The sequence below is a fragment of the Streptomyces thermocarboxydovorans genome, assembly GCF_039524635.1.
Classification (GTDB): Bacteria; Actinomycetota; Actinomycetes; order Streptomycetales; family Streptomycetaceae; genus Streptomyces; species Streptomyces thermocarboxydovorans.
In genome coordinates this window covers 1-115,343 of sequence record NZ_BAAAGU010000005.1, presented here as the reverse complement: position 1 = coordinate 115,343, position 115,343 = coordinate 1, and the positions used below count along the sequence as shown (strand labels likewise).

General features: G+C 71.9%; 103 protein-coding genes and 3 pseudogenes (1 of these 106 running past the window's edge). 76 read left to right on the top strand and 30 right to left on the bottom strand.

What is annotated here, in order from left to right:
- The 4 genes from metH to ABD198_RS03640 form a co-directional block, all read left to right on the top strand.
- On the top strand, window positions 1-775 hold the 3' end of the coding sequence (gene metH, locus ABD198_RS03655; protein ID WP_343997848.1) for a methionine synthase. It extends 2,738 nt beyond the left edge of the window; 775 of the gene's 3,513 nt are visible here — the last part of the coding sequence; its start codon lies off the left edge, out of view; the stop codon is at window positions 773-775.
- Between the two features lie 140 nt (window positions 776-915).
- A complete protein-coding gene (locus ABD198_RS03650) occupies window positions 916-1,617 on the top strand; it encodes an HAD family hydrolase (RefSeq protein ID WP_343997847.1) in 702 nt (233 codons plus the stop codon).
- Window positions 1,618-2,062: 445 nt separating this feature from the next.
- Entirely contained in the window at window positions 2,063-3,667 is a 1,605-nt protein-coding gene (locus ABD198_RS03645) for an ABC transporter substrate-binding protein (protein ID WP_343997846.1), read from the top strand.
- Window positions 3,668-3,734: 67 nt separating this feature from the next.
- On the top strand, window positions 3,735-5,324 hold the full coding sequence (locus ABD198_RS03640) for an ABC transporter substrate-binding protein (protein WP_343997845.1): 1,590 nt from the start codon (window positions 3,735-3,737) through the stop codon (window positions 5,322-5,324).
- 119 nt (window positions 5,325-5,443) lie between these two features.
- Here the strand turns inward: ABD198_RS03640 and ABD198_RS03635 are convergent, their stop codons facing one another.
- Together ABD198_RS03635 and ABD198_RS03630 are read right to left on the bottom strand one after the other, a co-directional pair.
- On the bottom strand, window positions 5,444-6,115 hold the full coding sequence (locus ABD198_RS03635) for a response regulator (protein ID WP_343997844.1): 672 nt from the start codon (window positions 6,113-6,115) through the stop codon (window positions 5,444-5,446).
- 16 nt (window positions 6,116-6,131) lie between these two features.
- Window positions 6,132-7,070, bottom strand: coding sequence for a RecB family exonuclease (locus tag ABD198_RS03630; RefSeq protein WP_425580405.1), 939 nt, complete (start codon window positions 7,068-7,070; stop codon window positions 6,132-6,134).
- Between the two features lie 788 nt (window positions 7,071-7,858).
- Here ABD198_RS03630 and ABD198_RS03625 point away from each other — a divergent pair.
- The 3 genes from ABD198_RS03625 to ABD198_RS03615 all read left to right on the top strand — a co-directional run bounded on the left by ABD198_RS03625 (window position 7,859) and on the right by ABD198_RS03615 (window position 11,416).
- Window positions 7,859-9,664 (top strand): site-2 protease family protein, encoded by a 1,806-nt coding sequence (locus ABD198_RS03625; protein WP_343997843.1) that lies wholly within the window; start codon window positions 7,859-7,861, stop codon window positions 9,662-9,664.
- Window positions 9,665-9,707: 43 nt separating this feature from the next.
- The gene (locus ABD198_RS03620; protein ID WP_343997842.1) at window positions 9,708-10,610 is read left to right on the top strand and encodes a tRNA (adenine-N1)-methyltransferase; all 903 of its coding nucleotides are present in this window, start codon (window positions 9,708-9,710) and stop codon (window positions 10,608-10,610) included.
- 227 nt (window positions 10,611-10,837) lie between these two features.
- Window positions 10,838-11,416, top strand: a complete 579-nt coding sequence (locus tag ABD198_RS03615; protein ID WP_343997841.1) for a hypothetical protein — start codon at window positions 10,838-10,840, stop codon at window positions 11,414-11,416.
- Between the two features lie 67 nt (window positions 11,417-11,483).
- Here the strand turns inward: ABD198_RS03615 and ABD198_RS03610 are convergent, their stop codons facing one another.
- Window positions 11,484-11,789: a ferredoxin gene (locus ABD198_RS03610; protein ID WP_343997840.1), complete on the bottom strand. Its 306-nt coding sequence runs from the start codon at window positions 11,787-11,789 to the stop codon at window positions 11,484-11,486.
- A gap of 246 nt (window positions 11,790-12,035) precedes the next feature.
- Here ABD198_RS03610 and arc point away from each other — a divergent pair, with 246 nt between their 5' ends.
- From arc to prcA, 6 genes are all read left to right on the top strand, one after another.
- Entirely contained in the window at window positions 12,036-13,802 is a 1,767-nt protein-coding gene (arc, locus tag ABD198_RS03605) for a proteasome ATPase (RefSeq protein ID WP_343997838.1), read from the top strand.
- 231 nt (window positions 13,803-14,033) lie between these two features.
- The gene (dop, locus tag ABD198_RS03600; protein ID WP_343997836.1) at window positions 14,034-15,545 is read left to right on the top strand and encodes a depupylase/deamidase Dop; all 1,512 of its coding nucleotides are present in this window, start codon (window positions 14,034-14,036) and stop codon (window positions 15,543-15,545) included.
- A 198-nt stretch (window positions 15,546-15,743) separates the two neighbouring features.
- A complete protein-coding gene (locus ABD198_RS03595) occupies window positions 15,744-15,962 on the top strand; it encodes a ubiquitin-like protein Pup (protein ID WP_343997835.1) in 219 nt (72 codons plus the stop codon).
- A gap of 192 nt (window positions 15,963-16,154) precedes the next feature.
- Window positions 16,155-16,349, top strand: a complete 195-nt coding sequence (locus ABD198_RS03590; protein WP_343997834.1) for an endonuclease domain-containing protein — start codon at window positions 16,155-16,157, stop codon at window positions 16,347-16,349.
- The gene (gene prcB / locus ABD198_RS03585; RefSeq protein ID WP_343997833.1) at window positions 16,301-17,146 is read left to right on the top strand and encodes a proteasome subunit beta; all 846 of its coding nucleotides are present in this window, start codon (window positions 16,301-16,303) and stop codon (window positions 17,144-17,146) included. Before ABD198_RS03590 ends, prcB begins: the two co-directional genes overlap by 49 nt.
- A gap of 64 nt (window positions 17,147-17,210) precedes the next feature.
- Window positions 17,211-17,966, top strand: a complete 756-nt coding sequence (prcA, locus tag ABD198_RS03580) for a proteasome subunit alpha (RefSeq protein ID WP_343997832.1) — start codon at window positions 17,211-17,213, stop codon at window positions 17,964-17,966.
- A 248-nt stretch (window positions 17,967-18,214) separates the two neighbouring features.
- Here prcA and ABD198_RS03575 read toward each other — a convergent pair whose 3' ends face one another.
- The gene (locus tag ABD198_RS03575) at window positions 18,215-19,249 is read right to left on the bottom strand and encodes a LacI family DNA-binding transcriptional regulator (protein WP_343997830.1); all 1,035 of its coding nucleotides are present in this window, start codon (window positions 19,247-19,249) and stop codon (window positions 18,215-18,217) included.
- A gap of 113 nt (window positions 19,250-19,362) precedes the next feature.
- Between ABD198_RS03575 and ABD198_RS03570 the strand changes: the two genes are divergently transcribed.
- The 17 genes from ABD198_RS03570 (at window position 19,363) to ABD198_RS03490 (ending at window position 36,909) form a co-directional block, all read left to right on the top strand.
- A complete protein-coding gene (locus ABD198_RS03570; RefSeq protein WP_343997828.1) occupies window positions 19,363-20,622 on the top strand; it encodes an MFS transporter in 1,260 nt (419 codons plus the stop codon).
- A 9-nt stretch (window positions 20,623-20,631) separates the two neighbouring features.
- On the top strand, window positions 20,632-21,993 hold the full coding sequence (gene pafA, locus ABD198_RS03565; RefSeq protein ID WP_343997827.1) for a Pup--protein ligase: 1,362 nt from the start codon (window positions 20,632-20,634) through the stop codon (window positions 21,991-21,993).
- A gap of 160 nt (window positions 21,994-22,153) precedes the next feature.
- Window positions 22,154-23,155 carry an FKBP-type peptidyl-prolyl cis-trans isomerase gene (locus tag ABD198_RS03560; RefSeq protein ID WP_343997826.1) on the top strand — a complete coding sequence of 334 codons (1,002 nt, stop codon included), beginning with the start codon at window positions 22,154-22,156 and terminating at the stop codon, window positions 23,153-23,155.
- 61 nt (window positions 23,156-23,216) lie between these two features.
- Window positions 23,217-23,588, top strand: coding sequence for an FKBP-type peptidyl-prolyl cis-trans isomerase (locus tag ABD198_RS03555; protein WP_343997825.1), 372 nt, complete (start codon window positions 23,217-23,219; stop codon window positions 23,586-23,588).
- 115 nt (window positions 23,589-23,703) lie between these two features.
- The gene (locus tag ABD198_RS03550; RefSeq protein WP_343997824.1) at window positions 23,704-24,657 is read left to right on the top strand and encodes a helix-turn-helix transcriptional regulator; all 954 of its coding nucleotides are present in this window, start codon (window positions 23,704-23,706) and stop codon (window positions 24,655-24,657) included.
- A gap of 18 nt (window positions 24,658-24,675) precedes the next feature.
- Complete coding sequence (locus tag ABD198_RS03545) at window positions 24,676-25,671, top strand: helix-turn-helix transcriptional regulator (RefSeq protein WP_343997823.1); 996 nt, start codon at window positions 24,676-24,678, stop codon at window positions 25,669-25,671.
- Window positions 25,672-25,756: 85 nt separating this feature from the next.
- Window positions 25,757-26,050 carry a hypothetical protein gene (locus tag ABD198_RS03540; RefSeq protein WP_343997822.1) on the top strand — a complete coding sequence of 98 codons (294 nt, stop codon included), beginning with the start codon at window positions 25,757-25,759 and terminating at the stop codon, window positions 26,048-26,050.
- A gap of 129 nt (window positions 26,051-26,179) precedes the next feature.
- Entirely contained in the window at window positions 26,180-26,374 is a 195-nt protein-coding gene (locus tag ABD198_RS03535; RefSeq protein ID WP_343997821.1) for a hypothetical protein, read from the top strand.
- A 282-nt stretch (window positions 26,375-26,656) separates the two neighbouring features.
- The gene (gene tatA / locus ABD198_RS03530; RefSeq protein WP_167990480.1) at window positions 26,657-26,938 is read left to right on the top strand and encodes a Sec-independent protein translocase subunit TatA; all 282 of its coding nucleotides are present in this window, start codon (window positions 26,657-26,659) and stop codon (window positions 26,936-26,938) included.
- A 47-nt stretch (window positions 26,939-26,985) separates the two neighbouring features.
- Complete coding sequence (tatC, locus tag ABD198_RS03525; protein ID WP_343997820.1) at window positions 26,986-27,924, top strand: twin-arginine translocase subunit TatC; 939 nt, start codon at window positions 26,986-26,988, stop codon at window positions 27,922-27,924.
- 31 nt (window positions 27,925-27,955) lie between these two features.
- On the top strand, window positions 27,956-28,846 hold the full coding sequence (locus tag ABD198_RS03520) for a diacylglycerol kinase (RefSeq protein ID WP_343997819.1): 891 nt from the start codon (window positions 27,956-27,958) through the stop codon (window positions 28,844-28,846).
- Window positions 28,847-28,945: 99 nt separating this feature from the next.
- Window positions 28,946-31,756 (top strand): DEAD/DEAH box helicase, encoded by a 2,811-nt coding sequence (locus ABD198_RS03515; RefSeq protein ID WP_343997818.1) that lies wholly within the window; start codon window positions 28,946-28,948, stop codon window positions 31,754-31,756.
- 433 nt (window positions 31,757-32,189) lie between these two features.
- On the top strand, window positions 32,190-33,809 hold the full coding sequence (locus ABD198_RS03510; protein ID WP_343997816.1) for a sensor histidine kinase: 1,620 nt from the start codon (window positions 32,190-32,192) through the stop codon (window positions 33,807-33,809).
- On the top strand, window positions 33,806-34,213 hold the full coding sequence (locus ABD198_RS03505) for a roadblock/LC7 domain-containing protein (RefSeq protein ID WP_343997815.1): 408 nt from the start codon (window positions 33,806-33,808) through the stop codon (window positions 34,211-34,213). Before ABD198_RS03510 ends, ABD198_RS03505 begins: the two co-directional genes overlap by 4 nt.
- The gene (locus ABD198_RS03500) at window positions 34,210-34,611 is read left to right on the top strand and encodes a DUF742 domain-containing protein (protein ID WP_343997814.1); all 402 of its coding nucleotides are present in this window, start codon (window positions 34,210-34,212) and stop codon (window positions 34,609-34,611) included. Before ABD198_RS03505 ends, ABD198_RS03500 begins: the two co-directional genes overlap by 4 nt.
- Complete coding sequence (locus ABD198_RS03495; protein WP_343997813.1) at window positions 34,592-35,212, top strand: GTP-binding protein; 621 nt, start codon at window positions 34,592-34,594, stop codon at window positions 35,210-35,212. Before ABD198_RS03500 ends, ABD198_RS03495 begins: the two co-directional genes overlap by 20 nt.
- A 62-nt stretch (window positions 35,213-35,274) precedes the next feature.
- Complete coding sequence (locus ABD198_RS03490) at window positions 35,275-36,909, top strand: cytochrome P450 (protein WP_343997812.1); 1,635 nt, start codon at window positions 35,275-35,277, stop codon at window positions 36,907-36,909.
- Here ABD198_RS03490 and ABD198_RS03485 read toward each other — a convergent pair.
- From ABD198_RS03485 to ABD198_RS03470, 4 genes are all read right to left on the bottom strand, one after another.
- Window positions 36,903-37,916 carry an RluA family pseudouridine synthase gene (locus tag ABD198_RS03485; protein WP_425580404.1) on the bottom strand — a complete coding sequence of 338 codons (1,014 nt, stop codon included), beginning with the start codon at window positions 37,914-37,916 and terminating at the stop codon, window positions 36,903-36,905. The genes ABD198_RS03490 and ABD198_RS03485 overlap by 7 nt on opposite strands.
- Before the next feature lie 84 nt (window positions 37,917-38,000).
- Window positions 38,001-38,354, bottom strand: coding sequence for a hypothetical protein (locus ABD198_RS03480; RefSeq protein ID WP_343997810.1), 354 nt, complete (start codon window positions 38,352-38,354; stop codon window positions 38,001-38,003).
- A 387-nt stretch (window positions 38,355-38,741) separates the two neighbouring features.
- Window positions 38,742-39,590: a siderophore-interacting protein gene (locus ABD198_RS03475; protein ID WP_343997809.1), complete on the bottom strand. Its 849-nt coding sequence runs from the start codon at window positions 39,588-39,590 to the stop codon at window positions 38,742-38,744.
- Between the two features lie 112 nt (window positions 39,591-39,702).
- A complete protein-coding gene (locus tag ABD198_RS03470) occupies window positions 39,703-40,632 on the bottom strand; it encodes a 5'-3' exonuclease (RefSeq protein WP_343997887.1) in 930 nt (309 codons plus the stop codon).
- A gap of 239 nt (window positions 40,633-40,871) precedes the next feature.
- On the opposite strand from ABD198_RS03470, the gene ABD198_RS03465 reads away from it, so the two are divergent.
- From ABD198_RS03465 to ABD198_RS03450, 4 genes are all read left to right on the top strand, one after another.
- Entirely contained in the window at window positions 40,872-41,963 is a 1,092-nt protein-coding gene (locus ABD198_RS03465; protein WP_343997808.1) for a quaternary amine ABC transporter ATP-binding protein, read from the top strand.
- Window positions 41,956-44,568 carry an ABC transporter permease/substrate binding protein gene (locus tag ABD198_RS03460; RefSeq protein WP_343997807.1) on the top strand — a complete coding sequence of 871 codons (2,613 nt, stop codon included), beginning with the start codon at window positions 41,956-41,958 and terminating at the stop codon, window positions 44,566-44,568. Before ABD198_RS03465 ends, ABD198_RS03460 begins: the two co-directional genes overlap by 8 nt.
- Before the next feature lie 296 nt (window positions 44,569-44,864).
- Window positions 44,865-45,434, top strand: a complete 570-nt coding sequence (locus tag ABD198_RS03455; RefSeq protein ID WP_343997806.1) for a helix-turn-helix domain-containing protein — start codon at window positions 44,865-44,867, stop codon at window positions 45,432-45,434.
- Window positions 45,431-46,159 carry a helical backbone metal receptor gene (locus tag ABD198_RS03450; RefSeq protein WP_343997805.1) on the top strand — a complete coding sequence of 243 codons (729 nt, stop codon included), beginning with the start codon at window positions 45,431-45,433 and terminating at the stop codon, window positions 46,157-46,159. Before ABD198_RS03455 ends, ABD198_RS03450 begins: the two co-directional genes overlap by 4 nt.
- Here ABD198_RS03450 and ABD198_RS03445 read toward each other — a convergent pair.
- A pseudogene (locus ABD198_RS03445) lies at window positions 46,086-46,328 on the bottom strand (SLAC1 family transporter); the annotation flags it as partial. The gene ABD198_RS03450 and the pseudogene ABD198_RS03445 sit on opposite strands and share 74 nt — an antisense overlap.
- A 172-nt stretch (window positions 46,329-46,500) precedes the next feature.
- Between ABD198_RS03445 and ABD198_RS03440 the strand changes: the two are divergent.
- Window positions 46,501-47,436, top strand: coding sequence for a LysR family transcriptional regulator (locus ABD198_RS03440; protein ID WP_343997804.1), 936 nt, complete (start codon window positions 46,501-46,503; stop codon window positions 47,434-47,436).
- Window positions 47,437-47,819: 383 nt separating this feature from the next.
- Here ABD198_RS03440 and ABD198_RS03435 read toward each other — a convergent pair whose 3' ends face one another.
- The 3 genes from ABD198_RS03435 to ABD198_RS03425 all read right to left on the bottom strand — a co-directional run bounded on the left by ABD198_RS03435 (window position 47,820) and on the right by ABD198_RS03425 (window position 51,015).
- Window positions 47,820-48,509: a gamma-glutamyl-gamma-aminobutyrate hydrolase family protein gene (locus ABD198_RS03435; protein WP_343997803.1), complete on the bottom strand. Its 690-nt coding sequence runs from the start codon at window positions 48,507-48,509 to the stop codon at window positions 47,820-47,822.
- Between the two features lie 23 nt (window positions 48,510-48,532).
- A complete protein-coding gene (eat, locus tag ABD198_RS03430) occupies window positions 48,533-49,987 on the bottom strand; it encodes an ethanolamine permease (protein WP_343997802.1) in 1,455 nt (484 codons plus the stop codon).
- 293 nt (window positions 49,988-50,280) lie between these two features.
- Entirely contained in the window at window positions 50,281-51,015 is a 735-nt protein-coding gene (locus ABD198_RS03425; protein WP_343997801.1) for a FadR/GntR family transcriptional regulator, read from the bottom strand.
- A gap of 107 nt (window positions 51,016-51,122) precedes the next feature.
- Here ABD198_RS03425 and ABD198_RS03420 point away from each other — a divergent pair, with 107 nt between their 5' ends.
- The 4 genes from ABD198_RS03420 to ABD198_RS03405 are packed head-to-tail and all read left to right on the top strand — an operon-like array spanning window position 51,123 to window position 55,674.
- Window positions 51,123-52,484: a glutamine synthetase family protein gene (locus ABD198_RS03420; protein ID WP_343997800.1), complete on the top strand. Its 1,362-nt coding sequence runs from the start codon at window positions 51,123-51,125 to the stop codon at window positions 52,482-52,484.
- An 8-nt stretch (window positions 52,485-52,492) separates the two neighbouring features.
- Complete coding sequence (locus tag ABD198_RS03415; RefSeq protein ID WP_343997799.1) at window positions 52,493-53,872, top strand: aldehyde dehydrogenase family protein; 1,380 nt, start codon at window positions 52,493-52,495, stop codon at window positions 53,870-53,872.
- Window positions 53,869-54,651 (top strand): 3-oxoacyl-ACP reductase, encoded by a 783-nt coding sequence (locus ABD198_RS03410; protein ID WP_343997798.1) that lies wholly within the window; start codon window positions 53,869-53,871, stop codon window positions 54,649-54,651. Before ABD198_RS03415 ends, ABD198_RS03410 begins: the two co-directional genes overlap by 4 nt.
- A gap of 27 nt (window positions 54,652-54,678) precedes the next feature.
- Window positions 54,679-55,674 (top strand): DUF2510 domain-containing protein, encoded by a 996-nt coding sequence (locus ABD198_RS03405; protein WP_343997886.1) that lies wholly within the window; start codon window positions 54,679-54,681, stop codon window positions 55,672-55,674.
- Window positions 55,675-55,701: 27 nt separating this feature from the next.
- On the opposite strand, the gene ABD198_RS03400 is transcribed toward ABD198_RS03405, so the two are convergent.
- Entirely contained in the window at window positions 55,702-56,904 is a 1,203-nt protein-coding gene (locus ABD198_RS03400; RefSeq protein WP_343997797.1) for an amino acid deaminase/aldolase, read from the bottom strand.
- An 884-nt stretch (window positions 56,905-57,788) separates the two neighbouring features.
- Here ABD198_RS03400 and ABD198_RS03395 point away from each other — a divergent pair.
- Window positions 57,789-58,892 carry a hypothetical protein gene (locus tag ABD198_RS03395; protein WP_343997796.1) on the top strand — a complete coding sequence of 368 codons (1,104 nt, stop codon included), beginning with the start codon at window positions 57,789-57,791 and terminating at the stop codon, window positions 58,890-58,892.
- The gene (mycP, locus tag ABD198_RS03390) at window positions 58,889-60,109 is read left to right on the top strand and encodes a type VII secretion-associated serine protease mycosin (protein ID WP_343997795.1); all 1,221 of its coding nucleotides are present in this window, start codon (window positions 58,889-58,891) and stop codon (window positions 60,107-60,109) included. The genes ABD198_RS03395 and mycP overlap by 4 nt, the downstream gene beginning before the upstream one ends.
- On the opposite strand, the pseudogene ABD198_RS03385 reads toward mycP, so the two are convergent.
- Window positions 60,106-60,249, bottom strand: a pseudogene (locus tag ABD198_RS03385) (integrase core domain-containing protein); the annotation flags it as partial. The gene mycP and the pseudogene ABD198_RS03385 overlap by 4 nt on opposite strands.
- A 79-nt stretch (window positions 60,250-60,328) precedes the next feature.
- On the opposite strand from ABD198_RS03385, the gene ABD198_RS03380 reads away from it, so the two are divergent.
- Window positions 60,329-61,060, top strand: a complete 732-nt coding sequence (locus tag ABD198_RS03380) for an SseB family protein (RefSeq protein WP_343997794.1) — start codon at window positions 60,329-60,331, stop codon at window positions 61,058-61,060.
- A gap of 42 nt (window positions 61,061-61,102) precedes the next feature.
- Here ABD198_RS03380 and ABD198_RS03375 read toward each other — a convergent pair whose 3' ends face one another.
- Window positions 61,103-61,483, bottom strand: a complete 381-nt coding sequence (locus tag ABD198_RS03375) for a DUF1844 domain-containing protein (RefSeq protein ID WP_167990523.1) — start codon at window positions 61,481-61,483, stop codon at window positions 61,103-61,105.
- 359 nt (window positions 61,484-61,842) lie between these two features.
- Here ABD198_RS03375 and infC point away from each other — a divergent pair, with 359 nt between their 5' ends.
- The 9 genes from infC (at window position 61,843) to ABD198_RS03330 (ending at window position 71,799) form a co-directional block, all read left to right on the top strand.
- A complete protein-coding gene (gene infC, locus ABD198_RS03370) occupies window positions 61,843-62,457 on the top strand; it encodes a translation initiation factor IF-3 (protein ID WP_167990828.1) in 615 nt (204 codons plus the stop codon).
- Between the two features lie 111 nt (window positions 62,458-62,568).
- Complete coding sequence (gene rpmI / locus ABD198_RS03365) at window positions 62,569-62,763, top strand: 50S ribosomal protein L35 (protein WP_003977225.1); 195 nt, start codon at window positions 62,569-62,571, stop codon at window positions 62,761-62,763.
- 100 nt (window positions 62,764-62,863) lie between these two features.
- A complete protein-coding gene (rplT, locus tag ABD198_RS03360) occupies window positions 62,864-63,247 on the top strand; it encodes a 50S ribosomal protein L20 (protein WP_167990525.1) in 384 nt (127 codons plus the stop codon).
- A 201-nt stretch (window positions 63,248-63,448) separates the two neighbouring features.
- Window positions 63,449-64,297 carry a TrmH family RNA methyltransferase gene (locus ABD198_RS03355; RefSeq protein ID WP_343997793.1) on the top strand — a complete coding sequence of 283 codons (849 nt, stop codon included), beginning with the start codon at window positions 63,449-63,451 and terminating at the stop codon, window positions 64,295-64,297.
- 53 nt (window positions 64,298-64,350) lie between these two features.
- Window positions 64,351-65,508 (top strand): sensor histidine kinase, encoded by a 1,158-nt coding sequence (locus ABD198_RS03350; protein ID WP_343997792.1) that lies wholly within the window; start codon window positions 64,351-64,353, stop codon window positions 65,506-65,508.
- Window positions 65,509-65,671: 163 nt separating this feature from the next.
- Window positions 65,672-66,793 (top strand): phenylalanine--tRNA ligase subunit alpha, encoded by a 1,122-nt coding sequence (pheS, locus tag ABD198_RS03345; RefSeq protein WP_343997791.1) that lies wholly within the window; start codon window positions 65,672-65,674, stop codon window positions 66,791-66,793.
- Window positions 66,793-69,306, top strand: a complete 2,514-nt coding sequence (gene pheT, locus ABD198_RS03340; RefSeq protein WP_343997790.1) for a phenylalanine--tRNA ligase subunit beta — start codon at window positions 66,793-66,795, stop codon at window positions 69,304-69,306. Before pheS ends, pheT begins: the two co-directional genes overlap by 1 nt.
- 517 nt (window positions 69,307-69,823) lie before the next feature.
- Window positions 69,824-71,164, top strand: a complete 1,341-nt coding sequence (locus tag ABD198_RS03335; protein WP_343997789.1) for an NsdA family TPR-like regulatory protein — start codon at window positions 69,824-69,826, stop codon at window positions 71,162-71,164.
- A gap of 107 nt (window positions 71,165-71,271) precedes the next feature.
- On the top strand, window positions 71,272-71,799 hold the full coding sequence (locus tag ABD198_RS03330) for an NUDIX hydrolase (protein WP_343997788.1): 528 nt from the start codon (window positions 71,272-71,274) through the stop codon (window positions 71,797-71,799).
- Window positions 71,800-71,807: 8 nt separating this feature from the next.
- Here the strand turns inward: ABD198_RS03330 and ABD198_RS03325 are convergent, their stop codons facing one another.
- Window positions 71,808-72,062 (bottom strand): hypothetical protein, encoded by a 255-nt coding sequence (locus ABD198_RS03325; protein WP_343997787.1) that lies wholly within the window; start codon window positions 72,060-72,062, stop codon window positions 71,808-71,810.
- Between the two features lie 182 nt (window positions 72,063-72,244).
- A complete protein-coding gene (locus ABD198_RS03320) occupies window positions 72,245-73,105 on the bottom strand; it encodes a 3-hydroxybutyryl-CoA dehydrogenase (protein WP_343997786.1) in 861 nt (286 codons plus the stop codon).
- 189 nt (window positions 73,106-73,294) lie between these two features.
- On the opposite strand from ABD198_RS03320, the gene ABD198_RS03315 reads away from it, so the two are divergent.
- On the top strand, window positions 73,295-74,572 hold the full coding sequence (locus ABD198_RS03315) for a glycoside hydrolase family 10-like protein (RefSeq protein ID WP_343997785.1): 1,278 nt from the start codon (window positions 73,295-73,297) through the stop codon (window positions 74,570-74,572).
- On the opposite strand, the gene ABD198_RS03310 is transcribed toward ABD198_RS03315, so the two are convergent.
- Entirely contained in the window at window positions 74,544-74,741 is a 198-nt protein-coding gene (locus ABD198_RS03310; RefSeq protein WP_343997784.1) for a DUF1918 domain-containing protein, read from the bottom strand. The two genes, ABD198_RS03315 and ABD198_RS03310, sit on opposite strands and share 29 nt — an antisense overlap.
- Window positions 74,742-74,833: 92 nt before the next feature.
- A pseudogene (locus ABD198_RS03305) lies at window positions 74,834-74,998 on the bottom strand (EamA family transporter); the annotation flags it as partial.
- 152 nt (window positions 74,999-75,150) lie between these two features.
- On the opposite strand from ABD198_RS03305, the gene ABD198_RS03300 reads away from it, so the two are divergent.
- Window positions 75,151-75,594: a GNAT family N-acetyltransferase gene (locus ABD198_RS03300; protein WP_343997783.1), complete on the top strand. Its 444-nt coding sequence runs from the start codon at window positions 75,151-75,153 to the stop codon at window positions 75,592-75,594.
- 256 nt (window positions 75,595-75,850) lie between these two features.
- Window positions 75,851-76,444: a histidine phosphatase family protein gene (locus tag ABD198_RS03295; protein WP_343997782.1), complete on the top strand. Its 594-nt coding sequence runs from the start codon at window positions 75,851-75,853 to the stop codon at window positions 76,442-76,444.
- 19 nt (window positions 76,445-76,463) lie between these two features.
- Here the strand turns inward: ABD198_RS03295 and ABD198_RS03290 are convergent, their stop codons facing one another.
- Window positions 76,464-76,904, bottom strand: a complete 441-nt coding sequence (locus ABD198_RS03290; protein WP_343997781.1) for a DUF6314 family protein — start codon at window positions 76,902-76,904, stop codon at window positions 76,464-76,466.
- A 234-nt stretch (window positions 76,905-77,138) separates the two neighbouring features.
- On the opposite strand from ABD198_RS03290, the gene ABD198_RS03285 reads away from it, so the two are divergent.
- On the top strand, window positions 77,139-77,642 hold the full coding sequence (locus ABD198_RS03285; protein ID WP_343997780.1) for a nucleoside deaminase: 504 nt from the start codon (window positions 77,139-77,141) through the stop codon (window positions 77,640-77,642).
- Between the two features lie 84 nt (window positions 77,643-77,726).
- Here the strand turns inward: ABD198_RS03285 and xdhC are convergent, their stop codons facing one another.
- The 3 genes from xdhC to ABD198_RS03270 are packed head-to-tail and all read right to left on the bottom strand — an operon-like array spanning window position 77,727 to window position 82,421.
- Window positions 77,727-78,536, bottom strand: coding sequence for a xanthine dehydrogenase accessory protein XdhC (xdhC, locus tag ABD198_RS03280; RefSeq protein WP_343997778.1), 810 nt, complete (start codon window positions 78,534-78,536; stop codon window positions 77,727-77,729).
- 1 nt (window position 78,537) lies between these two features.
- Window positions 78,538-80,949 carry a xanthine dehydrogenase molybdopterin binding subunit gene (gene xdhB, locus ABD198_RS03275; protein ID WP_343997777.1) on the bottom strand — a complete coding sequence of 804 codons (2,412 nt, stop codon included), beginning with the start codon at window positions 80,947-80,949 and terminating at the stop codon, window positions 78,538-78,540.
- Window positions 80,946-82,421 carry a xanthine dehydrogenase small subunit gene (locus ABD198_RS03270; protein WP_343997776.1) on the bottom strand — a complete coding sequence of 492 codons (1,476 nt, stop codon included), beginning with the start codon at window positions 82,419-82,421 and terminating at the stop codon, window positions 80,946-80,948. The genes xdhB and ABD198_RS03270 overlap by 4 nt, the downstream gene beginning before the upstream one ends.
- 539 nt (window positions 82,422-82,960) lie before the next feature.
- On the opposite strand from ABD198_RS03270, the gene argC reads away from it, so the two are divergent.
- The 5 genes from argC to ABD198_RS03245 all read left to right on the top strand — a co-directional run bounded on the left by argC (window position 82,961) and on the right by ABD198_RS03245 (window position 87,880).
- Window positions 82,961-83,989 carry an N-acetyl-gamma-glutamyl-phosphate reductase gene (argC, locus tag ABD198_RS03265; protein WP_343997775.1) on the top strand — a complete coding sequence of 343 codons (1,029 nt, stop codon included), beginning with the start codon at window positions 82,961-82,963 and terminating at the stop codon, window positions 83,987-83,989.
- Between the two features lie 82 nt (window positions 83,990-84,071).
- Window positions 84,072-85,223, top strand: coding sequence for a bifunctional glutamate N-acetyltransferase/amino-acid acetyltransferase ArgJ (gene argJ, locus ABD198_RS03260; RefSeq protein WP_343997772.1), 1,152 nt, complete (start codon window positions 84,072-84,074; stop codon window positions 85,221-85,223).
- On the top strand, window positions 85,220-86,131 hold the full coding sequence (gene argB / locus ABD198_RS03255) for an acetylglutamate kinase (RefSeq protein WP_343997771.1): 912 nt from the start codon (window positions 85,220-85,222) through the stop codon (window positions 86,129-86,131). The genes argJ and argB overlap by 4 nt, the downstream gene beginning before the upstream one ends.
- Window positions 86,128-87,324: an acetylornithine transaminase gene (locus ABD198_RS03250; protein WP_343997770.1), complete on the top strand. Its 1,197-nt coding sequence runs from the start codon at window positions 86,128-86,130 to the stop codon at window positions 87,322-87,324. The genes argB and ABD198_RS03250 overlap by 4 nt, the downstream gene beginning before the upstream one ends.
- Window positions 87,325-87,331: 7 nt before the next feature.
- Complete coding sequence (locus ABD198_RS03245) at window positions 87,332-87,880, top strand: arginine repressor (RefSeq protein ID WP_343997769.1); 549 nt, start codon at window positions 87,332-87,334, stop codon at window positions 87,878-87,880.
- Window positions 87,881-88,040: 160 nt separating this feature from the next.
- Here the strand turns inward: ABD198_RS03245 and ABD198_RS03240 are convergent, their stop codons facing one another.
- The 4 genes from ABD198_RS03240 to ABD198_RS03225 all read right to left on the bottom strand — a co-directional run bounded on the left by ABD198_RS03240 (window position 88,041) and on the right by ABD198_RS03225 (window position 91,860).
- A complete protein-coding gene (locus tag ABD198_RS03240; protein ID WP_343997885.1) occupies window positions 88,041-88,781 on the bottom strand; it encodes an FAD:protein FMN transferase in 741 nt (246 codons plus the stop codon).
- Window positions 88,782-88,836: 55 nt separating this feature from the next.
- Complete coding sequence (locus ABD198_RS03235) at window positions 88,837-89,589, bottom strand: FMN-binding protein (RefSeq protein WP_343997767.1); 753 nt, start codon at window positions 89,587-89,589, stop codon at window positions 88,837-88,839.
- A 61-nt stretch (window positions 89,590-89,650) separates the two neighbouring features.
- Window positions 89,651-91,033: a ferredoxin reductase family protein gene (locus ABD198_RS03230; protein ID WP_343997766.1), complete on the bottom strand. Its 1,383-nt coding sequence runs from the start codon at window positions 91,031-91,033 to the stop codon at window positions 89,651-89,653.
- Between the two features lie 122 nt (window positions 91,034-91,155).
- The gene (locus tag ABD198_RS03225) at window positions 91,156-91,860 is read right to left on the bottom strand and encodes a L,D-transpeptidase family protein (protein WP_343997765.1); all 705 of its coding nucleotides are present in this window, start codon (window positions 91,858-91,860) and stop codon (window positions 91,156-91,158) included.
- 201 nt (window positions 91,861-92,061) lie between these two features.
- Here ABD198_RS03225 and ABD198_RS03220 point away from each other — a divergent pair, with 201 nt between their 5' ends.
- From ABD198_RS03220 to ABD198_RS03200, 5 genes are all read left to right on the top strand, one after another.
- On the top strand, window positions 92,062-93,255 hold the full coding sequence (locus ABD198_RS03220) for an argininosuccinate synthase (protein WP_343997764.1): 1,194 nt from the start codon (window positions 92,062-92,064) through the stop codon (window positions 93,253-93,255).
- A gap of 88 nt (window positions 93,256-93,343) precedes the next feature.
- Window positions 93,344-94,777 (top strand): argininosuccinate lyase, encoded by a 1,434-nt coding sequence (gene argH / locus ABD198_RS03215; protein WP_343997763.1) that lies wholly within the window; start codon window positions 93,344-93,346, stop codon window positions 94,775-94,777.
- A 102-nt stretch (window positions 94,778-94,879) separates the two neighbouring features.
- A complete protein-coding gene (locus ABD198_RS03210; RefSeq protein ID WP_343997762.1) occupies window positions 94,880-95,851 on the top strand; it encodes an aldo/keto reductase in 972 nt (323 codons plus the stop codon).
- A gap of 99 nt (window positions 95,852-95,950) precedes the next feature.
- Window positions 95,951-96,592: a TetR/AcrR family transcriptional regulator gene (locus tag ABD198_RS03205; protein WP_343997761.1), complete on the top strand. Its 642-nt coding sequence runs from the start codon at window positions 95,951-95,953 to the stop codon at window positions 96,590-96,592.
- Window positions 96,589-98,112 carry an MFS transporter gene (locus ABD198_RS03200; protein ID WP_343997759.1) on the top strand — a complete coding sequence of 508 codons (1,524 nt, stop codon included), beginning with the start codon at window positions 96,589-96,591 and terminating at the stop codon, window positions 98,110-98,112. Before ABD198_RS03205 ends, ABD198_RS03200 begins: the two co-directional genes overlap by 4 nt.
- A 202-nt stretch (window positions 98,113-98,314) precedes the next feature.
- Here ABD198_RS03200 and ABD198_RS03195 read toward each other — a convergent pair whose 3' ends face one another.
- A complete protein-coding gene (locus ABD198_RS03195; protein ID WP_167990580.1) occupies window positions 98,315-98,989 on the bottom strand; it encodes a lysophospholipid acyltransferase family protein in 675 nt (224 codons plus the stop codon).
- 401 nt (window positions 98,990-99,390) lie between these two features.
- Here ABD198_RS03195 and ABD198_RS03190 point away from each other — a divergent pair, with 401 nt between their 5' ends.
- The 3 genes from ABD198_RS03190 to ABD198_RS03180 all read left to right on the top strand — a co-directional run bounded on the left by ABD198_RS03190 (window position 99,391) and on the right by ABD198_RS03180 (window position 101,714).
- Complete coding sequence (locus ABD198_RS03190; RefSeq protein WP_343997758.1) at window positions 99,391-100,590, top strand: glycerophosphodiester phosphodiesterase; 1,200 nt, start codon at window positions 99,391-99,393, stop codon at window positions 100,588-100,590.
- A gap of 74 nt (window positions 100,591-100,664) precedes the next feature.
- The gene (locus ABD198_RS03185; RefSeq protein ID WP_343997757.1) at window positions 100,665-101,159 is read left to right on the top strand and encodes a sigma-70 family RNA polymerase sigma factor; all 495 of its coding nucleotides are present in this window, start codon (window positions 100,665-100,667) and stop codon (window positions 101,157-101,159) included.
- Window positions 101,160-101,216: 57 nt separating this feature from the next.
- Window positions 101,217-101,714 (top strand): GNAT family N-acetyltransferase, encoded by a 498-nt coding sequence (locus ABD198_RS03180; protein ID WP_343997884.1) that lies wholly within the window; start codon window positions 101,217-101,219, stop codon window positions 101,712-101,714.
- Between the two features lie 88 nt (window positions 101,715-101,802).
- Here ABD198_RS03180 and ABD198_RS03175 read toward each other — a convergent pair whose 3' ends face one another.
- Both ABD198_RS03175 and ABD198_RS03170 read right to left on the bottom strand, forming a co-directional pair.
- A complete protein-coding gene (locus ABD198_RS03175; RefSeq protein WP_343997756.1) occupies window positions 101,803-102,228 on the bottom strand; it encodes a hypothetical protein in 426 nt (141 codons plus the stop codon).
- Complete coding sequence (locus ABD198_RS03170; protein WP_167990587.1) at window positions 102,209-102,568, bottom strand: hypothetical protein; 360 nt, start codon at window positions 102,566-102,568, stop codon at window positions 102,209-102,211. The genes ABD198_RS03175 and ABD198_RS03170 overlap by 20 nt, the downstream gene beginning before the upstream one ends.
- Window positions 102,569-103,136: 568 nt before the next feature.
- Between ABD198_RS03170 and ABD198_RS03165 the strand changes: the two genes are divergently transcribed.
- The 8 genes from ABD198_RS03165 (at window position 103,137) to ABD198_RS03130 (ending at window position 115,270) form a co-directional block, all read left to right on the top strand.
- Window positions 103,137-104,216 (top strand): methionine ABC transporter ATP-binding protein, encoded by a 1,080-nt coding sequence (locus ABD198_RS03165; RefSeq protein ID WP_343997754.1) that lies wholly within the window; start codon window positions 103,137-103,139, stop codon window positions 104,214-104,216.
- The gene (locus ABD198_RS03160; RefSeq protein WP_343997753.1) at window positions 104,213-104,938 is read left to right on the top strand and encodes a methionine ABC transporter permease; all 726 of its coding nucleotides are present in this window, start codon (window positions 104,213-104,215) and stop codon (window positions 104,936-104,938) included. The genes ABD198_RS03165 and ABD198_RS03160 overlap by 4 nt, the downstream gene beginning before the upstream one ends.
- A gap of 92 nt (window positions 104,939-105,030) precedes the next feature.
- Entirely contained in the window at window positions 105,031-105,873 is an 843-nt protein-coding gene (locus ABD198_RS03155) for a MetQ/NlpA family ABC transporter substrate-binding protein (RefSeq protein ID WP_343997752.1), read from the top strand.
- 139 nt (window positions 105,874-106,012) lie between these two features.
- Window positions 106,013-106,651: a GNAT family N-acetyltransferase gene (locus ABD198_RS03150; RefSeq protein WP_343997751.1), complete on the top strand. Its 639-nt coding sequence runs from the start codon at window positions 106,013-106,015 to the stop codon at window positions 106,649-106,651.
- Between the two features lie 117 nt (window positions 106,652-106,768).
- Window positions 106,769-107,980 (top strand): precorrin-6y C5,15-methyltransferase (decarboxylating) subunit CbiE, encoded by a 1,212-nt coding sequence (gene cbiE, locus ABD198_RS03145; RefSeq protein WP_343997750.1) that lies wholly within the window; start codon window positions 106,769-106,771, stop codon window positions 107,978-107,980.
- A gap of 367 nt (window positions 107,981-108,347) precedes the next feature.
- The gene (gene cobT / locus ABD198_RS03140; RefSeq protein ID WP_343997749.1) at window positions 108,348-112,922 is read left to right on the top strand and encodes a nicotinate-nucleotide--dimethylbenzimidazole phosphoribosyltransferase; all 4,575 of its coding nucleotides are present in this window, start codon (window positions 108,348-108,350) and stop codon (window positions 112,920-112,922) included.
- A 232-nt stretch (window positions 112,923-113,154) separates the two neighbouring features.
- Window positions 113,155-114,387, top strand: coding sequence for a uroporphyrinogen-III C-methyltransferase (cobA, locus tag ABD198_RS03135; RefSeq protein WP_343997748.1), 1,233 nt, complete (start codon window positions 113,155-113,157; stop codon window positions 114,385-114,387).
- Between the two features lie 64 nt (window positions 114,388-114,451).
- On the top strand, window positions 114,452-115,270 hold the full coding sequence (locus tag ABD198_RS03130; protein ID WP_343997747.1) for a TrmH family RNA methyltransferase: 819 nt from the start codon (window positions 114,452-114,454) through the stop codon (window positions 115,268-115,270).
- The last annotated feature ends 73 nt before the right edge of the window (window positions 115,271-115,343 follow it).

Here is a 115,343-nt window from a genome sequence, read left to right as displayed (position 1 = left end):
GGGCACCCGCGTGGTCAAGGGCATCCAGCTCAAGGAGTACGCGAGCTGGATCGACGAGGGCGCCCTGTTCAAGGGGCAGTGGGGGCTGAAGCAGGCCCGCACCGGCGAGGGCCCGACCTACGAGGAGCTCGTCGAGACCGAGGGCCGGCCCCGGCTGCGCGGCCTGCTGGACAAGCTCCAGAGGGAGAACCTGCTGGAGGCGGCCGTGGTCTACGGCTACTTCCCGTGCGTCTCCAAGGACGACGACCTGATCATCCTCGACGAGCAGGGCAACGAGCGCACCCGCTTCACCTTCCCGCGCCAGCGCCGCGGCCGCAGGCTGTGCCTGGCCGACTTCTTCCGCCCGGAGGAGTCCGGCGAGAAGGACGTCGTCGGCCTCCAGGTCGTCACCGTCGGCTCCCGCATCGGCGAGGAGACCGCGCGGCTGTTCGAGGCCAACGCCTACCGCGACTACCTGGAGCTGCACGGGCTGTCCGTGCAGCTTGCGGAGGCGCTCGCCGAGTACTGGCACGCCCGGGTCCGCTCCGAGCTGGGCTTCGCGGGGGAGGACCCCGCCGAGATGGAGGACATGTTCGCCCTGAAGTACCGGGGCGCCCGCTTCTCCCTCGGCTACGGCGCCTGCCCCGACCTGGAGGACCGCGCCAAGATCGCCGACCTGCTCCAGCCGGAACGCATCGGCGTCCATCTGTCCGAGGAGTTCCAGCTGCACCCCGAGCAGTCCACCGACGCCATCGTGATCCACCACCCGGAGGCCAAGTACTTCAACGCCCGCTGAGAGCCCGCCGGGGCCCCGTCAGCGGGCCCCCGCGCGGCAAGAGGCGTTCGTCCGGCACACGACGTACACTGGTCGGTCCACTGCAGGCCGGTTCCCGCATGGGGAACCGGCCTGATCGTCCCTGTGAAGGAGGTACGTGGATGACCAGTACGGTCCCCGCGCTCGGTACCCGGACGGCCGAGGGCTCCGCCCTGCAGGCCGTGCTCCTCGACATGGACGGCACGCTGGTGGACACCGAGGGCTTCTGGTGGGACGTCGAGTGCGAGGTCTTCGCCTCCCTCGGCCACACCCTCGACGAATCCTGGCGCCATGTCGTGGTCGGCGGGCCGATGACCCGCAGTGCGGGGTTCCTGATCGAGGCGACCGGCGCCGACATCTCGCTCGAAGAACTCACGGTGCTGCTCAACGACGGGTTCGAGCAGCGCATCGGCCAGGCCCTGCCGCTGATGCCCGGCGCCGCCCGGCTGCTCGCCGAACTGCGCGAGTACGAGATCCCCACGGCGCTCGTCTCCGCCTCCCACCGGCGCATCATCGACCGCGTGCTGTCCGTCCTCGGCTCGCACCACTTCGCGCTGTCGGTCGCGGGCGACGAGGTCCCGCGCACCAAGCCGCACCCCGACCCCTACCTGGCGGCCGCCGCCGGGCTGGGCGCGGACCCGATGCGGTGCGCCGTCGTCGAGGACACCGCGACCGGAGTGGCCTCCGCCGAGGCGGCCGGCTGCCAGGTCGTCGCCGTGCCCTCCGTCGCGCCGATCCTGCCCGCCGCCGGCCGTACCGTCGTTCCCTCGCTGGAAGTCGTGAACCTGTCATTTCTGCATGGCCTGATGACGGAAATGCTCTGACCGTTCACCCAGCGTGCAACCGGCCTTGCGCAGGTAATTTCCACCCGGACACTCCATGGCCGTCAGCACATCTGTGCGAGGAAATTCGGCCGCTCAACCGCGGATGATTTCCAGTACCACCGACCCTGTTTTTGCTGTGATTTTCGCCACGTTCACGGGGGCCGCCGGCGGGGGCGGCATGTGCTGTCCGCCCCTTTTCGGCGGTCGCCGGTGTGCCCTTGTGTCCCGATTGGGTGGCGGCTGTACGAATCCTTCCCGGGGCGCCTTTACCGATGCGTCCACACCCGGTTCCGCTGCGTGATGAGGGCCCAACTCCGGTGACTGCGAACCCTTCTGCGGGTGCGGACTAACCTCATCGCGAGAACATCGCCCCCAACGCCGTGGTCCGCTGCGCCACCCCTGCATGCCGGATACACGGAGTCGACAGCTGTGGAGAAACCCGAGCATGAACCGGAAGACTTTGGTGCCTGCGGCCGCACTCGGCCTGCTCGCACCGGTGCTCGCCGCCTGCGGTGACACCGAGAGCGGGCGCACCGACGGCGACGCGATCGTCGTCGGCACCACGGACCGGTTCACCGCCTCCGAGGAGACGCCCGCGCCCCTGGACCCCGCCTACGCCTACGGCGTGGACACCTGGAACATCCTCCGCCAGACCGTGCAGACGCTGATGGTCCAGCCGCGCGGCGAGGGCGAGCCGGTGCCCGAGGCGGCCGAGTCCTGCGGCTTCACCGACGCCGGCAACGAGCGCTACAGCTGCACCCTGCGCGACGGCCTGACCTTCGCCGACGGCGACCCCGTCACCGCCGCCGATGTGAAGTACTCCATCGACCGGGCCCGCTCCCTGAAGGCCGACAGCGGCGTCTCCGCCCTGCTGTCCACCATCGACACCGTGGAGACCCAGGGCGACCGCGAGGTCATCTTCCACCTCAAGACCGCCGACGCCACCTTCCCGTACAAGCTGTCCACCCCGGTCGCCGGCATCGTCGACCCGGACGACTACGCCAAGGAGAGGCTGCGCGAGGGCTTCGAGGTCGACGGCTCCGGCCCCTACACCGTGGACATCGAGGCCGAGCACGACGAGCTGGTCCGCGCCACCTTCACCAAGAACCCTGACTACAAGGGCGCTCTGAAGGTGAACAACGAGAAGGTCGTGATGGTCTCCTTCGACAGCGCCGACGCCATGGGCGAGGCGCTGGAGAAGAATGACATCGACGTCATGAGCCGCACGATGTCGCCCGAGCAGATCAAGGAGCTCTCCGGCAACGCCGACGACGACATCGACCTGGTCGAGCTGCCCGGCCTGGAGATCCACTACCTGGGCTTCAACACCGAGGCGGGACCGGTCAAGAGCAAGGCCGTCCGCCAGGCCATGGCGCAGATCGTCGACCGCGGCGAACTCGTCTCCAAGGTCTACGGCAGCCAGGCCGAGCCGCTGTTCTCCCTGGTCCCGGCCAGCGTCACCGGCCACTCCAACTCGTTCTTCAACAAGTACGGCGAGCCCAGCACCGCCAAGGCCCGCGCCCTGCTGGAGCAGGCCGGCGTCTCCACGCCGGTCGAACTGACGCTGCACTACACCACCGACCACTACGGACCGGCCACCAAGAAGGAGTTCGAGCAGCTCCAGAAGCAGCTCAACGACAGCGGCCTGTTCAAGGCCGGCATCGAGGGCGAGCCCTGGTCGACGTTCCGCCCCGCCGAGCTCAAGGGCAAGTACGACGTCTACGGGATGGGCTGGTTCCCCGACTTCCCCGACGCCGACAACTTCCTCGCTCCCTTCCTGGACGAGGACAACTTCCTCAACTCGCCGTACTCCAACGCCGAGATCCAGAAGAAGCTGATTCCCCAGTCGCGCCGCCAGGCCGACCGGCTGTCCGCGGCCGGAAGCCTGACGGCGATGCAGAACACCGTGGCCGAGGACGTGCCGGTCCTGCCGCTGTGGCAGGGCAACCAGTACGTCGCCGCCCGCGACGACATCACCGGCACCGCCTACGCCCTCAACTCCTCCTCCACGCTCCAGCTGTGGGAGCTCGGCCGCGGAGTGAGCGGCTGACGGACCGTCCTGGTCCCGGGCGAGGACGTGGCCCGGGATCCGAAGCAACGAACGACAAGGCACACACGTGAACCTGCGCAACCAGTGGCGGGTCCTGCCGATCGCGGCAGTACTCGCCTCCGGCCTGCTGACCGGCTGCGGATCGGAGAACGGCGACTCGGGGGACGACGGCAACAACGTCGTCGTCGGCATGTCCGACGACGTCCTCGCCACCGACCCCGCCTCGGGCTACGACCCGGGCTCCTGGCTGTTGTTCAACAACGTCTTCCAGTCGCTGCTCAGCTTCCCCAAGGGAGCCACCGAACCGCAGCCGGAGGCCGCCCAGGAATGCTCGTTCCAGGGCACCGGGACCAAGGTCTACACGTGCACCCTGAAGGACGGGCTGAGGTTCAGCAACGGTGACCCGCTCACCTCGAAGGACGTCAAGTTCTCCTTCGACCGCATGCTGAAGATCGACGACCCCGACGGCCCGGCGATCATGTTCCCGAGCCTGGAGAAGGTGGAGACCCCGGACGACAAGACCGTCGTCTTCCGCCTCAACACGCCCGACGCCACCTTCCCGAGCAAGATCGCCTCAGGTGCCGGCTCCATCGTCAACCACCGCGAGTACGACGCCAACGGGCTGCGCGAGGACGGCAAGGCGGTCGGCTCCGGCCCCTACAAGCTGGACTCCTTCACCGACAAGGAAGCCGTCTTCTCCGTCAACGAGCACTACAAGGGCACCGTCGAGCCCAAGAACACCGGCGTCACGCTGAGGTTCTTCCACGGGGACCAGGACGCCCTGAAGAAGGCCGTGCAGAACGCCGAGGTCGACGTCGCCTACCGAGGCCTCACCGCCGAGGCCGTCTCCGACCTGGAGAAGTCCGACGACGGCACCGGCGCCATCGAGGTCATAGAGGGCAGCAGCGCCGAGGTCCAGCACCTGGTGTTCAACATGGACCACCCGGTCACCGGCAAGCTCGGCGTGCGCAAGGCCATCGCCCACCTGCTCGACCGCGACGCCCTGATCCAGGACGTCTACCAGGGCACCGCCACCCCGCTGTACTCGATCATCCCGGCCGGTATCGGCGGCCACAACACCGCCTTCTTCGACACCTACGGCGACCGCCCCTCCAAGGCCAAGGCCGCCGCGGCGCTCGCCGAGGAGGGCATCACCGGCAAGGTGAAGCTCACCCTCTGGTCCACCCCGTCCCGCTACGGCCCGGCCACCGACCAGGAACTCGCCGCGATCGCCAAGCAGCTCAACGACTCCGGCCTGTTCGACGCCCAGATGAAGTCCGTCGACTTCGAGCAGTACGAGAAGGACATCGAGGCCGGCAAGTACGGCGTCTACGTCAAGGGCTGGGTGCCCGACTACCCCGACGCCGACAACTTCACCGCCCCCTTCTTCGGCAAGGGCAACGTCCTGAACAACAACTACGAGAACGACACCATCACCGGCACGCTGATCCCCAGCACCGCCGCCGAGGATGACCGCTCCGCCACCGACCAGGAGTTCGGCCGGCTCCAGGACATCGTCGCCGACGAACTGCCCGTCCTCCCGGTGTGGCAGGGCAAGCAGTACGCGGTCGTCCGCGACGGCGTCGCCGGGCTCGAGTACTGCCTCGACGCCTCCACCGTCTTCCGCTTCTGGGAGATCAGCAAGAGCGAGGTCTGAGCGGGCCACGGCCCGGCAACGGCAACAGGGCGCCCCTTCCGCACGGGAAGGGGCGCCCTGCCTCGTTCTGACGCCTGGCCCTGACGCGTTGTGACTTGGGCCGTCACCCGAGCCCGGGGTCACTGCGCGCCGGGACGCACCAGCCCGCTCTCGTAGGCGTACACCGCCGCCTGCACCCGGTCCCTGAGGCCCAGCTTGGTCAGCACATGGCCCACATGCGTCTTCACGGTCGTCTCGCTGACGAACAGATCCGCCGCGATCTCCGCGTTCGACAGGCCGCGCGCCACCAGCTTCAGCACCTCGACCTCACGGTCGGTCAGCGTGTGCAGCGTGTCCGGCACCGGCTCCTCGCCCGAGGGCAGATGCGTCGCGTACTTGTCCAGCAGCCGCCTGGTGATGCTCGGGGCCAGCATCGCCTCACCGGCCGCCACCACCCGGATCGCCTGCACCAGTTCGTTGGCCGGGGCGTCCTTCAGCAGGAAGCCGCTGGCCCCCGCCTTCAGCGCCTCCACCACGTACTCGTCCAGGTCGAACGTCGTCAGCACCAGTACCTTGGCCGGGCCGTTCCGCTCCGGGCCGGTGATCTGCCGGGTCGCCTCCACCCCGTCCATCCGCGGCATGCGGATGTCCATCAGCACCACATCGGGCTGCAGGGCACGCACCTGGTCAAGGGCCTGGAGGCCGTCACCGGCCTCGCCGACGACCGCGATGTCCTGCTCGGCCTCCAGGATCATCCGGAAGCCCGTACGCAGCAGCGGCTGGTCGTCGACCAGTAGGACGCGGATGGCCACGTAAGTCTCCTTCTCGCTAGTCCGGCCCCATTCTGCCCTGTTGAGGCCCGCCGGACCCGGCCGCCCTCACCGGCAGCGGATACGGCGGGGGAGTACCGCCGAACTCCGGGCAGAGCGCCTGGTGGTCGCACCAGCCGCACAGCTTCGTGGGACTCGGCCGCCAGTCACCCGTCTGAGTCGCCCGGCGGATCGCCTCCCACAGCGCCAGCAGCTTGCGCTCCACCCGCTGCAGATCGGCCGGGACCGGGTCGTAGGTGAGCACCTCGCCGCTGCCCAGATACACCAGCTGCAGCCGGCGCGGGACCACGCCCTTCAGCCGCCACACCACCAGCGCGTAGAACTTCATCTGGAACAGGGCGTCCTCCGCGTACTCCGGGCGGGGCGCCTTGCCCGTCTTGTAGTCGACGATGCGCACCTCGCCGGTGGGCGCCACGTCCACCCGGTCGATGATGCCGCGCAGGACGAGCCCCGACTCCAGCTCCGCCTCGACGAACAGCTCCCGCTCCGCGGGCTCCAGCCGGCTCGGGTCCTCCAGCGTGAACCACCGCTCGATCAGCGCCTCCGCCTCCGCGAGCCAGCGCGCCAGCCGCTCGCCCTCCGGGTCGTCGGCGAACAGCTCCAGGACCTCCGGCCGGGATTCGCGCAGCCGGTCCCACTGGGCCGGGATCAGCGCCTTGGCCCGGGGCGCGGTCCGCTCGGCCGCCGGGGCGTCGAACAGCCGCTCGAGCACCGCGTGCACCAGCGTGCCCCGGGTCGCCGCCTCGCTGGGCTTCTCCGGCAGCCGGTCGATCACCCGGAACCGGTACAGCAGCGGGCAGCGCATGAAGTCGCTCGCACGCGAGGGGGACAGCGAGGCGGGCGGTATGGCGGGGACACCGGCCGGCACGTCCGGCTCGTCCCGCGGCATGACCACGCTCTCGTCGCACTGGTGCGCGTCCTCGGTGCTCGTCTCCATGACCACAGACCATACGACCCGCCACCGACAGTGACGCGGGCGGCCGTGGGCGTTACGCAGCAGGACGCGCGAGGACGCGGGAGGACGGAGGAGCATGGAGGGGTACGCAGGGGCGAGGAGGGAAAGGAGGGGAGCGAGAGGTGCGGTCGCGGGCGGAGAACGACAGGGGTGCCGAGGCGAGACGGGCGGCGACGGCCGCATACCATCGACTCGAGACCTCCCGTCCGGCAGGCGCGGGAGACGCAGCGAACGAGGGGACACCGGTGGACGTAAGCGGCGGGCGCGGGCAGCCGCGGCCCGGCAACGACAAGTCGGCCGAGCACCACCAGAAGCCCATCCCTCCGGCCCCCGACCCGGCCATCCCTGCGCCCCCGGCCGCCCCCGAGCAATTCGAAAAGCCCGGCCCCGCAGCCGGCCCGGCGGTGCCGAACGCGCCCCATGGCGCGGTGACCGACTCCGGCCTCGCCGGGCGGGATTCCGGGCCGGATTCCGCCGAGGGAACCGAGATCACGGGCGCCGCTGCCCACCGGCCGGGCCGGGCATCTGCTGACGCCGGGTCCGGCGGCGCGTCCCGCCCGGACGACTCCGCCGCGCGGCCTGGGGCCGCTGCGGCGACGGACGGGGCGTCCGGCACCCGGTCCACCGGGGCTGATGCTGCCGAGCCGACCGATGACGCGGCCGCGGCCGCGCATCGGCCTGGCGGCATGTCCGGTGGTGCGGATGCCGGCACGGCTTCGCCCTCGGACGAGACCGTCGCGCAGAATGCGGCCGCCCCGCGGAAAGACGGCGTGTCCGGCGCGTGGGACGCGGCTCCTGCCCCTGTCACGCGGCCCGACAACACCTCGCCGGGCGCTGTCGCCCGACGTGCGGACGGTGCGCCCGGCGACGAGACGGCCGGTCCTGGTGCGGCGGGAACAGGCGACGACGAGCGGGGCGGGCGTCATGGTGCCGGCTCCGACGGGCACGGTGGGCCGCGTCGCGAGGCCGGCCGGACGGATGCGGCCGGGCCCGGTGCCGTTCCGCCGCGCGAGCCGCAGGCCCGGCCAGGCGCCGGCGACCCGGGGCGGACCGAGACCGCCGATGGCCCCGCGGGGGCCCACCGCGCCCCCGACGCCCGGCACGACTCCCACGTCAGTCCGCAGGCCGCCGGTCACGGCCCCCAGGACAATGCCGGTCACGGCCCCCAGGACAGTGGGGACCCCGGCCGCCACGACACCCACGAGACTCCGCACACCGGCGGTCACCAGAACCATGGCACGGCGGCCCCTGGTCGCCGCGACACCCCGGGCACCCCCCGCCACGACGACACCCAGGGCCCCGCTCCCCGGCACACCCCCGCCGGAGCCGGCCCCGCCGGACCCGCACCCGGTCCCTCCGGATCCTCCGGGCGGACCCCCGCGCACTCCGGCAACACGGGTGAGAAGGGAAGCCCGCCCGAGTCGTCCCGGCGCGGCGGGCTGCTGATGGGGCGGCCGTTCGGTGTGCCCGTCTATGTGGCGCCCAGCTGGTTCCTCGTCGCCGTGCTGATCACCTGGGTGTTCGGCGGGCAGGTCGACCGCGTGCTGCCCGAGCTCGGGGCCGCCAGCTACCTGGTCTCCCTGTTCTTCGCCGTCGCCTTCTACGCCTCCGTCCTGGTCCACGAGCTGGCCCACACGCTCGCCGCCCTCCGCTTCAAGCTCCCGGTCCGCCGGATCCAGCTGCAGTTCTTCGGCGGTGTCTCCGAGATCGAGAAGGAGGCCGAGACCCCCGGCCGGGAGTTCGTGCTGGCCTTCGTCGGGCCGTTGCTCTCGCTGGTGCTGTCCGGACTCTTCTACCTGGCCCTGCTCGCCGTCGACCCCGGCACCGTCCCCGGTGTCCTGCTGGCCGGCCTGATGATCTCCAACCTCATCGTGGCCGCCTTCAACCTCCTGCCGGGCCTCCCGCTGGACGGCGGACGCATGCTCCGTGCCGTCGTGTGGAAGATCAGCGGCAAACCCATGACCGGCACCGTCGCCGCCGCCTGGGTCGGCCGCGCCCTCGCCGTCTCCGTGCTGATCGGCCTGCCGCTGCTCACCCAGTCCGGCGCCCTGGGCTCCGCCGCCGAGGACAGCGTCGGCATGGACACCGTGCTGGACGCCCTGCTCGCCGCGATCCTCGCCGCGATCATCTGGACCGGCGCCGGCAACAGCCTGCGCATGGCCCGGCTGCGCGAGCACCTGCCCGAGCTGCGCGCCCGCACCCTCACCCGCCGGGCCGTCCCGGTGGAGACCGACACCCCGCTGTCCGAGGCCCTGCGCCGCGCCAACGCCGCCGGGGCCCGCGCCCTGGTCGTCGTCGACGCCGAGGGCAGCCCCGTCGCCATCGTCCGCGAGGCCGCCATCGTCGGCGTGCCCGAGCACCGCCGCCCCTGGGTCCCCGTCGGCACCCTCGCCCAGGACCTCACCGACGGCATGCGCGTCTCCGCCGAGCTGTCCGGCGAGGACCTCCTGGACGCCCTGCGGGACACCCCCGCCACCGAGTACCTGGTCGTCGAGGAGACCGGCGAGATCTACGGCGTGCTCAGCGCCGCCGACGTGGAGCGGGCCTTCGTCAAGGCCATGGCCCGGCCCAGCTGAACCGTGGTCGGAGCGGCCGCGGCGAGCGGTTAGGCTTGGTCACATGTCCGAACCGACCGGTGCCGCCCGCCGCCGCGGGCCCTTCAAGGTCGGGGACCAGGTACAGCTGACCGACCCCAAGGGCCGCCACTACACGTTCACGCTCGAGGCCGGGAAGAACTTCCACACCCACAAAGGTTCCTTCCCGCACGACGAACTGATCGGCGCTCCCGAGGGAAGCGTTGTCCGCACCACCGGGAACGTCGCCTACCTCGCGCTGCGCCCCCTGCTCCCCGACTACGTCCTGTCCATGCCCCGCGGGGCAGCCGTCGTCTACCCGAAGGACGCGGGGCAGATCCTCGCCTTCGCCGACATCTTCCCCGGCGCGCGCGTCGTCGAGGCCGGCGTCGGCTCCGGCTCGCTCAGCAGCTTCCTGCTGCGCGCCATCGGCGACCAGGGCATGCTGCACAGCTACGAACGCCGCGAGGACTTCGCCGAGATCGCCAGGCAGAACGTCGAGCGCTACTTCGGCGGCCCGCACCCGGCCTGGCAGCTGACCGTCGGCGACCTCCAGGACCACCTGTCCGACACGGACGTCGACCGGGTCATCCTCGACATGCTCGCCCCCTGGGAGTGCCTGGAGGCCGTCTCCAAGGCGCTCGTCCCGGGCGGCATCCTGTGCTGCTACGTCGCCACCACCACCCAGCTCGCCCGGACCGTGGAGTCCATCCGCGAGATCGGCTGCTTCAACGAGCCGACCGCCTGGGAGACGATGATCCGCAACTGGCACATCGAGGGCCTGGCCGTGCGCCCGGACCACCGGATGATCGGCCACACCGGCTTCCTGCTCACCGCCCGCCGCCTCGCCGACGGCGTCGAGCCGCCCATGCGCCGCCGCCGCCCCGCCAAGGGCGCCTACGGCGAGGACTACACGGGCCCCAACGCCGGCGGTGGCACCGCCCGCTGACGCCGCCCGGCACACCGTCAACGCACCGGCGCCGTGCCGCAGTTCCGCCCCCGGGCCGGGAACTGCGGCACGGCGCCGCCGCGTTGCACGGGCCGAGCCGGCCCTCACCGCACCGCCCGTGCGGACCGGCGCATCACAACTGCGCACCCCGCCGTTCCCACGGACTGTGACGTGTGGCACCATGCTGGCCACCCCCACCGGCACAGCCCTCACAGGAGACACTCCTCGTGCAGCCATCCGCCGTTCCGGAGCTCGCCCACACCCACACCCGCCCCATCCACTGGGTCGCCACCGCAACGGCCGTCGCCGGAGTCGTGGCGCTCTCCTCGGTCCTCCAGCCCGACGCCGCCACCGCCGCCCAGACCCCCGGCGCCAAGCCGAAGAGCGCCCCCGCGCACATCGCCCCGCCCGATCCCGGGGCCGTGAAGTTCCCGCTCGACTGCGGACCGGTGAAACCCGTCGTGAAGCAGAAGGCGTCCGGGGACCTGGACGGCGACGGGCGCCCCGAGACGGTCGCCGCGGTCCACTGCGACTCCCCCATGGGCACCCCGCCCGACGGCCTCTACGTCCTCACCCGGGCCGCCGGCAGCGGCGAACCGCGCGTGGTGGCCACCCTCGTCGACCCCAAGGACCAGACCAACGTCGACGACTTCACCGTGCGGGGCGGCGTCATCGGCGCCACCGTGCTCGGCTACTCCTCCTCCGACGTGCCCCGTTGCTGCCCCGATGTGCGCAAGACGGTGAAGTGGCAGTGGGACAACGGCGCGTTCGTGCGCTCCGGCCCCGCCGACGCCCGCCGGGTGTGAGACACCGGTAAGCGCGGTGACACCGGTGTGAGATATCAGACAGCGATGACCGACGGTGCCGCCGCCGTCACCCCGCGTCGGGGCCGTACACCTCGACACTGTCCGAAACGCGGCGTACGTGGATGCACTCGCCCGGGCACTCCCTCGCCGAGTCGATCACGTCCGTGACGAGCGGCAGCGGTACGGGCGTTGCCGCCCCCTTCTCCTGCAGCAGCTCGTCGTCGGCGCCCTTCACATACGCCAGACCGTCGATGTCCAGCTCGAACACCTCCGGCGCGTACTGGGCGCAGATGCCGTCGCCGGTGCACAGGTCCTGGTCGATCCAGACCTCCAGGGCCTCCGTACCGACACCGGCCTCCTGCTGCACGTCCATCTCTCCTGCCGTCCGAAGTGCCGGAGCGGCACGGGAATCCGGCCAGCTCCGAGGGGTGTTGAACACTTCGACCCTATCTCTGCCTGGGTTCCGATCGACTTCCGTGGGTATTCCCCTGGCGTGAGGGAGAGCGCAAGGGTGAAGATCAGACACACCCCGACCGTCTTTGTGATCTAGGGGTTTCAATCGACACCCGCCCAGGTAGGGTCTGGAAGCGTCCAGCTCCCCTTGGAGGAGGTGAGGACCGTGGCAGCCCACGACGACGACACAAACCGCGGCATCCGCCCGGGACGCGGGTCCGACGACCCGGCCGGGCAGATCGCCTACCTTGAGCAGGAGATCGCCGTCCTGCGACGCAAGCTCGCCGACTCTCCGCGACACACGAGGATTCTCGAAGAGCGGATCGTCGAGCTGCAGACCAACCTGGCCGGCGTTTCCGCCCAGAACGAGCGACTTGCCAACACGCTCCGTGAGGCCCGCGACCAGATCGTGGCCCTCAAGGAGGAGGTCGACCGGCTCGCGCAGCCCCCGGCCGGCTTCGGGGTCTTCCTGCAGGCGAACGAGGACGGCACCGCCGACATCTTCACCGGCGGCCGCAAGCTCCGCGTGAACGTCAGCCCGAACGTCGAGCTCGACGAGCTGCAGCGCGGCCAGGAAGTGCTGCTCAACGAAGCGCTCAACGTGGTCGAGGCCATGGAGTTCGAGCGCGTCGGCGAGATCGTCACCCTCAAGGAGATCCTCGAGGACGGCGAGCGCGCCCTGGTGCTCGGTCACACCGACGAGGAGAGGGTGGTGCGGCTCGCCGAGCCGCTGCTGGACGCCACCATCCGCGCGGGTGACGCCCTGCTGCTGGAGCCCCGCTCCGGCTATGTCTACGAGGTCGTCCCGAAGAGCGAGGTCGAGGAGCTCGTCCTCGAGGAAGTCCCGGACATCGGCTACGAGCAGATCGGTGGCCTCAGCAACCAGATCGAGGCCATCCGCGACGCCGTCGAGCTGCCGTACCTCTACCCCGACCTGTTCAAGGAGCACGAACTGCGCCCGCCCAAGGGCGTGCTGCTCTACGGCCCGCCCGGATGCGGCAAGACGCTGATCGCCAAGGCCGTCGCCAACTCGCTGGCCAAGAAGGTCGCCGAGGTGACGGGCCAGGCCGCCGGCAGGAGCTTCTTCCTCAACATCAAGGGCCCGGAGCTGCTCAACAAGTACGTCGGCGAGACCGAGCGGCAGATCCGCCTGGTCTTCCAGCGGGCCCGTGAGAAGGCCAGCGAGGGCACGCCCGTCATCGTCTTCTTCGACGAGATGGAGTCCCTCTTCCGCACCCGCGGCTCCGGCGTCAGCTCGGACGTGGAGAACACCATCGTCCCGCAGCTGCTCGCCGAGATCGACGGCGTGGAGGGGCTGCAGAACGTGGTCGTGATCGGTGCCTCCAACCGTGAGGACATGATCGACCCCGCCATCCTGCGGCCCGGCCGGCTCGACGTGAAGATCAAGATCGAACGTCCGGACGCGGAAGCCGCCAAGGACATCTTCGGCAAGTACCTCACCGAGCGGCTCCCGCTGCACGCCGACGACGTCGCCGAGCACGGCGGCGACAAGGCCATGACGGTCCAGAGCATGATCCAGACCGCCGTGGAACAGATGTACGCGGAAACCGAGGAGAACCGCTTCCTCGAGGTCACCTACGCCAATGGCGACAAGGAAGTCCTCTACTTCAAGGACTTCAATTCCGGCGCCATGATCGAGAACATCGTGGGCCGCGCCAAGAAGATGGCGATCAAGGATTATCTCGAGAAGAACCAGAAGGGTCTCCGCGTCTCCCATCTGCTCCAGGCCTGCGTGGACGAATTCAAGGAGAACGAGGACCTGCCGAACACCACGAACCCGGACGACTGGGCCCGGATCTCCGGAAAGAAGGGCGAGCGGATCGTCTACATCCGCACCCTCATCACCGGAAAGCAGGGCGCGGACACCGGACGCTCCATCGACACGGTGGCGAACACCGGTCAGTACCTGTAAAAGGAAGGGCGGCTGCGGGTGCCCTCAGCGGGTACCCGCAGCCGAGTGCTTTTCGGGCCACGGCTGGAGCACAGCAATGACGCAAATGATCTCCCCGCCGGCGCAGAGGCGTTCTAGGCTCTTCCGTACCGCCGCGTCGCGCAGTGCGGGGACGGGCACCGCACACGCACCCGAGCGCCAGCGGTACTGCGGCGCCCCCGACCGGGGACGCCGCCGGGCAAGGAGGGCCGCATGACCGTACGGCGAGTAATGGGCATCGAGACGGAGTACGGAATCTCCGTCCCCGGCCACCCGAACGCCAATGCCATGCTCACCTCGTCCCAGATCGTCAACGCCTACGCGGCCGCGATGCACCGGGCCCGCCGGGCCCGCTGGGACTTCGAGGAGGAGAACCCCCTGCGCGACGCGCGAGGCTTCGACCTGGCCCGGGAGGCCGCCGACGCCAGCCAGCTCACCGACGAGGACATCGGCCTCGCCAATGTGATCCTCACCAACGGTGCCCGGCTCTACGTCGACCACGCCCATCCGGAGTACAGCGCCCCCGAGGTCACCAACCCGCGCGACGCCGTGCTCTGGGACAAGGCCGGCGAGCGCATCATGGCCGAGGCCGCCGAACGCGCCGCCCAGCTGCCCGGTGCCCAGCCGATCCACCTCTACAAGAACAACACCGACAACAAGGGCGCCTCCTACGGCACGCACGAGAACTACCTGATGAAGCGGGAGACCCCCTTCTCGGACATCGTGCGCCACCTGACGCCCTTCTTCGTCTCCCGCCAGGTCTTCGCGGGCGCCGGCCGCGTCGGCATCGGCCAGGACGGCCACGAGCACGGCTTCCAGCTGAGCCAGCGCGCGGACTACTTCGAGGTCGAGGTCGGCCTGGAGACGACCCTCAAGCGCCCGATCATCAACACCCGCGACGAGCCGCACGCGGACGCCGAGAAGTACCGCAGGCTGCACGTGATCATCGGCGACGCCAATCTGTCCGAGATCTCGACCTACCTGAAGCTCGGCACCACGGCGCTGGTGCTGTCCATGATCGAGGACGGCTTCATCGCGGTCGACCTGGCCGTGGACCAGCCGGTGCGCACCCTGCACCAGGTCTCGCACGACCCGACGCTCAAGCGCCTGATCACGCTGCGCAGCGGGCGCACACTCACCGCGGTGCAGCTCCAGATGGAGTACTTCGAGCTGTCCCGCAAGTACGTCGAGGAGCGCTTCGGGGACGACGCCGACGAGCAGACCAAGGACATCCTGGCCCGCTGGGAGGACACCCTCACGCGCCTGGAGAACGACCCGATGAGCCTGGCCGGCGAGCTGGACTGGGTCGCCAAGCGGGAGCTCATGGAGGGCTACCGGCGCCGGGACAACCTCGACTGGGACGCGGCGCGGCTGCACCTGGTCGACCTGCAGTACGCCGACGTACGGCCCGACAAGGGCCTGTACAACCGTCTGGTGGCCCGCGGGCGGATGAAGCGGCTGCTGGACGAGAGCGAGGTCGACAAGGCCCGTACGAAGCCGCCGGAGGACACCAGGGCGTACTTCCGCGGGCGCTGTCTGGAGCAGTACGCGGACGACGTGGCGGCGGCCTCCTGGGACTCGGTGATCTTCGATCTGCCGGGCCGGGACTCGCTGCAGCGGGTTCCGACCCTGGAGCCGCTTCGCGGAACGCGTAATCACGTCAAGGAGCTGCTGGACCGTTGCCGGACGGCCGAGGACCTGGTCAGGGTGTTGTCCGGGGGGTGAGCCGGCGGCCCGGGGGGAATCCTGGGTACCCGGGCTCCCCGGAAGGTCCGGCCGGACAGGGTGGAAAATCCCCGGTCCGGGAATCATCGAGGTGGTCCCCGTACGTTGGAGCAACTACGGGGCCATTGTCGGACCCGGCTTGTAGGGTCTGATCTTGACCGAGCAACTGTGTCGGGCGAACCGAGCGGGGTGAGGGTGATGGCGACCAAGGACACCGGCGGCGGGCAGCAGAAGGCCACGCGGTCCACCGAGGAGGCCGAGGAGCAGGCTGCGCAGACGCAGGCCTCCGAGGACCTCAAGGAGCGGCAGGAGAAGCTCTCCGACGACGTGGACTCCGTGCTGGACGAGATCGACGACGTGCTCGAGGAGAACGCCGAGGACTTCGTGCGCTCCTTCGTGCAAAAGGGCGGACAGTAAAGGTCGGCGGCTCACTTCGCCTTCGAAACCAAGGCACGGGGGCATGGAGTGGGTGGCGGGCCTCGGGTGCGGTGCCGGCAGTGCGCGGCGGGGTTCCCGTCCGTGCGCTGCCGGCACCGGCCTCTCGCCGGTGCTCGCCGAGGCCGGATGTGAGGGACCGGCCGCCCGTGGGCGGGCGGTAGTTGCATATGTTTGTCAGCGCCCGCAGCGAATGTGGATCACTGCCAGGAGACGGGTAGGGTCCGTGGCGTACTGTGCTTCAGCAGCAGGCCGCGCTGGGGCAGTTCAGGACCGGCCCGATGCCATCAGGCGGGCTGCCGCTACGTGGAAGGAATCGCGTGGAAGCCAACTCTCGTGACACCGGGCGTCTGCCAGCTGCCTTCCTGACGCCAGGGTCTTCCTCCTTCATGGACTTCCTCTCCGAGCACCAGCCGGAGCTGCTGCCGGGCAGGAGGTCGCTGCCGCCGGTTCAGGGCGCCATCGAGGCGCCGCACGGCACGACCATCGTGGCCGTGACGTTCCCCGGCGGCGTGGTGCTCGCCGGTGACCGGCGGGCGACCATGGGCAATGTGATCGCGCAGCGGGACATCGAGAAGGTGTTCCCGGCCGACGAGTACTCCGCGGTGGGCATCGCCGGCACCGCGGGCATCGCCGTGGAGATGGTGAAGCTGTTCCAGCTGGAGCTGGAGCACTTCGAGAAGGTCGAGGGCGTGCAGCTGTCGCTGGAGGGCAAGGCGAACCGGCTGTCGACCATGATCCGGTCCAACCTGGGCATGGCCATGCAGGGCCTGGCCGTGGTGCCGCTGTTCGCCGGCTACGACGTGGACCGGGAGAAGGGGCGGATCTTCTCCTACGACGTCACCGGCGGGCGTTCCGAGGAGCACGGCTTCGCGGCGACCGGTTCGGGTTCGGTCTTCGCCCGCGGTGCGATGAAGAAGCTCTACCGGGACGATCTGAGCGAGACCGAGGCCACCACGCTGGTGGTGCAGGCCCTGTACGACGCGGCTGACGAGGACTCGGCGACCGGTGGTCCCGATGTCGCCCGCCGGATCTATCCGATCGTCACCGTGATCACCGAGGACGGCTTCCGCCGGCTGACCGAGGACGAGTCCTCCGAGATCGCCCGGTCCGTGCTGGAGCGGCGGCTGGAGCAGCCGGACGGGCCGAGGGCGGCGCTGCTGTAGCCGGCCGTGACGTCCGTGTGGTGTGGGTGATCCAGTGACTTCGACAGAAAGGGACGGGTAACCGGTGTCGACGCCGTTCTATGTCTCACCTCAGCAGGCGATGGCCGACCGGGCGGAGTACGCCCGCAAGGGCATCGCCCGGGGACGCAGCCTGGTGGTGCTGCAGTACGCCGACGGGATCGTCTTCGTCGGCGAGAATCCGTCCCGCGCGCTGCACAAGTTCAGCGAGATCTACGACCGGATCGGCTTCGCCGCGGCCGGCAAGTACAACGAGTACGAGAACCTGCGGATCGGCGGCGTCCGCTACGCCGACCTGCGGGGCTACACCTACGACCGGGCCGATGTGACGGCCCGGGGCCTGGCGAACGTCTACGCCCAGACGCTGGGCACCATCTTCTCCAGCGCGGGGGAGAAGCCCTACGAGGTCGAGCTGGTCGTGGCCGAGGTCGGGGAGACCCCGGAGCAGGACCAGATCTACCGCCTCCCGCACGACGGCTCCATCGTCGACGAGCACGGCTCGGTGGCCGTCGGCGGCAACGCGGAGCAGATCAGCAGCTACCTGGACCAGCGCCACCGCGACGGCATGACCCTGGCGGAGGCCCTGCACCTCGCGGTCCAGGCCCTGTCCCGCGACACCAACGGCAGCGAGCGGGAGATCCCCGCCGAGCGCCTGGAGGTGGCGGTCCTGGACCGCACCCGCCCCCAGAAGCGCAAGTTCCGCCGCATCACCGGCGGCCAGCTGGTCCGCCTCCTGGAGGCCGGCGCCCCCGACTCCTCCTCCGACTCCACCCCCGACAAGGACAAGCCCTCGGAGCAGTAACCACGGCCCACCACGAGCCCGCCCACCCCGCCCCACGCGGGGCGAGCGGGCTCGTTCGGCTAAGCGGCCAGCGGGGGGTTTGCGGCCGGGCGGCGGCCGGGCGGCGGCCGGGCACGCCAAGCCGGGGGCAGACGTGCCGCCTGGGGCGATGGGGGAGGGTGGGCGCGGGCGGCACCCTGCCAGCGCCGGGCTGCGCGACCCCCCGGCCCGCATCAGCGCCGGGCAAGGCGCTGACCGACATCGCAGCGTCACGCCCCTGGGGCCGCCGTGGACCCTCTCACCACCAGGCTCACCGGAATGTCCCCCTCCTCCGGCTCCTCGCCCTCCAGCACCGCCAGCAACGCCCGCATCCCCCGCTCCCCGAACAGCTCCGCATCCAACCGCACCGTCGTCAGCTCAGGATCGATCGCCGTGGCCACCGCCAGATCATCGATCCCCGTCACCGACAGATCCTCCGGAATCCGCAACCCCACCCGCCGCGCGGCCTTGTACGTCCCCGCCGCCAGCTGATCGTCGTCGCACACCACCGCCGTGGGCCGCTCCGCACCCTCCAGAGCCCCCCGCACCGCCGCTACCGCCCCCTTGATGGAGATCGGCGCCCGCACCGCGCGCAACCGCGTCCCCGGCACCCCCGCCAGCCGCGCCGCCAGCTCCCGCGCCCGCACCTCGAACGTCCACGACGGCACATCGGCCGCGAGATGCAGAAAGTCCCGGTGCCCGAGCCCCAGCAGATGCTCCGCGACCTGCCGCACTCCGTCCGCGATGTCGAGATTGACCGTCGCCGTCCCCGGCCCCTCCGGATCGCTGTCCAGCATCACCAGCGGCAGCTGATCCCCGCGGTCCCCGCGATCCCCGTGATCCCCGCGGATCGCGCTCAGCGCATCGGCCGCCATCGAGGAGGCGATCACCCCGTCCAGAGCGGACTGCGCCGAGGCGAAGGGATCCCGGGCCGGCCCGATGCCCTCCGGCGAGGGATACAGCACCACCCCGAAGCCGTGCCGCGCAGCAACCCGCGCCGCCCCGGTGTAGACACCGGCGAAGAACTCCGTGGTGAGCGCCGGAACCACCAGCAGCACCGTCCGCGTCCGCCCCAGCCGCAGATTCCGCGCCGCGAGATTGGGCCGGTACCCCAGCTCCGCCGCGGCCGCCCTCACCCGTTCGGCGGTGGCCGCCGAGACCCTGCCCTTCCACTTGCCGCCGAGCACGAGGCTCACCGCGGCCTGCGAGACGCCTGCGGCCTGGGCGACATCCCGGCTGGTGGGGCGCGTGCTGGCTGGTGGCACCGTCGGGCCGCTCTCTCTCGTAGGGGCTGCTCTCGTATGGACTGGCGAACAGGCGCCATGGTACGTATGGAGGCGGAAGTTATACGTAAAACCTGGCGAGCGGAGGGCCCGGCATGGCCACGGGATACCTGGACGTCCTCCGGGCACGGCACGCCACCCGGCTGCTGGTGGGGACGCTCGTCGGCCGCCTGCCGAACGCGACCGCCGCCATCGCCATCGTGCTCTTCGTGCGCGCGGAGGGCGGCTCGTACAGCCTCGCCGGCGCGCTGGCCGCGGTCTACGGCCTGTTCAACGCCGTCGGCCAGCCGGTGCTGGGCCGCCTGGTCGACCTGCGCGGCCAGCCGCGGGTACAGCTGCCCGCGGCCGTGCTCTCGGCGCTGGCGATGGCGGTCTTCGCATGGGCGGGCATCCAGCCACAGGCCCTGGCCTGCGCCGCCGTGGCCGCCGCCGGGCTGTTCACACCGCCGCTGGAGGGCGGGCTGCGGGCCCTGTGGTCCTCGGTGCTGCACCGGGAGGAGCAGGTGCACCGCGCCTATGCGATGGACGCCGTGGCCCAGGAGGTGATGTTCACCGCCGGACCGCTCCTGGTCACCCTGTGCGTCTCCCTGTGGTCCGCCCAGGCCGCCCTGCTGCTGATCAACGCCGTGGGCGTGCTGGGCGCGCTCTCCGTGGTCGTGTCGCCGCCCTCCCGGGCCTGGCGCTCGGCACCCCGCGAGGCCCACTGGCTGGGCGCCCTGCGCTCTCCCGGGCTGCTGGCGCTGCTCGGTGCGTTCCTGTGCGTGGGGATGGCTCTGGGCTCCATCACGGTCGCCTCGGTGCCGTACGCCGACGAGCACGGCGGGGACCGGGTGTACGGCTGGCTGATGGCCGGAATCGGCCTGGGCGCGCTGATCGGCGGTGTGGCGTACGGGGCCCGGCAGTGGAGCGGTCCGCCCGGACGGCGACTGCAGGTGCTGGTCGCGATGCTGACGGTGTGTTACCTGCCGCTGACTCTGATGCCCGATGCGGTGGCCATGACGTTGCTCGCCGTAGTCGCCGGTCTGTTCCTCGCGCCCGCCATCGCCTGCGCCTTCGTGCTGGTCGACCGGCACGCGCCGCGCGGCACGGTGACGGAGGCGTTCTCCTGGCTGGTGACCACCTTCACGGTCGGCGCCTCGGCCGGCACCGGCCTCGCGGGACCCGTCGTGGAGGCGGGCGGCGCCCAGTGGGGCTTCGCCCTGCCGGCCGCCGCGGGTGGCGTGTCCTCGCTGGTTTTGGCCGCCACCAGGAGGGTATTGGCAGGTCCCGCCAGGGGAGCGGTGGTGGCCGCCGGTTCGGAAAATGATCCGAACCGAGCCGTCGAACCCCGTTTCAGTTCGGGGGATCGGGCGTAATGTTCCATCATGGACCGCCGCATTTTCGGGCTGGAGAACGAGTACGGCGTCACGTGCACGTTCAGGGGACAGCGCCGCCTGTCGCCTGACGAGGTGGCGCGGTACCTCTTCCGCCGTGTCGTGTCATGGGGCCGAAGCAGCAATGTCTTTCTGCGGAACGGCGCCCGCCTCTATCTCGACGTGGGGTCACACCCGGAATACGCCACACCCGAGTGTGACAACGTGACCGAACTGGTCACCCACGACAAGGCCGGCGAGCGCATTCTCGAAGGACTCCTGGTGGACGCCGAACGACGCCTGCACGAGGAGGGAATCGCGGGCGACGTCTACCTCTTCAAGAACAACACCGACTCGGCGGGCAACTCCTACGGCTGCCACGAGAACTATCTGGTGGCGCGGCACGGGGAGTTCTCCCGGCTCGCGGACATCCTCATCCCGTTCCTGGTCACCCGGCAGCTGCTGTGCGGCGCGGGCAAGGTGCTGCAGACGCCGCGCGGCGCGGTGTACTGCGTCAGCCAGCGGGCGGAGCACATCTGGGAGGGCGTCTCCTCGGCGACGACCCGCTCCCGGCCGATCATCAACACCCGCGACGAGCCGCACGCGGACGCCGAGCGCTACCGCCGGCTGCACGTCATCGTCGGCGACTCGAACATGTCCGAGACGACCATGCTGCTCAAGGTCGGCGCCACCGACCTGGTGCTGCGCATGATCGAGGCGGGCACGGTGATGCGGGACCTCACCCTGGAGAACCCGATCCGGGCGATCCGTGAGGTCAGCCACGACATCACCGGCCGGCGCAAGGTGCGCCTGGCCAGCGGACGCGAGGCCTCCGCACTGGAGGTGCAGCGCGAGTACTACGAGAAGGCGCTGGACTTCTGCGAGCGCCGCGGCATCCGCACCGGCACCGTCGAGCGGGTGCTGGAGCTGTGGGGACGGACCCTGGAGGCGATCGAGACCGAGGACCTGGACCGGATCGGCACCGAGATCGACTGGGTCATGAAGTACAAGCTGCTGGAGCGCTACCGCGCCAAGCACAACATGACCATGTCGCATCCGCGGGTCGCCCAGATAGACCTCGCCTACCACGACATCCACCGCCGTCGTGGCCTGTACTACCTGCTGGAGAAGAAGGGCCAGGCCGCCCGGATCTGCAACGATCTGAAGATCTTCGAGGGCAAGTCCGTGCCCCCGCAGACCACCCGGGCCCGGCTGCGCGGCGACTTCATCCGCCGCGCCCAGGAGCAGCGCCGCGACTTCACGGTCGACTGGGTGCACCTCAAGCTCAACGACCAGGCGCAGCGGACCGTGCTGTGCAAGGACCCGTTCCGTGCCGTGGACGACCGGGTGGAGAAGCTGATCGCCGGCATGTGAGACACCGGCACGTGAGACACACGTGAGACAGGAGCGTCAAGGGAGACGAAAATCTCCGGAACGTGACACGGGCGCCGTTCGTTACACCGTGCGGCGCCCTTCTCACTGCGTAGAGTTGCGCGCACGCCACTGACAAGATCGACGATTAGAGGCCCCCACCGTGCGCCGACGCTCACTTCTCATTGCCGTTCCTGCCGGACTGGTCACCCTCGCCGCCTGCGGCGACGACAAGGGTGATTCGGGCAAGGCCAGCGAAAGCGCCGAGCCGTCGGCGCCCGAGACCTCGGCCGCGCCCCCGCCGAAGATCGTGGACGGCCCGCTGCCGGCCATCACCGCCGGCAAGAAGTTCGACGAGAAGCCGACCGTGGCCAAGGGCAGCGGAGAGCCGTCCAAGGACCTCGCGGTGAAGACCGTCATCGCCGGCAACGGCCGCACGGTCGCCGAGAACGACTACGTCGTGGCCAACTACCTCGGCCAGATCTGGGACACCGGCAAGGTCTTCGACAACTCCTACGACCGCGGGGCCCGCCTCGCGCTCCCGCTCACCCAGGGCCAGATCATCGACGGCTGGCGCTACGGCCTGATCGGCAAGAAGGCCGGCAGCCGGGTGCAGATGGCCGTCCCGCCCACCTGGGGCTACGGCAAGCAGGGCAACCCGCAGGCCGGCATCAAGGGCACCGACACGCTGGTGTTCGTGGTGGACGTGCAGGGCACCTTCAACGCCAAGAGCAGCGCCGAGGGCTCCGAGGTGGCGCAGGACAACATCGACCTGCCCAAGGTCGGCACCAACACCGACGGCAAGGCCCCGTCCATCAAGGTGCCCGACGCCGCCGCGCCCAAGGAGCTCGTGGCGAACTACGTCATCGAGGGCGACGGCGAGAAGGTCGGCGCCCAGGACAGCGTGCTGGTGCAGTACAAGGGCGTGCTGTGGGACGGCGGCAAGGAGTTCGACTCCACCTACAAGCGCGGGCAGCTCACCTCGTTCTCGCTGCAGCAGGTCGTCAAGGGATGGTCGCAGGGCCTGACCGGCAAGAAGGTCGGCAGCCGGGTCCTGATCGTCATCCCGCCGAAGCTGGGCTACGGGGACAACCCGCCGCAGGGCAGCGAGATCAAGAAGGACTCCACGCTGGTCTTCACCGTGGACATCCTCGCCAAGCTCTGAGCCGGGCGGGATGCGAGACTGGGTGTGTTCGCCTTTCCGCAGACAAGCAGGAGCTATTGACGTGAGCATCGACAAGCCCGAGATCGACTTCCCGGGCGGCGAGCCCCCGGCGGACCTCGAGATCAAGGACATCTGGGAGGGCGACGGAGAGGTCGCGCAGGCGGGCCAGACGGTCACCGTGCACTACGTGGGCGTCGCCTTCAGCACCGGCGAGGAGTTCGACGCCAGCTGGAACCGCGGCACGCCCTTCCGGTTCCCGCTGGGCGCGGGCCGGGTCATCAAGGGCTGGGAGAAGGGCGTGCAGGGCATGAAGGTCGGTGGTCGCCGTCAGCTGACCATCCCGGCGCACCTCGCCTACGGCAACCAGAGCCCCACCCCGGCGATCAAGCCCGGTGAGACGCTGATCTTCGTGGTGGATCTGCTCGGAGTCTGATCGAAGCCGATCATCCGGGGCCCATGCCTGGTCGGGCATGGGCCCTCCGCTTTTGCCGCGACACCGCGGAGCGGTACGGTCATCGGTCGTAAGCACCATAGGGAGAAGGGCGTCGATGGCCATTGCCAAGGCCGAGCGGCTGATGAACCTGGCGCTGTGTCTGCTCGGGACGCGGCGACCGCTCACCAAGCGTGAGCTGCGTGAGTCCATCGAGGCCTATCTCGAGGCGGGCAGCGACGAGTCCTTCAACCGCATGTTCGAGCGCGACAAGGACGATCTGCGCGAGCTCGGGCTGGTCATCGAGACCGTGGAGAACCTCGACGGCGAGGTCGGCTACCTCGCCCGCCGCGACAGCAACCGGCTGCCGCCCATCACCCTCGACGCCGAGGAGGCCGCCGCCCTCGGACTCGCCGCCAAGGTGTGGCAGCAGGCCCGGCTGGCCGGAGCGGCCAGCGGCGCCCTGCAGAAGCTGCGCGCCGCCGGACTCCCCGAGGACGTCGACCCCTACGGCGCGCACAGCGCCCTGGAGCCGCGCATCCCGGTGCACGAGGCCGCGTTCGAACCGCTGATGCTGGCCTGCCGCGACCGCCGCCCGGTCGTCTTCGACTACCGCAAGGCCACCGCCGCCCAGCCGGAGCAGCGGCATGTCGAGCCCTGGGCGCTGGAGTGCTGGCGCGGCCACTGGTACCTGGCCGGCTGGGACCGCGACCGGGGCGCCGAGCGGGTCTTCCGGCTCTCCCGGATCACCGGCAAGGTCCGCTCGCGCGGCGGCCGCTTCACCGCCCCCGTGCCCGACGTCGTCACCGTGCGCGAGACGGTGGCGAGCTGGGCGGGGGAGATCGCCGACCGGTCCGCGCGGATCCTGCTGCGCTCCGGCGCGGGCTACCCCCTTCGGGCGAAGGCCACCGCGGTGCGGGAACGCGGCGACGGCTGGGACGAGTTGGAGATTCCGTACGGGCACGGCCTGGACGCCTGGCTGGTGGAGTTCGGACCCGATGTGGTGGTCCTGGAGCCGGCCGAGCTGCGGGCCGACGTGGTGGACCGGCTGCGCGCCGTCGCCAAGGGCTGAGGGGGAGCGGAAAGAGACGTGGCAGGCAAACCGGCCAGGACCGTGAACGCCATCGACCAGACCCGGCGGATGCTGTCCCTGGTGACCTACCTCAGGGAGCGGCCCGGCGCCCGGATCGAGGACGTGGCGCGCGCCTTCGGCATCACCGAGGACGAGCTGGTCTCCGACCTCGATGTGCTGCCCATGTGCGGCACCAGCTTCCGCGGCGGCGATCTGCTGGACATCGACACCGACGGCGAGCGCATCTGGTGGCACAACCCCGCGGCCCTCGGCGCGGAGACGGCCGAGCCGCTGCGTCTCGCCGCCGACGAGGCCACCGCCCTGCTGGTCGCCGCCCGCGCGGTCGCCACGCTGCCCGGTCTCCGGGAGAGCGACCGCCAGGCGCTGCTGCGGGCCACCGCCAAGGTGGAGGCCGCGGCCGGCGAGGCGGCCGGCGCCAGCTCCCGGCTGTCGGTGACTTTCGAGTCCGAGGGCGGCGTCTTCGCCGACGTGGACCGGGCCATCTCCGAGCGGCGCAGACTGTGGATCCGCTACTACTCGCCCGCTCGCGACGAGGTCACCGAGCGGGAGATCGACCCCATCCGCCTGGTCAGCGTCGGCCACACCTATGTGGAGGCGTGGTGCCGCCGCTCCGAGGCGCGCCGCACCTTCCGGCTCGACCGGGTCGCCGAGATCAAGATCCTGGACGAGCCGTCCCAGCCGCCCGAGATCGAGCTGCGGGACCTCTCCGAGGGGCTGGTGCAGCCCGCCGCGGAGGACCCGGAGGTCGTGGTGGAGGTCGGCCCCGGCGGACGCTGGGTCGCCGAGTACTACCCGCACGACAGCGCCGAGGAGCTGCCCGACGGTGGTCTGCGGATCACCCTGCGCACTCCCGATCCGGCGTCGCTGCGCCGGCTGGCGCTGCGGCTCGGCCGCGACGGGCGGATCGTCGAGCCCCGTGAGCTCGCCGAGAGCGCCCGCCGGGCGGCCCGCGAGGCGCTGGCGGCGTACGACGGGGTCGAGGCGGCGGGGTGACGCAGGGGCCGGCGGAGCGGACCGCGGCATCCGAGGAGCACGCGGCGGTGTGCGGCAGGCAGGACGACAGGCAGGAGCGAGGGCTTTGAGCGAGTCGGCGACGTCTGGAGCGCGGGGGATGACGGTGGCGTCCGCTTTCGCCGGGATGCGGAACGCGGCCCCGGTGATGTTCCGGGCGGGCTGCCCGGACTGCCGGGGGCGGTTCGAGCTCTCCGCGAGCGCGCTGCGGCTGGCGATAGGGGCCAGCAGCCGCACCACCTTCTACTCCTTCACCTGCCCCGACTGCGGGGCGGCCGTGCGCAAGCCGGCGGGGGAGCGGATCGTGGAGCTGCTCACCGGCGGCGGTGTCCGCACGCTGCGGCTGCACTCGACCGTGTAGGGCCTGTCCTCCGGCCAGGACGAGCGGCGTCCGAGTCCCGCGCAGGACGTGCGGCGTCCGAGCCCCGTGGCGATGCCCGCGGCGAGGCCCTCGGCACGGCCGGTGCCCGGCACGGTCTAGGCTCGCCTCATGTTCTGGCCGATGCTCGCGGTTGCTCTGGGTTTTCTGGGACTGGTGGTCCTGGGGGTGTTCGCCGTCCGGGTGTTCCTGGAGGCCGAGCGGCTCGGCAGACAGGTCTCCGAGTCCGCGCGCCGGATCAGCCGCGCCGCGGAGGACCTGGAGCGGGCGGCCGCCGGTGCGGCCCGGTCCGCCGAGGCACTCTGAGTGCACCCTTCGTATGCCCTCGGTGTGCGTCCGGTACATCCTCGGTACGGCTTGCACCGCTTCGCCCTGTCACCTCGCCGCCGCCGACAGGTACGCTGCTGAGGCGGCCCGGAGAACGAGGCCCGGTCCGCGGACGGGAGTGCGTACGGGGGATGCACGGGGATTGCCTCGCGTTCACCCCCGAGAGTTACGATCGCTGCACAACACGATCGATCGGACAGTTGTCCGGCCGGTCGGACAGCACCGCCACCCCCAGCAGCCTCGGTGAGAAGGTAAAGACTTATGTTCGGAAAGCTCGGAGCCCCCGAGATCATTCTCATCCTCGTCGTCATCATCCTGCTGTTTGGCGCGAAGAAGCTTCCGGACATGGCGCGGTCGCTCGGCAAGTCCGCGCGCATCCTCAAGAGCGAGGCCAAGGCGATGAAGGAGGACAAGTCCTCCGCCCCGGCCGACCCGCCGAACCCGGGTGAGCAGCCCCCGGCGCAGCGCACCATCCAGGCCGCCCCCGGCGACGTCACCAGCTCCCGGCCGGTGACGGAGCCGACGGACACGACCAAGCGCTGACGCAGGGCCGGTGAGAACCGGCCCGCCGCACGAGATGGGAACGTGGGTTGCTCAAGTCTGCCCGCAAGCAGGAGAAGGATCCCGAAGGGCGGATGCCCCTCGCGGAACACCTCCGTGAGCTCCGCAACCGGCTCGCGAAGGCGCTGGTGGCCATCGTCCTGGTGACGGTCGTCGCGGCCTTCTTCTACAACGACATCATCAACTTCTTCACCGAGCCGATCCTCAGAGCGGTCGGGTGCCAGCAGTCCTTCGAGGAACTGGCCAAGCTCGACGAGGAAACCCGCTGCGCCCGGATCACCATCAACGGTCTGCTCACCCCCTTCACGCTGGCGCTGAAGGTCTCCCTGATGGCCGGTGTGGTGCTGGCCTCACCGGTCTGGCTCTACCAGCTGTGGGCCTTCGTCGCCCCGGGGCTGCACCGGCACGAGAAGAAGTACGCCTACGCCTTCGTCGCCACCGGCGTCCCGCTCTTCGTCGGCGGCGCCTACTTCGCGTACCGGGTGCTGCCGACCACCGCCAAGGTGCTGATCGAGTTCACGCCGTTCGGCGTGGACAACCTGCTGCCGCTGGACGACCTGCTCGACCTGGTCACGCGCATGGTCGTGGTCTTCGGCCTCTCCTTCGAGCTGCCGCTGCTGCTGATCATGCTGAACTTCACCGGGACGCTCAGCGGCAAGCGCATGCTCGGCTGGTGGCGCGGCATGATCCTGAGCATCACGCTCTTCGCGGCGATCGCCACGCCGAGCACCGACCCGCTGACCATGCTGGCGCTGGCCGGCCCGATCTGGGTGCTGTACTTCGGCGCGGTCGCCGTCGCCCTGCTCAACGACCGGCGCAGGCGCCGTATCGAGGCCATGGGGCCCGGCGACGACGAGGCCTCCGAGCTGGACCTCACGCCCGAGCCGATCGACCCGGTCGAGCCCGTGGCCGCGCTGCCCGAGCAGACCAGCAAGGACCGGGTCAACGGTTATGACGACGTGACCTGACGGACCGGCCGCACCTCGTATGGTCACTGGCGTGACCAGCGAGATCACCCTCTTCGTCAACCCCACCGCCGGACGCGGCCGGGGCGCCCGCGCGGCGCAGCCGGCCGCCGCCGCGTTCCGGGCCGCCGGATTCTCCGTGCGCACCGTCCTCGGCGACAACCCCGAGGACGCCCTCGACCAGGCGCGCAAGGCCGTCGACCAGGGCACCGGTGCGCTGATCGCCGTCGGCGGCGACGGCATGGCGCACCTGGCCCTGCAGGCCGTGGTCGGCACCGGCACCCCCTTCGGTCTGATCGCCGCCGGGACCGGCAACGACTTCGCGCGGGCCCTCGGGCTGCCGCTGCGGGACCCGGCCGCGGCCGGCCGGATGACCGCCGATGCCCTGAAGTGCGGCCGGGTGCGCGACATCGACCTCGGCCGGGTCGGCGACCGCTGGTTCGGTGCGGTGCTCGCCTCCGGCTTCGACTCCCGTGTCAACGACCGCGGCAACCGGATGCGGCTGCCGCTCGGCCGCTACAAGTACGACGTGGCGATGGTCGCCGAGCTGGCCGCCTTCCGGCCCCTGCCGTACCGGATCACGCTGGACGGCGGCGAGGTGCGCGAGCTGGAGGCGACCCTGGTCGCCGTCGGCAACGGCCCCTCCTACGGCGGCGGCATGCGGATATGCCCCGGCGCCGACCTCACCGACGGGCTCTTCGACATCACCGTGGTCGGCGAGTGCAGCCGGGCCACGCTGCTGCGGGTGTTCCCCAGGGTCTACCGGGGCACCCACGTCGACCACCCTGTGGTCACCGTCCTGCGCGCCTCGTCCGTCGAACTGGCCGCCGACAACGTCACCGCCTACGCCGACGGCGAGCCCGTGGGCCCGCTCCCCGTGACCGCCCGCTGCGTCCCGGCAGCAGTGCGGGTGGTCGGCCCCTGAGCTGTGGGGGCCTGAGCTGCGCAAACCCGGGGGCCGGCAAGGGGTGATCACGTTAATGATCGTCCTGTTGTCGGTGCGGACCGGTACGCTCGAAGGACGATGACTCAGGACCTCTCACCGGCCGAGCGGTACGCGGCAGCACGCAGGCGCGCTGCCGAGCAGGCCACCGCGCTCGCCTCCTTCCGCGAGATGTACGACTTCGGCCTCGACCCCTTCCAGATCGAGGCCTGCAAGGCTCTCGAGGCGGGCAAGGGAGTGCTGGTGGCGGCCCCCACCGGCTCCGGCAAGACGATCGTCGGCGAGTTCGCCGTCCACCTGGCCCTGAAGCAGGGCAAGAAGTGCTTCTACACCACGCCGATCAAGGCGCTGTCCAACCAGAAGTACGCCGACCTGTGCCGCCGTTACGGCGCGGAGAAGGTCGGCCTCCTCACCGGCGACAACAGCGTCAACTCCGAGGCGCCGGTGGTCGTGATGACCACCGAGGTGCTGCGGAACATGCTGTACGCCGGTTCCCAGACACTCCTCGGCCTCGGCTATGTGGTGATGGACGAGGTGCACTACCTCTCCGACCGCTTCCGCGGCGCAGTCTGGGAGGAAGTGATCATCCACCTCCCCGAGTCGGTGACCCTGGTGTCGCTGTCGGCGACGGTGTCCAACGCGGAGGAGTTCGGTGACTGGCTGGACACGGTCCGCGGCGACACCGAGGTGATCGTCTCCGAGCACCGGCCCGTGCCGCTGTTCCAGCACGTGCTGGCCGGACGCCGGATATACGACCTGTTCGAGGAGGGGGAGGGACAGCGCAAGGCTGTCAACCCGGACCTGCTGCGCATGGCGCGCCTGGAGGCGAGCCGCCCGTCCCTCAACGACCGCAGACGCAGCCGCGCCCTGCGCGACGCCGACCGCGAGCGGGAGCGGCGGCAGCGCTCGCGCGTGTGGACGCCGAGCCGGCCGGAGGTCATCGAGCGGCTCGACGCCGAGGGCCTGCTGCCCGCGATCACCTTCATCTTCAGCCGGGCCGCCTGCGAGGCCGCCGTCCAGCAGTGCCTGTACGCCGGTCTGCGGCTCAACGACGAGGCGGCACGCGCCGAGGTCCGTGCCCTGGTCGAGGAGCGCACCGCCTCCATCCCGCCCGAGGACCTGCACGTGCTCGGCTACTACGAGTGGCTGGAGGGACTGGAGCGGGGCATCGCGGCCCACCACGCGGGCATGCTGCCGACGTTCAAGGAGGTCGTCGAGGAGCTGTTCGTGCGCGGCCTGGTCAAGGCCGTGTTCGCCACCGAGACCCTCGCCCTCGGCATCAACATGCCCGCCCGCTCGGTGGTGCTGGAGAAGCTGGTCAAGTGGAACGGCGAGCAGCACGCCGACATCACGCCCGGCGAGTACACCCAGCTCACCGGCCGGGCCGGCCGGCGCGGCATCGATGTCGAGGGACACGCGGTGGTGCTGTGGCAGCGCGGCATGAACCCCGAGCACCTCGCCGGTCTCGCCGGCACCCGCACCTATCCGCTCCGCTCCAGCTTCAAGCCGTCGTACAACATGGCGGTCAACCTGGTCGAGCAGTTCGGCCGGCACCGCTCCCGTGAGCTGCTGGAGACGTCGTTCGCGCAGTTCCAGGCGGACAAGTCGGTGGTCGGCATCTCACGGCAGGTGCAGCGCAACGAGGAGGGCCTGGCCGGCTACAAGGCCTCCATGACCTGCCACCTCGGCGACTTCGAGGAGTACGCCCGGCTGCGCCGCGAGCTGAAGGACCGGGAGACGGAGCTGGCCCGGCAGGGCGCCGCCCAGCGCCGCGCCGAGGCGGCCGTCGCGCTGGAGAAGCTCCGGCCCGGCGACGTGATCCACGTCCCCACCGGCAAGTACGCGGGCCTGGCGCTGGTCCTGGACCCGGGACTGCCGGCGGGCCGCACCAACGGCCACCGCGGCCTGGAGTACCACGACGGCCCGCGCCCGCTGGTGCTCACCGCCGAGCGGCAGGTCAAGCGGCTGGCCTCGGTGGACTTCCCGGTGCCGGTCGAGCCGCTGGAGCGGATGCGGATCCCGAAGTCGTTCAACCCGCGCTCACCGCAGTCCCGTCGCGACCTCGCCTCGGCGCTGCGCACCAAGGCCGGGCGCATCCCGCCGGAGCGGCACCGCAAGCGCCGCTCCCAGGCGGCGGACGACCGGGAGATCGCCCGGCTGCGCAAGGCGATCCGGGCCCACCCCTGCCACGGCTGCAACGACCGCGAGGACCACGCCCGCTGGGCCGAGCGCTACCACCGGCTGCTGCGCGACACCACGCAGCTGGAGCGGCGCATCGAGGGCCGGACGAACACCATCGCCCGCACCTTCGACCGGATCGTCGCGCTGCTGACCGAGATGGACTATCTGCGCGGCGACGAGGTCACCGAGCACGGCAAGCGTCTCGCCCGCCTGTACGGCGAACTCGACCTGCTGGCCAGCGAATGCCTGCGCGAGGGCGTCTGGGAGGGCCTCGCCCCCGCCGAACTCGCCGCCTGCGTCTCGGCCCTGGTGTACGAGGCGAGGGTCGGCGACGACGCGCTGGCGCCCAGGCTGCCGTCCGGCCGGGCCAAGGCGGCGCTCGGCGAGATGGTCCGCATCTGGGGCCGGCTCGATGCCCTGGAGGAGGAGTTCCGCATCAGCCAGACCGAGGGCGTGGGCCAGCGCGAGCCCGACCTCGGCTTCGCCTGGGCCGCCTACATGTGGGCCTCGGGCAAGGGACTGGACGAGGTGCTGCGCGAGGCGGAGATGCCGGCCGGCGACTTCGTGCGCTGGTGCAAGCAGGTCATCGACGTCCTCGGCCAGATCGCTGCCGCCGCACCCGCGGTCGAGGGCTCCACGGTCGCCAAGACCGCCCGCAAGGCGGTCGACCAGCTGCTGCGCGGGGTGGTGGCCTACTCCTCCGTGGGCTGACTCCAACGTGGGTGACTCCTCCGTGGGCTGACCCCCGCCCGACCCCCGAAAGCCCGGCGTGCTCCGTGCGCGCCGGGCTTTCGCATCCCGTGCGCCCCCCGCCGGGTGCATCACCGCCCTCCCGCCTGGAAAGTCTCAATGAGCCGCCCGCCGAGGGCCCCTGCTCACTCCTTACGGTGAGTGATTTTCGTACGCGCGTACGCCGTGACGGTTCGTGTTCGAACGCTGGCACAGCGTGTAAATGACCCGAGGGTACTCCTGTCCCGGGCTCCGTTTCAGGCACTTGCTGAATATGACTCGGCGATGATCCGGTCGGACTAAGCTCGCCCGCAGCGCACCGAGTTGGGGTGAATTCGTGCGCTTGTTCCCCGATGTGCCAGTTCCGACCTGCTAGTTCCCCGAACCATCAGCCGACTTGTTTCAGAGGGCCCACATGGCGAGTGACCAACTTCCTTATGCGCGCGTGCTGTTGCTGCCGGCCATACTGATGGCCGCGGCGACCGGAGCCGCCGTCGCCCTGGTGACGGAGCCCGCCCGGATCGCCGTCGGAGTCTGTGGTGCCGTCGCCACCCTGCTCGTGACCGTCGCGTCGGCCGAGGCCGCACGCCGCGGTCGGGTGCTGCGCAACGCCCGAGCCGAGTTCGAGCGTCACCGTGCGTATCTGGAGGCCCGGATCGCCGCCCACGACACGGAGACGAAGCACTTCACCGACGAGGTGCTGCCGGCCGCGCTCGACCACATGCACCGCGGCAACGAGGTCCCGGAGGTGCTGCGCGCCCTGCCCCGGCTCAACCCGGCCTGGCAGCACCTGCCGCAGTACCAGCTCGACCTGCTGCAGACGGTGCTGTCCATCATCGACTACGAGGAGACACTGCGGGACTCCAACCAGCGCTCCTTCGTCAGCATCGCCCGCCGCGTCCAGTCCATCGTCCACCAGCAGGCCGAGGAACTGCGGGAGATGGAGGAGGACCACGGCCGCAACCCCGAGGTCTTCGACGACCTGCTGCGCATCGACCACGGCAACGCGCTGATCGGCCGCCTCGCCGACTCCATCTCCGTCCTCGGCGGCGGTCGCCCCGGACGCCAGTGGCCCCACCCGGTCGCGCTCTACAGCGTGCTGCGCGGCGCCATGTCCCGCATCCTCGAGTACCGGCGCATCGACCTGAAGTCGATCGCCAAGGTCAACGTCAAGGGCATCTGCGTCGAACCGGTCATCCACGCCGTCGCCGAGATCCTCGACAACGCCACCCGCTACTCGCCGCCGCAGACCAAGGTGCACGTCACCGCGATCGAGGTGCAGACCGGCGTCGCCATCGAGATCGAGGACGCCGGCGTCAACTTCGACGAGAAGGCCCGCGCCCGGCTCGAGGGCATGCTGGAGCAGGCCATGGCCGGCAACGACATCCAGGAGATCGGCGCCAACCCCAGGCTCGGCCTCTCCGTGGTGGGCCGGCTCTGCGCCCAGTACAAGATGCAGATCTCCCTGCGGCCCTCCGCCTACGGCGGCATCCGCGCCGTCCTCGTCGTACCGAAGGACATGCTGACCGACGAGCCCGGCGTCGGCCTCGCCCACGGCATCGGCGCCACCTCCGTGCCCCAGCCGGTCGACATGCTCCCCGCCCCCAAGCGCGCCCCCAAGAAGCGCCGCCCCACCAGCCCCCGCATCCCCGCCTCGGTGCCCATGGAGGACGACGTCCCCGAGGTCACCGAGTGGACCTCGAACGGACTGCCGCAGCGCCGCAGCCGGGTCAAGACGCCGATGCACCAGCGCTACGCCGAGAAGGCCGCCGCGGAGCGCGAGGAGCGGGAGGCCGCCGCACGCGGCGAGAAGACCATCTGGTCCAGGGCGGAGCCCACCCCCGAGCCGGAACCCGAGAAGAAGGAGGAGAAGCGCGAGCCCGGTCTGTGGGTCGACGCCTTCTGGGAGGGCCTGAAGGAGGGCCTCGAACCCGGCGTCCACCCCACCGACTTCACCCGTAACCCCACCGCCTACCTGCATCTCATCAACGATCCGGCCCGTACCGAGGCCGACGACGAGGGGGACCTCAAGTGATCCGGCAACGAGCCAACTTCGACTGGATGCTCAAGGAACTCGCCGACGGCGCACCCGGCGTGGAGATGGTCGTGGTGCTCTCGGCCGACGGTCTGCGCCTCGCCCGCTACGGCGGCGACCAGGACGCCGCCGACCGGGTCGCCGCCGCCTGTGCCGGCGTGCAGAGCCTCGCCGGTGCCGTCGCCCAGGAACTGCCCTACAGCGACGGCGAGATGCAGATGGTGCTCATCGAGATCAAGGGCGGCTACTTCTACCTCATGGCCGCGGGCGACAACGCCTACCTCGCGGTGCTCTCCGACATGACCTGCGAACCCGGCCGCATGGGCGGCATGATGCGCGACCTCGTGGTCCGCATCGGCGCCCATCTCACCACCCCGCCCCGAAGGAACGGGCAGGCCGTATGACTCCTCCGCAACGCACACGGCGCACACCGGGGGAGGATCCGCCTCCCCGGTCCGCCGAGACGCAGAAGGGCCCGAGCAACCCGGAGCGCATCTACGTCGTCGCCGACCCCGAGGGCGAACGGGCCGAACTCGACCTGGTGACACTGATCGTCGCCAAGTCCCCGGACCCGCCGAGCTCCGCCACCCCCGAGCAGGCGGCGCTGCTCCGGCTCTGCTCCGCCCCCCTGTCCGTGGCCGAGCTCTCGGCCTACTTGAACCTGCCGTTCAGCGCGGTGACCGCGCTGCTCACCGAGATGCTGACGGCGGAACTGGTCCAGGCACGCGCCCCGATCGTCCGCCAGGCGCTGCCCGACCGTTCCCTTCTCGAAGCGGTGATGCATGGACTTCAAAGGCTCTGAGACCGTCCCGGGCCCCCGCACCGAGGACCGGCTGCCGCAGACCGCGCAGGCCGCGGCCAAGATCGTGATCGTGGGCGGCTTCGGGGTCGGCAAGACCACCATGGTCGGTTCCGTCAGCGAGATCAGACCGCTGACCACCGAGGAGACCATGACGCAGGCCGGCATCGGCGTCGACGACAACTTCGGGTCCGCGTCCAAGACCGCCACCACCGTGGCCATGGACTTCGGCCGGATCCGCATCACCGAGCAGCTGGTGCTGTATTTGTTCGGCACCCCCGGCCAGGAGCGCTTCTGGTTCCTGTGGAACGGCCTGTTCGAGGGCGCGCTCGGTGCGGTCGTGCTGGTCGACACCCGCCGCCTGGAGGTCAGCTTCGACGTGATGGGCCGGCTGGAGGAGCGCGGCGTGCCGTTCGTCGTCGCCGTCAACACCTTCCCGGACGCGCCCCGTTACCCGGTCCCCGAGCTGCGCACCGCGCTCGACCTGCCCGAGGACGTGCCGATCGTGGAGTGCGACGTGCGGCGCCGCGCCTCCAGCCGGGACGTGCTGCTGACCCTCATGCGGTTCCTGCACTCGCTCGCCATGTCGGGCTCGCTCACCTGACCCGCGTACCCGCCCCCACGCCCGCCTCACTCCCTTCGTCCCTCATTCCCGGAGCGACCACTGTGACGTCAGAAACCCCCTCCCCGACCGGAACGGACGCCTCCAGGCTCACCCCGCCCCCCGGCTGCCCCGCGCACGGGCGGGGGCCCGGGGGGCTGGCCCGGCTGCACGAGTCGGACGACCTGAAGAAGCTGTACGAGGAGCTGCGGGCCGAGCACGGCCCGGTGGCACCCGTGCTGCTCCACGACGACGTGCCCGTGTGGGTCGTCCTCGGCCACGCCGAGAACCTGCACATGGTGAGCACGCCCACGGTCTTCACCCGTGACAGCCGCATCTGGACCCCGCTCCGGGAGGGCATGGTCAAGCCCGACCACCCGCTGATGCCGCACATCGCCTGGCAGCCGATGTGCGCCCACGCCGAGGGCGAGGAGCACACCCGGCTGCGCGGCGCCATCGACTCCGCCGTCGCCACGCTCAACTTCCGCACGCTGCGCCGCCACATCAACCGCAGCACGCAGCGGATCGTCAACACCTTCTGCGAGGTGGGGGAGGCCGAGCTCGTCAGCCAGTACGCCGAGCATCTGCCGATGGCCGTGATGTGCCAGATCCTCGGCATGCCGGACGAGTACAACGACCGGATCGTGCAGGCCGCGCGGGACATGCTGCGGGGCACCGAGACCGCCATCGCCAGCAACGCGTACATCATGGACGCGCTCGGGCGGCTCACCGCCCAGCGCCGGGCGAAGCCGCAGGACGACTTCGCCAGCCACCTCATCACCCACCCGGCCGGGCTCACCGACGACGAGGTCCGCGAGCACCTGAGGGTGGTGCTGATCGCCGCCTACGAGGCCACCGCCAACCTGCTCGCCAATGTGCTGCGCACCGTGCTGATCGACCCGCGCTTCCGCGCCCAGCTCAACGGCGGGCAGATGACCGTGCCGCAGGCGGTGGAGCAGCTGCTGTGGGACGAACCGCCGTTCAGCACGATCTTCGCCTACTTCGCCAAGCAGGACACCGAGCTGGGCGGGCAGCGCATCCGCAAGGGCGACGGTCTGCTGCTCGCGCCGATCGCGGCCAACGTCGACCCGCGCGTGCGGCCGGACCCGACCGCCGACATGATGGGCAACCGCGCCCACCTCGCCTTCTCCGGCGGCCCGCACGAGTGCCCCGGCCAGGACATCGGGCGTGTCATCGCCGAGATCGGTGTGGACGCGCTGCTGATGCGGCTGCCCGACGTGGAGCTGAGCATCGACGAGGAGGAGCTGCGCTACACCGAGTCCATCGCCTCGCGGCACCTGGTGGAGCTGCCGGTGTACTTCACGCCGCGGGAGCAGCAGGACATCAACGAGCGGCCCAACCACGACGCCAAGCCGGACCGGTCGGCCACCAACTGGCACATCGGCGGCCCGGACCCCTTCGCGCCGCCGCACTCGCGTCCCTCGTCGCAGCGGCCCCCGCGGCCGGACGCCCTCGCCGGGCGGCGCACCGCCACGGCCGCCCCGTCCCCGGCGCCCCAGCAGCAGACCGCACCGGCGGCACCGACCGCACCGGCCGCACCGACCGCACCGGCGGCGCCGGCGCAGCCCGCGGCGCCCCAGCCGCCGCTGCTCGTTCCCCCGCCGCCGCCCGCCGCACCGGCCCGGCCGCAGGGCCTGTGGCAGCGGTTCCTGCACTGGTGGCGCGGCGACCTCTACTGACCGGACTGATTGGACTGGCCGGACTGGCCGGACTGACCGGACTGACCGGACTGACCGGAGGCCCAGTCCCGGTAGGAGGCCCAGGCCGCGAGGACCCGGCCACTGCGGAAGCGGTGCCCGGCACCCGTCACCGGGTCGGTGAACTCCAGCGTCCGCGCCAGCAGTTGCAGCGGGCGCCGGAAGTCATCGGCCGGGACGGGGCCGGTCCCCTCCGGGTAGAGGGGGTCGCCGAGGATGGGCACACCCAGGGCGGTCATGTGCACCCGCAGCTGATGGGTCTGGCCGGTGTGCGGCACCAGCCGGTACCGGCCCAGACCGTCCGCGCGGTGCTCCAGCAGGGCGATCTCGCTGACCGCGTTGGGCTCCCCGGCCACCTCACGGGCGGTCAGCACGCCGCGCTCCTTCACGATCCTGCTGCGCACGGTCCGGGGGAGGTCAAGCGCGGGGTCGTACGGCGCGACGGCCTCGTACTCCTTGCGCACCCCGCGGTCACGGAACAGCGTCTGGTAGGCGCCGCGCTCCTCGGGGCGCACGGTGAACAGCACCAGGCCCGCGGTGAGCCGGTCGAGACGGTGCGCGGGGCTGAGCGTGGGGATGCCCAGCTCACGGCGCAGGCGGGCCAGCGCGGTCTCGGCGACATGCCGGCCGCGCGGGGTGGTGGCCAGGAAATGGGGCTTGTCGGCTACGACGATGTGCTCGTCCCGGTGGACGACCTCCAGCGGGAACGGCACCGGCACCTCCTCGGGCAGCTCCCGGTGGAACCAGACGAACAGCCCCGGCTGGTAGGGCGCGTCCGCTCGCACCGGCCGCCCGTCCGCGCCGACGATCAGCCCGGCGTCGAACATCGAGTCGACGACACCCGGTCCGGCCGCGAGACGCTCCACCAGATGCTCCCGCACCGTCCGCCACGCCCCGCCGGCCGGCAGCCGCACCCGCACCGGGTCGACCCCCTCACGCTGCGGGAGCGGAGAGGGCGGAACCACTCGCTTACGCCTCACGACCGCCAAGCCTACGAGCAGCCGCCCGCCCCGAGCCCGGCGCGCCGGCGCGCCGGCCGTCAGGGCTCCTGCGCCTCACCGCCGTCTGTGCCCTCAGTGTCGTTCAGTGCCGTCGGTGCCCTCTGTCCCCGAGGCGTCCGCCCCCGGTGTCTCCGCCCCCGAGGTCTCCGAACCCGGCTCGGCGGACCGGAGCACCGCCTCCCGCACCCGGGTCTCGACCTCCTTGCGCGGGATGTCCTCCTGGCGGGCATACTCGCTCACCGCCACATGGACGTCACGGGCGAGGTCCCGCCAGGCCCGCCAGGCCGTCTCCCAGATGGCGGTCTGCTGCTCGCTCCACTTGGCCTCGGTGGGCGGCCCGTAGGTCTCCTGCAGATGACGTACGCGGGCGTACGCGGCATCCGCCGCGCGCTGCTGGGCGACGATTTCGTCGAAGGTGTGTGCCACGGGCCCGGATCCTGAAGCAGCCCCGCACACTGAGCCGAGCCGCCACGCCGCCACGGCCCTACGGCTCCCTCCGGTTCACCCGGCCGGGCGGGCCTGGGACGGCCGGGGCCCAGCATCCGGGCCGGCGGGGCCGTGACCGGCCGGGTGCTGGGCCGGGGCCTGCTGCCAGGCGGTCAGACCCGGGCGGCACAGGGCGGCACGCGCAACGGTCTGCCGTGAAGAGGCGGTGGTCACTGGGAGGGGCCGCGGCTCGCCGGGTGCGGCGCCGGTCCCCCGGACCGGCCGGGTGGGGCCCGGACTGCCGGGCGGGGCTCGGGCCGGCCAGGGCGCCACGGCCCGCCGGCCGGGCGCAGCCCGCTGGGCAGGTGAAGCCGGCGAGGTGAAGCCTCAGCCGGCCGCTGCGCGGATCTGTTCCTGTTCTGCCTCGATGCGGGCGTTCCATTCGGGCTTGGAGGCCTGCCAGCCGTCCTCGTTGTGGCCGAGGCGCCAGTAGCCGGAGATGGAGAGGTCCTCTCGGGGAATCTGCTTCTCCACGCGCAGGACGCGGCGCAGTTCCTTCACGAAGTGGGCCTCGCCGTGGACGAAGGCGTGGACGCGGCCGTCGGGCCAGTCCAGGGCTCGTACGGCCGACAGCAGGGCCTCGCCGACCGGGCGGCCGGCGCGGTGCAGCCAGGTGATCTCCGCGTCGGAGTCGATCTTCTGCTCCTCCTCGGGGCCCTCGATCTCGACGAAGGCATGGGCCTTCGCGCCGCGGGGGAGAGCCTCCAGGGAGCGGGCTATGGCGGGCAGTGCGCTCTCGTCACCGGCGAGGAGATGCCAGTCGGCCTCCGGATCGGGCGCGTAGGCGCCGCCGGGGCCCACGAAGCGCACGGTCTCGCCGGGCCGGGCGCGCAGCGACCAGGGGCCGGCCAGTCCCGAGTCCCCGTGCAGCACGAAGTCGAGCGTCAGCTCGCGGTGCTCGGGGTCCCAGTGGCGCACGGTGTACGTCCGGGTCACCGGCCACTGGTCGCGGGGGAACTCCTCGCGGATGCGTTCCAGGTCGAAGGGCTCCGGATAGGTCACGTCCGGGACCGGGAACAGCAGCTTCACATAGTGGTCGGTGCAGGTGCCGGCCGCGAATCCGGCGAGACCCTCGCCGCCCAGCACCACGCGCTGCATGTGCGGGGTCAGCCGCTCGGTGCGGACGACCTGCGTGGAGTACAGCCGGCGCGGACGGCGTCCCGGTCGTTCTGCCATGGAGGCCTCCCAGTTTTGGTTAGGGTTACCTAACCTAGCACCTCGCTCCGGTGAACACCTCCAGCCGTCACGAATCTTGAGAACGCGCCGAGAGCTACGCGTGAGCGGGCCCTCAGCGCGCCAAGGTGGTCAGCAGGCGTCGCAGCGAGCCGCCGAGCCCCCAGCGGACCGCCAGTTCCTCCACCGCCGCCGGGTCCCGCGGAGTACTCGGCAATGTTGTGTCCACGTCGGGCAGCGGAACGTCGTCCGCGACCCTGACGACCTTCGGCGCCACCGCGAGGTACGGCCGCGCCTCGGTCAGCCGCTTGCGCTGTGCCGGCGTGAGCTTGGCCTTCCGGTCGTCCACGGCCGCGAGGATCCCGGCCAGATCGCCGAACTCGGCGAGCAGCTTGGCCGCCGTCTTCTCCCCGATGCCCGGCACGCCCGGCAGCCCGTCGCTCGGGTCGCCGCGCAGCAGCGCCAGATCCGCGTACCCGCGCCCGTCCACCCCATACTTGGCGCGCAGCGCGGCCTCGTCGGTGATCTGCAGCGTCCCCACGCCCTTGACCGGGTACAGCACCCGCACCCCGCGGGCGTCGTCCACCAGCTGGTACAGGTCCCGGTCGCCGGTGACGATGTCGACCGGGCCCTTCGCCCGGGCCGCGTACGTGCCGATCACGTCGTCCGCCTCGTACTCGGCGACGCCCACCCGGGCGATGCCGATGGCGTCCAGCACCTCCTCGATGACCGGCACCTGCGGCGAGAGCGTGTCCGGCACCTCCTCCACGTCCGGGCCGAGCTCGTGCTCCTCGGCGACCCGGTGCGCCTTGTAGGAGGGGATCAGCTCCACCCGCCAGTGCGGGCGCCAGTCCGCGTCCATGCAGGCCACCAGGTGGTCCGGCTGGTGGTCCTGCACCAGGCGGTCGATGAAGTCCAGCAGCCCGCGTACGGCGTTCACCGGGGTGCCGTCGGGGGCCCGCACGGTATCCGGGACGCCGAAGTAGGCCCGGAAGTAGAGGGAGGCGGTGTCGAGAAGCATCAGTCGTCCGGTCACGCTCCGCATCATGCCGCACGCCACCGACAGCGCCCCGCGGATCGGCGCCGTCGAGCGCCCAGTGCCCGGCGCCTCGGCCGCCCGCTTGCGCCCACCGCAACGCGTTGCGCTCTGCGCTCACACTGTGAGGTGCCGCACGACAACGTTTGCCCTGCGCAGAACAGGGGAGGCGCCGCCCCGGCGCGATGCCGTTCACGTATCCGACTCGGCGTCGCCCTTTTCATTGCCGTCGAGAGCTAGAGGTACGCGTGTCAGCGAGGCTTGAGGCCGAGCACCTGTACAAGGTGTTCGGCAGACGACCGGACAAGGCGGTCGAAAGACTGCGCAAGGGCGAGACCGACCGGGAGGAGCTGCGCGCCGGCGGCACCACCGCAGCCGTCATCGACGCATCCTTCACCGTGGAACCCGGCGAGATCTTCGTGGTGATGGGCCTGTCCGGTTCCGGAAAGTCCACCCTGCTGCGCATGCTCAACGGTCTGCTGGAGCCGACCGCCGGGCATGTGCGCTTCGGCGGTCAGGATCTGACCGCGCTCTCCGACCGTCAGCTGCGCGAGGTCCGGTCCAAGAAGATCAGCATGGTCTTCCAGCACTTCGCGCTCTTCCCGCACCGCAGCGTCCGCGAGAACGCCGCGTACGGACTGGAAGTGCAGGGCGTGCCCCGCGCCGAGCGCGAACGCCGCGCCGACGAGGCGCTCGCCCTGTGCGGCCTGGCCGGCTGGGAGAAGTCGTGGCCGGACGAGCTGTCCGGCGGCATGCAGCAGCGCGTCGGCCTCGCCCGCGCGCTCGCCACCGACGCCGACCTGCTGCTGATGGACGAGTCCTTCAGCGCGCTCGACCCGCTGATCCGCCGCGACATGCAGGACCAGCTGCTCGAACTGCAGAAGACGCTGAAGAAGACCATCGTCTTCATCACCCACGACCTCAACGAGGCCATGCGCCTCGGCGACCGCATCGCGGTGATGCGCGACGGCCGCATCGTGCAGATCGGCACCGCCGAGGACATCCTGGTGCGCCCCGCCAACGACTACGTCGCCTCCTTCACCCAGGACGTCGACCGCTCCCGCGTGCTCACCGCCGGCTCCGTCATGGAGAGAGAGGTCCGCGGCGACGAGGCCGACTGCGGCTGCGAGACCGCCACACCGCAGACGCCGTTCAACGAGCTGTGCGCGATCAGCGCCCGGGTGCCGCACCCGGTCGCGGTCCTCGACGGCGAGCGCACCCTGGTCGGGGTCGTGCCCCGGCAGCGGCTGGTGGGCTTCCTCGGCGACGAGGAGGCGGACCCGGGCGTGTGCGACGCCCCGCGGGACAAGGGCGGCGAGAAGGTGATGGCCAATGCCTAGGATTCCGCTCGGCGACTGGGTCAACAGCACCGTCGACTGGCTGCTCGACCACGTCGACTGGCTGTTCACCTTCTTCAAGGCCGTCTTCACCGGCACCTACGACGGCATCAACGCCGTCCTGCAGGCGCCCGAGCCGCTGCTGCTCGTCGGCATCTTCGCGGTGATCGCCTTCTGGCTGCGCGGCACCCTCGCCGGCCTGCTCACCTTCGCGGGCTTCGCCTTCATCGTCTCCCTCGATCTGTGGGAGAACGCGATGATCACGCTGTCGCTGGTGCTGGTCGCCACGCTGATCGCGCTGGTCATCTCGGTGCCCGTCGGCATCTGGGCGGCCCGCTCCGACCGGGTCAGCGGCCTGGTGCGGCCGGTGCTGGACTTCATGCAGACGCTGCCCGCGATGATCTACCTCATCCCGGCGATCCTGTTCTTCGGCACCGGTGCCTCCGCGGGCATCGTGGCCACCCTGATCTTCGCGCTCGCCCCCGGCGTGCGCATGACCGAGCTGGGCATCCGCCAGGTCGACAAGGAGCTGGTCGAGGCCGCCGAGGCCTTCGGCACCACCCCGCGCAACACCCTGCTGCGCGTCCAGCTCCCGCTGGCACTGCCCACGGTGATGGCGGGCGTCAACCAGGTCATCATGCTCGGCCTGTCCATGGCCGCGATCGCCGGCATGGTCGGCACCGGCGGCCTGGGCGGGGACGTCAACGAGGCCATCGGCCAGCTCAACGTGGGCCTCGGCTCCGAGGCCGGTATCGCCATCGTGATCCTGGCGATCTACCTGGACCGCATGACCAGCGCCCTGGGCACCCAGGTCTCCCCGCTGGGCCGCCGCGCCGCCGCCAAGGCCCGCGCCGCCGCCGGCGGACTGAAGATCTGGTCCTACCGGCCCCGCCCGCAGGTCGCCGTCATCGGCGTGGTGATCCTCGCCCTGGTGGCCGGCGGCATGGGCCTCTTCGGCGGCACCTCCTCGGAGGAAGCCGCGGGCGGCGAGAAGGTCGGCGAGGGCAAGAAGATCACCCTCGGCTACGTGCCGTGGGACGAGGGCATCGCCTCCACCTTCCTGTGGAAGGAGATCCTGGAGCAGCGCGGCTACGAGGTCGAGGCCAAGCAGTTCGACGCCGGACCGCTCTACACCTCCCTCGCCCAGGGCGACATCGACGTCGTCACCAACTCCTGGCTGCCCACCACCCACGAGCAGTACTGGAAGAAGCACGGCTCCCAGCTGGACGACCTGGGTTCCTGGTACGACGAGACCTCCCTGGAGCTGACCGTCCCCGCCTACATGAAGGACGTCGACTCCCTCGAGGACCTCAAGGGCAAGGCCGGCCTGTTCGGCGGGAAGATCACCGGCATCGAGTCCAGCGCCGGCGAGATGGCCCTGCTGAAGAGCAAGGTCCTCAAGGAGTACGGCCTGGACAAGGAGTACCAGGTCGTCGACAGCTCCACCCCGGCGATGCTGGCCGAGCTCAAGCGCGCCTACCGCAAGAAGGAGCCGATCGTCGTCACGCTCTGGTCGCCGCACTGGGCGTACAACGACTACAAGCTGAAGAAGCTGAAGGACCCCAAGGGCGCCTGGGGTGAGGGCGACGGCGTGCACACGCTGGCCCGCAAGGGCTTCGCCGGCGACGACCCCACCGCCGCCGGGTGGCTGAAGAACTTCACGCTCACCGAGAAGCAGCTCACCAGCCTCGAGGCCGAGATCAACAAGGCCGGCAAGGGCAGGCAGCAGGACGCGGTCCGCACCTGGCTGAAGGCCAACCCGGGCCTGGTCGACAGGCTCGCCCCCGTCGAGTCCGGCGGCGACACCCCGGCCGAGGCGAAGCGCCCGCTGAACGTGGCCTGGTTCCCCTGGGACGAGGACATCGCCGTCACCTACCTGTGGAAGAACGTCCTGGAGCGGCGCGGCTACAAGCTGAACCTGAAGCAGATGGACGTCGGCCCGGTCTACACCGGCCTCGCCTCCGGCGACATGGACCTCAACTTCGACGCCTGGCTGCCGCACGCCCAGAAGAACTACTGGGACAAGAGCAAGGACAACCTGACCGACCTCGGCAGCTGGTACGAGCCGACCTCACTGGAGATCGCCGTGCCGAGCTACGTCAAGGGCGTCGACTCCATGGCGGACCTCAAGGGCAAGGCCGACCTCTTCGGCGGGAAGATCATCGGCATCGAGCCGGGCACCGGCGAGATGAACCTGCTCAAGAACAAGGTCCTGCCCGGCTACGGCCTGGACGACGAGTACGAGGTCGTCGACGGCTCCACCCCGGCGATGCTGGCCGAGCTCAAGCGCGCCATCGCCAAGAAGAAGCCGGTCGCGGTCACCCTGTGGTCGCCGCACTGGGCCTACGCCGAGTACGAGCTGACCAAGCTCAAGGACCCCGAGAAGTTCTGGGGCGACAACAACAAGATCCACACCATCGCGAGGAAGAAGTTCCCGGAGCAGTACCCGCAGCTCACCGAGTGGATCAAGAAGTTCACCATGAGTGAGCAGGAGCTCGCCACCCTGGAGGCGGAGATCAAGGACCGCGGCCAGGGCAAGGAGGAAGAGGCCGTGGCCGCCTGGCTGAAGGAGCACCCCGAGGTCGCGCAGCGCATGACCGCCTCGTAACCGCTCCGCTCCGCACCGCCTCACCCGGGGGCGGACCGGCCGTGCCCGACGGCGCACGGCCCGGTCCGCCCCCGGTTCATGTCCGCCTTCCTCGTGACCTTCCGGCGCCGAAGGGCAACAATGGCGAGAACACCCCGAACATCGAGCCCCGAACATCGAGCGCGAGCCGGCACCGGCTTGAGGCAGCGGCATGAAACGGTCCGCCGAATCTGCGTAGGGTGCAGACAAGCCGTCATCGGCGTCCGCCGGGCAGCGGGGTGCAGGGCGCGGGACGATGGGCGAAGGAGGGATGAGCAATGGGCGACCACAAGGAACAGCCCTTGCGCGTGGGCGCGGCCGTGCGGCGGCGACGCCGGGCGCTGGACCTCACCCTTGCCGCCGTGTCCGAGCGCAGCGGTCTGTCGGTTCCGTTCCTCAGCCAGATCGAGAACGAGCGGGCCCGGCCCAGCCGCAGCTCCCTGGAGAAGGTGGCCGACGCCCTGCGCACCACCGCCGTGGAACTGCTCGCCGCCGCCGACCCGGCGTGCAGCGTGGACGTCGTCCGCGCCGACGACACCGGGTCCTGGCTGGAACCCCGGGTGCGCTCCCTGGTGCGCGGCCACCACCAGATGCACGCCTCGGAGTTCACCGGCGACCACGAGGCCGGCCGCGAACTGCAGTTCCGCAACGACCAGTTGATGTACGTCGCGGACGGCGCCGTGGAGATCGAGGCGGAGGGCCGCGCCTACCGCCTGGGCCGCGGTGACACGCTGTACCTCACCGGCGGCGTACGGCACCGCTGGCGGGCGACCGTGCCGGAAACCCGGCTGGTGGTCGTCGCCGTCGCCGAGCACATCGAGGCGCTGAGGGACAAGCCGCGCCGATGAGCACGCCTCGCGTGGTGTCCCTCGTCCCCTCGCTCACCGAGGCCGTGGCGGCGTCGGCGCCCGGTGCGCTGATCGCGGCCACCGACTGGTGCACGCATCCGCCCGGCCTGGACGTGCCGCGCATCGGCGGCACCAAGAACCCGAAGACCGACCGGATCGTGGAGCTGGCCCCCGATCTGGTGATCGCCAACGAGGAGGAGAACCGCGCGCCCGACCTGGACGCCCTGCGCGCGGCCGGGCTCGAGGTGCTGGTCACCGAGGTGCGCACACTGCCGGGGGCCTTCCGCGAGCTGGACCGGGTCCTCACCGCCTGCGGCGTCGCCACCCGCCCCCGGTGGCTGGACGAGGCCGAGGCGGCCTGGGCGGCCGTGCCGCCGCCCGGACGCCGCCGCAGCGCGGTCGTCCCGGTCTGGCGGCGTCCGTGGATGGTGCTGGGCCGCGACACCTTCGCCGGCGATCTGCTGGCCCGGCTCGGCGTCGACCACCTCTACGCCGCGCACCCGGAGCGCTATCCGCGTGTGCCTCTCGACGAACTGCGTGCCGCGCGCCCGGACCTGGTGGTGCTCCCGGACGAGCCCTACCGCTTCACCGCCGACGACGGCCCCGAGGCTTTCCCCGGGCTGCCCTGCGCCCTCGTCGACGGACGGTGTCTCACCTGGTACGGGCCGTCGCTCGTCGAGGCCCCGGCGGTGCTGGGGCGGGCCCTGCGAGCAGCGCACCGCTGAGCACGCCCCGCACGGTGTGCCGGGCGGTGACCGCCCAGGCGGCGACCAGCACCGCGTACAGCGCGAGAGCCAGTGCGCCGAAGGCGGCCAGCCCGGTGTGCCGGGCCAGGGCCTCGGCGCCGGTGACGCAGGTGCCGACCGGGAAGGTGAACGACCACCAGGTCATCGCACGCGTACCAGTTGGGCCCGAGGTGGCGGGACGGCCGGGACACGCGGCGGCCGGGCGGCGGCACGGGGGAGCGGGGGCGGGCGATGGGCGACGGTGACCATGCTCCCCACCGTCGTACGGCCGCCTGACCTGGGCCAGAGGGTGCTTTGCCATCACGACATAAGCTGACGTTATGAGCAACACGGACGATCATCCCGGCCACCGGTCCGGGTCCGCCGGGTCCCTCGCCCACCGGGTGCCGGATCTCGGGGCCCTGGAGCTGCTGCTGGCGGTGGCGCGGCTGGGCAGCCTGGGCGGGGCGGCGCGGGAGCTGGGCATCACCCAGCCCGCCGCCAGCAGCCGCATCCGCTCGATGGAACGGCAGCTCGGTGTGGCGCTGGTCGACCGCTCACCGCGCGGCTCCCGGCTGACGGACGCCGGGGCACTGGTGACCGACTGGGCGCGGCGGATCGTGGAGGCGGCCGAGGCCTTCGACGCGGGCGCGCAGGCTCTGCGGGACCGCCGGGACTCCCGGCTGCGGGTGGCGGCGAGCATGACCATCGCCGAGTATCTGCTGCCCGGCTGGCTGCTGGCGCTGCGCGCCGAACGCCCGGACACGGCGGTGTCGCTGCTCGCGGGCAACTCGGCCGCGGTGGCCGAGCGGCTGCTGTCCGGGAAGGCCGACCTGGGCTTCGTGGAGGGGCTGTCCGTCCCGTCGGGCCTGGACTCGGCGGTGGTCGCGCACGACCGGCTGATCGTGGTGACGGCCCCGGCCCATCCCTGGGCCCGCCGCAGACGCCCGCTGGCCGGCGAGGAGCTGGCGGCCACACCGCTGATCCTGCGGGAGAAGGGCTCCGGCACCCGGCAGGTGCTGGACGCGGCACTGGGCGGACTGGCGCGGCCGCTGATCGAGGTGTCCTCCACCACCGCGGTCAAGGCGGCGGCGGTCGGCGGCGCGGGCCCCGCGGTCCTCAGCGAACTCGCCGTCGGCGAGGAACTGGCGATGCGCCGCCTCGTCCGCATCCCGGTCGACGGCATCGCCCTCACCCGCGACCTGCGGGCCGTCTGGCCCATGGGCCACCGCCCCACGGGCCCGGCCCGCGACCTGCTGTCGCTGACGCGGGGGTAGGCGCCGGCCGGCGCCTGGTTCGAGGCAGACCATCCGGCGGGGCCGGCTGCGCCGTCCATGCGGCCTTTGCCGTCCGGTGGTCTCCAGCCGGGAGCGAGGTGCCGGCGGCACGGCCGGCGGTCGGCAGGAGGTCGCGCGTGCGGGTGAGCCGGAGGCAGCCTCCAGTGGTGCATCGAGCCGGCCGCGACGGTCATGCGGGACTGCGTCCCGCGAGGCGTGCGCGCGTTCTGCCGGCACCGGGGCGGCGGTGGGCGGTGGGCGCGGCGGCCCGCACCGACCCTGGTCCGGCCGCCGCCCGCCAGGGCGGTCGTCCGGTGGCGCCGGGGCGCGGTGGACGGGGCGGAGGCGGGCGGGGCGGGCGGAGACCGCTCGGGTGTTGCTGGTCAGATGTAGGCCGCTGCGGTGACCAGGGACTGGAGGACTCTGAGGTCGTCGTCCATTTCGGGGTGCCACTGGACGCCCAGGGTCCAGGGGGCCTTGGGGAGTTCGATGGCTTCGACCGTGCCGTCCTCCGCGTGGGCCGAGGGGACGAGGCCGGTGCCCAGGCGGTCCACCGACTGGTGGTGGTAGGTGGGGACGTCGGTCTCCTCGGGGACGATGGAGGCGTAGCGCGTGCCGGGCACCGGCTTGACGGGGTGGCGGCCGAAGACGCCCGGGGTGTCGGCGTGGCCGTCGATGTGCTGCACCAGCGTGCCGCCGAGGGCGACGTTCAGCAGCTGCATGCCCCGGCAGATGCCGAGCAGCGGCAGCTCGCGCTTCAGCGCCGCCCGGATCAGCGCCAGCTCCCAGGCGTCCCGTGCCCGCGCGGGCGGCCCGGTGCGCGGGTCCGGCTCGGCGCCGTAGTGGACCGGTTCGACGTCCGGGCCGCCCGCGATCACCAGGCCGTCCAGCCGGGACACGGCCGCCTCGGCCAGCTCCGGCGCGTCCGGCGGGAGCATGACTGCCAGGCCGCCCGCCCGCTGGACCAGCCGTGGGTATCCGGCGGGGAGCAGCGCGGCGTCCAGCTGCCACACTCCCCAGCGCACGCCGGACTCCGCGTAGGTGCTGATGCCGATGAGCGGCGTGGACGTCATCTGCTTGATTCCTCCTGCTCTCGTCAGTCCCGTGACAACTCTGCCTCGGCCGCGGCCAGCGCCGCGAACTCCTCCTCCGGCGCCTTCGCGACCAGGTGCTTGCGGCTGTAGAGGCCGAAGTAGGCGAGGGCCACCAGGTACACGGCGAGCGCGATGAACGCCGCCGTCACATCCACCAGGAACGTCGCCACCAGCGCCGCGCAGGCCAGCACCAGCGCCACCGACGACGTCCACACACCGCCCGGCGTCCGGTACGGCCGCGGCAGCTCCGGCTCGCGGCGGCGCAGCACGATGTGGGAGAGGGACATCAGCGCGTAGGAGATGGTCGCGCCGAAGACCGCGATGTTCAGCATGCGCGCGCCGTTGCCGGTGCCCGCCGCCAGCGCGAAGCCGATCGCGCCGGGCACCAGCAGACCGAGGTAGGGGGCCTTGCGGCTGCTGGTCAGGGACAGGAACTTCGGCAGGTACCCGGCGCGGGAGAGCGCGAACAGCTGGCGCGAACCGGCGTAGATCAGCGAGAAGAAGGAGGCGACCAGGCCCGCCAGGCCCGCGTAGTTGACGATGCGGCTCAGCGCGGTCGGCTCGCCGTCCGGCTGGAGCGCCTCCACCAGCGGGTTGCCGGCGTCCTGGATGGCCGAGGAACCCCGTGCGCCCGCCGCGGTGAAGAAGGTCAGCAGGGCCAGCGCCACCAGGATGCCCATGGACCAGCGGATCGCCCAGGGCAGCGTACGGGCCGGCTCCTTCGTCTCCTCCGCCGCCAGCGGCACGCCTTCCACGCCCAGGAAGAACCACATGCCGAACGGGAACGCCGCCCAGATGCCCAGCAGCCCCATCGGCAGCCAGGAACTCGCACCGAACGCCGAGGAGTCGACCGGGATGTCGTCCAGCGAGGAGGCGTCGAACCCGGGCAGCGCGCCCAGGGCGAACACCAGCAGCGCGGCCACCGCGATACCGGTGACGACGAAGCTGAAGCGCAGCGCCTCACCGACGCCCCACAGGTGGATGCCGATGAAGACGATGAAACAGGCGAGATAGACCGGCCAGCCCGACTCCAGGCCGAAGAGGCCGAGCGACTCGACGTAGTCGCCGATGAAGATGGAGATCGCGGCGGGCGCCAGCACGTACTCGATGAGGATGGCCGTGCCGGTGAGGAAGCCGCCCCAGGGCCCGAGCGCGCGGCGGGCGAAGCCGTAGCCGCCGCCGGCGGTGGGCAGGATCGACGACAGCTCGGCCAGGGCGAAGACCATGCAGGTGTACATGGTGCCCATCAGCACCATGGCGATCGCCAGGCCGCCGAAGCCGCCCTCGGCCAGGCCGAAGTTCCAGCCGGAGTAGTCGCCGGAGACGACATAGGCGACGCCGAGCCCGGTCAGCAGCAGCCAGCCGGCGCTGCCGCGGCGCAGCTTCCGGCGCTCCAGGTAGTCGTCCGGTTCGGTGGCGGATCGCCGGGAGTCACGAGAGGTGGACGGAACGGTCATGGGGCTACTCCCCAGGGGGCGGTGGAGATGACGGAGGCAAGCAATGGCATGGATCCATACCTTTGTCGGGCCATACCTTCGTGGGCCCGGTGGCCGGAACGCAAGACCCTTGCGTGAAGCCGCCGTGAACTCTCACCGCCCCGGCGTATGCCGAGCCCGCTCGCCTCACGCCCGACGAGCCGCTCTCCTCACGCCCGACGCGCCGCTCTCCTCACGCCTGACGCGCCGCTCTCCTCACTCGTCGGGCCGCGCTTCTCGCCTCCGGTGAGTCCGCTCGCCCGCGCCCGCCGGTGTCACGCCAGGAAGCCCCGCAGCAGCGCCGCCGTCCCCGCGCAGTGCTCGCGCATCATCTCCCGCGCCCCGTCCACGTCACCCTCCAGCACCGCCTCGACCAGCGCCGTGTGCTGCTGCTGGGAGTGCTCCAGGTTGCGCACCAGCAGCGGGATGCAGTCCAGCAGGTCGTTGACCCTGGCCCGCACCGCCGCGTACTGCGCGGTGAGCGTGGGGGAGCCGCTCAGCTCGGCCAGGGTGAGGTGGAAGAGCGTGTCCAGTCGCCGGTAGTCGGCCAGCGGCGCGTCCCGCGTGCCGGCCAGCGCCTCCCGCAGCCGTGCCGCCTGCTCGTCCGTCAGGCCGTGCGCCGCACACAGCTCCGCGGCGCCCACCTCCAGCACCTCCCGGAACCGCAGCACGTCCTCGATGTCGACCTCGGCGGTCCGCCGCCGCAGCTCGTCACCGCCGGTGTCCGTGGGCCGGGGCAGCACGAAGGTGCCGCCGTAGCGCCCGCGCCGGGACTCCACCAGCCCCTGGTCCTGGAGCACCTTCAGCACCTCGCGCAGGGTCACCCGGCTGATGCCCAGCCGGTCGGCCAGCTCCCGTTCGGCCGGCAGCCGCTCGCCCGCGGGCACCAGGCCCAGGCGCACCACCTGGAGGATCTGCTCCAGCGCCTCCTCGAAGCCGTTGCCCGCCCGCACCGGCCGCAGCACCGGCGCCAGCCGGTCCCCGAGCCCCTCGACGACTTCCCCGGTCATCTGGCCGTGCCCCCTTCCCAACCAATGGTTCTCGGCAATACCTTATGGCTCCCGACCGGTCACGGACGACCGGGAATCAGCTCACAGCAGCCCGAGGAGGCCCTCCCGTGGCAGACCGCACACCACCGCTCGGCGTCGAGGAGCTGCGCACCCTCGTCGCGAGCGGTGAGATCGACACTGTCGTCCTGGCCTTTCCCGACATGCAAGGGCGGCTGCAGGGCAAGCGCTTCGCCGCACCGTTCTTCCTGGACGAGGTCCTCCATCACGGCACCGAGGGCTGCAACTACCTGCTCGCCGTCGACGCCGAGATGAACACGGTGGACGGCTACGCGATGTCGTCCTGGGACAACGGCTACGGCGACTTCGCCATGCACCCGGACCTGGCCACCCTGCGCCGCGTGCCCTGGAACGAGGGCACCGCCCTGGTCATCGCCGACCTCGGCTGGGCCGACGGCTCCCCCGTGCTCGCCGCACCCCGCCAGATCCTGCGCCGCCAGCTGGAGCGCCTCGCGGAACACGGCCTGACCGCCCAGGTCGGCACGGAGCTGGAGTTCATCGTCTTCAAGGACACCTACGAGCAGGCCTGGGACGCCGGCTACCGGAACCTCACCCCGGCCAACCAGTACAACGTCGACTACTCCGTCCTCGGCACCGGACGCATCGAGCCGCTGCTGCGCCGCATCCGCAACGAGATGGCCGGCGCCGGCCTCACCGTGGAGTCCGCCAAGGGCGAGTGCAACCCCGGCCAGCACGAGATCGCCTTCCGCTACGACGAGGCCCTGGTCACCTGCGACCAGCACGCCATCTACAAGACCGGCGCCAAGGAGATCGCCGCCCAGGAGGGCGTCTCCCTCACCTTCATGGCCAAGTACAACGAGCGGGAGGGCAACTCCTGCCACATCCACCTCTCGCTGGCCGACGCCGACGGCAACAACGCCATGTGCGACGCCGACGGCGGCATGTCCGCGCTGATGCGGCACTTCCTCGCCGGGCAGCTCGCCGCGCTGCGCGAGTTCTCCCTGCTCTACGCCCCCAACATCAACTCCTACAAGCGGTTCCAGCCGGGCTCCTTCGCCCCGACCGCCGTCGCCTGGGGCCACGACAACCGCACCTGCGCGCTGCGCGTCGTCGGCCACGGCCGCTCGCTGCGCTTCGAGAACCGCCTGCCCGGCGGCGACGTCAACCCGCACCTCGCCGTGGCCGGCATGGTCGCGGCCGGCCTCTACGGCATCGAGCAGCGGCTGGAGCTGCCCGAACCCTGCCCCGGCAACGCCTACACCGCCGACTTCGAGCACGTGCCCACCACGCTGCGCGAGGCCGCCGAGCTGTGGGAGACGTCCGCCATCGCCAAGGACGCCTTCGGCGACGAGGTCGTCGCCCACTACCGCAACATGGCGCGGGTCGAGCTGGACGCCTTCGACGCCGCGGTGACCGACTGGGAGCTGCGCCGCTCCTTCGAACGCATGTGAGGCCCTTCTTGTCCCACGAGCACGAGCTGCAGGTACTCAACCCCGCCACCGAGGAGGTCGTCGCCACCGTCCCGGCCGCCGGCCCGGCCGACGTGGACGCCGCCGTCGCCCGCGCCACCGCTGCCCAGGCCGCCTGGGAGGCCCTCGCGCCCGGCGACCGTGCCCGGACGCTGCGCCGCTTCGCCGCCGCCGTCGACTCTCATGTCGAGGAACTGGCCCAGCTGGAGGTCCGCGAGGCCGGGCACACCGTCGGCAACGCCCGCTGGGAGGCGGGCAACGTCCGCGACCTGCTGGACTACGCGGCCGGCGGAGTGGAACGGCTGACCGGACGTCAGATCCCGGTGCCCGGCGGCCTGGACATCACCATCCTCGAACCGCTCGGCGTGGTCGGCGTGATCGCCCCCTGGAACTTCCCCATGCCCATCGCGGCCTGGGGCACCGCCCCCGCGCTCGCCGCCGGCAACGCGGTCATCCTCAAACCCGCGGAGACCACCCCGCTCACCGCGCTGCGGCTGGCCGAACTGGCCCTGGAGGCCGGACTGCCCGAGGGCCTGTTCCAGGTGCTGCCCGGACACGGCCCGGTCGCCGGCAACGCGCTCGTCGAGCATCCCGGCGTCGCGAAGATCGTCTTCACCGGGTCCACGGCGGTCGGCAAACAGGTGCTGGCCAAGGGCTCGGAGCGGCTCAAGCGAGTCACCCTGGAACTCGGCGGCAAGAGCCCCAACATCGTCTTCGCCGACGCCGACCTCGAGGCCGCCGCGGCCGCCGCCCCCATGTCCTTCCTCGACAACGCCGGCCAGGACTGCTGCGCCCGCACCCGCATCCTGGTCCAGCGCGGCGCCTACGACCGCTTCCTCGAGCTGCTCGCCCCCGCGATCGAGGCGGTGCTGGTCGGCGACCCGGCCGACGAGAAGACGCAGATGGGCCCGCTGATCTCCCGGACCCAGCTCGACCGTGTCCGCTCCTACGTCCCCGGCGACATGGAGGGGATCCGCGGCAAGGCCCCCGAGGGCCCCGGCTTCTGGTTCCCGCCCACCGTCCTCACCGGCGCCGGCCCGCGCGACCGCGTCGCCGTCGAGGAGGTCTTCGGCCCCGTCGCCGTCGTCCTCCCCTTCGACGACGAGGCCGAGGCCGTGGAGCTCGCCAACGCCACCGACTACGGCCTGTCCGGCTCCATCTGGACCCGGGACGTCGGCCGCGCACTCAGGGTGTCCCAGGCGGTCCGGGCCGGAAACCTGTCCGTCAACTCCCACTCCAGCGTCCGCTACTGGACACCCTTCGGCGGATTCAAGCAGTCCGGCATCGGCCGCGAGCTGGGCCCGGACGCCCTGACCGCCTTCACCGAGACCAAGAACGTCTTCATCAGCACGGAAGGCCCCGCACAGTGACCGAAGAGATCATCTGCCGCCGGCTCGTCGGCCGCACCGCCGTCGTCACCGGAGCCGGCAGCGGCATCGGCCTCGCCGCCGCCCGCCGGCTCGCCTCCGAGGGCGCCAACGTCGTCTGCGGCGACGTGGACGAGGCCCGCGGCAAGGCCGCCGCCGAGGAGACCGGCGGGATCTTCGCCGGCGTCGACGTCACCGACCCCGAGCAGGTCGAGGCGCTGTTCAAGACCGCGTACGACACCTACGGCAGCGTCGACATCGCCTTCAACAACGCCGGCATCTCGCCCCCCGACGACGACTCCATCCTGGAGACCGGACTGGAGGCCTGGAAGCGCGTCCAGGAGGTCAACCTCACCTCCGTCTACCTGTGCTGCAAGGCCGTGATCCCCTACATGCGGCGCCAGGGCAAGGGCTCCATCATCAACACCGCGTCCTTCGTGGCCCGGATGGGAGCGGCCACCAGCCAGATCTCCTACACCGCGTCCAAGGGCGGCGTCCTCGCCCTGTCCCGCGAGCTCGGCGTCCAGTTCGCCCGCGACGGCATCCGCGTCAACGCGCTGTGCCCCGGCCCGGTCAACACCCCGCTGCTGCAGGAACTCTTCGCCAAGGACCCCGAGCGCGCCGCGCGCCGGCTGGTGCACATCCCGCTCGGCCGGTTCGCCGAGGCCGAGGAGATCGCCGCCGCCGTCGCCTTCCTGGCCAGCGACGACTCCTCCTTCGTCAACGCCACCGACTTTCTCGTCGACGGCGGAATCTCGGGGGCCTATGTCACACCGCTGTAGACCGCGTCCTACAGTGCCGGAATGAGCATGACGCCCCCGCCCGGCTGGTACCCCGATCCCAAGGCACCCCACCTGGAGCGCTGGTGGGACGGCACGGCCTGGACCGAGCACCGCCGCACCCCCGAGGCCGCCCACGGGGCACCCGGGGTAGCCGGGGCACCCGGGGTACCCGCGGCGCCGGTGCCCTCCGTCCAGGGCGGCACCGTCGGTCCCGTCGGTCCCGGCGGTCCCGGCGGTCCCGCCCGCTCCAAGGTGATCGCCCTGACCACCGCGGGGGCGGTGCTGGTGGCGGCCATCGTCACCGGAGCGGTGTTCCTCGGCCGGGACGACGGCGAACCGCAGGCCCGCACCGAGGCCTCGTCCGGTGCCGACCCGGTACCGGGCGGCGGCACGGCCTCCCCGAGCGAGACCCCGTCGCCGTCCGCGTCCTCGTCCGAGCCCTCGGCCGACGACCCGGCCGTCGTCGAGGACCCCCTGAACGGCATCACCTTCCCCCTCCCCGACGGCTGGATCCGCCCGAAGCACGTCGCCGGCGACGACGTGGTGATGACCACCGACGGCACCTACGACTGCCCCGGCGAGGGCATCGTCTGCCGCCACGGCACGGTGATCTCCCGCACCATCACCGGGACCGACGAGACCTCGCCCGAGGCGCTCGCCAAGGAGGACATCTCCGACGCGGCCAAGGACGCCTTCGACGAGGACGAGCTCGGCCAGCGCCCCTACGGCGGCCTGGAGTCCCACACCGTCGTCAAGTCCGGCCCGGTCGCGGTGGCCGGCCGCGCCGGCTACCTGGTGCGCTGGCGGGTCACCACCGGCAAGGGTCCCGGCGGCTATGTGCAGTCCATGGTCTTCCCGTCCAGCGTCGGCACCGAGTCGCCCGTCGTGGTGCGGTACGTCTTCGACGCCGGCGCGGACGGCCCGCCGCTGGCCGACATGGACCGCATCACCAAGGGCATCCGCTCCATCACCGACGCCGACTCGGGCGGGGGAGTGGGCAGCAGCATCGGCCCCGAGGACTGACCGGGGCAGCCGAACGGCCGGGCGGGGCTACAGGAAGGTGCGGCCCTCGCCGCGATACGTCGGCACCGTGTCCGTCACCGCCTCGCCCTCCACCAGGTGCAGCGCGTCGAACCGCTCGCACAGCTCGCCCGCCTTGGCATGCCGGAACCACACCTTGTCGCCGATCAGCAGATCGTCGGCGGGCGAACCCAGCAGCGGCGTCTGCACCTCACCGGCCGCCTCCTGCGGGTCGTAGCGCAGCCCCTCGGGCAGATAGGGCATAGGCAGCCGGTCGGCGCCCGGCGCGCCGGAGGCCGGATACCCGCCGCCGAGCACCGTCACCACACCCACGCCGGGCCGGCGGACCACGGGCAGCGCGAACAGGGCCGCCGGACGGCCGGTGAACGAGGTGTAGTGGTCGAACAGCCGCGGCACATACAGCCCCGAACCGGCGGCGACCTCCGTGACCGCCTCCTCGGCGGCGGTGTGCTGCACACTGCCCGTGCCGCCGCCGTTGACGAACTCCAGATGCGGCACCACGGCGCGCACCGCGCGCACCGCCGCCGCCCGTCGTTCGGCAAGCTCCCGCCGGGCCGCCGCCTGCATCAGCCGGATCGCCCGGGAGCGCAGCGGCCGCCCGGCCACCGCGTCGCCGACCCCGGCGACATGACCCTCGTACGCCATGATCCCCACGACCCGGAACCCCGGCCGCCGGTCCACCGCCCGTGCCACATCGGCGAGTTGCGCGGGGGAGTGCAGCGGGGAGCGCCGGGCGCCCACCCGCACCCGCCCGCCGAGCAGCTTCAGCGAGGTGTCCAACTCCAGGCACACCCGCACCTCTTCGCCTCCGCCGGAGCGCGAGGCGTCGATGAGGTCCAGCTGCGCCGGATCGTCGATCATCACCGTGACGGCCGAGGCGAGCTTGGGATCGGCCGTGAGCTCGGCGTACCCGGCGCGGTCGGCGGAGGGGTAGGCCAGCAGCACGTCCTCGAACCCGGAGCGGGCCAGCCACAGCGACTCGGCGAGCGTGAACGACATGATCCCCGCGAACCCGTCCCGGGCGAGGACCCGTTCGAGCAGCGCACGACAGCGCACGGACTTGCTCGCCACCCGGATCGGCTTTCCGCCGGCCCTGCGGACCAGATCGTCCGCGTTCGCGTCGAAGGCGGCCAGATCCACGATCGCCAGCGGGGCGTCGAGATGGGCGGTGGCCCGGTCGTAACGGGCCCGGTCAAAGGCGCGCGCAGTCATGGACGCAGCCTGCCAGACCGGATTACCGCAGGGTAGGGGGACGTTCCGGGCAGATGCCGCCGCCATGCGGACCGGTTCCCGTTCGGGTGGCACCACGCCGTAGAGTGACGCGCACGCAGGGCGGCCCGCCACCGGCAGCGTGAGCGCACCGGGATGACGGACCGCCGGTGCGGGTATCTGTGCGACGAGGAGACGGGGGGTGCATGAGCACGGAAGCCCAGCGCACTCCCTACCCCCCGCGCCCGACGACCCCGCCGCCTCCGCCGCATCCCCCGGCCGCGGCCCCCACCGACGCGCCCGGCACCGACCCCCGCCGCCGGCCCGCGGGCCCGACGCCCGACGGCCACGGCCCTACGCCCCCGGCGTCGGCCCCCTTCGACCCCGCCGGCCGCACGCCGCCCGGCACCGGCCGCCCGCCGGCCCCTCGCCGTCCGGCGGCGAGCGACAACGGCATGGCCACGGACGCCTCCAGTCCGGCGGCGCCCTGGTCCCGTACGGCGGCGGACGAGTTCCGCCCTGCTGGGACCGGCGGTCGTGCTACGCCAGGAGATCAGCGTCCGACGCCGAGTGAGGGTTGGACGGCGGTGAATACGCCCCGCCAGGCGGCCGATGACGGTCGCGGCACGGTGGGAGATCAGTGCGCGGCGACGAACGACGCCCGCTCGGCGGGCGCCTCCGGTACGGCGGCACGGGATGCGCGCTCGGCCGGCCACGGCGTCCGCACCGCGGCGGATGACGCTCGCCCCCAGCGCAGCGGAGAGGCCGTGTCGAGGGACGCCGGGCCGCACGGAACCGGCGCCCGTGCCTCCGCCGACACGGCGGATTCCGCGCGGGCTCCCCGCTACCCGAGCTTCGGTACTGGGCTGCAGGCCGGTAGGGAACCCATGGCGCCGCCTCCACCGCAGGCGTCCGCCCGGCTCCCCGACTCCCCGCCGACCGTCGGCCGGGGCCTCCGGGCCACGGCCGTACCGCGGCAGCCGCACCATCGCCCCGGCACCGGCGACGCGGACACCATCGACAGGACCTCGCCCGCGCCGAAACCCGAGCCGCCCTCCGCGCCGCCGCGGCCGGCGGCGTCCGCGTACCCGCTGCCCGACCCCGCCCTGTCCTGGAGCGCCACCTCCCCCGCGCCGGCGGGCGTGACGGGCGAGGTGCCCGTACGACAGGCGTCGCAGACGACGCAGACGACGCAGACGTCGTCGATGTGGCCGCGCAGGGCCACGGCCCGGGGGCAGGCCGTTGCCGCCGCCGTGTGTCTGGTGCTCGGGATCGGGCTCATCGGGGGAGCGGTGACCGGCAGCTATCTGTCCGGGGACTCCGAGGAGGCGGGCCGGCGCACGGGATTCGCCGCCGGGCGGGACCTGTGGCACAGCGTGCCGGTGGACCAGCTGTTCCCGCCGGTCGTCAAGGGGACCGGTGCGGGGCCCGGCGAGGCCGACCGGATCTGGACGCGGATAGCCGTGGCCCCGGACAGCGGCTGCAAGGACGCCTTCGACCCGCTGCTGCGCAAGGTCCTCGCGCCCGTCGGCTGCGAACGCCTGCTGCGCGCCACCTACACCGACGCCACCCAGAGCCATGTCACCACCGTCGGCCTGCTGTTCACCAAGGCCGACCCCGCCGGGATGACCGTCCTGGCCCGCCGTTTCGAACGCGAGCGCCTGGACCGGCGTACCGATCTGATGCCCCTGCCGTACGCCGCCAAGGGCACCGCCGCAGAGGACTTCGGGAAGCAGCAGCGGGCCGCCTGGGCGATCTCCGTGCTGACCGACGCACCCGTCGTGGTCTACGCCGTCTCCGGGTGGGCCGACGGGCGCGCCGTCGACGACCCGCAGCCCGCCGCGGACGCCCTGGAGTCCGGAGCCACCACGGCCCCGGCCCAGTCCGGCCTCGGCCACGAGGCACGGGGGCTCGCGGACCGCGCCGAACGCGGACTGCGCAAGGCCGTCGGCAACGACGACGACACGGCGAACCGGGAGCATGCCTCATGAACCCGTCCCCTGCGTCCTCTTCCCGCGCCGGCCGCGTGGGCCGCGCCGCGCGCGCCGGCCTCGGCATCGCGCTCGCCGCGACGCTCGCCCTGCTGCCCGCCACCGCCGCGCACGCGGACGGCATCCGCGCCCGGCAGTGGGCCCTGGACGCCCTGCACACCGACGAGGTGTGGCGGACCACCAAGGGCGAGGGCGTCACCGTCGCCGTCCTGGACACCGGGGTCGACTCCGACCACCCGGACCTCGCCGGGAACGTGCTCACCGGCAAGGACCTGATCGGCTTCGGCGCCGGGCCGGGCGACCGCGCCTGGGCGCGGCACGGCACCGCCATGGCCGGGATCATCGCCGGACACGGACACGGGCCGGGCAACGCCGACGGCGTCATGGGCGTCGCCCCAGAGGCGAAGATCCTCCCCGTCCGCGTGATCCTCGAGGACCGCGACCCCTCCCGGAGCAAGGCCCGCAGCACCCGTGGCGGCGCCCTCGCCGAGGGCATCCGCTGGGCCGCCGACCACGGCGCCGACGTCATCAACCTCTCCCTGGGCGACGACTCCGCCTCCGCCCACCCCGAGGCCGGCGAGGACGAGGCCATCCAGTACGCCCTGCGCAAGGGCATCTCCGTCGTCGCCTCCGCCGGGAACGGCGGCGAGAAGGGCGACCACGTCTCCTACCCGGCGGCCTACCCGGGCGTCATCGCCGCCACCGCCGTGGACCGCTACGGCACCCGCGCCTCCTTCTCCACCCGCCGCTGGTACGCCACGGTCAGCGCCCCCGGCGTCGACGTGATCATCGCCGACCCCGACCGCAAGTACTACGAGGGCTGGGGCACCAGCGCGGCGGCCGCGTTCGTCTCCGGCGCCGTCGCCCTCATCAGGTCGGCCCACCCCGGCCTCACCCCCGCCCAGGTCAAGCGCCTCCTGGAGGACACCGCCCGCAACGCCCCCGCCGGCGGCCGGGACGACAGCCGCGGCTTCGGCTTCATCGACCCCGCAGCGGCGATCAAGGCGGCGGGGCGCCTGAAGCCGGAGGGCCTGCGCTCGGCCGCCTACGGGGAGAAGTACTTCGGGCCCGGACCGGACGAGGCCCGGGCCGGCGACGACGCCGACTGGGCCGCCCCGCTCGCGGGCAGCGCCGGCGGGGTGCTGCTGGTCGCCGCGGTCGTCCTGTGGCGGGGCCGCCGCAGCGCGAGCCGCGAGGACCCGCCGGGCGGCCTCTAGGTGTGCTGTTCGGAGAGGTTGGTGACGCGGCTGGCTGGTGGGCGGCCGCTGATGCCGGTGTGGGGTCGGTGGTAGTTGTACCAGTCCAGCCAGTCAGGGAACGCGGCCTGCCGTTCGGTCTCTGACGTGTAGGGCCGCTGGGCCCCACCCGGAGTCCCGGCCGTTTCCGGGCGCTCCCGCCGCGAGGGTGCCCGCAGGCTGCCGATAGGGTCGGTGACCGTGGCGATGAAGAACATTCCCGACCCCGGTTTCCGCGACGACGACGGCTCCGCCGACCCCCGGCTGAGCGCCGCGCTCGCGGCCTGGGCCGAGGACCGCGAGGCCGTGGGGCCCGTCCTGGAGGCGCTCAAGGGCGCCCGGCTGCTCGTCCCGGTCGTGGCCGTGCTCGGCGAGGTGGAGGAGGACGAGAACGGGCTGCGCCGCGAGAAGACCAGCGACATGGCCGTCCCCACCCTGAAGGCCGGCAACCGCACCGCGCTGCCCGCCTTCACCTCCACCGACTCGCTGGCCCGCTGGGACCCACAGGCCCGCCCGGTCGCCGTGCCGCTGCACCAGGCCCTGCAGGCCGCCGCGCAGGAGAAGGCGGACACCGTGGTCCTGGATCTGGCCGGCCCCGTGCCGTTCGAGCTGACCGGGCCCGCGCTGCTCGCGCTCGCCGAGGGTCGCACCAGTACCGACCCCCTTCGGGACCCCGCGGTCACCGAGGCCGTCCGCGCGGTGGTCGCCGCCGAACCGTCCGTGCGGCGCGCCCACCTCGGGCCCGGCCGGGCCGACGGCACCCTCGCCCTGGTCCTGGACCCCGCCGTGCCCGCCGCCGAGGCCGCCCGTGCCGTGGCCGAGCGGCTGGCCGCCGACGAGACGCTCAGGGCCCGCCTGGTGCGCGGTCTCGACCTGGCGGTGCTGCCGGCCGGGACCGTCCCACCGGGCGAGCCCCTGTACGTGAAGGAATAGAAGAAGGAAGAGAAGAAGGAGCAGAAGGCGCGGCTGCGGTGCTCAGCCGCCGTAGACCGGGCCGGTGTACTTCTCGCCCGGGCCCTGGCCCGGCTCGTCCGGCACCAGGGAGGCCTCGCGGAAGGCCAGCTGCAGCGACTTCAGGCCGTCCCGCAGCGGGGCCGCGTGGAAGGAGCTGATCTCGGTCGTGCTGCCGTCCAGCAGCCCGGCCAGAGCGTGGATCAGCTTGCGCGCCTCGTCCAGGTCCTTGAACTTGTCCCCCTCCTCGGTCAGGCCGAGCTTCACGGCGGCCGCGCTCATCAGGTTCACGGCCACGGTCACGATCACCTCGACCGCCGGTACCTCCGCGATGTCGCGGGCCATGGCGTCGAAGTCGGGGTTGCCTGGGGTCTCGGCGCTGTCCGAGGGGGAGGTCTCACTCATGGCCCACACGATAGGCGGTGCGGTCCGGTGCCCTCCGGTTAGCCCTTGTCAAGCGATCCTGGTAATCTGGTCGATGACCGGTCGGACACGACTGTGCCCGGCCCACAAGTGGAGGCTCTTGAACTCCCACCTGGTCACCCTCGCGGGTGGCGGGTCACCGGTCAGGCGGCGCAGTCCCCGAGAGTGCACCGCCCGAAATCGCGCCCCGCGACCGAACGCGGCGGTGTTCCGGTAGTTCGAGGAGCCCCGCCTGTGATCGTCCGGGGCATTTTTTCTGCGCCGGCGCGGTTAGGTCTAACGAACACACACGTTACGCGGCTGTCCGCCAGACCGTCGCGTGGTGCTACCGAGGAGGATCCATCAGCGCCGAGCCCCGCATCAACGACCGGATTCGCGTTCCCGAGGTGCGACTTGTCGGTCCCAGTGGCGAGCAGGTGGGCATCGTCCCCCTGGCCAAGGCACTGGAGCTTGCGCAGGAGTACGACCTGGACCTGGTCGAGGTCGCGGCGAACGCCCGTCCGCCCGTGTGCAAGCTCATGGACTACGGGAAGTTCAAGTACGAGTCGGCCATGAAGGCCCGTGAGGCGCGCAAGAACCAGGCGCACACGGTCATCAAGGAGATGAAGCTCCGGCCGAAGATCGACCCGCACGACTACGAAACCAAGAAGGGTCACGTAGTCCGGTTCCTCAAGCAGGGCGACAAGGTCAAGATCACGATCATGTTCCGTGGTCGTGAGCAGTCCCGGCCCGAGCTGGGCTACCGGCTGCTGCAGCGTCTCGCGGAGGACGTGGCCGACCTCGGGTTCGTGGAGTCGAACCCGAAGCAGGACGGTCGCAACATGATCATGGTCCTCGGTCCGCACAAGAAGAAGACCGAGGCGATGGCCGAGGCCCGCCAGGCTCAGGAGGCCCGCAAGGCTTCCGCGAAGGCCAACCCCGGCCGCTCGCAGAACCCTGCGGACGCCGAGGCGTGATCCCGGGGACCGCCAGGTCCCAGGAAGCAACCGAAACCAGTACGACGCTCCACAGTGCCCGGTTCCCGCAACCGGGCACAGGAGCGCCACCGACGAGGAGAGAACGGCGCTATGCCGAAGAACAAGTCGCACAGCGGTGCCAGCAAGCGCTTCAAGATCACCGGCTCCGGCAAGGTGCTCCGCGAGCGTGCCGGCAAGCGCCACCTGCTCGAGCACAAGTCGTCCCGTGTGACGCGTCGCCTCACCGGCAACGCCGAGATGGCCCCGGGCGACGCCGCGAAGATCAAGAAGCTTCTCGGCAAGTGACGCCCCGGCGCCTTCACTGAGCGCCGTACGTCGGACCGGGACCCAGTCGATTTCCGGGCCGTGTGAGGACCACCGCGGCCCCGCTACAAGGAGTTAACAAGTGGCACGCGTCAAGCGGGCAGTCAACGCCCACAAGAAGCGCCGGGCGATCCTCGAGCAGGCTTCCGGCTACCGCGGTCAGCGTTCGCGCCTGTACCGCAAGGCCAAGGAGCAGGTCACCCACTCGCTGGTCTACAACTACAACGACCGTAAGAAGCGCAAGGGTGACTTCCGCCAGCTGTGGATCCAGCGCATCAACGCCGCTGCCCGCGCCAACGGCATCACCTACAACCGCTTCATCCAGGGTCTGAAGGCCGCGAACATCGAGGTCGACCGCAAGATGCTGGCGGAGCTGGCCGTCAACGACGCGACGGCGTTCGCCGCGCTCGTCGAGGTCGCCCAGAAGGCGCTGCCGGCGGACGTGAACGCGCCCAAGGCTGCGTGACGCCGGCGCCGGCTTGAAGCCGACGTGAGTGAAGGACCCGCAGGTGTACAGGCCTGCGGGTCCTGTCATGTGCGGGGTTCGTCCGGTCGTTGTCCGACTGCGGGCGCGTTGTGGCCGGTCGCGCAGTTCCCCGCGCCCCTGGGTCGGCGCACCGACCGCCGGTCGGCACGCGCACCGAGATTCTCTGAAGGTGAAAAGAAGATGGCCCCTGCTGGTCCCGAGCTGATCTCCCCCCGTTCCTCGCGTGTGGTGGCCGCGCGGCGGCTGGCCAAGCGGAACTTCCGGGGGAAGGAGCGGCTGTTCCTGGCCGAGGGGCCGCAGGCCGTGCGGGAGGCGGTCCGGCACCCGGACACCCTCACCGAGCTGTTCGCCACGCCCGAGGCCGCGGAGCGGTACGCGGAGATCACCGGCGCGGCCCGGGACGCCGGCGTCCGCATCCATCTGGCCTCCGAGCAGGTCATCGCCGACATCTCCACCACCGTCACCCCGCAGGGCCTGGTCGGGATCTGCCGGTTCCTGGACACGCCGTTCGAGGAGATCCTCGCCGCCCGGCCCAAGCTGGTCGCCGTCCTCGCCCACGTACGCGACCCCGGCAACGCCGGCACCGTGCTGCGCTGCGCGGACGCCGCCGGGGCCGAGGCCGTGGTGCTCACCGACGCCTCCGTCGACGTGTACAACCCCAAGGCCGTACGCGCCTCCGTCGGCTCGCTGTTCCATCTGCCCGTCGCGGTGGGCGTGCCCGTGGAGCGGGCCGTGGCCGGGCTGAAGGACGCCGGGGTGCGGGTGCTCGCCGCCGACGGGGCGGGCGACCGCGACCTCGACGAGGAGCTCGACAAGGGCACCATGGGCGGGCCCACCGCCTGGGTGTTCGGCAACGAGGCCTGGGGGCTGCCCGAGGAGACCCGCGCCCTCACCGACGCCGTCGTCCGGGTTCCCATCCACGGAAAGGCCGAGAGCCTGAACCTCGCCACCGCCGCCGCCGTATGTCTCTACGCGTCGGCACGTGCACAGCGCGCCGTCGGAGGGTGCCGCTCCGTCACCGGAGCCTAGTAGTGTGACCAGCTCGGGAGCCCCCTGAGAAGTCCGAGAGGCGGGGTACGTGGATGAGCGTCGGCACGAGCAGGGCAACGGGAGCACACGGTGCGGCACGCCCGCCCTCGCCCCGGCCCGGTGACCTCGCCGGCCTCGGCATCGACCCCGACGAACTGCCCGACGGGCTGGTCGTCGCCGACGAGCACGGGCGGGTGATCTGCTTCAACGCGGCCGCCGCGCGGATCACCGCCGTACCCGCCGAGGAGGCCCTCGGGCAGCGGCTCGACCAGGTGCTGCCGCTGGAGGACCTCGAGGGCCGGCGCTGGTGGCAGCTGACCGACCCCTACGGCGGGCTGTCCATCCGGGTCCGGCAGCCCGAGCGGAACCTGCTGCTGCCCGGCGGCCGGGAGGTCCTCGTCGCCGCCCGCTACGTACGCACCCGGCCCACCGGTCCGGTGCACCGCGTCGTCGTCACCCTGCGGGACACCGAGGCCCGGCGCCGCACCGAGCGCAGCCACGCCGAACTGATCGCCACCGTCGCCCACGAGCTGCGCTCCCCGCTCACCTCCGTCAAGGGCTTCACCGCCACCCTGCTCGCCAAGTGGGAGCGGTTCACCGACGACCAGAAGCGGCTGATGCTGGAGACCGTCGACGCCGACGCCGACCGGGTCACCCGGCTCATCGCCGAACTGCTGGACATCTCCCGCATCGACTCCGGCCGGCTGGAGGTGCGCCGCCAGCCCGTCGACATGGGCGCCGCCGTCTCCCGGCACATCCAGGCGCACGTCGCCGCGGGGCAGGCCGCCGACCGGTTCCTGCTGCGGGTCCAGCAGCCGCTGCCCGACCTGTGGGCCGACCCCGACAAGATCGACCAGGTGCTCAGCAACCTGCTGGAAAATGCCGTGCGGCACGGCGAGGGAACGGTCACGATTGACGTCACGGCCACGGCGTCACCCCGCGAGGGGGAGGACGCCGGCACGTCGGTCACCGTGAGCGACGAGGGGCCCGGCATTCCGGAGGAGTCCATGAACCGTGTCTTCACCCGCTTCTGGCGGGGCAGCAAGCGCGGCGGGACGGGCCTCGGGCTGTACATCGTCAAGGGTATCGTCGAGGCCCACGGCGGCACCATCACGGTCGGCCGCGCCCCGGGCGGCGGTGCCCAGTTCCGATTTACCTTGCCCGTGGGGGCACCGGCGATCGACTTCGACCTGCCGCGCACCGTCCGCTAGGACACGGGCGGGCAGGTGCGCCGGAGCGGCCCGCGGGCGCATTCGCATATCTCCACCCCGTTAGACTCGGCCTTTGGCACCTTTGTGTCCCGAAAGCCGTGACAAGCCGTCCATGCGTCGGTGACGGGGACCTTCAGCCAGCCAATCGGAAGCACGGGAAGAGATGTCGGCACCGAACAAGTCGTACGACCCTGTCGAGGTCGAGGCACTGAAACCAGAAGAGATCGAGCGCATGCGGGACGAGGCGCTCGCCGCTTTCGCTGCCGCGGACTCCCTCGACGCACTCCATGAGGCCAAGGTCGCCCACACCGGCCCCGCCTCCCCGCTGGCCCTCGCCAACCGCGAGATCGGCGCCCTGCCCCCGCACGCCAAGGCGGAGGCCGGCAAGCGCGTCGGCCAGGCCCGCGGCGCCGTCAACAAGGCGCTCGCCGCCCGCCAGGCCGAGCTCGAGGCCGAGCGGGACGCGCGCGTGCTGGTCGAGGAGGCCGTCGACGTCACGCTCCCCTACGACCGGGTGGCGGCCGGCGCCCGGCACCCGCTGACCACGCTGTCCGAGCGCATCGAGGACATCTTCGTGGCCATGGGCTACGAGGTCGCCGAGGGCCCCCAGGTCGAGGCCGAGTGGTTCAACTTCGACGCGCTCAACATCGGCCCGGACCACCCGGCGCGCGGCGAGCACGACACCTTCTTCGTGCAGGGCCCCCAGGGCGGCACCGAGTCCGGCGTCGTGCTGCGCACCCACACCTCGCCCGTGCAGATCCGATCCCTGCTCGACCGCGAACTGCCGGTCTATGTGATCTGCCCCGGCCGGGTGTACCGCACCGACGAGCTGGACGCCACGCACACCCCCGTCTTCCACCAGGTGGAGCTGCTCGCCGTCGACGAGGGCCTGACCATGTCGGACCTCAAGGGCACCCTGGACCACATGGTGCAGTCGCTGTTCGGCGAGGGCATGAAGACGCGGCTGCGGCCCAACTTCTTCCCCTTCACCGAGCCGAGCGCCGAGATGGACATGCTCTGCTACGTGTGCAAGGGCGAGTCCGTCGGCAACCCCGACCGGCCCTGCCGCACCTGCTCCTCCGAGGGATGGATCGAGCTGGGCGGCTGCGGCATGGTCAACCCGCGGGTGCTGATCGCCTGCGGAGTCGACCCGGAGAAGTACAGCGGCTTCGCCTTCGGGTTCGGTATCGAGCGGATGCTGATGTTCCGCCACAACGTCGAGGACATGCGAGACATGGTTGAGGGTGACGTCCGGTTCACCCGGCCGTTCGGGATGGAGATCTGATGCGGGTCCCGCTTTCCTGGCTGCGGGAGTACGTCGACCTGCCGGCGACGGAGACCGGCCGTGACGTGCAGGCCAAACTGATTTCGGCCGGCCTCGAGGTGGAGACCGTCGAGCACCTCGGCGCCGACCTCAAGGGCCCCCTCGTGGTGGGGCAGGTGACGACCATCGAGGAGCTGGAGGGCTTCAAGAAGCCCATCCGCTTCTGCACCGTGGACGTCGGGCAGGCCAACGGCACCGGCGAGCCCCAGGAGATCATCTGCGGCGCCCGCAACTTCCAGGAGGGCGACAAGGTCGTCGTGGCCCTCCCCGGCGCCGTGCTGCCCGGTGGCTTCCAGATCTCCGAGCGCAGGACGTACGGCCGGATGTCCCGCGGCATGATCTGCTCCAGCGACGAGCTGGGCATGGGCGACGACGGCAGCAAGGGCATCATCGTCCTGCCGCCGGAGACCGAGGTCGGCAAGGACGCCATCGAGCTGCTCGAACTGGTCGACGAGGTGCTCGACATCGCCGTCACCCCCGACCGCGGCTACTGCCTGTCGATGCGCGGCGTGGCCCGCGAGACGGCCACCGCCTACGGGCTGCCGCTGCGCGACCCGGCCCTGCTGGACGTGCCCGCGCCCAACGCCTACGGCTACCCGGTGAAGGTCTCCGACCCCGCCGGCTGCGACCGCTTCACCGCCCGCACCGTCACCGGGCTCAGCCCCGAGGCGCGCTCGCCGATCTGGCTGCAGCGCCGGCTGCAGAAGGTCGGCATGCGCCCGATCTCGCTGGCCGTCGACGTCACCAACTACGTGATGATGGAGCTCGGCCAGCCGCTGCACGCCTACGACCGCTCCCTGGTCCAGGGCGCCATCGGCGTGCGCCGGGCGGAGCCGGGCGAGAAGCTCACCACCCTCGACGGCGTCGAGCGCACGCTCGACCCCGAGGACCTGGTGATCACCGACGAGCGGGGCCCGATCGGCCTGGCCGGCGTCATGGGCGGCGCCGACACCGAGATCGCCGACCACGACGACGCCGAGAACGCCACTGTCGACGTGGTGATCGAGGCGGCCCACTTCGACCCGGTGTCCATCGCGCGCACCGCCCGCCGGCACAAGCTGTCCTCCGAGGCGTCCCGGCGCTTCGAGCGCGGCGTCGACCCGATGGCCGCCTCGGCCGCCGCGCAGCGCACCGTGGACCTGCTGGTGCTGCTCGCCGGCGGCACCGCCGAGGCCGGTGTCACCGAGGTGATCGCGCCGTCCGCGCCCACCACCATCACCATCCCGGCCGACCACCCCGACAAGGTCGCGGGCGTCGCCTACGGCCGGGAGACCGTGGTGCGCCGCCTCCAGGAGATCGGCTGCGACGTCTACGGGCAGGACGAGCTGATCGTCACCGTGCCGTCCTGGCGGCCCGACCTCACCGACCCGAACGACCTCGCCGAGGAGGTCATCCGCCTCGAGGGCTACGAGAACCTGCCCTCCACGCTGCCCAGGCCGCCCGCCGGGCGGGGCCTGACCCACAGGCAGCGGCTGCACCGGCGGATCGGCCGGGCCCTGGCCGGGGCGGGCTATGTCGAGGCGCCCAACTACCCGTTCATCAGCGAGCAGATCTTCGACCAGCTCGGACTCGAGGCCGACGACCCGGCCCGCCGGGTGGTGAAGCTGACCAACCCGCTCAGCGACGAGGAGCCCGCGCTGCGCACCTCGCTGCTGCCGGGCCTGCTCGGCGCGCTGCGCCGCAACGACGGACGCGGCAGCCACGACCTGGCGCTGTTCGAGACGGGCCTGGTGTTCCACCCGCGCGACGAGCAGCGGATCGCCGTCCGCCTGCCCGTCGACCGGCGGCCCACCGACGAGGAGATCGCCGAGCTGAACGCGGCGCTCCCGGACCAGCCGCGGCATGTCGCCGTGGTCCTCGCGGGCGCCCGCGAGCAGGCCGGCTGGTGGGGCAAGGGCCGTCCCGCCGAGTGGGCCGACGCCGTCGAGGCGGCGCGGACCGTGGCGCGCGAGGCCGGTGCGGAACTCACCGTCCGCAAGGGCCAGTACGGGCCGTGGCACCCCGGCCGGTGCGCCGAGCTGGTGGTCACCGTCGACGGGACCGAGCGGGTCGTCGGACACGCGGGCGAGCTGCACCCGCGGGTGCTGAAGACGCTGGGGCTGCCCGCGCGCACCTGCGCGATGGAGCTGGACCTCGACGTCCTCGAGCGGGTCGGCGACGACACCCCGCAGGCACCGAGCATCTCCACGTTCCCGGTCGCGACGCAGGACGTCGCGCTGGTCGTGGACGCGTACGTGCCGGCGGCGGACGTCGAGGCGGCGCTGCGCGAGGGTGCGGGTGAACTGCTGGAGTCCATCCGGCTGTTCGACGTCTACGAGAACGCGGAGCAACTCGGCGAGGGCCGCAAGTCCCTTGCCTACGCGCTGCGTTTCCGGGCGGCGGACCGGACGCTGACGGTCGACGAGGCGTCCGCGGCACGGGACGCTGCGGTGGCCCTCGCGGGCGAGCGAACGGGGGCTGTGCTGCGCAGCTGACGTGAGCTGAGAAGCGCCTACGGGGCGGGGAGCTGCGGTGACATGGCGACTGCGGGTACGCGGTGGCCGCTCGCGCAGTTCCCCGCGCCCCTTCAGGTGGGTCCACTGCACGTACCTCGCAGGGGCGCGGGGAACTGCGCGACAAGCCACGACACACCCGCAGCCGACAACACACCTCGGCCCCTACGGCGATTGGTCGCCCCCGCATCACCGCACCAAGGGCAACAACTGAACCCCCTGAAAGGCCCCGGCGGCAGCCGACCGGCAGCCGACCGGCGACGCCGTCCGCCCCGCCACGGAGTGTCGGGCAGGCAGCTGGGCGGACGGCGTGGCAGCGGGCCGCCGCACTGTACGAGGGGGAGCCGGCGGCCCGGCCGGTCTCTTTCGAGGCATTCAGTCAACCGGCTGGAAACTCTCCGCAACAGTGCGCGCACACTGCGGATTCGAGCACTCCGTTCACACCCCGTGTGAAGCGGGTGCCACTACGCTGACGGGCACCGGACCCGGGGGGCCAGACATGCAGCCCAACACTCTGCTCGACGCGATCCTGGACGAGGCGGGAATCTCCCACGCCGGCCTGGCCGCGCACGTCAACCAGGCCGGGCGGGCCCGCGGACTGAACCTGAGATACGAACACACGGCCGTGGCCCGCTGGTTGAAGGGCCAGCGGCCCAGGGGTCAGGTGCCCGACCTGATCTGCGAGGTGCTCGCCGCCCGGCTGCACCGCCCGGTCACCCTGGACGACATCGGCCTCGGTGTGCCCGGGGAGCCGTCCGCCCCGCACACCGGCTCGCTGTCCGGCTTCGTCGACCGGGCCACCGCCCTGTGGCGCTCCGACCAGCAGCAGCGGCCGCACATACTGGGCGCCCCCGCGGTCACCGGCACACCCGCCGTGATGCCGGTGTGGGAGTGGGAGAACCCGCCGGAGGACACGGACGTCTCCCGCGGCGGCCGGCACCGGGTCACGGCGAGCGACCTCGCCATGCTGCGCGCCGCCCGCAGCCACTACGAGCAGCTGTACCGCAAGGCCGGCGGCATCGCGACCCGCGCCCGGATCGTCGGCTTCCTCAACGCCGAGGCCGCCCCGCTGCTGCGCGGCAGCTACACCGACGCCGTCGGCCGCCAACTGCACCGCGCCACCGGCGGCCTGGTGGCGATCGCCGGGATCTGCGCCTACGACTCCGACGCGCACGGCCTCGCCCAGCGCTACTTCCACCAGGCACTGCGCCTGGCCAAGGCCAGCGGCGACCGGGGGCTCGGCGCCTATGTCATCGCGCTGCTGGTCAACCAGTCGCTGTTCATGCGGGAGTACCGGCAGGCCGTCGCCTTCGCCGAGTCCGCGCTGCGGGCGGCCGGCAAGCACATCACCCCGGCGCTCGCCTCCGACCTGTACGCGATGCAGGCGAAGGCGTATGCGCACCTCGGCGACGGCAGCAGCGCGCTGGACTGCATCCGGCGTGCCGAGCAGGCCGCCGAACGCATCCGGCGCGGCTACGAGCCGGACGAGACCGGCTATGTCCAGCCGGGCCTGGTCAATGTGCAGGTGGCCGAGGCGCTGCTGAGCCTCGGCGAGCTCGCGGCGGCCGGTGAGCACGCGGCGGCCGCCGTGGACAATCCCGCGCACGACCGGGGCCGGGTGCACCGGCTCGCCATGCTCAGCACCATCGAGCTGCGGCAGGGCAATGCCGACAAGGCGGTGGCGGTGGCGGTGCAGATGGCCGAGCAGGCCCGGGGGATGGAGTCGCAGCGGCTGCGGGACAGACTCCGCGCGGTGCGCGAGCACCTGGTGCGCAGCGGCTGCGCGGGCACCGCCGAGGCGGCCGAACTCATCGACGGGGCCCTGCGCGTACCGCTGTAGACCCTGCCCGGCCGCCGCGGCGGCGCGGCACGTCCGCAAGAGGCGCACTGCTGCTGGACCGTCCCTGCTGCGATATTGCCCCTTACTCGGCGGAAGGTGGCAGAACCGTGCAGTGGACGAAACAGAACGAACAGACTGTGTACTCAAACCGCTGGTTCAGCGTCAACCTCGCGGATGTCCAACTACCCGACGGCCGGCACCTGGACCACTTCCTGATACGGCTGCGGCCGGTCGCCGTGGCCACGGTGGTCAACGAGGCCAACGAGGTGCTGCTGCTGTGGCGGCACCGCTTCATCACCGACAGCTGGGGGTGGGAACTCGCCGCGGGCGTGGTCGAGGACGGCGAGGACGTCGCCGTCGCGGCGGCCCGGGAACTGGAGGAGGAGACCGGCTGGCGGCCCGGCCCGCTGCACCATCTGATGAGCGTGGAGCCGTCCAACGGGCTCACCGACGCCCGGCACCACATCTACTGGTCCGAGGAGGGCGAGTACGTCGGCCACCCCGTGGACGACTTCGAGTCGGACCGCCGTGAGTGGGTGCCCCTGAAGATCGTCCCCGATCTGGTCGCCCGCGGCGAGGTCCCGGCCGCCAACATGGCGGCGGCCTTACTCCTGCTGCACCATCTCAGGATCTAGCCGGCTCCCTATCGTCCGAGGGCTTGCCAGGCGACGACGAGGGCCGCCACGGCGGTGAGCACCGTGACCGACTGCAGGGGCCAGCGGGCCTGCTCCAGCGCCGCCAGACGGGTGCTGAGGTCCTCCAGCTCCCGGGCCGTCTCCTCGGTGCGGTGGGAGAGCAGCGCCAGCCCGCCCTCGACGCGGGCCTGTGCCACGTCCGTCCTGCGTCGTAACTCTGCGAGTTCTCCCTTGACGGCCAGATGCTCGGGCTCGGCGGTCACGAAACCGCTCCTTTCCGTAGTCGTGCGTGTCCCTTGCATGCGCATGCTGAGTCAACTCGCCTGGTGGGCGCGTGGGGAGAGTGTGCGTCAGGCATATGCGGGCCCGGTGCGCACACGGTGTGTGAAAGCCGCGGGCCCGGCACTTCGTGAAGTGCCGGGCCCGCGGTGGTCGCTGAGCGTGGTCAGCCGTAGATGTAGAAGCCGGAGCCGGTCTTGCGGCCCAGCCGGCCCGCGTCGACCATCCGCTGGAGCAGCGGGGGAGCGGCGTACAGCGGCTCCTTGTACTCCTCGTACATCGAGTACGCGACCGAGGCGACCGTGTCGAGGCCGATCAGGTCGGCCAGCTTCAGCGGGCCCATCGGGTGGGCGCAGCCCAGCTCCATGCCGTTGTCGATGTCCTCGCGGCTGGCGATGCCCGACTCGAACATCCGGATCGCGGAGAGCAGGTAGGGGATCAGCAGCGCGTTCACCACGAAACCGGAGCGGTCCTGGGCGCGGATGGCGTGCTTGCCCAGCACCTTCTCGGTGAAGACCTGGGCCCGGCCGAGGGTGCCCTCCGAGGTGGTCAGCGCCGGGATCAGCTCGACCAGCTTCTGCACCGGGGCCGGGTTGAAGAAGTGGATGCCGATGACGTGGTCCGGCCGCGCGGTGGCGACCGCCAGCTTCACCAGCGGGATCGAGGAGGTGTTGGAGGCGAGGATCGCGTCCGGGCGGGTCACCACCTGGTCCAGCACCTGGAAGATCTCGGTCTTGACCTGCTCGTTCTCGACCACGGCCTCGATCACCAGGTCGCGGTCGGCGAACTCGCCGAGGTCCGTGGTGAAGCTCAGCCGGGCCTGGGTGGCCTCCAGCTCCTCCTCGGTGATCTTGCCCCGCTCGACCGCCTTCGCCAGGGAGTTGAACAGCCGGGTACGGCCGATCTCCAGGGCCTCGCCGGTGGTCTCGGCGACCTTCACCTCCAGACCGGCGCGAGCGCACACCTCGGCGATCCCCGCGCCCATCTGGCCGCAGCCCACCACTCCGACGCGTTCGATGTCGGTCACATCGTCCCCTTCACCTGTTACGGGCAGCTCGCCTGTTCGCTGCTACGGCTTGCGCAGGTGCCGGGTCCCGGTCCCTGCTCCGTTCGTGCACGTTACTCCGGGGAACCGATGATCGATCGCGGGGGTCGGGCATCCTGGGGCCCGGAACGGTCCGTGACCGGCGGACCGGCGGTCTTCAGGGGTGTGCGCATGGGACGAGTCTCACGCAGGGCGTTCGCGGCGGCGGCACTGTCGGCGCTCACGGTGATGCCGACGGCCTCGGCCGCGGCGCGGCGGCCCGCCGGGGGCGGCGCGGCGGCCGGCGAGATGCGCGGGATGTGGATCGCCGGCGTGGACAACCGGGACTGGCCCTCCGCCCCCGGGCTGAGCGCCGCCGAGCAGCAGGCCGAGCTGACCGCCCTGCTGGACACCGCCGTGCGGTACCGGCTGAACACGGTGATGCTCCAGGTGCGGCCGACCGCCGACGCCCTGTGGCCCTCGCCGTACGAACCGTGGTCGCAGTACCTCACCGGCACCCAGGGCAGGCACCCCGGCTGGGATCCGCTGGGGACGGCCGTGGCGGAGGCGCACGCCCGGGGGCTGGAGCTGCACGCCTGGTTCAACCCGTACCGCATCGCCCTGCACGCCGACCCGTCCCGGCTGGTCGCCTCCCACCCGGCGCGGCGCAACCCCGACTGGGTGGTGCCGTACGGCGGGCGGCTCTACTACAACCCGGGGCTGCCTCAGGTGCGGGCCTTCGTCCAGGAGGCGATGCTCGACGCGGTGCGCCGCTACCCCGTGGACGCGGTCCACTTCGACGACTACTTCTACCCGTACCCGGTGCCGGGGCAGAGCTTCGACGACGCCGCCGCCTACGACGCCTACGGCGCCGGCTTCCCCGACCGTGCCTCCTGGCGGCGGGACAACGTCAACCGGCTGGTGCGCGAGATGGCCGCCCGGATCAAGGAGATCCGCCCCGGTACGCAGTTCGGCATCAGCCCCTTCGGGGTGTGGCGCAACAGCGACGCGGACCCGCGGGGCTCGGACACCGCGGCGGGCGTGCAGACCTACGACGACCTGCACGCGGACACGCGCAGATGGGCCCGCGAGAACTGGATCGACTACATCTGCCCGCAGCTGTACTGGCACATCGGTCACACCGCCGCCGACTACGCCACGCTGCTCGCCTGGTGGGCCGGGGTGGTACGGGACGCGCGGACCCGGTTGTACATCGGCGAGGCGCTCTACAAGGCGGGTGACCCGGCCCAGCCGGCCGCCTGGCAGCGGCCGGCCGAGCTCTCCCGGCACCTCACGCTGGCGAAGAGGTACCCGCCGGTGCGCGGTCACGTCTTCTTCTCCGCGCGCGAGGTGACGGCCGATCCGATCGGGGCGATGTCACGGGTGGCCGCCGACCACTATCAGCGGCCGGCCGGCCCCCCGTACCGAGCCCCTGTGCGTGTTACCGGGTCGTGGTCGCCCGGTGCCTGATCTCCGTGTCGGGGCCGGGGGCGCAGATGCCCTCGTGGCCGTCCTCGAAGCGGACGCGGTAGGGCGGGTTCCCGTCCTGGCCGAGTACTTCGACGATCTCGCCGACCCTGTCGTGCTGACCGACCACCCTGCCGTGCTGGACAAGCTGGTCACCGACGTTTGCGTACATCGATGCCTCCTCACCGAAATTGGGGGAGCAGCGGTCTGTGACCTCGAGTCTATGGCCTGGGCGCGCCACTCGGCAGCGGGCCTGCGGGCCCATCAGCCGCGTGTCCGCTGGGTCACCGCGATGCACACCAGCACCGCGACGGCCGTCAGCGGGGCGGCCGGTGTCAGGTGCTCGCCCAGCAGCAGCACCGACCACACCAGTGTGAGCAGGGGCTGGGCAAGCTGCAACTGACTGGCCCGCGGAATGCCGATCGCGGCCGTGATCCCGTCCGGCGGCCATCACCTGCGGCCCGGGTTGCCCGAGGGCGTCCGGCGGCTGCACACCGCCTGCGAGGAGGTGCTGGAGCGCCCCGTCCAGCACTCGGGATAACCGCTCGACGCCCGTCGGCGCCGCCTGCCAGCATCCGGGCATGACCGAGACCGGGACACCGCGCCTGCCCGAGGGCTACGAGATCTCCACCGACCCCGACCGCATCGACGTCGAGCGCGTGCACCGGTGGCTGTCCACCGACGCCTACTGGGCGCTGGGCCGCCCCCGCGCCAAGCAGGACGCGGCGATGCGGGGCTCGCTCAACTTCGGGGTCTACGAGAGCGTCTCGGGCGAGCAGGTGGCCTACGCACGGGTCATCACCGACCGGGCGACCTTCGCCTGGCTGTGCGACGTGTACGTCGACCCCGCGGTGCGCGGCAAGGGCATCGGCACGGCTCTGGTGGCCGGTGTGCGCGAGGAGCTGCGGCCCTGCGGGCTGCGCCGCATCGTGCTCGTCACCCACGACGCGCACGGCGTCTACGCGAAGCTGGGGTTCCGCACGCTCGAACGGTCCGACGACTGGATGGTGCTCGGCCATGAGTGAGCTTCCGGTGAGGCGCTTGGGGTGAGCCGCCGGTGAGGCGCTTGGAGTGAGCCTCCGGTGAGACGCTGCCGGTGAGCCTCCGGTGAGGCGCGAGTGAGCCTCGAGTGGGGCTCCGGTGAGGACGGACTGCCGGGACAGGGGATTCGGGCCGGTTTGCCTGGTAGGTTCTTACCGGCGAGTAACCCTCGGCGCACTCAGCGTCACGGCCGGACGGGACCTCTTGACCTGGCCACATCCGCGGCTGACGATTCGCCGCATGGCACTTCGGGTCACGTTCGTCGCCGCCGCGGGGAGCTCCTCGGTGCTGGGCGAGCGCTTCGACGACGACCGGCCGCTGGACCAGGCCGGCTGGAGCGAGGTGCAGCGTGTCGCCCATGAACTCCTGCCGCTCGCCGCGGCCGATCTGCGCTACTGCTCCCCGGCCCCGCGCAGCCGGGCCACCGGGGACGGACTGGGCTACGCACCGCTGGTGCAGCTCGCCCTGCGCGACTGCGACATGGGCCGCTGGCGGGGACTGACCCTGGGCGAGGCGATGGCCCGCGAGCCGCAGACGGTGGACGCCTGGCTCGCCGACCCCACCGCCAAGGTGCACGGTGGGGAGTCGATGCTGGAGTTCATCATGCGGGTCGGCGGCTGGCTGGACACCCGGCCCGTGGAGGACGGCTGCCGGATCGTCGCCGTGGCCGAGCCGTCCGTGATCCGCGCCGCCCTCGTCTACGCGCTCAAGGCGCCGCCCGCGACGTACTGGAACCTCGATGTGCGCCCGCTCTCCACGACCACCGTGACGGGCCGGGCGGGCCGCTGGAGCCTGACGCTGGACAGCGTGTCCGCCCAGCCCACCCGGGCGTAGCCGGGACGGTCGTGCCGGGTCAGCCGGCCCGCGCGTAGTCGGTGGTGATCTCCAGGTCCTTGGCGGGGCCGCGCACCCGCCAGACCGTACGCCAGTGGTCCGCGTCCCGGACCGTGAACTCGCCCCGGTACAGGTCCGCCGAGCAGGGGTGGTCGGCGATGTGCCGCCCGCTGCTGAGGTCCAGGTCGTGGAACGGGCGGCCGTCCGCGAACCGCACGTCGGCCGTGCCGTCCGGCCCCGGCAGGAACCGCAGCGTCCGCTCGGCGGGCCGGGCGACACCGCGCCAGATGAAGGTGCCGGACTCCTGGTGCAGCAGGCCGCCCCCGGACTCCGGGCGGAACGCGGTCGTCCCCCGGAACTCGCCCTCGTCGCCGCTCGCCAGGTCCCGCACGGTGCGGGTCACCCGCCAGCCGCCTCGCAGATACGCCAGCGTGTCCGGCACCGGCCAGAACTCGCCCATCCCGCTCCGTTCCCACGTCTGTCACGTTCCGTGCGCCGCGGCGCGTCCCGCCCGTCACCGCCGTGCCGCCCGGACGAGCGGGGGCACCCGGTGTATTTGTAGGACCCTACGAGCCGTCGCCCCGCAGCGGCCCTCGGTTGATGGCTTCGGTCCCTGTTCGAGGCTGATCGGCAGGCTGTGTACTCCTCGTACACGACGTACTCCGGGAAGCGTCGCGATGACAAGGAGCTTGCCATGACCACCCGCACGGCCGAGACCGGCACCCGTGAGTTGGAGCGCGCCTGGATGGAGCGGGCCGTCGAGCTGGCCACCGAGAGCGTCGCGGGCGGCGGCGGCCCCTTCGGCGCGCTGATCGCCAAGGACGGCGAGATCGTCGCCCTCGGCAACAACCGGGTCACCGCCGACCTCGACCCCACGGCCCACGCCGAGGTCAGCGCCATCCGCGCCGCCTGCAAGAAGCTCGGCACCTTCAGCCTGGCGGGCTGCACCCTGGTCACCTCCTGCGAGCCCTGCCCGATGTGCCTGTCCTCGTCCCTGTGGGCCCGGGTGGACCGGATCATCTACGCCGCCGACCGGCACGACGCGGCCGTGGCCGGCTTCGACGACCGCAAGTTCTACGACCTGTTCGAGAAGCGGCCCCAGGAGGCGTGGCCCCTGGAGATCGTGCACCTCGACCTGCCGAACCGCACCCAGCCGTTCGACGCCTGGATCGCCAAGTCCGACCGCATCGCCTACTGACGGGCGACGTACGTACGACGGATGACGAAAGGTGCCCCGCGCCGAGCCGGCGAGGGGCACCTTTCGCGTTCGTGTGCGCTTGCCTCAGCCGCCCTCGGACTCGAAGGTGCGCAGCAGGTCCGCCGCCACGCTCACGGCGATGGTCGCCGGTTCCTTGCCGCCGATGTCCGGCAGGCCGATCGGGGTCTTGATCCGGTCGATGGCCGCGTCGTCGTGCCCGCCCTCGGTGGCCAGCCGCTTGCGGAACCGCGCCCACTTGGCCGCCGACCCGATCAGCCCGATCGAGCCGAGGTGGGAGGTGCGCAGCGCGGCGTCGCACAGGGCCGCGTCCTCGGCGTGGTCGTGCGTCATGATCAGCACATGGGTGCCGCGCGGCAGTTCCTCCAGGACCTCCTCCGGCAGCAGCGGAGTGTGGTGGACATGCACCCGGGCCACCGAGTCGGCCAGCGCCTGGAGCCGTTCCGGAGCCAGGACGTCGGCCCGTGAGTCGATCAGATGCAGATCGAGGTCCTGACGGGCCAGGATGCGGGCCAGTTCGAGGCCGACGTGGCCGACCCCGAAGATCGCCACGGAGCGCACCACCGGCAGCGGTTCGAGCAGGACCGCGACGGTGCCGCCGCAGCACTGCACGCCGTGCTGGTTGGTCACCTTGTCGTTCAGCGCGAAGTCCATCAGCTCCGGCTTCCGCTCGCCCGCGGCGATCATCTCCCGGGCCCGGTCGATCGCCACGGCCTCCACATTGCCGCCGCCGATGGAGCCCCAGGTCTCCCGCTCGCCGACGACGAGCTTGGCACCGGCGTCCCGCGGGGCATGGCCGCGCACGGCCGCGACGGTCACGAGCACGCCGGGCTCCCGGTGTTCCCGCAACCGCGCGACCGCGGCGATCCACGTCATGTCAGGCACCGCTCAGCGCTTCCGCGTCGGCACGGACCCGGCCGCCGGCGCCTTCGACGGCGTGCCCGTTCGCCGGGGCACCTCCCCGGCGGGCGGCCTGGATCGCCCAGTACACCGCCTCCGGTGTCGCGGGCGAGGCCAGTTCCACGGAGACCCCGGCGGGTCCGAAGGCGGCCGCGGCCTGCCGCAGCGCCTCGCGCACCGAGAAGGCCAGCATCAGCGGGGGCTCGCCCACCGCCTTGGAGCCGTAGACCGCGCCCTCCTCGGTGGCGTTCTGCAGCAGCGTGACATTGAACTCCTCGGGCATCTCCGAGAAGCTCGGCAGCTTGTACGTGCTCGCCGCCTGGGTGAGCAGCCGGCCCCGGTTCGGCCCGTCGCCGGTGTCCCAGCGCAGGTCCTCCAGCGTCAGCCAGCCCGCGCCCTGCACGAAGGCGCCCTCCACCTGACCGATGTCGATCATCGGGGAGAGGCTGTCGCCGACGTCGTGCACGATGTCCACCCGCCGGATGCGGTAGGCGCCGGTGAAGCCGTCCACCTCCACCTCGGTCGCGGCGGCACCGTAGGCGAAGTACTTGAACGGCGAGCCGCGGAACCTCTCGGCGTCCCAGTGCAGGCCCTCGGTCCGGTAGAAGCCGGCCGCCGACAGCTGGACCCGCTGGAAGTACGCGGTGCGCACCAGGTCGTCCCAGGCCAGCTCCTTCTCGCTGCCCAGGGCGCGGGCCACGCCGTCGACGATGCGCACGTCCGAGGGGTTGGCCCCGAGCTGGGTGGCGGCCACCTGCAGCAGCCGTTCGCGCAGCTGCTCACAGGCGTTCTTGATCGCCCCGCCGTTCAGGTCCGCGCCCGAACTGGCGGCGGTGGCGGAGGTGTTGGGCACCTTGTCGGTGCGGGTCGGCGCCAGGCGGACCTTGTGCAGCGGGATGCCCAGGGTGGTGGCGGCCACCTGGATCATCTTGGTGTGCAGGCCCTGGCCCATCTCGGTGCCGCCGTGGTTGATCAGGACCGAGCCGTCCTTGTAGATCAGCACCAGCGCGCCGCCCTGGTTGAAGGCGGTGAGGTTGAAGGAGATGCCGAACTTGATGCCGGTGAGCGCGAGGGCCCGCTTGGTGTGCGGGTGCGCGGCGTTGAAGGCGGCGATCTCCCGCTTGCGGTCGGCGATGCCGGCGCTGTCCTTGACCTGCTGCCAGACGGTGGTGAGCCGCTCGGCCTGGGTGACCAGCTGCCCGTACGGCGTGGTCTGGCCCTGGCCCGGCCGGTAGAAGTTGCGCTCCCGCAGCTCCGTCGGGTCGAGCCCGAGCTTCGGCGCGCAGCGGCCCAGGATGTCCTCGATCACCAGCATGCCCTGCGGCCCGCCGAAGCCCCGGAAGGCCGTGTTGGAGACCGTGTTGGTCTTCGCGATGAGGCCGGCGACCCGGGCGTTGGGGATCCAGTAGGTGTTGTCGATGTGGCACAGGGCGCGGGCCAGCACCGGCTCGGACAGGTCCAGGCTCCAGCCGCCGTCCGCGACCAGGGTGGCGTCCAGGGCCTGGATACGGCCCTCGGCGTCGAAGCCGATCCGCCACTTGGCGTGGAAGCCGTGCCGCTTGCCGGACATGGTCAGGTCCTGGGTGCGGTTGAGCCGGAACCGCACCGGCCGGCCGGTGAGCTTGGCGCCCAGCGCGGCGATCGCCGCGAACCCGTGCGGCTGCATCTCCTTGCCGCCGAAGCCGCCGCCCATCCGCAGGCACTGCACGGTCACCTCGTGCGAGGGCACGCCGAGCACATGCGCGACGATCTCCTGCGTCTCCGAGGGGTGCTGGGTGCTGCTCTGGATGAACACCTGCCCGTTCTCGTCGATCTGGGCCAGCGAGGCATGCGTCTCCAGGTAGAAGTGCTCCTGGCCGGAGAACTGGAACTCGCCGGTGAACACATGCGCGGACTCGGCGAACCCGGCGTCGATGTCGCCGGTCTCCATCACGGGCCGGGCACCGTGGTAGCTGCCGGCGGCCATGGCCTCCTCGAGGGTGACCAGGGAGGGCAGCTCCTCCAGCTCCACCTCCACGGCCGCCGCGCCGAGCCGGGCCGCCTCCAGGGTCTCGCCCAGCACCCAGGCGACCGCGTGGCCGTGGAACATGACCTCGTCGGGGAAGAGCGGTTCGTCGTGCTTCATGCCGGCGTCGTTGACGCCGGGCACGTCCTCCTTGGTCAGCACCCGCACCACACCCGGCACCTTCAGGGCGGGCTCGGTGCGCAGCGCGGTGATCCGGGCGTGCGCCTTCATCACCTGCACCGGGTAGGCGTGCAGCACGTCCTTGGTGCGGTACACCAGGTCGTCGGTGTAGAGCGCGGCGCCGGTGACGTGCTGGACGGCGCTCTCGTGCGGCAGCGGGACACCGACGACGGGCTTCTCGGGGCGCTCGGACAGATGGCTCATGACGACACCGCCTCGGTGGTCTGGGTCTGGGCGTACAGCTTCAGCAGGCTCTGGCCGAGCATCGCGGAACGGTAGAGGGAGCTGGCCCGGTGGTCGTCCATCGGCGTCCCCTCGCCGCGCAGCACCCGCGCGGCGGCCTCGGCGCTCTGAGCCGTCCACGGCCGGCCCTCGAGGGCCGCCTCGGTGTCCAGCGCGCGGATCGGGGTGGCGGCCACACCGCCGAGACCGATGCGGGCCTTGCGCACGACCCCGTCCTCGATGTCGAGCGCGAAGGCGACCGCGACGCTGGAGATGTCGTCGAAACGCCGCTTGCCGATCTTGTGGAAGGCGGTCACGGGCGACAGCGGCAGCGGGATGCGCACCGAGCGGATCAGCTCGCCGGGCCGGCGCACGCTCTGCCGGTAGCCGGTGAAGTACTCGGCGAGCGGGACCACCCGCTCACCGTCGGCGTCGGCGAGCACCACCGACGCCTCCAGCGCCAGCAGCACCGGCGGGCTGTCCCCGATGGGGGAGCCGGTACCGAGGTTGCCGCCGAGGGTCGCGCTGTTGCGGATCAGCCGGGAGGCGAACAGCGGGAACAGCTCGTCCAGCAGCGGCACCGTGCCGTCGAGACGGCGCTCGATCTCGGTGAGCGTCAGCGCGGCACCGATCTCGATGTGGTCGTCCGCCACGCGCAGCTCGCGCAGTTCCGGCAGCCGGTCGACGGCGACCACGCAATCGGCCCGCCGGCCGCGGAGGTTGACCTCCACGCCCCAGTCGGTGCTCCCGGCGACCACCACCGCGTCGGGCCGCTCGCGCAGCAGCCGCAGCGTCTCGGCCAGGGAGGCCGGCCGCACGAAGGTGCTGCCGTCGAGGCTGTAGTCGGTGGCTGCGGGCTCGGGCGGGGCCTGCTCGCGGCGCCGGGCCAGCGGGTCGTCCTCGTCGGGCTCCCCGACGGCGAACGCGGCGTCGCGGATCGGGCGGTAGCCGGTGCAGCGGCACAGGTTGCCGCTCAGCGCGTGCAGGTCGAACCCGTTGGGGCCGTGCTCCGGGTCCGTTCCGCCGTCCTGGTCCGGGTGCGCGCAGCGGTCCGGGCGGTAGTACTCGGCGGCCATGCTGCAGATGAAGCCGGGTGTGCAGTAGCCGCACTGGGAGCCGCCGCGGACGGCCATCTCCTGCTGCACCGGGTGCAGCGCGGGCGGGGTGCCCGGTGCGCCCTGGGCGGCGAGGCCCTCCGAGGTGACGATCTCCTGACCGTCGAGTGCCGCGACCGGAACCAGGCAGGCGTTGACCGCCACCCAGTCGGTCGGCTTGTTCACGCCGGGACGGGCCACCAGGACCGAACAGGCACCGCACTCACCTTCGGCGCAGCCCTCCTTGGTGCCGGTCAGACCGCGCTCACGCAGGAAGTCCAGCGTCGTGGTGTGCGGCGCGGCCGGCGCGATCGGTGTGTCTTCTCCGTTGACCGTGATCCGCGCAGTTGTCTTTGCCAATGTTCAGGCAGCTTTCTGTGCTCGGTGCGCACCGGATGAGGGGAGCGGGCGCTACAGGGGCATGTGCCGGGACGGCTCATGCCGTGCCGATGAAGGAATTTCCGAAGTAGCGGGGAGGCGCGGAACGTGCCACGCGGGCGCGCATGCGTCCCGTGCGGAGGACACATTCGTGCCACGAGCGGGCACTAGGGAAACGGCGCGTTCAGCTGCCGTGAGCGATACGACCCGGAACCCAGACCGTGCGGTGGGCGAGACGACCCAGATCAGCGTGCCTGTACATCCGCCGGTCGCCTCCTTCCGGTCCTTACGGGGTCGGTTTGCTTCAGAACGTAGTGGCTGCCCTCACACAGGTCAATAGGCCGGCCCCCTGACCAGGCCGGATGCATGACCGAGGCTCTCAGCTCCGCACAGCCTCCGCGATCCGCCGGGCTGCCTGGGCGGGCGTGAGGCGCGTCATGCCGGAGGCCACGGCCTGCGGGAAGCGATTGCATAGATCTGCAGCTCGCCGTATAGTCATGCCTCCGAGGAGGAGGATATTCATGGCGGTACGAGCGGCAGTGGCCGGAGCGAGCGGGTACGCGGGCGGGGAGCTGCTGCGTCTGCTGCTGGCCCACCCCGAGGTCGAGATCGGTGCCCTGACCGGCAACAGCAACGCCGGGCAGCGGCTCGGCGCGCTCCAGCCGCACCTGCTGCCGCTCGCCGACCGCGTCCTGGAGGTCACCACCGCCGAAGCCCTCACCGGCCACGACGTGGTATTCCTCGCGCTGCCGCACGGCCAGTCCGCCGCCGTCGCCGAGCAGCTCGGACCGGACGTCCTGGTCGTCGACATGGGTGCCGACTTCCGGCTGAAGGACGCCGGCGACTGGGAGCGGTTCTACGGCTCCCCGCACGCCGGAACCTGGCCCTACGGCCTTCCCGAACTGCCGGGTGCCCGCGCCGCGCTGGAGGGGTCCAAGCGCATCGCGGTGCCCGGCTGCTACCCGACCGCCGTCTCGCTGGCCCTCGTCCCGGCCTACGCGGCGCGGCTGGTCGAGCCCGAGGCGGTGATCGTCGCCGCCTCCGGCACCTCCGGCGCGGGCAAGGCGCCCAAGCCGCACCTGCTGGGCAGCGAGGTCATGGGCTCCATGTCGCCCTACGGCGTCGGCGGCGTCCACCGGCACACCCCCGAGATGACCCAGAACCTCAGCGCGGCGGCGGGCGAGCCGGTCACCGTCTCCTTCACCCCGACCCTCGCACCCATGCCCCGCGGCATCCTCGCCACCTGCAGCGCCTCCGCCCGGCAGGGCGTGACCGCCGACGCGGTGCGCGCCGCCTACGAGAAGGCCTACGCCGACGAGCCCTTCGTCCACCTGCTCCCCGCCGGCCAGTGGCCGGCGACGGCCTCGGTGTACGGCTCCAACGCCGTCCAGGTGCAGGTCGCTCTCGACGAGGCCGCGGGACGTGTCGTCGCCATCAGCGCCATCGACAACCTGACCAAGGGCACCGCAGGAGGTGCCGTCCAGAGCATGAACATCGCCCTCGGCCTCGACGAGACCACCGGGCTGACGGCCACCGGAGTAGCCCCGTGACCGTCGCGACGGCAGCCGCCGGGCCGCAGACGACGACCGCACCGCCGCACCGCGCGGGCGGAGAAGTGAACGAGGAGACGCAGTGAGTGTCACGGCAGCCAAGGGATTCACGGCGGCGGGCATCGCCGCCGGGATCAAGGAGAACGGGAACCCGGACCTGGCCCTCGTGGTCAACAACGGTCCCCGCCGCGCCGCCGCCGGCGTCTTCACCTCCAACCGCGTCAAGGCGGCACCCGTCCTGTGGTCCGAGCAGGTCCTCAAGAGCGGGCAGCTGACCGCCGTCGTCCTCAACTCCGGCGGCGCCAACGCCTGCACCGGCCCGAAGGGCTTCCAGGACACCCACGCCACCGCCGAGAAGGCGGCCGAGGTGCTCGGCATCGGCGCCGGCGAGGTCGCCGTCTGCTCCACCGGCCTCATCGGCGTCCTGCTCCCCATGGACAAGCTGCTCCCCGGCGTCGAGACCGCCGCCGCCCAGCTGTCCGAGCACGGCGGCGAGAAGGCCGCCATCGCCATCAAGACCACGGACACCGTGCACAAGACGTCCGTCGTCACCAAGGACGGCTGGACCGTCGGCGGCATGGCCAAGGGCGCCGGCATGCTCGCCCCCGGCCTCGCCACCATGCTGGTCGTCCTCACCACCGACGCCGACGTCGACAGCGAGACCCTGGACAAGGCCCTGCGCGCCGCCACCCGGGTCACCTTCGACCGCGTCGACTCCGACGGCTGCATGTCCACCAACGACACCGTGTTGCTGCTCGCCTCCGGCGCCGCCGAAGTCACCCCCGGCTACGAGGAGTTCGCCGAGGCGGTGCGCGCCGTCTGCGACGACCTCGGACAACAGCTCATCCGGGACGCCGAGGGCGCCAGCAAGGACATCAAGGTCGAGGTGATCAATGCCGCGACCGAGGACGACGCCGTCGAGGTGGGCCGCTCCATCGCCCGCAACAACCTCCTCAAGTGCGCCATCCACGGCGAGGACCCCAACTGGGGCCGCGTGCTGTCCGCGATCGGCACCACCAGCGCCGCCTTCGAGCCGGACCGCCTCAACGTCGCCATCAACGGCGTCTGGGTGTGCAAGAACGGCAGCGTCGGCGAGGACCGCGAGAAGGTCGACATGCGCTACCGCGAGGTGCACATCGTCGCCGACCTCGCCGCCGGCGACCAGACCGCCACCATCTGGACCAACGACCTCACCGCCGACTACGTCCACGAGAACAGCGCCTACTCCTCATGACCCATCCCACGCGGAAGCACACCGCCCTCCCCAAAGCGCAGATCCTCATCGAGGCGCTGCCCTGGCTGGTCCGGCACAACGGCAAGACCGTCGTCATCAAGTTCGGCGGCAACGCCATGGTCGACGACGAACTCAAGGCCGCCTTCGCCCAGGACGTGGTCTTCCTGCACCACGCCGGACTCAAGCCCGTCGTCGTGCACGGCGGCGGCCCCCAGATCAGCGCCGCCCTCGACAAGCACGGCATCGTCAGCGAGTTCAAGGCGGGCCTGAGGGTCACCACCGAGGACGCCATGGACGTCGTCCGCATGGTGCTGGCCGGGCAGGTGCAGCGCGAACTCGTCGGCCTGCTCAACCGGCACGGGCCGCTGGCCGTCGGCCTGACCGGCGAGGACGCCCACACCATCACCGCCACCAAGCACCAGCCCGAGATCGACGGCGAGGCCGTCGACATCGGACGGGTCGGCGAGATCACCGCCATCGACACCGGCGCGATCGAGGCGCTGCTCGCCGACGGCCGCATCCCGGTCGTCTCGTCGATCGCCCGCTCCCAGGACGACCACCATGTCTACAACGTCAATGCCGATACGGCGGCTGCGGCACTCGCCGCTGCGCTGGGCGCCGAGACCCTGATGGTCCTCACCGACGTCGAGGGCCTCTACGAGGACTGGCCCAACTCCGACGAGGTGATCAGCCGCCTCACCGCGTCCCAGCTCGAGAAGCTGCTGCCGGAGCTGTCCTCCGGCATGGTCCCCAAGATGGAGGGCTGCCTGCACGCCGTGCGCAACGGCGTCAACACCGCCCGCGTCATCGACGGCCGGGTCCAGCACTCGATCCTGCTGGAGATCTTCACCGACGAAGGCATCGGCACGATGGTCGTGCCCGACGAGGACCCCGAGGGGGAGTCATGAGCAACCAGGAGCTCACCGAGCGGTGGCAGGGCGCGCTCATGAACAACTACGGCACCCCGCGCCTGCCCCTGGTGCGCGGCGCCGGCGCCAAGGTCTGGGACGCCGACGGCAAGGAGTACACCGACTACGTCGGCGGCATCGCCGTCAACGCCCTGGGGCACGCCCACCCGGCCGTGGTGGAGGCGGTGAGCCGGCAGATCGCCACCCTCGGCCATGTCTCCAACCTGTTCGTCGCCGAACCCCCGGTCGCCCTCGCCGAACGCCTTCTGGAACTCTTCGGCCGCGACGGCAAGGTCTTCTTCTGCAACTCCGGCGCCGAGGCCAACGAGGCCGCCTTCAAGATCGGCCGGCTCACCGGGCGCACCCACATGGTCGCCACCGACGGCGGCTTCCACGGCCGCACCATGGGCGCCCTGGCCCTCACCGGCCAGCCCGCCAAAAAGGACCCGTTCCGGCCGCTGCCCGGCGACGTCACCCACGTCCCCTACGGCGACGCCCAGGCGCTGGCCGCCGCGGTCACCGAGGACACCGCCCTGGTGATCATCGAGCCGATCCAGGGCGAGAACGGCGTGGTCGTCCCGCCGCCCGGCTACCTCAAGGCCGCACGGGCGATCACCGCCGCCACCGGTGCGCTGCTGGTCCTCGACGAGGTGCAGACCGGCATCGGCCGCACCGGGCACTGGTTCGAGTACCAGGCGCACGAGGGCGTCCTGCCCGACGTGGTGACCCTGGCCAAGGGCCTGGGCGGCGGACTGCCGCTCGGCGCCACCGTCGCCTTCGGCCGCGCCGCGGACCTGCTGGCGCCCGGCCACCACGGCACCACCTTCGGCGGCAACCCCGTCGCCTGCGCCGCCGGACTCGCCGTGCTGGACACCATCGCGAGCGAGGGCCTGCTGGACAACGTCAAGCGGCAGAGCGAGCGGCTGCGCGACGGCATCGAGGCCCTGAACCGTCCTTTGATCGCCCATGTCCGGGGCGCGGGGCTTCTCCTGGGTATCGTGCTCACCGAGCCGCTCGCACCCCGCATGCAGCAGGCGGCTCAGGACGCCGGCTTCCTGGTGAACGCGCCCGCCCCCGATGTCGTACGGCTGATGCCGCCGCTGAACCTCGGCGACGACGAGGTGGACGCGCTGCTCCGGGCGCTGCCCGGCATCCTCGACGCGACACACGGGGACGGACGATCCGGAGAATGAGACGACGATGAGCCAGGCGCCGCAGGACCGGGGACCGGGCGGGAGCACCGGTCCCGCCGTGCCGCAGACCCGCACCGCACGCCACCGCCGGATCGTGGACATCCTCAACCGGCAGCCGGTGCGGTCGCAGAGCCAGCTGGCGAAGCTGCTCGCCGACGACGGGCTGAGCGTCACCCAGGCGACGCTCTCCCGCGACCTGGACGAGCTGAACGCGGTGAAGATCCGCAACACCGACGGCGACCTGATCTACGCGGTGCCGAGCGAGGGGGGCTTCCGCACCCCGCGCGCGCCGCTGGGGGAGTCGGCCAAGGAGGAGCGGATGCGGCGCCTGTCGCAGGAGCTGCTGATCTCCGCGGAGGCCTCGGCCAACCTCGTCGTCCTGCGCACCCCTCCCGGCGCCGCCCAGTTCCTGGCCTCGGCGATCGACCAGGCCGAACTGCACGACATCCTGGGCACCATCGCCGGCGACGACACGGTGCTGCTCATCAGCCGTGACCCCAAGGGCGGACAGGCCCTGGCCGACCACTTGCTGAGGCTGGCTCAGAACGGGCACTGACCTCCGCAGCGGCCGCCGAGGTGGTCAACGGCTATCGCAGGGCCGGGAGTTGAACGGGAGTCGAATACACGCACGGAAAAGGCCGGGGGCCGCCGTTCGGCAGCCCCCGGCTCCGCGCCCCTCGCCGGGGCGTTCGCGGCCCGGCCGTCCACCTCCCCGCTCAGCCGAGCCGCCCGGCCAGACCCCCCGTCCAGCGCACCTCGTCGCCCGCCGTGATCAGCAGGGCCTCCACGTCCGGCAGCGACTCCAGCCAGGCCAGACCCTCCCGCGACCCCATCGCGAAGGCCGCCGTGGCCCAGCAGTCCCCCCACGTCAGCGACGGGGTCACCACGGTCACCGCCACCAGGTCCGTCACCGCGGAGCGGCCGGTGGTGGGATCGACGATGTGCGCACCCCGCTCCGCCGTGCCCGACGTCGCCACCGACAGCTCCCGCGCCCCCGCCGCCGACACCACCACCGCCGCCAGCCCTCCGGGCCGCAGGGGATCCGCCACCCCGACCCGCCAGGGCCGGTCCTCCCCGGGCGCGCCCAGCAGCTGCACATCACCGCCGCCGTTGACGTTCACCCCGGTGGCGCCCGCCGCCGCGAGCACCCGCGCGGCCCGCTCCACCGCCCAGCCCTTGACGATGCCGGTCGGGTCCAGCCGACCTTCGTAGCGCGGACTGAACCAGCCGTCGCTGACCCGCTCCGCCTCCGCAGCCAGTTCCAGCACCCCGGCGACCTCCGGATCGCACTCGGCGACCGTCAGCTCGCCCCGCGCCAGCCGGGAGATCTGGCTGTCCTCGCGGTAGGTGCTGAACACCTCGTCGACCCGGTGCAGCCCCGCCACCGCTTCCTCGAGCGCCGCCCGCACGGCATCGGGATCCCCGCCGCGGACGTCGAAGGAGAAGACGGTCCCCATCGTCTCCACCACCCGGCGCTCCGCGGCGGGCGCCTCGGCGGCCCCGGTCGCCATGTCAGCCACCCGCCTTGTCGAGCGCCGACTGCAGGGACTTCTTGTATCCGGCGCTGGTGTAGGTGGCTCCCGAGACGGCGTCGATGTCGGCGTTGCCGGCGGTGACCGCGGCCTGGTTGAGCTTGGGGATGGCGTTGGAGGTGATCTGGTCGCTCTGGCCGCCCTTGGGGGCCTGGACGGCTTCGGCCTTGGTGATCTTTCCGCCGGCGACGGTGATGCGGACCTGGACGGGGCCGTACTGGGTGTTGGCCACGTCTCCGGTGACCGTGCGCGCCTGCGCCTCGCCGCCACCGCCGCCGCCTGCCGCGGCCCTGGCCTTGTCCAGGGCCGACTGGAGCGACTTCTTGTATCCGGTGCTGGTGTACGTCGCCCCGGACACCGCGTCGATGTCCGCGCTCTGCGCCTCGATCGCCGCCTGGTTGAGCTTCGGGATCGCGTTGGAGGTGATCTGGTCGCTCTGGCCGCCCTTGGGCGCCTGGATCGCCTCGGCCTTGGTGATCTTCCCGCCGCTGACGGTCAGCCGTACCTGCACCGGGCCGTACTGGGTCGTGGCCGCGTCCCCGGTGACCGTGCCGTCGCCGATCGGCTGCGAGCCGCCCTGCGGCGACTGGGCCGCGGCCGGCGGGGCCGCACCCCCTGCCGCCTCGGCCGCGCCCGGGTCCGAGGCCGGCTTCAGCGACAGCAGCAGCACGATCCCGGACACCGTGGCGGCGGTGGCGAGCACGGCACGCCGGACGGGGTGAGACTTCCTCATCGTTTCTCGAGCTCCTGAACTGTGTCCTGATGGGGTGGAGAGAACGTGGCCGGCCCGTCGCTCACATCTCGAACGACTCGTGGTGGATACGGCGTGCCGGGACACCCGCGCCGCGCAGCGCCTCGTACACCTGCTGGGCGAAGCCGGGCGGCCCGCACATGAACACGTCGTGCTTGTCGACGTCCGGGATCTTCCGCTTCAGGCTCTCCGCCGAGATGTCCGGCCGCTCCCCGTCGGGGCTGTTCACCGCGTACATCAGCCGCGCCCCGCGCTCGTCGGCGATCTTCGCCAGCTCGTCCCAGAGAGCGAGGTCCTGCGTGCTGTTGGCCCGGTAGAGCAGGGTGATGTCACCGGCGGCGCCCGGCAGGGTCTCGAACAGCGCCCGCATCGGGGTGATGCCGACCCCGCCCGCAACCAGCAGCACCTTGCCGCGGCTGCGCCGCTGGGCGGTCAGCGCGCCGTATGGGCCCTCCGCCCACACCCGGGTGCCGGGCTCCAGCTCGCGCAGCCGGGAGCTGTGGTCGCCGATCGCCTTCACGGTGATCCGCAGCAGATCGGGGCGGGGCGCCGCCGACAGCGAGTACGGGTGGGAGCTGAACCGCATCCCCGGAGCCAGGAACCGCCAGCGGAAGAACTGCCCGGCCTCCGCGCCGATCCGGTGCAGCCGGCGCCCGCGGATCAGCACCGACACGATGCCCGGCGTCTCCTCGATGACCGCCTCGACGCGCATCCGGTGCCGCAGGTTCAGCCGGATCGGGGTGAGGATCCGGTACCACAGCACCATCGCGGTGACCCCGCCGTACAGCCCGTACCAGAAGGTCTTCGCGGACGGCTCGACGGCGAACTCGTTGCCGGTGGTGATCTGGTGCCAGAACGTCAGATACACCGCCGCGTAGGTCAGCAGGTGCACGTGGTACCAGCCGTCGTACGGCAGCTTCCGCCGGATCGGGCCGATGGAGATGAAGGCGATCACGAAGAGCAGACCGGTGCCGATGGCGGCCTTGCCCATGTCGGGCAGCGTGTTGATGGAGGTGATGGTCTGGTCGACGATGTCGCCGAGTGACTTGCCCGCCTGGAGCGCGTAGCCCCACATGGTGAGGAAGACATGCGCGATGACCAGGCTGACGGTGTAGCGGCCGCTCATCGCGTGCCAGCGGGCGACCCGGTCCGAGCCGACCCGGCGTTCCAGAGCGGGCACCCGTGCCATCTGCAGCACCACCAGGGCCATCAGATAGCCGGCCAGCAGACCGGTGATCCGGCCCGCGGCGACGATCTTCCCGGTGGTGTCCGCGATGGACGGGGTGTTGCTCCACCACAGCCACAGCACGGCCACCGCGCCCGCACCCACGGCGAGCAGCAGCGGCACGGCAGGGGAGCGGCGCGGACGGATGCGGCGCATCGTCTGGCGGCGGGCGGCGCGGCCGCCGGCGAGCGTGGTGGTCACGGTGCCTCCGTGGGGACTTGACCCTTGGCCCACAGATACGTGCCGTGACGCCCGAGTGTTCAGACGTGATCGAGGTACTGGTGAGCTGCGTAGCCGGTTCAGTACCGGGTGATCGCCGCGGTTCAGTACCGGGTGATCGCCGTGCGGCCGGATTCCGTGCCGATCGCGAGATGCGGGGCGCGCACGGGGTCGGCCCAGCGCAGGATCCGGCGCATCGCGTCCTTCGGCACCGACACGCATCCCGCGGTCGCCCCGCGCCCGTCGACGTGCAGGAAGATGCCGGCACCCCGGCCGCGCACCGGGCGGTGGTAGTTGAAGGCGACGACCAGGGCGTGGGCGTACTGCGTGCGATAGGTGATCAGATGCTCGGCCTCCGTGGCCCGGCAGTCCGCCGCCCGCGGCTCGGTCCAGCGGTTGTAGCGCCGTGAGCGGTTGTCCTGGCACCACCAGGAGTCCGCCCGTACGGGGCGGTAGCTGTACCGGGTCCCGCGCGGCGCCGCCTCGGTGCCGAAGGCGTACGGCAGCCCGTACAGCCCGGTCGGTGTGGTGCTGGTGCCCTGCCGCCGCGCGGTGCCCTCCACCAGCCCCTTCGCTCCGAAACCTGCCGGTGCGGAGCCGGCCGCCACCCAGCGTCCGCTCTTCCGGTCCCACCAGGTGAGCGTGCCCTTCGTCGAGCCCGCCTTCGGCGCCACCGCGGTGATCAGCTGCGAGCCGCCCCCGGTGTCCGCCATCCGGTCGGGCAGCGGCGCGGACGGCCGCGCGGCCCCGAGCGCGAGCAGCGACAGCGGGGCGAGCACGGCGGCGAGAAGGCGGGCTCCAGGGCGCATGGCTCAGACCGTAGACGGCGGCATCGGCGGCGGCAGCCCGGATGGTCCGTCCAGGTCCGCCCAGGTCCATCCGGGGGTCCGTCCAGGTCCGGGCGGGGCGCTCCGGGTGGTCCGGGCGGGGCTCTCCGGGGGTCGATTGACGAATCATGCGGACTCCTGCATACTCATGCAGGTCAGCGAATGCACTGTGAGGAGAACCCCGTGACCGAGCGCGTCGTACTCGCCTACTCAGGCGGTCTGGACACCTCCGTCGCCATCGGCTGGATCGCCGAGGAGACGGGCGCCGAGGTCATCGCCGTTGCGGTCGACGTCGGCCAGGGCGGCGAGGACCTGGACGTCATCCGCAAGCGCGCGCTCGCCTGCGGTGCCGTCGAGGCCGAGGTCGCGGACGCCAAGGACGAGTTCGCCGAGGAGTACTGCCTCCCGGCGATCAAGGCCAACGCCCTCTACATGGACCGGTATCCCCTGGTCTCCGCCCTGTCCCGGCCGACGATCGTCAAGCACCTCGTCGCCGCCGCCAAGAAGCACGGCGCCACCACCGTCGCCCACGGCTGCACCGGCAAGGGCAACGACCAGGTCCGCTTCGAGGCCGGCATCGTGGCCCTCGCCCCCGACCTCAAGTGCATCGCCCCGGTCCGCGACTACGCCATGACCCGCGACAAGGCCATCGCCTTCTGCGAGGAGAAGGGCCTGCCGATCGCGACCACCAAGAAGTCGCCGTACTCCATCGACCAGAACGTCTTCGGCCGGGCCATCGAGACCGGCTTCCTCGAGGACATCTGGAACGCCCCGATCGAGGACATCTACGAGTACACCCAGAACCCGGCCGCCGCGCGCGAGCCGGACGAGGTGATCATCTCCTTCAAGGAGGGCGTCCCGGTCGCCATCGACGGCAAGCCCGTCACCGTGCTGCAGGCCATCCAGCAGCTCAACGAGCGGGCCGGTGCCCAGGGCGTCGGCCGGATCGACATGGTCGAGGACCGGCTCGTCGGCATCAAGTCCCGCGAGGTCTACGAGGCCCCCGGCGCGATCGCCCTGATCACCGCCCACCAGGAGCTGGAGAACGTCACCGTCGAGCGGGAACTCGCCCGCTACAAGCGGCAGGTCGAGCAGCGCTGGAGCGAACTGGTCTACGACGGCCTGTGGTTCTCCCCGCTGAAGCGGGCGCTGGACGGCTTCGTCAACGAGGCGAACCAGCACGTCACCGGCGACATCCGGATGACTCTGCACGGCGGCCGCGCGGTGGTGACCGGACGGCGCTCCGAGCAGTCGCTCTACGACTTCAACCTCGCCACCTACGACACGGGCGACACCTTCGACCAGTCCGCGGCGAAGGGCTTCATCGACATCTACAGTCTGTCGGCGAAGATCGCGGCCAAGCGCGACCTGGGCTGAGCGCCACCACGCGGCGCACCGCACGGGGGCGGGCCGGCTGCGGCCGGTCGCGCCCCCGTCCATCACCATTCCTTGAGGAGCACAGTCAGTGAGCAGCAACAGCGGTGACGTACGGCTCTGGGGCGGACGGTTCGCCGATGGGCCCGCCGAGGCCCTGGCCAAGCTGTCCGCCTCGGTCCACTTCGACTGGCGGCTCGCGCCGTACGACATCGCCGGTTCCCGAGCGCACGCCCGCGTGCTGCACCGGGCCGGGCTGCTCACCGAGGACGAGCTGACCCGCATGCTGGCCGGGCTCGACCAGCTCGAGGCCGACGTGGCCGACGGCACCTTCACCGGCACGGTCGCCGACGAGGACGTCCACACCGCCCTGGAGCGCGGCCTGCTGGAGCGCCTCGGCCCCGAGCTCGGCGGCAAGCTCCGCGCCGGCCGGTCCCGCAACGACCAGGTGGCCACCCTCTTCCGGATGTATCTGCGGGACCACGCCCGCATCATCGGCGGCCTGATCGCCGACCTCCAGGACGCGCTGATCGGCCTCGCCGAGGCACACCCGGACGTGGCCATGCCCGGCCGCACCCACCTCCAGCACGCCCAGCCGGTGCTCTTCGCCCACCACGTCCTCGCCCATGTGCAGGCCCTGTCCCGGGACGCCGAGCGGCTGCGCCAGTGGGACGAGCGCACCGCCGTCTCCCCGTACGGATCCGGCGCCCTGGCCGGCTCCTCCCTGGGCCTGGACCCGGAGGCGGTCGCCGCGGACCTCGGCTTCGAGCACGGCAGCGCGGCCAACTCCATCGACGGCACCGCCTCCCGCGACTTCGTCGCCGAGTTCGCCTTCATCACCGCGATGATCGGCGTGGACGTCTCCCGGATCGCCGAGGAGGTCATCATCTGGAACACGAAGGAGTTCTCCTTCGTGACCCTGCACGACGCCTTCTCCACCGGCTCGTCGATCATGCCGCAGAAGAAGAACCCGGACATCGCCGAGCTGGCCCGCGGCAAGTCCGGCCGCCTCATCGGCAACCTCACCGGCCTGATGGCCACCCTCAAGGCCCTCCCGCTCGCGTACAACCGCGACCTGCAGGAGGACAAGGAGCCGGTCTTCGACTCCATCGACCAGCTGGAGATCCTGCTCCCCGCCTTCACCGGGATGATGGCCACCCTCACCGTCCACCGCGAGCGCATGGAGGAACTGGCCCCGGCCGGCTTCTCCCTCGCCACCGACATCGCCGAGTGGCTGGTCCGGCAGGGCGTGCCCTTCCGCGTCGCCCACGAGGTCGCCGGCGAGTGCGTCAAGGTCGCCGAGGCGGAGGGCAAGGAGCTGGCCGACCTCACCGACGAGCAGTTCTCCAAGATCTCCCCGCATCTCACCCCGGAGGTCCGCTCGGTCCTCGACGTGCCGGGCGCCCTCGCCTCCCGCAACGGCCGGGGCGGCACGGCCCCGAGCGCGGTCGCGGTCCAGCTCGCGGAGGTGAAGCAGGACGTGGCCGCCCAGCACGCCTGGGCCACGGCACGCAAGCAGAGCTGACGGACGCGCGGGACACCGGGCGCGCCGAGCGAGCCGACTCGAAGGGCATCGCGGGTTACGTTGGTCGGAAGCTGAACCGGAACCGACCGATCGGAGCCCTCGGTGCCCTTCGCGCGACTGGCCACGGCAACCACCCCCACCTGCCACATCGGACTGGGCCTCGCCGCCGTCGGCCGCCCCGGCTACATCAACCTGGGGCGCGACCGGGACCTCGGGGAGGAGCGGACCGTGGAGGCCCTGCGCGCCCGCACCCATGAACTCCTCGACGCCGCCTACGCCCAGGGCGTCCGCTACATCGACGCCGCCCGCTCCTACGGCCGCGCGGAGGAGTTCCTCGCCGACTGGCTCGCCGCCAACCCCGGCATCGACGACGTCGTCATCGGCAGCAAATGGGGCTACACCTACACCGCCGACTGGTCCACCGACGCCGAGCACCACGAGATCAAGGACCACTCCCTCGCCACCTACGAACGCCAGCGCGCCGAGACCGACGCGCTGCTCGGCGAGCGGCTCGACCTCTACCAGATCCACTCGGTGACCCCGGACAGCCCCGCCCTCACTGACAAGAAGCTGCACGCCAAACTCGCCGAGGCGGCGGCCGGCGGCCTGACCGTCGGTATCTCCACCAGCGGTCCGGCCCAGGCCGACGCCATCCGCGCCGCGCTCGCCGTCGAGGCCGACGGCAAGCCCCTGTTCCGTACCGTCCAGGCGACGTACAACCTGCTGGAGACCTCCGCCGAGCCCGCCCTCGCCGAGGCCCACGACGCCGGGCTCACCGTCATCGTCAAGGAGGGCATGGCCAACGGCCGCCTGGCCGACCCCCACGCCCCGCAGATCCTGCGCGACGTCGCCGCCGAGACCGGCCTGGGCTGCGACGCCGTCGCCCTCGCCTGGATCCTCCGCCGGCCCTGGGCCGGAGTCGTCCTCTCCGGGGCGGCCACCGTCGTCCAGCTCACCTCCAACCTGCACGCCCCGGCCGTCGACCTCACCGACGAGCAGCTGGACCGCCTCGCCACGCTGACCGAGGACCCGCACTCCTACTGGCAGCACCGCGGCAGCCTGCCCTGGCACTGAGCCACTCTCAGCACTCTCCCAGCACTCTCACCTGTCGACCTCTGAGAGTCGCACGCCTCGAGTGAGACACGAATGTCTCACATGGTCTATCCTCGTCTCATGGCTGTCGATCGTGACCATGTGCTGCGCAGCGCCGCGGCCCTGCTGACCCGCAAATCCACCGCGACCATGGACGAGGTCGCCAAGGCCGCCGGAATCAGCCGCGCCACCCTGCACCGGCACTTCGCCGGACGCGACGCACTCGTACGGGCGCTGGAGGCCCTGGGCATCGCCGAGTGCGCGGCCGCCCTGGAGGCCGCCCGCCCGGAGGAGGGCCCCGCCGAGGACGCCGTGCGGCGCCTGGTCGCCGCGATCGAACCGCAGGCCGGCCTGCTCGCCTTCCTCTACACCGAGAACCAGCTGTTCGAGGGCGAGGAGCAGAACGAGGGCTGGGCCAGGATCGACGAGCGTATCGCCGCCCTGTTCCGGCGCGGCCAGGAGAGCGGCGAGTTCCGCATCGACCTCACCCCGGCCTGGCTTACCGAGGCGCTCTACGGCCTGCTCGCCTCCGCCGCCTGGGCGGTGACCGAGGGCCGCGTGGCCCCCAAGGACTTCACCCGCATGGTCGTGGAGCTGCTGCTCGGCGGCACCCGACGCCAGAACGACACCGCACCGAGGAAGGAACCGAGGAAGGAACCGAGGAAGGAACCGAGGAAGGAACCGAGGAAGGAACCGAGGAAGGAACCGAGGAAGGAATCATGACCAGCACCCTGCAGCCGGCCGACAGCACCGAGGCGGTGAAGCGGCCCGGACGGTGGCTCGCGCTCAGCGTGCTGGTGCTCGCCGTGCTGCTGGTGGCCGTGGACGCGACCGTCCTCGGCCTCGCCACCCCGTACATCAGCGAGGACCTCGAGCCCACCGGCACCCAGCTGCTGTGGATCGGGGACGTCTACTCCTTCGTGATCGCCGGTCTGCTGGTCTCCATGGGCAGTCTCGGCGACCGCATCGGCCGCAAGCGCATCGTGCTCCTCGGCGCCACCGCGTTCGGCGCGATATCCGTGCTGAACGCCTACGCCACCAGCCCCGAGCTGATGATCGTGGCGCGGGCCCTGCTCGGGGTTGCCGGCGCGACGCTGATGCCGGCCACGCTCGCCCTGATCCGCAACCTCTTCCACGACCCGCGCGAACGCAGCCTCGCCGTGGGCATCTGGGGCGCGGCCGCCTCCGCCGGTACCGCCATAGGCCCGATCCTGGGCGGCTTCCTGCTGGAGCACTTCTGGTGGGGCTCGGTCTTCCTGATCAACCTGCCGGTGATGGCCGTGCTGGTCCTCGTCGGCATCAGGATGCTGCCCGAGTCCAGGAACCCCAGCCCCGGCCCCTGGGACCTGCTCAGCGTGGTGCTGTCGCTGGTCGGCATGACCGGCCTCGTCTACGCGGTGAAGGAGGCCGCGGCCCACGGCGTCACCTGGACCACCGCGGCCGCCGCCCTGCTCGGCGCCGCCGCCCTGCACGGCTTCGTGCGCCGCCAGCTGACGCTCCCCGTACCCCTGCTGGACATGCGGCTCTTCCGCCACCGCGGGTTCAGCGGGGCGGTCCTGGCGGACCTGCTGACCATCCTCGGCCTGTCCGGCCTGGTGTTCTTCCTCTCCCAGTACCTGCAACTCGTCCAGGGACGGCGCCCCTTCGAGGCCGGCCTGGCCGAACTGCCCGCCGCCCTCGGCGCGGTGGCCGCCGGCCTGGTCGCGGGCAGGGCCGCCCGCCGCTTCTCGGTGCGCTCGGTCGTCTCCGGCGGCCTCGCCGCGATCGGCCTCGCCCTGGCCGTGCTGACGGTCATCGGCCAGTCCACCGGCTACCCCCTGCTCGGGACGGCACTGCTGGTCGTCGGCCTGGGCGCCGGCTTCTCCTTCACGGTCACCGCCGACGTGATCCTCTCCAGCGTGCCCAAGGACCAGGCGGGCGCGGCCTCCGCCGTCTCCGAGACCGCCTACGAACTCGGCGCCGCCCTCGGCATCGCCGTCCTCGGCTCCATCGTGACCGGCGTCTACCGCGACTTCACCGGCCCGGCGGGCACCCCGCCCGCCGCCCACGAATCCCTGGGCGGCGCAGTGGAAGCGGCCACGCACATGCCCGCACAGACCGCGGCCCCCATGCTGGAAGCGGCCCGGCAGTCCTTCGTCGACGGCCTCACCCTCGCAGCCGGCGCAGGCGCGGCAGTCCTCCTCGCCGCCTCAGCAGCAGCCTGGTTCATGCTCCGCAACGAACGCCTGGAGACCCACCCCTGAGGGGCGCGGGGCGCCTTGACAGCCAACGTGCGCGCGGTTCCCTCAGGGGCGCGGGGAACTGCGCGACCAGCCCACGCCGGCCCGCAGGGGACGATTCACCGCAACCCATCCGAACCAGGGGCGCGAGGAACCGCGCACCCAAGCCACGCCAACCCGCGCCAAAAGCCAACCCCAGCTCAGCGAACCGGCCAAACCAGCGGAGCTAGGCCGCCTGCTTGGCCTTACTGGCGTACATGTCCACATACTCCTGCCCGGACAGCCGCATCACCTCGGCCATCACCGAGTCGGTGACCGCCCGCAGCACATACCGGTCCCGGTCCATCCCCTCGTACCGGGAGAACTCCATCGCCTCACCGAAACGGACCGTCACCCGCCCCGGCCGGGGCAGCCCCCTCCCGCCCGGCTGCAGCTTGTCCGTCCCGATCATCGCGAACGGCACCACCGGCGCCCCCGTCATCAGCGTCAGCCGCGCGATGCCGGTACGGCCCCGGTACAGGCGCCCGTCGGGCGACCGCGTGCCCTCCGGGTAGATCCCGAAGATCTTGCCCTCCTCCAGCACCCGCCGCCCGGTCATCAGCGCCGCCACACCGCCCCGGCCGCCGTCACGGTCGACCGGGATCATGCCGACGCCGGTGAAGAACCAGGCCATCAGCCGGCCCTTCAGCCCCTTGCCGGTGACGTACTCGTCCTTGCCGATGAAGAAGACCTGCCGGTCGCAGACGAGCGGGAGGACCATCGAGTCGATGAAGGTCAGATGGTTGCCGGCCAGGATGACCGGACCCTCGGCCGGGATGTGCTCCGCGCCCTCCACCTTGGGGCGGAACATCAGGCGCATGATCGGGCCGAGCACTGCCTTGATGAGCGCGAAGCGGGACAACGGGCCCTCCGGTGGGAAGCGGACGTCGATGGATGCCGTATTGAGTCTGTGCAGGTGAGGACATTACTCGCGGCCCAGGCGGTTGCGCACATCGGGCTCACGGGCTTAACCGAGGTCTTACTCACTGTTGACGCGGGTTCACCTGCGGCCGCCCGCCGCACCAGCCGTGTGACATGTCCGTCACGCTGTGACGGAACTCGCCCGGATCCGCATACCGGACGCCTGCCCCGCTCCGCCCGGCCGAATCCGACGCAACGTCACATCTCCGGCGGAATACGACAGGCATGCGACGGACGCAGCACGCGACACCACCGGTGTGTTCGTCCCGAGGTCTCCCGAACGTCAACCGCACACACCTACGATCGGCCCGCACTGAACCAGCCGACGGCAGGAGGGCGCTCATGAGAACGCGGGACAGCCGGGAGACCGAGCGGACGGGGGAGCGGGACGAGCGGGCGGGCGGCACCGGACGCCGGGCGCTCCTCGGCGCGGCGGTGCTCGCGGCCGGCGGTACGGCCCTGGGACTGGGCGGCACCGCATCGGCCGCCGAGTCCGGCCGCGGCGGCGGGCGAGGCGGCCTGGAGAGCCTGCCCGTCCCGACGATCATCGGTCACCGGGGGGCCAGCGGCTACCGCCCCGAACACACCCTCGGCGCCTATCAGCTCGCCCTCGACATGGGCGCGGACATCGTGGAGGCCGGTGACCTGGTCCCCACCAAGGACGGTCACCTGGTCTGCCGGCACGAGCCGGAGATCGGCGGCACCACCGACGTCGCCGACCACCCCGAGTTCGCCGGCCGCAGGACCACCAAGACCCTGGACGGGGTCTCCGTGACCGGATGGTTCACCGAGGACTTCACGCTCGCCGAGCTCAAGCGGCTGCGCGCGGTCGAGCGCATCCCGCAGAACCGCCCGCACAACACCCTCTACAACGGCCGCTGGGAGATCCCCACCTTCGAGGAGGTGCTGCGCTGGCAGGACGAGCAGACCCGCAGGCGCGGCCGGCAGGTGTGGATCTACCCGGAGCTCAAGCACCCCACCTACTTCCGCAAGCTGGGCCTCGGCCTGGAGGAGCGGGTCGCCAAGGTGCTGCGCAGGCACCGCAAGGACGGCCGGAACGCCCCGGTGATCCTGCAGTCCTTCGAGCCCACCAGCATCCAGCGGCTGAACGAGCTCGTGGACAACCCGCTCGTGGTGCTGCTGTCCACCGCGGCCAGCAGGCCCTGGGACTTCGTCGAGTCCGGCGACCCGCGCACCGTCGCCGACCTCATCACCCGCGAGGGCCTGAAGGAGATCGCCTCCTACGCCCAGGGCATCGGCCCCACCCTCGACCTGATCATCCCGCGCGACGCGAGCGGCCGGCTGACCGAGCCGACCACCCTGGTCCGCGACGCCCACCGCGCCGGGCTGATCCTGCACCCCTACACCCTGCGCAACGAGAACCCCTTCCTGCCCGCCGACTTCCGCAAGGGCACCGACCCCGACGCCTACGGCGACGTCTTCGGCGCCTACCGCACCTACTTCGCCACCGGCATCGACGGGGTCTTCACCGACCAGCCCGACACCGGGCTGCTCGCCCGGGAGGACTTCGTCAATGACTGAGGGTCCATGCCCCCATGGGGTGACATCCGGCCGCCGCGGGCAACTGCGCCCGCGGCGGCCGCGTCATCGGGCACATGACGCACGAGCTGGTCACCGCGCTGGGTCCGCTGCTCACCGCGGAGGCATCCGCCGAGGCGTACGCGGCCGGGACCGAACCCGCCGATCTGGAACAGGCGGTCTGGCTCCGCCTCCTGGAACGCCTCGACGCCGAGGACCCGCCCCGCGATCCGCCGGGCTGGCTGCGCCGGGTGGTCCGCGCCGAGGCCCGCCGCAGCAGGCGCGCGGCGCGCCACGAGACACCGCTCACCCGTGACCCCGCGGCCGACGCCCGGCACGACCCCGAACTCCTCGCCCTCGCCGCGGCCCGCCGCCGCGCGCTGCGCGATGCGGTGCGCCGGCTGCCCGGCCGCTGCCCGAGGCTGATGGAGGCCCTGCTGTCGCCCGACGACCCGACATACCGGGAAATCGCGGGGGAGTTGGGTATCTCACAAGGCAGTCTCGGCCCGGAACGTTCCAGATGCCTGGGATGTCTGCGTCGTTTGCTCACACCGGAGGTTGCGGCCCGCTGAGGACGGGGATAGGAGTGAGGGACAACAGGTGATCAGGTGAGCGGGAGGCGTGCGCACATGGGCATGAGCGTGACCATCTCTGCGGCGGCCGAGCAGGACGCGGAGCAGATTTTCAGGTTGCAGTACCTGTGCTTCCAGAGCGAGGCGGCGCTCTACGGCAACTACCGCATCGCCCCGCTGGTCCAGTCCCTGGACTCGGTCCGTCAGGAGGTCGCCGAGGACTGCGTCTTCGTCGCCCGCCTCGGGGACGAGGTGGTCGGCTCGGTCCGCGGCAGGATCACCGAGGACGGCACCGCCGCCATCGGCAAGCTCTGCGTCCACCCCCGTCTCCAGGGGCACGGCATCGGCGCCCGTCTGCTCAAGGCGGCCGAGGCGGCGCTCGCCGAGGAGCGCGGCGCGAAGACCTTCCGCCTGGAGGCCGGCCACCGCAGCGAGAGCAACCTCCGCCTCTACAGCAAGGTCGGCTACCAGCGGGTCGGCACCTCCCAGGGCTCGGACGGCGTCCCGATGATCGTCCTCGAGAAGAAGGCGGAGTCCTACGCGACGACCGCGTGACCCCGCACCGGCCGCCGGTGTGACCTCCCGTCAGCGGAGGCAGACCTGGGCGGCTGCCCGAAACGGACCCAGGCCGCCTGGCCTTCGTTCAGGCGGCCTGACGTTCCCGTGCCCTGCGCAGCCAGTAGATGGCGGACACCGGCAGCAGCACCGGGATGAACAGGTACCCCATCCCGTAGTCCGACCACACCGTCGCGTCGGGGAAGGCGGACGGATCCACCAGCGTCCACGTCCCGACGGTGAGCACACCCACCAGCTCCGCCGCGCAGCACACCAGCGCGGCCCGCCGGGCCGTCTCCCCGCCCCGCACCAGGGTGTAGGTGATGAACCCGTACACCACACCGGCCAGCGCGGACAGTGAGTAGGCGAGCGGCGCCCGGTCGAACTCCGTGGCGATCTGGTACGCCGAGCGCGACATCGCCCCGACGACCATCACGCCGTACAGCCACACCAGGAGCAGCCCGGGGCCGCCGGTCAGCCGCTTCGCGGGCACCTCAGCCTCCCCAGATGTCATAGAGGCGCACCTCCAGCACGGCCAGCACCACACCGCTTGCGGCCACCGTCACCGACCCCCAGCGCGTGCGCTCGGCCAGCGACATGAACGCGGCCGCCGGCACGCACGCCAGCGAACCCACCAGATAGGCCACGAAGATCGTGGTGCCCTGCTCCGGCTTCTCTCCCCGGGCCAGCTGCACGATCCCGACGACCAGCTGCACCAGCGCCAGCAGGGTCACCACGGCCATGCCGATGAAGTGCCAGTCCTTCGTCGGCTGATCGCGGTACGCGGCCCAGCCGCACCAGGCGGCCAGCAGCAGCGCGGCGACGCCGGTCACCAGCGTCAGGACATCAAGCATGGCAGCGACCTTATTACGTCCGGAATCCGTGCTTGCCGCCCGCCCCTGCCGCCGTGGTCTTGACCACACGGGGCGCGCCGGCCGCCGGTCCGTTCGCCGGTCCCTCCACCCCCGGGCGACCCCGTCCCCGCTGGTCACCGGGGCGGTTCCGCGGCCCCCGGGCGTGCGGCCGCGGGTGTCCATGCGTGTCCAGCATCCGGACACGCATGTCCGGTCAGCAGCAAACGTCTGCTTTACTGATCGCATGACCACGACGAGCGACCGCATCCCTGCGACCGAGGCGACGATGACGCCCGGTGCTCGTTGTCTGTGCCCGCGCCGAATGTGCGCCTTCTAGAGGGCCCCTGCACCATCTGAGCCTCGCGCCCCGAAGCGAGAGCCCGCTCATGTCCGCCCGCATGCCCCGCATGCGCGACTGAGCCACGCCCCGCGCGCCACGCCTCCCAGCCCCGGCCGGCCCTCAGCCGTGCCCCCGGCGGGCGGCACCGCGCCCGGCTGCCTTCGACCCTGATCGCCACGTGCCCGGCGCCCATCCCGCGCCGCGCACACGACAGTGACGGAAACCCACGTGATCACCACCTCGGGCCTGACCAAGGTCTACCGCTCGCGCGGCCGCGAGGTCACCGCCCTGGACGGCGTCGACCTCCACGTCCGCGAAGGCGAGGTCTACGGCGTCATCGGCCAGTCCGGCGCCGGCAAGTCCTCCCTCATCCGCTGCATCAACCTGCTGGAGCGCCCCACCTCCGGCACCGTGACCGTCGCCGGGCAGGACCTCACCGCCCTGGCCGGCCGCGGCCCCCGGGCCGGCAGGGAGCTGCGGCGGGCGCGCAGCCGGATCGGCATGGTCTTCCAGCACTTCAACCTGCTGTCGTCGCGGACCGTGCAGGACAACGTCGAGCTGCCGCTGGAGATCCTCGGCAAGTCGGGGAAGGAACGTTCCGCCAAGGCGCTGGAGCTGCTCGACCTGGTCGGCCTCGCCGACAAGGCCAAGGCCTACCCGGCCCAGCTCTCCGGCGGCCAGAAGCAGCGCGTCGGCATCGCCCGCGCCCTGGCCGGCGACCCCAAGGTGCTGCTCTCCGACGAGGCCACCAGCGCCCTGGACCCGGAGACCACCCGCTCCATCCTGCAGCTGCTGCGCGACCTCAACCGGCAGCTCGGCCTGACCGTCCTGCTCATCACGCACGAGATGGACGTGGTGAAGTCGATCTGCGACTCCGCCGCACTCATGGAGCGGGGCCGGATCGTCGAGTCCGGCACGGTCGGCGACCTGCTGGCCACCCCCGGCTCCCAGCTGGCCTCCGCGCTCTTCCCGGTCGGCGGCGACGCCTCCGCCGAGGACCGCACGGTCATCGACGTCACCTTCCACGGCGAGAGCGCCACCCAGCCGGTGATCTCCCAGCTCTCCCGCACCTACAACATCGACATATCGATTCTCGGTGCCGCCATCGACACCGTCGGCGGCCTCCAGATCGGCCGGATGCGCATCGAACTGCCCGGCCGCTACGAGGACAACGTCGTGCCGATCGGCTTCCTGCGCGAGAAGGGCCTGCAGATCGACGTCCTGGACCGGGGGCCCGCCGGCCCGGAGCCCGCGCCGTCGTCGAAGGAACCCGCGTCCGCTCTGGTGAAGGAAGGTGCCCGGCTGTGACCTGGAACGAGATGCAGCCCCTGCTGTCCCAGGCCTGTTGGGACACCCTCTACATGGTCGGCTGGTCCACCGTCATCGCCGTCGTCGGCGGCCTGCCGCTCGGCATCCTGCTGGTCCTCACCGAGCGCGGCGGCCTGCTGCAGAACGTGGTGGCCAACAAGGTCATCGGGCAGATCGTGAACGTCGCCCGCTCGATGCCGTTCATCATCCTGATGGTCGCGCTGATGGGCTTCACCCGCTGGGTGACCGGGACGACGATCGGCCGCGACGCCGCCATCGTGCCGCTCGCCATCGGCGCCATCCCCTTCTTCGCGCGCCTGGTCGAGACGGCCGTCCGGGAAGTGGACGGCGGGCTCGTCGAGGCCGTGCAGTCGATGGGCGGCAACACCTGGACCATCGTCCGCAAGGTGCTCGTCCCCGAGGCCCTGCCCTCCCTCATCGCCAGCACCACGACCACGATCGTCGCCCTCATCGGCTACACCGCCATGGCCGGCACGGTCGGCGCCGGCGGACTCGGCGACATCGCCATCCGCTACGGCTACCAGCGCTTCGAGACCGAACTGATGTGGATCACCGTCGCGATCCTCGCCGTCGTGATCTCCCTCATCCAGTTCGCCGGCGACTTCGCCGCCCGGTCCCTGCACCGCCGCGGCGGCCGGTCCGGCGCGGCACCGAAGCTGCGCCTGCTGAAGGCGTCCACCCCCACCACCGAGACCGTCTAGACCACCACCGAAAGACCGTCCAGGTCATCCCCGGAAACTCCCCGCCACACCCTGGGCCGGGGGTCGCACCACCAGAAGGAAAGGCACTTTTCGTGCGTAACACCACCAAGATCACCACCGCCGTCCTCGCTGCCGGAGCCCTCACCCTCGGGCTCACCGCCTGCGGCTCGGACAAGGGCACGGGCTCCGGCGCCGCCGACACCAAGGCCCCGCTGACCGTCGCCGCCACCCCCACCCCGCAGGGCGAGATCCTCACCTACGTCAAGGACAACCTCGCCAAGAAGGCCGGCCTCGAACTCGAGGTGAAGGAGTTCACCGACTACGTGACCCCGAACACGGCCGTGCAGCAGGGCGAGGTGGACGCCAACTACTTCCAGCACCAGCCGTACCTGGACGACTTCAACAAGAAGAACGGCACCGAGATCGTCGCCGTGTCCGGCGCGACGGTGCACCTGGAGCCGCTCGGCGTCTACTCCAAGGGCGTCAAGAAGCTCGCGGACCTCGGCAAGGGCGCCACCATCGCCCTGCCCAACGACACCACCAACGAGGCCCGCGCGCTGAAGCTGCTGGAGGCCAATGGCGTGCTGAAGCTCAAGAAGGGCGCCGGCTACGACGCGACCCCCAAGGACATCGCCGCCAACCCCAGGAACCTGAAGTTCAAGGAGCTGGAGGCCGCCCAGCTGCCGCGCTCCCTCGGCGATGTCGACGCCGCCGTGATCAACGGCAACTATGCCCTGGAGGCCGGCCTCAGCCCCGCCGAGGACGCCATCGCCGCCGAGTCGCCCAAGGGCAACCCGTACGGCAACTTCCTCGCCGTGAAGAAGGGCAACGAGGACGACCCGCGCGTCAGGAAGCTCGCCAAGCTGCTCACCTCGCCCGAGGTGAAGAAGTTCATCGAGAAGAAGTACGCCGGGTCCGTCGTGGCCGCGTTCTGAGCCCGCCCGGCACCCGATGACCACCCACGGGGTCCACTCCGCCACACGGAGTGGGCCCCGCGGTGCGATTCAGTGCTTTCATGCTGCATGCTGGGCAGTTCAGCAGCACCCGACGGACACGAAGGTTACGGAGCGGCGCATGACGAGCACCTTCCCCAACATCTCCATCAGCACGGAGCGGTTGGTGCTGCGTCCCCTCGACGAGGATGACATCCCGGCCCTGGCCGAGATGATGAACGACGAGCAGGTCGCCGCCTGGACCGACGTCCCCCAGCCCTACACCGAGGACCTCGCCCGCACCTGGATCACCGAGCTCGCCCCCGGCAAGCGGGAGAACGGACACGGCCTCGACCTCGCCGTCACCGAGTTCCTCACCCAGCGCCTGGTCGGCGTCGTCCAGCTCGCCAAGACCGACTGGCACGTGCGATCAACCGAGATGTCGTACGTCATCGCCCCCTGGGCCCGCGGCGAGGGATACGCCTCCGAGGCCGCCCTCGCCACCGCCCAGTGGCTCTTCGGCGACCAGAAGTTCGAACGGATCGAGCTGCGCACCGCCGCCGACAACACCGCGGGCCAGCAGGTGGCCCAGAAGATCGGCTGTATCAGCGAGGGCGTCCTGCGCGGCGCCTGCATAGCGCATGTGCGCGCCGACGACGGCACCTGGACCGACGTGCGCACCGACTACATCGTGTGGAGCCTGCTCCCCGAGGACATCGAGGGCACCGACGGACCGCTCGCCGACACCGGCCAGTTCACCGTCTACCCCGACTGGAACTGACCCCCTCACCGGATACCGGTGCGGCCCGCCCCGGCCGCACCGGGTACGCTCACCAAGCCTGCCCGCGAGCGGCGACAGCCGCCGACGACCTGCACAAACCCCTGGAGACAGACGACGATGGCCGACCGGGTCACGGTGATCGGCTGGGACGGTTCGCCGCTGACCGCCGCGGCACGCGCCGCGCTGAGCGCCGCCACCCTGGTGGCGGGCGCCGCCCACCATCTGGCGCTGCCCGAGGTGCCCCCCGGTGCCGAACGCATCCGGCTCGGCTCCGTCGCCCTCGCCGCCCGGCGCATCGCCGCCCACCGCGGCACCGCCGTGGTCCTCGCCGACGGCGACCCCGGCTTCTTCGGCGTGGTGCGCACCCTGCGCGCCCCGGAGTTCGGCCTGGAGGTCGAGGTCGTCCCCGCCGTCTCCTCGGTGGCCGCCGCCTTCGCCCGCGCGGGCATGCCCTGGGACGACGCCCAAGTGGTCGTCGCACACCCGCGCACCCTGCGACGCGCGGTGAATGTGTGCCGCGCCCACACCAAGGTGGCCGTCCTCACCTCACCCGGCGCGGGACCCGCCGAACTCGGCCTGCTCCTGGACGGCATCCACCGCACCTTCGTCATCTGCGAGGAACTCGGCACCGAACGCGAGCAGGTCACGGTCGTCACCTCCGACAAGGCCGCCGACCACACCTGGCGCGACCCCAACGTCGTGGTGGTCATCGGCGGCCCCGTAGGCGCCGGGGAGTCCGGCAGCTGGATCGCCGGACGCGACCCGTCCGCCGGCCCGCGCGGCTGGACACAGCCCGCCGAGGCCTACGGCGGCGACCTCGGCGAGGGCGAACGCGACCCCCTGCGCACCGCCCAACTCGCCCGGCTCGGACCGCGCGTGGGCGACCTCGTGTGGGACATCGGCTGCGGCAGCGGCGCCTTCGCCACCGAGGCCGCCCGCGCCGGCGCGGCCGTCATCGCCGTCGACCACGACCCACAGGCCTGCGCCCGCACCGACGCCACCGCCCGCCGCCACGGCGTCCAGCTCCAGGTCGTGCACGGCACCGCCCCGCAGGTCCTGGAGAACCTCCCCGAACCCGACGTCGTCCGGGTCGGCGGCGGGGGAGCGGCCGTGGTCTCCGCGGTCGCCGACCGCCGCCCGCAGCGCATCGTCGCCCACGCCGCCACCCGCGACGCGGCCGAACTCATCGGCCGCGACCTCACCGAGCACGGCTACCGCGTCGAGTGCGCCCTGCTGCAGTCCGTCGAACTCGACACCCGCGCCTGGACGGAGAAGGAGCGCAGCGTCGCGTTCCTGCTCAGCGGCGTGCTGCCGCCCCGCGAGACCTGACCGGCGACGCCGTCCCCGTGATCGGGTTGTCGTACCGCGCGCGGTAGGCTGGCCGATCGTTGTACCGCGCTCGGGCACCGGCGCTTCGTCGTCCAATGTCCCGATACCGCGCCCGTTTTGGGGTGGGTCGTGGTACGGCGGAACCGGAGGAAGCGCAACGTGGCGCAGTCCACAGCGGAAGCGTCGCCGATCAAGCTGACGCGAAGGCCGTCCCGCCGCGACAATGCCAGTGAATGGCTTTGTCGCCTTTTTCGGGCGGGCCGTTCGTGCCGCTGGGGACGCACGCTCGTTCTTCAGTGTGGGGCGGTCGGTGCGCCGTTCCGGGTGAGCTGGTCGTAGGAGCATTACCGATGGGCGAGGGGTACGCATGACCGACACCGGCCAGGTCCCGGGCGAGGGACTGCCGGAGAATTCAGGCAGGGTGGACCAGCAGGGCGTCGCCGCGCCCGGCGCCTACACCTACCTCTCCGCGACCTCCGCCGAGGACGACGAAGACCTGCTGTTGCCGGGCGCGGCGGGCGCCTGGGGCAACGAGGTCCCGCCGCCCGCCCCCGAGCCGCTCGTCGAGACCGTGCACGCCCCGGGCCCCCACGAGCTCTCCGGTCGCGACAGCGGCTCCCTCGACCTCGGCGCCGCCCGTCTGCCGCACTCCGCCGACCATGCGACCCCCGAGGAACACCACGGTCCCCACGAGGAGCAGCCCGTGCGGTACGAGGAACAGCAGGCCGGGTTCCAGAGCCGGCCGGCCGGACACGAGGACCACTCGGCGGGCGGCACGGCCGGCCTGCCAGCGGGCTCCGAGGGGCAGCCGGCCGCCTTCGCGGACCAGCAGGCGGCGGTCACGGCGGGGCGGGGCCGGCACCAGGGTGCTCCGGCGCCGGAGGGGCTTGCGCCGCAGGGACAGCCCGCAGCGCATGGTGCGCCGGTGCCGCAGGACGGCCTGGCGGGCGCCGTCCCGGGGGAGCAGATCCCGGGGGAGCAGATCCCGGGGGAGCAGATCCCGGGGGAGCGGATGATGTCCCAGGACGAGGCCGCCGCGCTGGCCCAGGCGCAGGCCGCCGCCGCTGCGGGTGTGCTGCCGCAGGATGATGCGGCGGGCGTGGTTCCGGGTGAGCAGACGGGGCCGCAGGACGAGGCCGCCGCGCACGCTGCCGTCCAGGGTGGGCACGCGGCTCCGGACGCTGCGGCTGCGGCGGAGCCGACCGCGTCCGGCAGCGAGGGCGCCGGGCAGGCGCAGGCCGCGCCGGATCAGGTCGTCCCGGAACAGGTCGTGCCGGATCAGGTCGCTCCGGGTGCGGGGACCGTGCCGCAGGAGGACGGGGGCGCGGCGGAGCAGGCCGCGCCTGGGTACGAGGCCGCAGCGCAGGCTGCTGCCGCCGCCGCTGCCACGCCTCAGGCAGCCGCAGCACCGGCCGCCTCCCAGAACGAGGGCGCCGGGCAGGCGCAGGCGCAGGCCGTTGCAGGTGCGGGGGAGGCGCCGCAGGACGGCTCGGCCGCTCTGGAGCAGGGCGGTGCGCAGGCCGGCGCGGCCCGGAACGAGGCCGCACCGAAGGCCGGGGCGGAGGGTGCCGCCCCGCGCGGGCGGGCCGCCGCCGCGCAGGCACGGACCGCCCCGACACCGCCTCCCCGGCGGCCGCTGCACCTCGGCCCGCCGATCCCCGACACCTCCGCCAGCCCGGTCCGCTCGCTCGCCGACCGCGGCCCCGCCCACACACCCGTACGCCAGCCGGGTCCGCCCACGCTCGGCCCCGAGTACCTGGACATTCCGCAGGCCCCCGAGGCCGCGCCGCAGTCGGCGGCGCCCTGGGGCGGGCAGGCCACGGTGCCCTCAGGGGCACCCGCTGCGGAAACGGTTATTCCGGCTGCCGGGCCTGCGGGAGCGGCCCAGGCCGCCATCGCCCGCGTCACCGGACAGACGACGACCGGGCAGACGGCGGCCGGGCAGGCCCACCCCGAAGCCGCTCCGGCGGACGGCGCGGCCACGGCGACCGGCGGCACCGGCGAGGCGCAGGCGGCGCAGGACGCGCCCGCCGCCGCCGACTCTGCCCCCGAGCAGCCGCCCTCCGGCGACACCGGGAACGTGGAAGTCGCCCCTACCGGTGACAACTCGTCGGATGCCGTGGCCGACCAGCCCGCCGAGGCCGGGCCCGGGACGGACGGCGAGCAGGCCGCACCCGAGGGTGCCGAGCACTCCGCGCCCGCCGCGGCCACGGACGCCGCCGCGGACACCGCCGCACCCGAACCGGCCGGTGCCACCGGCGACACCGGGGGCACGCCTGCCTCCGCCCCGGGCGAGCAGGTCCCGACGACGGGCACCCCGCAGGAACCCGCCGCGGCAGCCCAGCCCGCCGAAACGGGCACCGCCCCTGCCGCCCCCGACCCCGCTCAGACTCCCGACATCCCCGAGACCCCCGTGTCCCCGGAAACCCCCGGAGCGGCCCAGGCCGTGTCCACCGGAGACGACGCCGCACAGCCGCAGGCCCTCAGCACCACCGACGCTGAGCAGGCCGGCGGACCGACCCCCACCGCCGTCCCGGTCACCACCGAGGAGGCAGAAGGGACCGCCACGGTGCCCGCACCCGAGCCGGAGACGCCCGCGGCCGAACCCGCCGCCCAGCAGGCGGAGACGGAACACCCCGTCCAGGGACCGCAGCAGACCCCCGCCACCCCGCCCGCCGACCCCGCTCCCGGCGTACCGGCGAGCCCCGCGGGCGAGGCGCCCGAGCCGGCGCCGGCCGCCGAGACCCCCTCGGCCGTCATCCCCGGCACCGTCGCCGGGGAGCCCCAGCCGGACCAGCCCATCGGCCAGTTCGTCCCCGTCGAGGGCTCCGTGCCGACGCCGCCGCACCTCGCGCCGACCCCGCCGCAGCCCCTGACGCTGCCCACCGAGGAGCAGCCCGCGCCCTCCGTTCCCGCCCCCCGTATGCCGGTGGCCCCCCAGGAGCAGGCACCCGACGTGGCGCAGAGCGCGGACGACCTGGACACCCGGGGCGCCGGAGCCGACGAGGCCCGGCCCGCCCAGGAACAGGCTCAGCCCTCCGAAGCGCAGGCCCGGCCCACCGAGGTGCAGGGGCAGGACGCCGAGGCCCAGGGACCGGCCGCCGACATGCAGGGACAGCCTGCTGAGGAGCAGGTCCGGGCCGCTGAGGAGCAGGCCCCGTCCACCGAGGAGGAAAGCGCCCCCGAGGCGGAGACGGCCCGGCCCGCGTCCCCGCCCGCACCCGCCTACGACGAGGCCGAGCGCGAGGCCGTGCTCAAGGTGATGCGGGAGCGCCGGGACATCCGCAACGGCTTCCGCAGCGACCCCATCCCGCACGAGGTGCTGCTCCGCGTCCTGGAGGCCGCCCACACCGCCCCGTCCGTCGGGCACTCGCAGCCCTGGGACTTCGTCGTCATCCGCTCCGCCGAGACCCGGCGCGCGATGCACGAACTGGCCATGCGTCAGCGCGAGGCCTACGCCAAGTCCCTGCCCAAGGGCCGTGCGAAGCAGTTCAAGGAACTGAAGATCGAGGCCATCCTCGACACCCCGGTCAACATCGTCGTCACCGCCGACCCGACCCGCGGCGGCCGCCACACCCTCGGCCGGCACACCCAGCCGCAGATGGCGCCGTACTCCTCCGCGCTCGCCGTGGAGAACCTCTGGCTCGCCGCACGGGCGGAGGGCCTCGGCGTCGGATGGGTCAGCTTCTTCGACGAGCGCGAGATGGTCCGCGCCCTCGGCCTGCCCGAGCACCTGGAGGTCGTCGCCTACCTGTGCGTCGGGTACGTCGACGAATTCCCCGACGAGCCCGAGCTGATGCAGGCCGGCTGGTCCAAGCGCCGCCCGCTGTCCTGGGTGGTGCACGAGGAGACGTACGGCCGCCGGGCCCTGCCGGGCGAGGAGCCGCACGACCTGCTCGCCGAGACCGTCGCCCAGATCCGCCCGCTGGACGCCAAGGCGCTCGGCGAGGCCTGGGAGCGGCAGAAGCGGATGACCAAGCCGGCCGGCGCGCTCGGCATGCTGGAGATCATCTCCGCCCAGCTGTCCGGCCTGTCCCGCCAGTGCCCGCCGCCGATCCCCGAGCCCGCGGCCGTCGCGATCTTCGCCGGGGACCACGGCGTGCACGCCCAGGGCGTCACCCCCTGGCCGCAGGAGGTCACCGCGCAGATGGTGGCCAACTTCCTCGGCGGGGGAGCGGTCTGCAACGCCTTCGCCACCCAGGTCGGGGCCGAGGTCTGCGTCGTCGACGTGGGCGTCGCCGGCGACCTGCCCGCCACCCCCGGCCTGCTGCCGCGCAAGGTCCGCCCCGGCACCTCCGACATGACCACCGGCCCGGCGATGTCCCGCGAGGAGGCCAAGCAGGCCATCGAGGTCGGCATCGAGACCGCCCGCGACCTGGTCGCCGCCGGCAACAAGGCGCTGCTCACCGGCGAGATGGGCATCGCCAACACCACCGCCTCCGCGGCGCTGATCTCCGTCTTCACCGGAGCGGACCCGGCGGAGGTCACCGGCCGCGGCACCGGCATCAACGACGAGACGCTCGCCCGCAAGACCGAGGTCGTCCGCCGGGCCCTGGAACTGCACAAGCCCGACCCGGCCGACCCCATCGGCGTCCTCGCCGCGATCGGCGGCCTGGAGCACGCCGCCATCGTCGGCCTGCTGCTCGGCGGCGCCTCGCTGCGTACGCCGGTGATCCTCGACGGCGTCAGCGCCGGCGCCGCCGCCCTGGTGGCCCGCGCGATCGCCCCCGAGGTGCTGGCCGCCTGCATCGCCGGCCACCGCAGCGCCGAACCGGGCCATGTGGCCGCCCTGAACAAGCTGGGCCTGCGCCCCCTGGTCGACCTGGACCTCCGCCTCGGCGAGGGCACCGGCGCGCTGCTCGCCCTCCCGCTGGTCCAGAGCACCGCCCGGGCGATGCACGAGGTGGCCACGTTCGACTCGGCGGGCGTCACGGAGAAGTAGCCGACCGCGGAGGTGTCCGCGAAGCCGGCTGCTCATGGCCGCCTTCGCGGGCACCGGTCGGCTTCGCACACACCACCGGGCCGGAGCGGGCGGGTACGTCCGCTGGTGATGTGACCGGGCAGCCGGCCGGGGCGGTGCCCAGCCATCGGACGCCCCCGCCGCCCCACCCGCCCACGCCGTAAAATCCGCACGTCAGGGCACCGCCGCGCCGCACACCAGGAGCCGAACCGCCATGGCCGAACACCCCGCCTACCCCGTAGGCCTCCGTCTCACCGGCCGCCGTGTGGTCGTCCTCGGTGGGGGCCAGGTCGCCCAGCGCCGCCTGCCCGCACTGATCGCGGCGGGCGCGGACATCCACCTGGTGTCGCCCGAGGTCACCCCGTCCGTGGAGGCCATGGCGGACGCGGGCGAGATCACCTGGCTCAAAAGGCCCTACGCCGAGGGCGACCTCGCCGACGCCTGGTACGCCCTGATCGCCACCAGCGACAAGGAGGCCAACGCCCGCGCCTCGGCCGAGGCCGAGCGCAACCGCGTCTGGTGCGTCCGCTCCGACGACGCCGACCAGGCCACCGCCTGGACCCCGGCGACCGGCCACAGCGAGGGCGTCACGGTCGCCGTGCTCACCACCGACGCCAAGGGCCGCGACCCGCGCCACACCGCCGCCATCCGCGACGCCGTGGTGGAGGGCCTGCGCGACGGCACCCTCGTCGCCCCCCACCACCGCACCCGCACACCCGGAGTCGCCCTGGTCGGCGGCGGCCCCGGCGACCCGGACCTGATCACCGTCCGCGGCCGCCGCCTGCTCGCCGAGGCCGACGTGGTCATCGCCGACCGGCTCGGCCCGCGCGACCTGCTCGCCGAACTGCCCCCGCACGTCGAGGTCATCGACGCCGCGAAGATCCCCTACGGCCGCTACATGGCCCAGGAGGCCATCAACAACGCGCTGATCGAGCACGCCAAGCAGGGCAAGTCGGTGGTGCGCCTCAAGGGCGGCGACCCGTACGTCTTCGGCCGCGGCATGGAGGAACTGCACGCCCTCACCGAGGCCGGCATCCCCTGCACCGTGGTCCCCGGCATCTCCAGCTCCATCTCCGTGCCGGGCGCCGCCGGGATCCCCGTCACCCACCGCGGGGTCGCCCACGAGTTCACCGTGGTCAGCGGGCATGTCGCCCCCGACGACGAGCGCTCCCTGGTCGACTGGCCCTCGCTGGCCAAGCTCACCGGCACCCTGGTGATCCTCATGGGCGTCGACAAGATCGGCCGGATCGCCGAGACCCTGATCGAGCACGGCAAGTCCCCCGGCACCCCGGTCGCCCTGGTGCAGGAGGGCACCACCGCCGCCCAGCGGCGCGTCGACGCCACCCTGGCCACCGTCGCCGAGACGGTCGTCGCACGCGAGGTCAGGCCGCCCGCTGTCATCGTCATCGGCGACGTGGTCAACGCCGGCCTCCCGGCCCCGGAGTAACCCGAGGTAACGCGACCGAACCCAGACGTTGGCAGCACAACCAGGACAAGGCAGTATCACCCCCGTGGCGGACCTCATCACCATCGACGACCCCGACGACCCGCGTCTGCGCGACTACACGGGCCTGACCGACGTGGAGCTGCGCCGCAAACGCGAGCCCGCCGAGGGCCTGTTCATCGCCGAGGGCGAGAAGGTCATCAGACGCGCCAAGGACGCCGGTTACGAGATGCGGTCCATGCTGCTCTCGGCCAAGTGGGTCGACGTCATGCGCGACGTCATCGACGAACTGCCCGCCCCCGTCTACGCGGTGAGCCCGGAACTCGCCGAACGGGTCACCGGCTACCACGTGCACCGCGGCGCCCTCGCCTCCATGCAGCGCAAGCCGCTGCCCGCCGCGGCCGACCTGCTGCACACCGCGCGCCGCGTCGTCATCATGGAGTCGGTCAACGACCACACCAACATCGGCGCCATCTTCCGCTCGGCCGCCGCCCTCGGCATGGACGCCGTCCTGCTCTCCCCGGACTGCGCCGACCCGCTGTACCGGCGCAGCGTCAAGGTCTCCATGGGCGCGGTCTTCTCCGTGCCGTACGCCCGGCTGGAGACCTGGCCCAAGGGGCTCGAGTCGGTGCGCGAGGCGGGCTTCACCCTGCTCGCGCTCACCCCCGACGAGAAGGCCCGCCCGCTCGACGAGGCGGCGCCCCACCGGATGGAACGGGTGGCCCTGATGCTCGGCGCGGAGGGCGACGGCCTGTCCACCCAGGCCCTGGTCGCCGCCGACGAGTGGGTCCGCATCCCGATGTCGCACGGCGTCGACTCCCTCAACGTGGGAGCGGCGGCCGCGGTGGCGTTCTACGCGGTGACGACGGGGCGGCCGGAGGTCTAGGTGTGCTGTTCGGAGAGGTTGGTGACGCGGCTGGCTGGTGGGCGGCCGCTGATGCCGGTGTGGGGTCGGTGGT

Coding starts and splice junctions, on each gene's coding strand:
- ABD198_RS03650 (WP_343997847.1), top strand. CDS start 916: ATGACCAGTACGGTCCCCGCGCTCGGTACCCGGACGGCCGAGGGCTCC.
- ABD198_RS03645 (WP_343997846.1), top strand. CDS start 2,063: ATGAACCGGAAGACTTTGGTGCCTGCGGCCGCACTCGGCCTGCTCGCA.
- ABD198_RS03630 (WP_425580405.1), bottom strand. CDS start 7,070: ATGGAGACGAGCACCGAGGACGCGCACCAGTGCGACGAGAGCGTGGTC.
- ABD198_RS03620 (WP_343997842.1), top strand. CDS start 9,708: ATGTCCGAACCGACCGGTGCCGCCCGCCGCCGCGGGCCCTTCAAGGTC.
- ABD198_RS03610 (WP_343997840.1), bottom strand. CDS start 11,789: ATGGACGTGCAGCAGGAGGCCGGTGTCGGTACGGAGGCCCTGGAGGTC.
- dop (WP_343997836.1), top strand. CDS start 14,034: ATGACCGTACGGCGAGTAATGGGCATCGAGACGGAGTACGGAATCTCC.
- ABD198_RS03595 (WP_343997835.1), top strand. CDS start 15,744: ATGGCGACCAAGGACACCGGCGGCGGGCAGCAGAAGGCCACGCGGTCC.
- ABD198_RS03570 (WP_343997828.1), top strand. CDS start 19,363: ATGGCCACGGGATACCTGGACGTCCTCCGGGCACGGCACGCCACCCGG.
- pafA (WP_343997827.1), top strand. CDS start 20,632: ATGGACCGCCGCATTTTCGGGCTGGAGAACGAGTACGGCGTCACGTGC.
- ABD198_RS03550 (WP_343997824.1), top strand. CDS start 23,704: ATGGCCATTGCCAAGGCCGAGCGGCTGATGAACCTGGCGCTGTGTCTG.
- ABD198_RS03535 (WP_343997821.1), top strand. CDS start 26,180: ATGTTCTGGCCGATGCTCGCGGTTGCTCTGGGTTTTCTGGGACTGGTG.
- tatA (WP_167990480.1), top strand. CDS start 26,657: ATGTTCGGAAAGCTCGGAGCCCCCGAGATCATTCTCATCCTCGTCGTC.
- ABD198_RS03515 (WP_343997818.1), top strand. CDS start 28,946: ATGACTCAGGACCTCTCACCGGCCGAGCGGTACGCGGCAGCACGCAGG.
- ABD198_RS03510 (WP_343997816.1), top strand. CDS start 32,190: ATGGCGAGTGACCAACTTCCTTATGCGCGCGTGCTGTTGCTGCCGGCC.
- ABD198_RS03500 (WP_343997814.1), top strand. CDS start 34,210: ATGACTCCTCCGCAACGCACACGGCGCACACCGGGGGAGGATCCGCCT.
- ABD198_RS03495 (WP_343997813.1), top strand. CDS start 34,592: ATGGACTTCAAAGGCTCTGAGACCGTCCCGGGCCCCCGCACCGAGGAC.
- ABD198_RS03475 (WP_343997809.1), bottom strand. CDS start 39,590: ATGGCAGAACGACCGGGACGCCGTCCGCGCCGGCTGTACTCCACGCAG.
- ABD198_RS03470 (WP_343997887.1), bottom strand. CDS start 40,632: ATGCGGAGCGTGACCGGACGACTGATGCTTCTCGACACCGCCTCCCTC.
- ABD198_RS03460 (WP_343997807.1), top strand. CDS start 41,956: ATGCCTAGGATTCCGCTCGGCGACTGGGTCAACAGCACCGTCGACTGG.
- ABD198_RS03455 (WP_343997806.1), top strand. CDS start 44,865: ATGGGCGACCACAAGGAACAGCCCTTGCGCGTGGGCGCGGCCGTGCGG.
- ABD198_RS03450 (WP_343997805.1), top strand. CDS start 45,431: ATGAGCACGCCTCGCGTGGTGTCCCTCGTCCCCTCGCTCACCGAGGCC.
- ABD198_RS03440 (WP_343997804.1), top strand. CDS start 46,501: ATGAGCAACACGGACGATCATCCCGGCCACCGGTCCGGGTCCGCCGGG.
- ABD198_RS03435 (WP_343997803.1), bottom strand. CDS start 48,509: ATGACGTCCACGCCGCTCATCGGCATCAGCACCTACGCGGAGTCCGGC.
- eat (WP_343997802.1), bottom strand. CDS start 49,987: ATGACCGTTCCGTCCACCTCTCGTGACTCCCGGCGATCCGCCACCGAA.
- ABD198_RS03425 (WP_343997801.1), bottom strand. CDS start 51,015: ATGACCGGGGAAGTCGTCGAGGGGCTCGGGGACCGGCTGGCGCCGGTG.
- ABD198_RS03405 (WP_343997886.1), top strand. CDS start 54,679: ATGACGCCCCCGCCCGGCTGGTACCCCGATCCCAAGGCACCCCACCTG.
- ABD198_RS03400 (WP_343997797.1), bottom strand. CDS start 56,904: ATGACTGCGCGCGCCTTTGACCGGGCCCGTTACGACCGGGCCACCGCC.
- ABD198_RS03395 (WP_343997796.1), top strand. CDS start 57,789: ATGGCGCCGCCTCCACCGCAGGCGTCCGCCCGGCTCCCCGACTCCCCG.
- mycP (WP_343997795.1), top strand. CDS start 58,889: ATGAACCCGTCCCCTGCGTCCTCTTCCCGCGCCGGCCGCGTGGGCCGC.
- ABD198_RS03375 (WP_167990523.1), bottom strand. CDS start 61,483: ATGAGTGAGACCTCCCCCTCGGACAGCGCCGAGACCCCAGGCAACCCC.
- rpmI (WP_003977225.1), top strand. CDS start 62,569: ATGCCGAAGAACAAGTCGCACAGCGGTGCCAGCAAGCGCTTCAAGATC.
- ABD198_RS03355 (WP_343997793.1), top strand. CDS start 63,449: ATGGCCCCTGCTGGTCCCGAGCTGATCTCCCCCCGTTCCTCGCGTGTG.
- ABD198_RS03350 (WP_343997792.1), top strand. CDS start 64,351: ATGAGCGTCGGCACGAGCAGGGCAACGGGAGCACACGGTGCGGCACGC.
- pheS (WP_343997791.1), top strand. CDS start 65,672: ATGTCGGCACCGAACAAGTCGTACGACCCTGTCGAGGTCGAGGCACTG.
- pheT (WP_343997790.1), top strand. CDS start 66,793: ATGCGGGTCCCGCTTTCCTGGCTGCGGGAGTACGTCGACCTGCCGGCG.
- ABD198_RS03335 (WP_343997789.1), top strand. CDS start 69,824: ATGCAGCCCAACACTCTGCTCGACGCGATCCTGGACGAGGCGGGAATC.
- ABD198_RS03315 (WP_343997785.1), top strand. CDS start 73,295: ATGGGACGAGTCTCACGCAGGGCGTTCGCGGCGGCGGCACTGTCGGCG.
- ABD198_RS03310 (WP_343997784.1), bottom strand. CDS start 74,741: ATGTACGCAAACGTCGGTGACCAGCTTGTCCAGCACGGCAGGGTGGTC.
- ABD198_RS03300 (WP_343997783.1), top strand. CDS start 75,151: ATGACCGAGACCGGGACACCGCGCCTGCCCGAGGGCTACGAGATCTCC.
- ABD198_RS03295 (WP_343997782.1), top strand. CDS start 75,851: ATGGCACTTCGGGTCACGTTCGTCGCCGCCGCGGGGAGCTCCTCGGTG.
- ABD198_RS03290 (WP_343997781.1), bottom strand. CDS start 76,904: ATGGGCGAGTTCTGGCCGGTGCCGGACACGCTGGCGTATCTGCGAGGC.
- ABD198_RS03285 (WP_343997780.1), top strand. CDS start 77,139: ATGACCACCCGCACGGCCGAGACCGGCACCCGTGAGTTGGAGCGCGCC.
- xdhC (WP_343997778.1), bottom strand. CDS start 78,536: ATGACGTGGATCGCCGCGGTCGCGCGGTTGCGGGAACACCGGGAGCCC.
- xdhB (WP_343997777.1), bottom strand. CDS start 80,949: ATGAGCCATCTGTCCGAGCGCCCCGAGAAGCCCGTCGTCGGTGTCCCG.
- argC (WP_343997775.1), top strand. CDS start 82,961: ATGGCGGTACGAGCGGCAGTGGCCGGAGCGAGCGGGTACGCGGGCGGG.
- argB (WP_343997771.1), top strand. CDS start 85,220: ATGACCCATCCCACGCGGAAGCACACCGCCCTCCCCAAAGCGCAGATC.
- ABD198_RS03250 (WP_343997770.1), top strand. CDS start 86,128: ATGAGCAACCAGGAGCTCACCGAGCGGTGGCAGGGCGCGCTCATGAAC.
- ABD198_RS03245 (WP_343997769.1), top strand. CDS start 87,332: ATGAGCCAGGCGCCGCAGGACCGGGGACCGGGCGGGAGCACCGGTCCC.
- ABD198_RS03240 (WP_343997885.1), bottom strand. CDS start 88,781: ATGGGGACCGTCTTCTCCTTCGACGTCCGCGGCGGGGATCCCGATGCC.
- ABD198_RS03235 (WP_343997767.1), bottom strand. CDS start 89,589: ATGAGGAAGTCTCACCCCGTCCGGCGTGCCGTGCTCGCCACCGCCGCC.
- ABD198_RS03225 (WP_343997765.1), bottom strand. CDS start 91,860: ATGCGCCCTGGAGCCCGCCTTCTCGCCGCCGTGCTCGCCCCGCTGTCG.
- ABD198_RS03205 (WP_343997761.1), top strand. CDS start 95,951: ATGGCTGTCGATCGTGACCATGTGCTGCGCAGCGCCGCGGCCCTGCTG.
- ABD198_RS03200 (WP_343997759.1), top strand. CDS start 96,589: ATGACCAGCACCCTGCAGCCGGCCGACAGCACCGAGGCGGTGAAGCGG.
- ABD198_RS03190 (WP_343997758.1), top strand. CDS start 99,391: ATGAGAACGCGGGACAGCCGGGAGACCGAGCGGACGGGGGAGCGGGAC.
- ABD198_RS03185 (WP_343997757.1), top strand. CDS start 100,665: ATGACGCACGAGCTGGTCACCGCGCTGGGTCCGCTGCTCACCGCGGAG.
- ABD198_RS03180 (WP_343997884.1), top strand. CDS start 101,217: ATGGGCATGAGCGTGACCATCTCTGCGGCGGCCGAGCAGGACGCGGAG.
- ABD198_RS03175 (WP_343997756.1), bottom strand. CDS start 102,228: ATGACATCTGGGGAGGCTGAGGTGCCCGCGAAGCGGCTGACCGGCGGC.
- ABD198_RS03170 (WP_167990587.1), bottom strand. CDS start 102,568: ATGCTTGATGTCCTGACGCTGGTGACCGGCGTCGCCGCGCTGCTGCTG.
- ABD198_RS03150 (WP_343997751.1), top strand. CDS start 106,013: ATGACGAGCACCTTCCCCAACATCTCCATCAGCACGGAGCGGTTGGTG.
- cbiE (WP_343997750.1), top strand. CDS start 106,769: ATGGCCGACCGGGTCACGGTGATCGGCTGGGACGGTTCGCCGCTGACC.
- cobT (WP_343997749.1), top strand. CDS start 108,348: ATGACCGACACCGGCCAGGTCCCGGGCGAGGGACTGCCGGAGAATTCA.
- cobA (WP_343997748.1), top strand. CDS start 113,155: ATGGCCGAACACCCCGCCTACCCCGTAGGCCTCCGTCTCACCGGCCGC.